This is a genomic window from Enterococcus sp. DIV1767 (assembly GCF_050542585.1).
Classification (GTDB): Bacteria; Bacillota; Bacilli; order Lactobacillales; family Enterococcaceae; genus Enterococcus_D; species Enterococcus_D innesii.
Genome location: NZ_CP172936.1, coordinates 2014566 through 2129908 on the forward strand (window position 1 = coordinate 2014566; position 115343 = coordinate 2129908).

The window sequence follows — 115343 nt, forward strand, 5'->3', positions numbered from 1 at the left end:
TACTGTTTCGAAGTTAATGTTGTTGATTTGGTTCTCTGTCACTTCATCGCTGAACTTTGTCCAAAAATAAAAGTCCCCATGTACATTGGTATTTTTTTCGACAAATTCCGTGAAAACAAAGGTCAGCTGATTGCCAACTTGGGTAACATTGACCACTAAGTTGTTATTTTCATCGTATAAAGCATACGTATTATTGACGCCTTCAATCTCAACTGGCAAGGTGACTGTTGCTTTGTCACCGGCTTTTACGTCACCCAAATTTTCTAAACTCCACCTCATATCTATTTTAAACGAGTCATCTTTTTCGATACTTGTAATGACTTCATTGTGGCTATTGACGATCGACACATTTGTGATCAGCTTGGCTCCCACATCGGTTTCTCCATAAACAATCCGCATACCGGCAAAAACAGGAAGTAACAGTAGCAAGACAGCAAATGCTTTTCCTAGTCGTTTGATCATTGGTTTCCTCCTTAAGTGAGCGCTTAGCTAAACCTACCGATCACAGCAGTCACTGTGCTCGACATGAATATTGTACTTAACAATTGTCTTTTCGTTTCACGTTGAGAAAATAGACTTCCAGTTGCCACATTCTAGCAGCGAATCGGCGACTGCTTGATAGAATAAGTGTTAACTAATTTTATCTGCATATTAGTGATTTACACAATTAAAACGCTTCATTGCCAAAGGAAAATAACATTGCAGCAAATAAAAAGCCAAATCCCAATCCGTGTTGACTGAAAGGGATTTGACTTAAAAATTAAACTACTCTGTAGGATCGGCGATCCTATCAATTTGCTGGAAGTATCGATATTGACAAATCAAGTAAAAAACGATTTGAAAAATCAAAAAGAGACTAGCGATCACACCGTAGTATTGCCAAACAGGCAATTCTACTAAGATACGCAAAGCGGTCATCGCTACCGCAAAATGGATCATTGCCACGACTGTTGGCAAGAAGTACATCACTTGCAGCTGGCGTCTCAGAACGTTGTGCCGCTCCTTCGGCGACACACCTAAGATATGCAAGGAACGATGGTACGCCCCATCTTTATCTAAATCTGCAAATAAACGGAAATAGATAATTGAAGCGGAGAAAATAAAGAAAACCGAACCCAGTAATACCGTGATCATTAAAATGATGCCATTTCCCTGACGATTTTCTTGGAAAACTTGGTATTTCGAGGTATAAGACGTACGCATCGGAATGTCTTTTGCCGCTTCTGACCACTCTTCATCCGTATAGTCTCCTTTGGCTTCAAACTCCTGACTGAGCTCTTCGTATTGCTGATCGATCAAGGCATTTTCTTTATCTAAATTCCCATTGAAATCAGATACCAATTCAGGTGTTTCAGCCCATTCTGGATAGTCTAACCAAATAAAACCAGATTCCATATCATCGTTAGAGTTTTGTAAGAGGGCTTGCCACTCCTCAAAGGTCTTATCTGTCACAACTGACAGTCCAAAGAAATCCAGAGAAAGCATTGAAGGGCTGTGGACAATCGTAATATCCTTTTTTATACCGGTTTCTGAACCCAATTCAAGTGGGTAGATACTTGTGCGTTCGTTCTCAGGGACTTCTAGGAGCTGTTTTCGACGTGAATAATTAGCACTAAGTGTCATTATTTGATTATCTGCAACGGAATCAGCTTCCTCACCGATTTGTTTCATCATTTTCTGATAGTCGCTTTCTCGCATAATTGAAAAGCCATTCGTCGTATAAAATGAATCATTCATAACTGCAGATTCATCAAGATTCGCATAGGCCCATAGTAAGGAAACACTATCTGATACAGGTGCATACCCTTTTTCTTCTATGGCAGTTTTAATTTCATTCATTTTCCTCTCAGAATGATCGAGGTCTTCTGGCCCAGACCACGGAAATACATAGGCTACACTAATTCCTTGGATCGAAGAAAAAGAAGAACTGCCAATCGCCAGCATTACGGAAATCCCAACGAATGCCACGGAGGTACTAATAGCAATCAGACTATACATCGCCGCATTGTCTCGCATGCGAAAAATCCATTCGCTGATAGTCAGCATCCGAGTCCCTCGTAAGAAGGTCGGGCGTTTCTTTAATCGTTTCAATAGAAATACGCTGAACTGATGGAATGACAAAATCGTGCCCGCAACAGTCAACAAGACTCCTAGCATAAGCGGCAGCATCGAGTACGTTTGGTAGCTAAAATAAAAGACCGATCCATAGCCAATTAGTAACAGCACAATTCCTGAAAAAGCCAATGCCCAATGGCTTTTTGGTTCAGGACGTGGCTTTTCATTTTCCTTGATCAATGAGATGATCTGTTCTCCTTGCAAGGCGCGAGTACTGAAAAAGGAGATCAAGAGAAAAATAAAGACATAGATCCCAAAGGTCAATCCTAAACCTTCCATAGGAACCATAAATTTCAGTCCTTCTGTTAGATACATGACATTTTGCGCAATCAGCAGCAATAATTTCGTCAATAAAATCCCTAACCCAATACCGGTCACTGTGGCGCAGGTTCCTAAAAGGGCATTTTCGACAAACAAAATCTTTCGCAGATCTTTTTCTTCGATCCCCAAAATCAAGTAGATCGCCAGATCACGTTTGCGTCGTTTTAAAAAGACCACAAATGTATACCATAAAAACAACAGCGACAGTAAAGCGATCACCACAAGTGCGACGGATAGACCGACCTTCGCCAATTCTGAAAGTGTACCGCTATTGGACAAATTTTCTTCCAATTGCGGATGAAAGAGCAAAAGACTAAAGATATAAAACACCATCGCCGCAAAGGCGCTACTGACGAAGTAGGCCGCATAGGTTCGAAAATTCCCCCGCAGATTACGAATGATCAACTGTCTGAAATTCATGACGGCGACCTCCTAAATGTGCTAGGACTTCAAGAATTTTTTGATAAAATTGCTGTTGATCAGCCCCGCGATAGACTTCGTTATACAGTTTTCCGTCTTTGATAAAAACGACCCGATCAGAAAAGCTGGCGGAATAAGGATCATGGGTGACCATCATGGTGGTCACCTTGCGCTGCTTGTTCATCTGACTTAGTATTTCCATGACATCTCGTGCTGCCTTTGAATCAAGATTACCTGTCGGTTCATCTGCTAAAAGCAATTCCGGCTGATGGATCAAAGCTCTAGCGATCGCAACCCGCTGCTGCTCCCCACCGGAAAGCTGATAGATGCGTTTGTCTTTTTTCTCATAGATCCCAAGTTCACGTAATAGCTGTTCCGAACGTTCTTTCATCTCAGGAACCGGCACCCGATCCAATGTCAGTGGTAAAATAACATTCTCAAGCACACTCAATGGTGAAAGTAAATTGTAGTTTTGAAAAACAAAGCCCAGTTGCCGACGACGAAACTCTGCGAGTTTTTGCTTAGATAATTCCAGCGGCTGCTCTCCTTTGATGATCACTGAACCTGCAGTCGGTTTATCCAATGTTGCTACCAAATTCAACATAGTAGTCTTTCCACTGCCAGAAGGACCCATTATGCTGATAAATTCTCCTTCTGGCACTTTGAGATCGATTTGTTGCAACACCTCAACAGAAACTTCTCCCGCATAGGTTTTTGTTATATTTTTCAATTCTAGTAAAGCCATCATCTTCACTCCTTTGCTACCAGTTTAGCAGGTGGCAGCGCAATCAGTTATCGATTTCGTGATAGAAAGCTTACAAAATTGTAAGAAAGCCTTTACGTCCGAAACGTTAATGTAACCGTCGTGCCTAGATTCTCCTTAGAGACCAAAGCGATATCGATATCCAATTGCTTGCTGATCGTTTCGACTAAGTAAAGTCCGATTCCAGTTGCCTCGCCTGTTTGCCGACCATTCTGACCTGTATAAAAGGGGCGAAAAACCCTTGGCAGATCCGCTTCCGCAATCCCACATCCTTCATCGGAGATCGTCAAACTTCTAGAAAACGGATCAATTTCAAAACAGACTTTGCTCTCTGGCTTTGAGTACTTAATGGCGTTGCTGATGAGTTGAAACAGCAAGATCCCTAGCCATTTTTTGTCTGTTGTGACCGTGATATCTGCATCACTCAACAGTTTCGGATAGACTTCGCTGCGAATAAAATTCCGCTTCTGTTCACCAATCCCGTGCTTGACCACTTCCAGCAGGGAGACGGACTCAATAACAAAGTCCTCCGTGAAATCTTCCAATCGCACAAAGTTCAAGGCGGTCGCCAAGCCGCTCTTCAAGCGATCTGTCTCAGCCAAAAGATCGTAGCTGTCGACTTCCTCACTTTCAGCCATTAGCGCCAAGACCGAGACAGGTGTTTTCATTTGGTGAACCCATATATTCATAAAACGGATGTGGTTTTGATGATGCTGATTCAGTTCGGTGAGTTTCTCTTGCATTTGCTGTTCTCTTGCATCGAACTGCTTACGCCATTTCTTGGAAAGAGAGCCATTGCTGCCACGAACAGCTTTTCCACTCTTGAGATAGTGATAAAAAGCGGCATTGGATAGATACTCCGCCAAAGAAACAAACAAAAGCAACAAGCAAAATAGTAACAGACCATACCCAATGACTAAATAATTTCGATACCCATCGAGCCAAATCACTAAAACGAACAGTGAAATGGCGAGAACGGTGATCAAAATTCTCGCTATATGAAGCTTGACATATTCTCTCATTGTTCGGTACCTACTACCGATAAGGCGTAACCCTTGCCGCGAATCGTTTGGATTGGATCATTGATGCCCATTGCCGCCAATTTTTTTCGCAAACGGCCAACATTGACAGAAAGTGTATTGTCATCAACGAAACGCTCATCATCCCATAATAGATTTAAGATCCGTTCTCGTTTGACCATCTCTGGGTGTGCTGACATTAAAAGAGTCAATAATTCTCCTTCTCGAACAGTCAGCCATTCACTGGCTTCACGATAGACCATCTTCAATGCTTCCGGATAATAGGTCAATTCGCCAGCTTTCAAGCTTCGCGCACGATCCGACTGCGCATAATCCCCATAAACTCTGCGAATATGGCTCTTCACTTTAGCTAGCAGCAAGTCATAAGAAAAAGGCTTGACCAGATAATCATCGGCCCCGTATTCTAAAGCCATCACTTGATCCATGTTGCCATCGCGCGCCGAGATAAACAGAATCGGAACCAGCGAACGTTCTCTGATTTTTTGACACCAATAGAACCCGTCATAATAAGGCAGATTGACATCTAATAAAACCAAATCTGGTTGAATAGACAAGAATTCATCTAAAACAGCAGCGAAATTTTCTGGAACAAAGGTTTGATAGGCATAGCGGGATAATTGATTTTCCATCATTTTGACTAATGATTTGTCATCCTCGACCACAAATATTTTCATAGAATCCCTCCTGTTTCTCTAAAGTTTACCAAAACCTCGTGAAAAATACTGCAATATCCCAGCTTTTTTAAAAAAAATACACTTATTTATTGTAAGCAAAAATATTTTATAGTATACTACACTTTGTGATTAAAACTTACTTAAAGTAAAGGTGGAAAAAAATGAAAAATATTTTAGTTGTTAAAGCCAATAACCGTCCTGATGGAGTATCTGCAAAAATGTTTGATACCTTTGTTGAAAATCTTGATACCAACAATGTGGACGTTGTAACCTTTGATGTGTACGCACAACCAATGCCTTATATCGGTCAAACGTTATTTGAAGCATTTGGCAAACTTTCACAAGAACAAGAATTAAACCAAGAAGAACAAGAATTGATGACTGTCCGTCAAGACGTGATGAACAAATTCGCAGCAGCAGATACCATCGTTTTCGCTTTCCCAATGTGGAACTTAACGATCCCAGCTGCCTTGCACACCTTTATCGACTACATCTTCCAAGCAGGCTTTACTTTCTCTTATAACGAAGATGGTTCAATGAACCAATTGTTGAAAGACAAAGAAATCGTTCTATTGAATGCCCGTGGTGGTGTTTACTCAGGCGAAATGAGCGCAATGGAAAATGCTGTAACCTTTATGGAAAAAGTTTTCGGTGGTATGTTCGGCATGAACATCACAGAAGAAGTAATCATCGAAGGCCACAATGCAGATCCTTCTAAAACAGCAGAAATCATTGCTGAAGGTTTAGAACGCGTAGCAGCAGCTGCGAAAAAATTCTAATCATTGCTATCGATCAACTCCTCAACAAAGCGCTATTGCTGGTTGAGGAGTTTTTTTATCCAAAAACGTAGCTCGTTTATTGGATTGATAATACAAAGATGCCCCTTCAAACACAGCGGTCTAAGGGGCTAAGTCTCTTTTTATTTTGATGATTTCCAATCACAAGGCAACAGCTCTGCTATCGTCATGATTTTTCCTGCTGCAATCATCACTTGCGTGTTCTGATTGGCAGGATCTAGCTGGCTGATGAATTCACGGCAACGGCCACAAGGTGGGATCGGCTCACCTGCTGAATTGATTGCAACCATCTGTAACACCCGCTGCTGCCCATCGGTGATCATTTGCGCAGCCGCAGCCTGTTCGGCGCAAAAGCCCATGGAACAGCTGGTATCGATACAGATCCCCGTATAGATCTGTCCATCTGCAGTAGCTAGTGCTGCTGCGACACTCCCTGCTTCTGCAAATTGAGAGAGCTGTCTGAATCCCAGTTTTTGTTTCGCGGCATTGATCAGCAACTGAAAGTCCATTTTCTTCCTCCCACAACAAGATAGTTCATATTAAATGAACCGTTTAAGCACCCGCCATGATTTTCGTCAATAGCTCAGGATCAAAGGTCTTTTCCCGCAGCATCGCGATTTCATAGCCATAAGGGGCTTTTTTATTCTTTTTGTCTTCGCCGACATAGGGTGTTTCCAAAATTTTCGGTAACGCTGTTAATTGCTCATGATGAACGATTTTATTCAACGCTTCAAAACCGATCGTTCCAAAACCAATATTGGCATGTCGGTCTTTATGACTGCCTTGCGGATTTTTAGAATCGTTGACATGGATGACTTTCAAACGATCCAAACCGATAATTTTGTCAAACTCGTTTAAGACGCCGTCAAAGTCTTCTTTAACATTATAGCCGGCATCATTCGTGTGACAAGTATCTAGTGTAACGGATAATTTTTCATTTAAAGTAACGCCATCGATAATTGCTGCCAGTTCTTCAAAGCTGCGACCAATCTCGGTGCCTTTACCTGCCATTGTTTCTAATGCGATCTGGGCAGTTTGATTTTTTTCAAGGACCTCGTTCAAGCCTTTAATGATCTGTTTGATCCCAGCTTCGGGACCTGCACCGACATGGGCACCGGGATGCAACGTGATTTGAGTCGCACCTAAAGCTTGCGCTCTTTGGATTTCCTCTTGTAAAAATGAAACGGCAAAGCCAAAGTTTTCAGGCTTAATGGTATTGCCTAAATTAATAATGTAAGGAGCATGGACGACGATATTCGAAATTCCTTTTTCCGTCATAAAATCTTGTCCGGCTGCGATCTGCATCTCTTCGATCGGTTTGCGCCGCGTGTTTTGCGGAGCTCCGGTATAAATCATAAACGTAGTAGCTTGATAGCTAGCCGCCTCTTCTGCTGCTCCTAAAAGCATTTTTTTGCCGCTCATTGAAACGTGTGAACCAATCAACATTTTTCTTTTCCTCCTAAATCTAGTCTTCTCTATTATCGATAAAAGCGCCTTGTAAAGCGATTATTTTGCTCATTGCCGTATTTTTTTATCAAGCGAGTCCAAATAACATCAGGACACCCGTCATTAGCGGCATACTTATCAAAAAGCTAATAGAAGAAACGAACCCTACTGCTTCTTCCTCCATCCCAGCAATCACGGAATTAATGACACCGAACAAGGGAATCGGAGCAAACACTAACAAACAAAGAACTGGCTTTAATAAAACTGGGATTGGTAAAACATAGAAAGCCGCAAATAGCACGAAGGCCAGTCCGTAGCGCAAGCTTAAAATTTTGATTACCGTTGGCGTAGTGTGCTTCGGTAAGCGGAAATCCAAAAATAAGCCAATCATAAACATGGACAAAAACGTATTTGCGATCCCGATTGGTTGGACAAGCGCCAATGCCGCCTCAGGGATCCTCCAATCCGCACTGCGGATAATCAGCATCACTAGATAAATGGTAAATGTTGGCGAGCGCAGGAGATTCAAAAAGATTTTCCCTGGTTCAAATGTCGTCCGCTTTCCAATCAAGAATTCGATAAAAATCGTCGTTCCCCCTGCCAACATGATACTGTTCCCCATATCAAACAGCGAAATCAGCGGAATCCCTAAAGGATAAAAGCTTTGGGCAAAAGGAATCGCAAAATTGCCGATATTAAAACCTGACCCGCAGTACATCGCAAACTGCTGCAAGGTACTTGATTCGTTTTTGGTCAAGAAAAATGCGAAGAGGATTTGGACGATCGTAATGATCAACGCGATCACGATCAAACTAAGGGCACTGACTTTTACTTGCATTGTAGCTAAATTCAATATGATTGCTGCCGGTAATGTTACATTCAAAATAATTTTGGATAAGATCGAGCCATCGGCTTTCGAAAGGACTTTCAGTTGCTTAAGAAAATATCCTAAGAAAATCATGGCAAATAAGCCGGCGGCATTCAACACTATGTTTCCCATTCCAACAAAAACCCTTCCTCTACAAAAATTTGAAAAAAGCGAACCAACAGGGCGGTTCGCTTTTTGCGATTAAAATGTTAGTAAGAAATATTTTTTCTTGCCACGACGAATCACGACGTATTTCCCACCGATCCGATCACTTGCTTGGATCTCGTACGTTAGGTCTTGGACGCGTTCCCCATTGATGTAGATCGCCCCATTTTGTACGTCTTCTCTTGCTTGACGTTTTGATGGTTCGATTTTAGCAGTTGTCAATACTTCAACGATGTTCAAAGAATCATCAGTTGTTACCTGGTGGCTAGGAACCCCTTTAAAGCCTTGTTCGATCTCTTCAGCGTTCAACTCTTTGATGTTACCACTGAATAAACTTGCTGAGATGCGTACAGCTTGTTCATATGCCTCTGCCCCATGAACCAATGTAGTGACTTCTTTTGCCAAAGCTTTTTGCGCTGCTCGAGATTCTGGTGCAGCGTTAAATTCTGCTTCGATTGCAGCGATCTCTTCTAATGATAAGAAGGTGAAATATTTCAAGAATTTAACTGCATCACGATCATCGGTATTGATCCAGAATTGGTAGAACTCGTAAGGTGTCGTTTTCTTGGCATCCAGCCAAACGGCATTGCCTTCTGTTTTCCCAAATTTAGTTCCGTCTGCTTTTGTGATCAATGGCATAGTCAACCCAAACCCTTGGACTTCCCGTTCACGACGCAATAATTCGATTCCAGAGGTGATATTCCCCCATTGATCGCTACCGCCTAATTGCAACAAGCAACCGTGGTTGTCGTAAAGGTTCAAAAAGTCATAGGCTTGTAAAAGCTGGTATGCAAATTCGGTGTAGGAAATTCCTGTTTCGATCCGACGTTTGACACTTTCTTTGCTCATCATGTAGTTGATGGTAAAGTTTTTCCCAGTGTCCCGTAAGAAATCGATCAGTTTCAATTCCCCTAACCATTCATAGTTATTGGCAATGATGGCAGGATTTTCTTGGTCATCAAAATCAATAAAGCGAGATAATTGGCTCTTGATACTTTGTGACCATTCCAAAACGGTATCTAATGTGTTTAATTGACGTTCTTGATCTTTAAAGGATGGGTCACCGATCATTCCTGTACCACCACCAACTAATGCGATCGGCACATGTCCGTTTTGTTGGAAACGGCGCAACATCAAAATAGGCAATAAATGACCAATATGCAGGCTATCTGCGGTAGGATCAAAGCCGATATATAGTTTCACAGACTCTTCATTTAATTGTTTGGTCAAGGCTGCTTCGTCTGTGGTCTGATGAACTAATCCGCGTTGCTTTAGTTCTTCAAAAAAGTCTGTACTCATTCTTTCTCCTCCTAATAATTGCTTCATTGTTCATCTTAACTGAAAAAGAGGGCAATGAAAAGTCTTTCTCTCAAAGTCCTTTACCAAAAAAGAAACTTTTAGGCAAATCCTTTCGTTTTCCTTTGTTTTCACTGATCAGATCCAACCGTGAAAAGGAATTTCCTGATCCTCTTCTTGAGATAACGGATAGGGTGCTACCCAAGCGTCTTGTTTTTTGCTATAATTACACGGAATCTATTCTAATTTATTGAGGTGACTCTTTTTGTCCCAGAAAACGAAAAAACAAAAGAATACAGAAAACAAAAATAGAGGCTGGTTCTATTTCAACATCAGTCTAAGGGTTTTACATGCCTTATTCTTAGTCGCTATTTCTTTGCTGGTGCTTGGCGGCTCTTTAGCCTTAGGGATCGGTGCCGGCTACTTTGCTTTTCTTGTGGAAGATACCGCAGCTCCTTCTAAAGAAGAGTTGCAGAAAGAACTGACCGACATCACAGAGACTTCTCAACTCGCATACTCAGATGGCAGTAAAATCGCAACGATTCGCTCAGACCTGATGCGAACGTCGGTTAATTCCGATCAAATTTCGGACTACTTGAAAAAAGCAATCATCGCAACCGAAGACGAATATTTTAATATTCACAATGGCGTCGTACCAAAAGCGGTCGTGCGAGCATTATTATCTGAAGCGACAGGTTTTGGCGGCAGCGGGGGTTCCACTTTGACCCAACAGCTGGTAAAACAACAAATCCTTTCCAGTGAAACGACCTTCAAACGCAAAGCCAACGAGATCTTATTAGCCATGGAAGTAGAGAAGTTTTTTGATAAAGACGAGATCGTCACTATGTATCTAAACATCTCTCCTTTTGGTCGGAACAATAAAGGGCAAAATATCGCAGGTGTGCAAGAAGCGGCGCAAGGAATTTTCGGCGTTAATGCAGCTGACCTAACTTTACCACAAGCAGCCTTCATTGCAGGACTGCCACAAAGTCCGATCGTCTACAGCCCTTATACAAATACGGGTGAGATAAAGGAGAACCTGACTGCGGGCTTAGAACGGAAAGACTTTGTCCTCTTCAGTATGTATCGCAACCACGATATTACGAAAGAAGAATACGAAGAAGCACTTAATTATGACTTAAAACAAGACTTCAAAAAACAAGAAGCTATCGAACAAACGGATCAAAGCTTCCTTTATTACACTGTGTTAAATGAAGCAAAAGATATTATTGCCAAACAACTGGCAGATGAAGATGATGTCAGTGATGAAGAATATGCCAAAGACGAAACCTATCAAAAATACTTCGAATTGGCGCAACAAAAACTCGTTAATGGTGGCTATACCGTCACATCAACGATCGATAAAGACATTTATAATGCGATGCAAGATGCCGTTGATAAATACGGCTCTATGTTAGACAATTGGGGCGACGCCACCATCGAAGTCGGCAATGTTATGATGGATAATGCCACTGGGAAAGTCTTAGGCTTTATTGGTGGTCGTAACTATGCTGAAAATCAATTCAATCATGCCTTTGATGCCAAACGTCAAGCAGGATCAAGTATCAAACCAATGCTGGTTTATGGTCCGGCCATCGAAAGTGGTTTGATGGGCTCAGAATCGATGGTTTCTGACTATGCCGCAAAATGGCGGACGGGAGAAAACGCTGGTGAGTCAATCGTCAATGCCACAAACCGCGGAACCAATACCTTCATGTCGATTCGCGAATCACTAGAAGTTTCCAGCAATATCGCAGCGACAAATATTTTCCAAGATCTTTGGGAAAAAGAAGGCGATCATTTTTACGCCTACACAAATTATTTAAGCAAAATGGGCTATCCGGAAGATAATAGCTGGGCATATGAATCAGCGCCATTAGGAGTTACGGATGTCACAGTGTTGAATCAAACGAATGGCTTCCAAACATTTGCCAATAATGGTGTCTATCAGCAAGGCTACATCATCGAATCCATCAAAGATAATGAAGGCGAAGTGCTTTATCAGCATGAAGCCAAACCAGTACAGGTCTTTTCTGAAGCGACGGCTTCTATCATGACCGACATGATGCGCAGTGTCATCGATGAGCAAAAAACCAGTACCTTTAAATCGGTTATCAGTGGATTAGATTGGAATCTCGGGAATGCCGATTGGGTCGGTAAAACTGGTTCCACCAATAACTGGTCAGACTCTTGGCTAGTCGTTTCCACCCCATCGATCACTATCAGCAGCTGGTCAGGACGGGATGACAACAAAGCTACTGATAGTGCTGCAGGAACTCGGACAGCCAATTACATGGCTTACTTAATCAATCGGATCTATCAAACAAATCAAGAAGTTTTTGGTGTGGATCAGAAGTTTGAGCTTTCAAATGACGTGAAAAAAGTCAAAGTTTCCAAATTTACAGGGACCCAACCAGGAGGCACCGTGCGGGTCGATAATCGAACCTACACGAATCCAAGCGATACCGTCAACTCATATTGGGCCACTGGCGGACCGGATACGGTCGACTTTAAGTTTGGGATCGGCGGTTCGGACGCTAATTACGCTGACTATTGGAAAAAAGCATCGTCTAGCCGTTCAACCAATCGCTCTTCAAATACATCGTCTAATAATACTTCAAACAATGCCACGCCTACAGCAAATGATGATGATGACGATGAACAAGACAATGACCAAGCAAATACAACGAATAATGATGACTGATCAGCCTTGTGCTGATCAGTTTTTTTATGCAAAAAAAGTGTGGGTAAAAAATCCGTAGATTTTCTACCCACACGAACGATCGTAAAAGTAAAAAGCGGAACAACGTAGTGTTGTTCCACTTGTAAAGGTTCCGTGAATCGCTGCTTATTTCGTAGAGCTTTTTTCTGAAATACCGTAAGGCAAGATGATCGTTTTTTGTTCTACATCTTCTTTGTTCATCATTTTTGTCAATAGACGCATCGCAACGGCACCCATATCATACAATGGTTGGGTAACACTTGATAAGCGTGGACGAGCGGCTTCAGCCAATAATGAATTGTTGCTGGTAATGATCTCGAAATCTTCAGGAACTTTAACACCTTTGTCTAACAAACCATCTAAGACGCCGATCGCTAACTCATCATCTGTAACATAAGCTGCTGTTGCACCACTGTTGATGATGCGATCAACTAATGCTAAGCCTTCTTTAAAGCTGTATGGTGATTCAAAGATCAACCCTTCAGAATAGTCAAGGTTGTTTTCTTTCAAGGCTTCTTTGTAGCCTTTCAAGCGGTTTTGGCCATTGATTGGATCGATCAAAGCACCGCTAACAAAAGCGATTTTTTGATTGTTTTTCGCCAATAATGAAACAGCATCTTTGGCAGCTGCTGTGTAATCGATATTGACACTTCCTACTTGTTCATCAGGATCGATCGAACCAGCTAAAACGACTGGTGTTTTTGAGCGAGAGAATTCCCCGCGAATTTCATCCGTGATGCGATGACCCATGAAGATAACGCCGTCCACTTGTTTCGCTAACAAGTTGTTCAATACGTTGACTTCTTTCATTGTATCGCCATCAGAGTTGGCTAAGATGATATTGTATTTATACATGGTCGCTACATCATCGATCCCACGAGCAAGTGATGAAAAGAACATATTGCTGACATCAGGAATGATGACACCTACAGTTGTGGTCTTTTTACTTGCTAACCCTCGAGCAACTGCGTTTGGCCGATAATCCAAGCGGTCGATCACTTCCAGCACTTTCTTACGAGTTGCTGGTTTTACATTTGGATTTCCGTTGACTACCCGTGAAACAGTTGCCATCGATACATTCGCTTCCCGTGCAACATCATAAATCGTAATTGTTTGTTTTTCCATGATATATCTCCCTTATTCTATTTTCAGAAAATCTTATTTACATTTCTTTGTTAGAATAGCAAATTTTTTCCGGATTTGCAACCGTTTTAATTTTGTTTTCATGAAAACTTAGCAATTTCCTACTTTCCCCGCCCCTATTCTCTTCCAAAGCATGATAAAATAGAAAAAGAATACTTGAAAGAAGGTTTTTTCAAATGAATGAGAAAAAAATCAATGAGTTAAATGGCTGGTTGAAAACCAATGGCGCCGATGTTGCTTATATTTCTAATCCAGCAACCATCGCTTATTTTTCCGGTTTTAAAAGTGAGCCTCATGAGCGGGTCCTTGCTCTGTTTGTCGCTCCTGGAAAAGATCCCTTTCTTTTTACACCAGCTCTGGAAGTAGAAGAAGCAAAAAATAGCGGTTGGCCCTTTGACATTATCGGCTATCTCGATAGTGAAGACCCTTGGGCGAAAATCTGTCAGGAATTGACCTCTCGTTACCAAGTTTCTTCCTTGGCACTAGAAAAAAATGACCTTTCCGTCGAGCGCTATGAAGCATTGAAACGGTTTTTGCCACAGACCGATTTTTCTTTAGATGTGACTCCGGTCATTCAAAAAATGCAGTTAACCAAAACGGCTGCTGAAATTGACACCTTACTAGAAGCTGGCAACTGGGCAGATGTTGCTTTTGAGATTGGGTTTGCTGCCATCAAAGAAGGCGTTAGCGAAATGGCAATCGTGGCAGAAATTGAGTACGAGTTGAAAAAGCGTGGGGTCTCCCATATGTCCTTCGATACGACCGTATTAGCTGGTGCCAATGCAGCAAGTCCTCATGGCGTACCTGGCGACCGCAAAGTGACTGCCAATGAACTCGTCTTGTTTGACCTAGGGGTCGTTTGGAAAGGATATTGCAGTGATGCAACCAGAACGGTTGCCTATAAAGAACCGACTGCATTACAAAGAAAAATTTATGACATCGTTCTTGAAGCTGAACTAGCAGCGCAAGCAGCGGTCAAACCTGGGATTACCGCTGGAGAATTAGACAAGATTGCTCGTGATGTGATTACTGGCTATGGCTACGGCGACTACTTCAACCATCGTCTAGGTCACGGCATCGGGACCACGGTTCATGAGTTCCCCTCTTTGATCACTGGCAATGATTTAGTGATCGAAGAAGGCATGTGCTTCTCTATCGAACCGGGCATTTATTTACCAGATCAGGTCGGTGTCCGCATTGAAGACTGTGTGTATGTCACTGCAGATGGCTGTGTACCTTTTACCAAGACAGCAAAAGAATTATTGATCTTATCTTGATTTTCCTAATGAAACGGCGCAACATGTTGGCATTACATGAAAAGGAGTGTTCTTATGAGTAAAAAAGTGTTGGTTTTAGGCGGCACGCGTTTTTTCGGTAAATATTTGGTCAAATCACTAATTGATCAAGGATTGGACGTGACGATCGCTACCCGAGGGAACACGAAAGATTCCTTTGGCGATCAAGTCAACAGAATCATCTTCGATCGCACCGACGAAGAAAGTATCAAAACGGCATTAACAAAAGAAACCTATGGGGTCATTTACGACAATATTGCTTATACTTCCAACGACATTGAGATTCTACTGCGTCATGTCACACCGAAGCGCTATATCGTTACTAGCTCAATGTCTGCGTACCATGAATTACACTTCGATTTGATTGAAGCGGATTTTGACCCTGCTAAAGAACCCTTCAGACTGGTCAGCTCTGAGGAAGTCGATTATGCACAAGGCAAGCGAACCGTGGAAGAAATCCTGACCCAAAAATACAGTCAGATCCCCTCCGTTTTTGTCCGCTTTCCTTATGTGATTGGTGCAGATGACTACACAAAACGTTTTACCTTTTACATTGACCATCTGATAAAGCAAAAGCCAATGGCTGTCGATAATCTAACGCATCAAATGGGCTTTGTGGATGCCCAAGAAGCTGGTAAATTTTTAGCGTTTCTAGGTACTAGCTCATTCACCGGACCCATCAATGGTGCGTCAAAAGGTACGATCTCTTTAGAAGAAGTACTGCAATACGTATCGAAAAAAACCGGTCTTTCCCCGCTCTTTTCAGAAACAGGCGATCAAGGCCCTTACAATGGTACACCTGCTTATTCGATCAATGTGGCGCTCGCTGAAGAAATTGGTTTTTCATTCAGTCAACTGCAGGATTGGATCTACCAACTTTGCGATTGGGAAATCGCCCAAGCATCAAACGAATAACTACTGAAATCACAAAAAAACGTTCGCCGATTTAACTGGCGAACGTTTTTATCTTTTAAAGCAATCAAGTTTTATCCTTACTTATGCTTCTGGGTTGTTTTTTTCTAATGTGTCTTTTAATTCTTCTTTCGCATCTTCCAAGTCAGCTTTGGCTTCTTTTGTTTCTGCTTTCGCTGTTTTTTTGGCATCATCTGCTGCTTTTCCAGCTTCTTTTTTCAAATCAGCTGCTGCTGCTTGACCATCTTTTTTGGCTTCTTCGACAACAGGTTTCGCTTCTTCTGCCCCTTCTTTGACAGTTTTTTTCATATCTGCTGCAGAAGATTTTGCATCAATGATGATATCTTGGACTGTATCATCTGCATCTTCTTTGGCATCTTTGGCTGTTTCTTTTACATCGCTCGCCGATTTTTTGAAGCGTTCTGATAGATCCCCTGCTTGTTTCTTTAATTCTTCAATAGTTTCTTCTGAAGAACCAGCTGCTGTTTCTTTTAAGTCATCAACTTTCGCTGTTAAAGAACCGGTAAAATCAGATGCTTGCTCGCTTAATTTTGCTGCTTTATCTTTAGCAATATCAACAAGATCCGTACTTCTTTCTTTGGCTAAATCACCGTAATCAGATGCTTTATCTAATAAATCGTCTGCTTGTTTTGCTAATTTATTTCTTAATGTTTTACCAGATTCTGGCGCCAACAAAAGTGCTGCTGCTGCTGCCGCTGTTCCTCCGATGATTGCTCCTAATAAAAATCCGCCTTTTTTACTCATTGAAAGTCCTCCTTTTATTTTTGGTTATTTTTGTCTTTGAAAAATTTCATGGCTGTTTGACCGACTTTTCCAGCTACCGTTGCTTTGGCAGTCGTCCGGCCAAGACTACCCACACGCGTAATTAAATTTTTTCCAGAAACATTTAATTCTGAAACACTGGTACTTAGATCTGCGACTGCTGTGAACAAAGGATCGATGGTTGCGACTTTTCCGTTCACATCTTGTAAAAGCTCATTCGTTTTTACCAATAGACCTTCAACCTCTTTTGAAAGAATATCAACATCTTTGGTAATGACACGGATGGTTGTGTTTGCCTCTTCAACCGTTTTGTCCACTTTGGTCATTGTCTTGCTGACTTGCATCAACAAACGAACGACGAAAATAACCAGTACGACAAATGCGATCGCAGCAATTAATGCAGCTAGTTCTCCTCCTGACATAGAATGGCTCCTTTCCCCATTTACTTATATTAAGAATAGCATTTCACTGCACTTTCTACAAATAAAAGACTGCATTTTTAAGAAAATTATCCGCTTTCAACAGGAAATAATAAAAAAACAAAGCAATTTCATCAGAAATTGCCTTGTTTAGGAGTTTGTGTTATTTTTTTGACGCTTTCGGTGCTTCTTTGACTTCTTTTTGAGCTGGAGCTAGTTCTTTTCCTAACTCAATCAAATACTCTTTCAAGTTGTCTTTGACTTCAGGGTGCACTAAACCATATTCAATACTTGTTTTTAAGAAACCGAATTTGTCTCCTACATCGTAACGTTTGCCGGTAAATTGATGGGCAAAGACGCGTTGGGTTTTGTTTAATGTGTCGATGGCATCCGTCAATTGGATCTCGCCGCCAGCACCTGGTTCTTGATTGGCTAAAATATCAAAAATTTCAGGGGTCAGCAAGTAGCGGCCAATAATCGCTAAATCACTTGGCGCATTTTCTGGCGCTGGTTTTTCAACAAAGTTTTTGACATTGAACAAGCCTTTTTCAACTTCCATACCAGGATCAATGATTCCGTATTTTGATGTATCTTCATGAGGAACATCCATAACAGCGATCGTTGAGGCATGCGTTTTTTCATAATTATCGATCAGCTGTTTGGTCAATGGTACTTGATCTTCCATCAAGTCATCACCTAGCATGACCACAAATGGTTCGTTGCCAACAAACGCACGGGCTTGTAAAACCGCATGACCTAGTCCTTTCGGATGGGACTGACGAATGAAATGAAGATTTACGTCCGTTGTTTCTTCCACTAATTTTAAAAGCTCTGTCTTGCCTTTTTCTTTTAGATTCATCTCTAATTCTAAATTGGCATCGAAATGGTCTTCGATCGGACGCTTTGCTTTCCCTGTTACGATCAAAATATCTTCGATTCCTGATTGTAAAGCTTCTTCCACGATAAACTGGATCGTTGGTTTGTCAACGATCGGCAACATTTCCTTTGCCATTGCCTTTGTAGCTGGTAAAAATCGGGTACCTAGACCGGCTGCTGGGATAACTGCTTTTTTGACATTCATGTGACTCGCTCCTTTAATCATAATGATTGATCTACCGTAAATTCGTTTTCTTCTTTGCCGTCTCGCAGCATAATATCTTTCGCTGCTTGCTTGATGTCTTTGCCTTCATACAAGACCGAATAAATCGTTTCTGTGATTGGCATTTCCACCGACAAAGCTTCTGCTAATTCGCGAGCAGCTTTAGTGGTTGAAACTCCTTCAACGATCATCCCCATATTGTCTAACACTTCATCTAAGCTATGGCCTTTTCCTAATAGATTTCCGGCACGCCAATTCCGCGAGTGGACACTGGTACACGTAACGATCAAATCGCCAACCCCACTCAATCCGATAAAGGTTAAAGGATTGGCACCCATTGCCACACCAAGACGACTGATTTCTGCTAACCCACGGGTCATGATCGCAGCCTTCGCATCATCCCCAAAGCCCAGTCCAGCAATCGCACCGGCACCAATAGCGATGATGTTTTTCAAAGCGGCACCAGTTTCGACACCGATCACATCGTTATTGGTATAGATTCTAAAGTAATCATTCATAAACAGCTCTTGTACATTTTTAGCAGCCGTTTCATTTTCTGAAGCTGCCGTGATCGTGGTGATATCATGGACAGCGACTTCTTCAGCATGTGATGGTCCTGACAGGACAACGATTTCTTGGCGTTTATCAGCTGGGATCTCTTCAGCAAGTACTTCTGAGATTCGTTTATGGCTGCCTTGTTCTAATCCTTTTGAGGCATGGATGATAACTGGTTTGCCGATTGTCTTTTCAGCGAACTCTTGTGCCACGGCACGAATCGCTTTGGTTGGTACCACAAACAAGACAGCATCTGCTCCTTGGATCGCCTCTTCTAGATTTTTGCAGCCTAAGATATTTTCAGGTAATTTCAAATCAGGCAAATAATGCCGATTGGTATGATACGTATTGATTTCATCGATTTGGGCGGGATTGTTCCCCCAAATAGTCACTTCATGTCCATTTTCGGACAAGACTTGTGCCAAAGCAGTCCCCCATGATCCGGGACCTAATACGGCGATTTTCTGTTTCACTATGGAAACCTCCTCTATCCTTTTCGCAAATTCATGCACTTTATCATTTTACCATAATTTCAATAAAATAACTGTTTAGATAATCGTTTGGTTTTTGCCAAAGCTACGGTTGTAGTCTTTTAAGGTTTGGTTTTTCCGGCGCCAGATCAATAGTCCGATCGCTCCAAAGAATAATAAAGCGGAAAGTGCTTGTGACACACGGATATCCCCAAATAAGTATAAACTATCGGTGCGCATTCCTTCAATAAAGAAGCGTCCGAATCCATACCAAATCAAGTAGCTTAAGAAGACTTCGCCTTCTTTTAATAACCCAGTTTTCTTACGCAAGAAGATCAAAACGATAAATCCAATCACGTTCCAAACCGATTCATAAAGAAAGGTCGGCTGCCGATACGCTTCATCGATATACATATTATCGATAATAAATTTCGGTATATACAAACTTTCTAAGAAGGAGCGGCTGACTTCTGCTCCAAATGCTTCATGGTTCATAAAATTACCCCAACGCCCGATCCCTTGTGCCAATAAAACACTTGGTGCGGCGATGTCTAAAAAGGTCCAGGGAGAAATAAAATTTCGTTGGCAGAAAAAGTACAGCCAGATCCCCCCGGCGATCAGAGCGCCGTAGATGGCGATCCCACCAGAGCGAATATTGAAAATTTGACTTGGGTCATCAATGTAGTATTGCAAGTCAAATAGAATATAATAAAGCCGCGCACCAATGATCGATACTGGCAATCCAATCAACATAAAATCAGTCACATCATCTGGCTTGAGCCCGACACGAACCGCTTCTCTCGTACTTAACCACATAGCAATGATCACGCCTGATACGATAATGATCGCATACCAATAAATCGGCAAACCAAATAGTTCAAATGCGACTCGATTTACTAAACCTAACATCTATCTTATCCTCTCTAGTTTCCAGAATTTTCTTCGATCAATTGCGTCAATCGATTTTCAAAGGTCTTCGTTGCATCGTAGCCCATCGTTTTCGCTCGGAAATTCATGGCAGCAACTTCGATAATAATCGCAACATTTCGACCCGTTTTTACCGGGATTTTGATTTGTGGTACATCGACGCCACCAATTTCAACCGTCGTATCATCGGTTCCTAGTCGATCATACTTTTTGTCTTTCGCCCAAGCTTCTAAATACACCGCTACTTGAACCTGCATATATCCTCGTACGGCACTGGCACCAAAAAGATTCATGACATCGATGATCCCGATTCCGCGGATCTCGATCAAGTGCTGCAAGATTTTCGGCGGTTCCCCTACCAAAGTCAATTCATCTTGCTTATACACGTCCACCCGATCGTCAGCGATCAACCGATGCCCACGTTTGATCAACTCTAATGCTGTTTCGCTTTTCCCAATTCCGCTATCGCCTTGGATCAAAACGCCTAAGCCATAGACATCCACTAATACCCCATGAACACTGGTTCTTGTTGCTAAACGCCCATCGAGAAAACTGGAAAGCTCTCCTTGCAGACGTGACGTTGAGATGGGCGAACGTAGAATCGTGATCTCATGTTCTTTGCAGGCTTGAATCATTTCTGCTGGCACTTCCAAGCCGCGAGAAACGATAAATCCCGGTGTATCATCGGCACACATTTTGCGCATCACCATCAAGCGTTCTTCTGGCATCATTCGTTCCGCAAAGGTGATCTCTTTGCTGCCGAATAATTGCAGACGATCATGGGAATAGTAATTAAAATAACCCGTCAATTCCAAACCAGGTCGGGAAATATCGCCGGTAATGATTTCTCTTTCTAAACTGTTTTCAGTTCCTTCCACTATCTCTAAATTTAAAGCCTCCGCCAGCTCGCTGACTTTGACGGTTTCTGCCATAGGTTTTCCCTCTTTTCTCAATGATTCTTGTCGCTGCTTCTTGTAAACGACACTCTGGTTCTATTTTATCATTCTATCAGTAAAGTTACTACCTTCGCCAATAGAAGTCCTCATTCTTTTTCGTTTGTGTTATTATTTTACTAAGGAGGGATTTTTAATGAAATTTTCAGCATACACGTATCAACGCCCTGATTTTCCAGTCTATCAAGAAACATTCAAAAAAGCCTTAGCAAACCTTCAGTCAGCCGATACCTTCTCGGAGGCGAAGCAAGCACTTGATGCTTTGAACGAACTAAGAGGAACGATCGATACTGCAATGAACTTGGCTTCGATCCGCTATTCGATCGATACCAACGATGCCTTTTATGAAGCAGAAGATACTTTTTGGAATGAATACCAGCCTCATTTTGAAGCTCTGGATTTTCAATTCTATCAAGCACTCCTGGCTTCACCGGTCTTAGATGAATTAAAAGCCGAATATCCAGAAACACTTTTCTTGTTTGCCGAAAGCCGCGTGAAGCTTTTTGATGAGGCCTTGATCGAATTGTTTCAAAAAGAAAACCAATTGGCTTCCGATTACAGCAAATTGGTCGCTTCTGCGCAAATCGACTTCCAAGGAGAAACCTATACCCTCGCACAACTGCGACCATTTACCGAAAATAAAGATCGCGGCGTTCGAAAAGAAGCGTTTGAAAAACAAACGGCTTTCTTCACGGAAAATGAAGACCGTTTTGACCAAATTTATGACGAGATGGTCAAGGTTCGTACCGAGATCGCCCACAAGCTCGGCTTTGAAAATTACGTCGCCTTTGCGGATACCCAAATGAATCGTTGGGACTATGATCGTTCAATGATTGAGACCTATCGTCGGGAAATTTTAGAAAAAGTCGTCCCAATCACCCAAAAACTGTACCAAAGACAGGCACAGCGTAATCAATTGGCACAAGCAACTTTTACCGACTTGCCGCTTGTTTATCCTAGTGGCAACGCAGAGCCTAAAGGAACACCTGAAGAACTAGTGGAAAAAGCCCGTGTGATGTATCAGGAACTATCCCCTGAAACTGGCGAATTTTTTGACTTTATGGTCGAACATGACTTGCTTGATCTCCTCAGCAAAAAAGGCAAACAATCTGGCGGCTACTGTACCTTTATCCAAGACTATCAATCGCCATTTATCTTTGCCAACTTTAACGGCACTTCGGGTGATGTCGATGTTTTGACTCACGAAGCTGGCCACGCCTTTCAAGCCTTTCGTTCTCGTTGGATCAAAGAACCGGAAATTCTCTTTCCCAATTATGAATCTTGCGAGATCCATTCAATGTCGATGGAGTTTATCGCTTGGCCATGGATGGACGCCTTTTTCGAAGAAGAAACAGAAAAATATAAATTTGCGCATCTTGCTAGTAGCCTGCAATTTCTGCCTTATGGCGTTTTAGTGGATCACTTCCAACAGGACGTTTATGAGCATCCCGAATGGTCACCAGCGCAGCGCAAAGCCCGTTGGCGGGAATTAGAACGCCAATATTGTCCTGAGCGGGATTATTCAGAATATCCAGACCTTGATCGTGGCTTGTATTGGTTTAGACAGGGGCATATTTTTGAATCACCTTTCTATTATATCGATTATACATTGGCGCAAGTGTGTGCGTTCCAATTTTGGTATCGATTCATCGTGGCAAAAGACGAAACCGCTTGGCAAGATTATTTGGCCATCTGCGAAGTCGGCGGCACGAAAACATTCCTTGAGATCCTGGCTCTTGCTCATTTGCGTTCACCTTTTGAAAAAGGAGCGCTTGATGAAACGTTACAGGCAGTAGATACGTACCTGGCAGCCATCAAAGAAGAACAGTTAAACTAAAAAAAGACGTTTCCGTTTCTCCACTAGCTTCTTAGTTAGTGGAGAAAACGTGAAACGTCTTTTTAACGTGAATATTTTTCGATATGGTGTTCGGTCACGATCATATTGATTACTGACATGATCAACGCCACTAAGAGCGCAGCCCCAAACGAGGAGAAGCCGAAGTTGGCTGACCCAACAAAATACGAAGTCAAATTCAGCATGAGCGCATTGATCACAAAAGTGAAGAAACCAAGCGTCAGTAAAGTCAATGGAAATGAAATGACGATCAGAATTGGTTTAATCAAAGCATTCAGGATCGACAGTACGAAACTGGCGATCACTGCAGTCATAATGCTTTGAACGTGGATCATATTTGGTAATAGAACCGCCAATGTGACAAACGTCAGTGTATTCATGATAAGCCGTTGAAAATAAGACACTAGAAGTCACTCCAGTCCTCATCCTCCACCTTTTCCGCTTCTTTACGGGGACGATTTGCTTCATTGTATTTGTTTTGTTTGTAGTAGTGATTGTCGTGGCCATATCCTGAGGTGCTCTTGCGTCCTGAAGGAATCAAGACCGCCATGATGATATATAAAGTGATTCCAGGAAACGCAGCAGTCACTAAAGATAGAAAGACATAGATCACGCGAACGATGGTTGGATCAATTCGCAAGTATTCTGCCAGCCCCCCTAGAGTACCTGTAATGACAACGTTGTTGGCTGATTTTGTTAATTTTTTGTTCATTTATCTACACCTTCCTTCTTTTCTTTAATGAGTGTAAACCCAGCGATTCTTATTTGTCTGTATCTTTGATAAAGACATTTCCTGTTGTTGTGGATAGATCGATTTGAGCGACTTTATCGGCAACCCGACGGAATTGCAATAGTTGGTTTAGGCGTTCTTTTTTCTCACGCACAACTTCCATCTCGCTTAAACGATTGTTGATGCTACCTAAACTTGCTTTGGCGATCCCTTCAAAACCGATTCCTGTCGGTAATGCTACTTTGACATTCCCATTTACAGAACTGGCGTTTAATTTTTGGACCGTTTCTTCTTTATAGGTCACACGGATATTACCGTTAACTAAAGAAATGCCGGTATTTTGTGGCGTTGCTGTCAACGTAACGTCGCCGTTCACCGTTTCGATGATGGCATCTAAAATCTCACCCTCTTGAACAGTGATCGTTCCATTCACGCCTTCAATCTCTAACATCGATGCATTTACTTTGCGGAAATCGATATTGCCGTTTGTTGATTTTGTATAGACATCTTTTGCATCTAATTCATTGAATGTAACATTGCCGTTCAATAGTTTTACTGCCACATGATCATAGGTGCGTTTTGGCAAGTAGAAAACGAGATCGGCACGAATGCGTTTGTTGGGAATTTGGAAAGAGATGCGTTCATCATCAACATTGATTTGGCTTCTTGCTTCAAAAGCATCGAAAGGCTCCGCCGCATCCATTTTACCATATAGTTTGATTTTGGCATCTACTTTTACACCTGGTTCATCCCATAATTGGAAGGAAACATTGCCGTTTGCTAATTTCACATCGATCAATGTCGCTGCCGTTTCGTCATAGCTGAATGTGTGCTCAAATTTTGTCGCTGCAACACCGGGAACTTTTAAGTTGATGTCTTTCCATTCCATGTTGTCATTGACTGACTCTGTCACTGCCCGAACCGTTTTCTTCAAGAAATGTCCGAAGTGTGTGCTGGCATCGACCATTTTTTCACTTACTTGATTGATAGTATCGGTCGCTTGTTCTTTCCAATCTTCTGGAATATCTAATTTTTGAGAGATTTTCTCTTTCGTTTGAGACCATTGGTCTTTACGAATATTTTTTAGTTTAGCTTCCAATTCTGCTTTTTCTTCGGTTAAACCATCTAAGGTTTCTTCTAAGCCAGTAATGGTCGCTTCTGTTTCATGACGTGTTGCCAATTCATCTTCTGACAATTGATCCAATTCTTCTTTGGTGTTCAATTGCATCAGTGTTTCTTGTGCTTCTTTTAATTCTTCTTTGACACCAAGAATTTCAGCATTGATTTCATCCAACTCAGCAGATGCTTGGTTGGCTTCTGTTGCTAAACCATCGAGAATCTTTTCAAGATTTTCTTTGTCTTGCGCTTCGTTTTGACGAAGCTTTTCTTCGCCGTCAAACGTGAACATCTCATCGTTATTTTCAGTATCATCAAATGGGCTTGTCGCATTCTTATCCGCGGTTACCTCAGCAGCAGCTTTGTTAATTTGTTTTTCGTCTTTGGCTTTTGCCATACCTTCTAGTAAATCTAAGGCTTCTTCTGTAGAAAGCACACCTTTTTTTACTAGATCCAATATACGTTCTCTTTCGTTCATGGAAATTGCCTCCTTCAGCAAATGTGTGATTGCAAGTTTAGCTTACGAACCTATTATGCCTTGTTTTTGCGAAAGTGTCATAGGTCTTAAGTACCAAGTTTTTCTCAATCTGCAGATTGGCAAGTAGAACCGGCACTTTTTCTTGATTACTTTAGGCACAAAACGATCTTCCTTATCTTAACAGTACCACGAAAAACCATTGGAAACAAAAGTTTCAGCTAGTAACAACTCTGAGGAATAAAACTGCTACTGTGAAGGATTTTCGAGGTCATTCACAACCGTTTTTTCCGCTGTTGGCTGCTAACCAATCAATAATCGACTTTTCAATGCATGGAAGGTCAAAAGCATGCTTACTTCTGTAACTCTTAGTAAAAAATCTACCGATCCTTTTCAATGAATCTTTCGTAGCACTTGCTTCACATCAAAAAGACCGCCGAGAGAAGTTGTTTCCCGAAGGTCAACTTCTTTCGTCGGTCTGTCCCATCTCTAATAAAAGAGATAAGTGATCAAGAATCTAAGCTGGTTTCTTAGATCATTTCCGTACGGTTGGTATTCAATTCGCTGATTTTCCCAGTAGCAAGATACACGATCCATTCACAAATATTCGTTACGTAGTCACCGATACGTTCTAGGTACTGAGCAACAGATAAATAATCGGTTCCACTAACAACGGTTTCCGGGTTTTCTTTCATACTCTCGATCGTTTTGTAATAGATGTCTTTGTAATACTCATTGACCCGATCATCCATTTGGGCGATCATACGGGCATCTTCTTGGTCGGTTTTTACATAGGCAACTAAAACATTATCGACCATTTTCTTGACATAATCCGACATATCAGAAATTTCTTTTTCGATTTCGGCGATCCGTGTTTCACCTTTGACCCGAATCGTTGACTTCGCGATCGATACTGCATGGTCTCCCATTCGTTCCAAGTCAGAGCTGGCTTTCATTACAGTGATGATCATTCGTAGATCGGTGGTTACTGGTTGTTGCAAAGCAATCATTTCAAAGCTCTTTTTCTCCAATCGAACTTCCATATTGTTGATCGCCAAATCATTTTCGATCACTTCTTGAGCAATTGCTTTATCATGTCTAACATATGCTCGTACGGATTTGTGGATCGCACTGCTGACTAGCATACCCATCTCATAAAATTGATTGTGTAGATTTAATAATTCTTCTTCAAACTGTGTACGCAACATCCCTTTTCCTCCTAACCAAATCTTCCTGAGATATAATCTTCTGTTTCTTTTTTGCTTGGACTTAGGAACACTTTTTTCGTGTCATTGAACTCGATCAAGTTGCCGTCCAAAAAGAACGCGGTTTTATCTGAGATTCTTGAAGCTTGTGACATGTTGTGAGTCACGATGATCATGGTATAGCGTTCTTTCAGTGCCAAAAGGGTATTCTCGATTTTCCCAGATGAAATTGGGTCTAACGCACTGGTTGGTTCATCCAGCAAAATGATTTCTGGATCGACAGCCAATACCCGAGCGATACATACCCGCTGCTGTTGTCCACCGGATAAAGATAGCGCACTTTGGTGAAGCTTGTCTTTGACATCTTCCCAGACAGACGCTGCTTTCAGGCTTTCTTCCACTGTTTTATCAAGAATCGCTTTGTCGGTGACTCCTTTTAATTTTAACCCATAAATCACATTTTCGTAAATTGAAAAGGGAAATGGATTCGGTTGTTGAAAAACCATCCCGATTTCTTTACGCAAATCAACGATGTCTTGCTTCGGACTATAAATGTCTTTCCCTTTATAGACAACACTTCCTGTAATTGTCACACCAGGGATCAAATCATTCATTCGATTAAGAGAACGCAAGTAGGTCGATTTCCCACAACCTGAAGGTCCGATCATCGCAGTGATCTCGCCTTGTTTGATGGAAAGGTCGATTCCTTTTAATGCTTCTTTTTTTCCGTAGTATAAATGCAGATCTTTCGATGTAATAATTTCTTCTGCCATTGTTTTGCCTCCGTTTACTGATCGAATCGGCTCAGCCAAAGTGACCGGATACGTAATCTTCTGTTGCTTTAATTTTTGGACGAGTAAATATCTTACGGGTCTCATCGTACTCGATCGCATTTCCTAAGTAGAAAAAGGCAGTATAATCGCTGATCCGAGCAGCTTGTTGCATATTATGGGTCACGATGATGATTGAATAGTCGTTTTTCAAGTTGATGAGGGTTTCTTCCACTGTCCCGGTCGAGATGGGGTCAAGGGCGCTGGCTGGTTCATCTAGAAGTAAGATATCTGGTTTCATCGCAATGGCTCGAGCGATACACAGACGTTGCTGCTGTCCACCAGACAATGCCAAAGCACTTTTGTCTAAACTGTCTTTTACTTGATCCCAAAGAGCCGCTTGTTTCAAGCTGGTTTCGACTGCTTCATCCAATTTCTTTTTGTTTCTTTCTCCATGACGGCGTAAAGCAAAGGCGATATTGTCATAGATCGATTTACTGAAAGGATTTGGTCGTTGGAAAACCATGCCGATACGCTTGCGCATTTCGAAGACATCGACTTCTTTTGTATTGACGTCGACTCCTTTATACATGATGTTTCCTGTGACTCTCGTGTTTGCGATCCCGTCATTCATTCGATTCAAAGAACGCAGATACGTTGATTTACCGCAACCGGAAGGTCCGATCAATGCGGTGATTTTGTTTTTTTCAAATTGTAGATCAATGCCTTTGATGGCTTCATTTGATCCATACCATACATGCAAGTCAGTGGTATAAAGCGCCACATCTTCTGGTTTATCGAAGGTAATGATATTTCGATCATCCCAATTGTAATCGTTCATACTGTCATTCTCCTTATGCTGACGTCATTTTCTTGTACAACCGTTTGCCAGCTGCACGGGCGCCAAAGTTAAATAGCAAGACGGCAATGATCAATACCGCCGAAGCCCCGGCTGAAACTTGCGCGCCATCAGGCATCGTACCTTCTGTATTGATTTTCCAAATATGGACTGCTAGCGTCTCCGCTTGTCGGAAAAGACCGATCGGGCTGGAAACACTCAATGGATTCCAGTTTGTAAAATCAAGGGCCGGTGCACTTTGTCCTGCAGTGTAGATCAGCGCTGCCGCTTCACCAAAAATCCGACCAGAACTTAGAATGACCCCAGTCAAAATCCCTGGTGTTGCTTCTGGAACAATAATACGTGTGACAGTTTCCCAACGTGATAAGCCTAAAGACAAGCCCGCTTCACGCTGCGTGTAATGAATCGCTTGTAGAGATTCTTCCACATTTCTCGTCAATAGTGGCAAATTAAAGAAAGTCAATGCCAAAGCACCTGAAATGATCGAAAAGCCATAACCAAACTGGATAACAAAGACTAAGAAACCAAAGAGACCGACAACCACAGAAGGCAGTGAACTCAAGATTTCGATTGATGTCCGAATGATATCCGTCAACCAGTTTTTCTTTGCATATTCGGATAAGTAGATCCCTGCTCCTAAAGAAATCGGGAAGCTAATGATCATTGTTACTAAAAGCAAGTAAAGGGAATTGAACAATTGGATGCCGATCCCGCCACCTTCTTGGTACGCTTTTGAAGAAGAAGTCAGAAACTCCCAATTGATATGGGGAACCCCCCGAACCAAAATGTACAGTAATAAGGAAGCCAAAATCAATACAATGATGCCAGCAACGGCATACAAGACGCCGGTAGCAATTTTATCTGAACGTTTCGCATTCATTATTTCAAGGCTCCTTTCTTCCCAATAAAGCGAATCACAATGTTAAACAGTAAGGACATCAATAACAAGATCAAGGCTAATGACCACAAGACATTATTTTGGACTGTCCCCATGATCGTATTTCCGATACCCATCGTTAGGATAGAAGTCAATGTTGAAGCTGGTGTCACTAAGCTAGTTGGCATCAATGCCGCATTACCGATAACCATTTGGATCGCCAATGCTTCCCCAAATGCGCGAGCCATTCCGAAAACAACCGCTGTTAAAATACCAGGAACAGCTGCTCGTAGAACCACTTTGTAAATCGTCTGCCAGCGCGTTGCACCTAAAGCTAACGAAGCTTCACGGTAATGCCGAGGGACTGCCCGCAGCGCATCGACCGTCATCGTAGTCACTGTCGGTAAGATCATGATAAACAGGACAAAGGTCCCCGCCAAGATCCCAAACCCAGTACCGCCAAAAACGGAGCGGACTGCTGGTACAACGACAGACAAACCGATAAAACCATAAACTACAGAAGGAATACCGACTAAAAGTTCGATAACCGGCTGCAAGATCTTCTCTCCGTTACGAGGGGAAATCTCCACCATAAAGACGGCTGCACCAATGGCAAAAGGTGTTGCAACGATTGCTGATAGGAAGGTTACGAAGAACGAACCAAGAATCATCGGTAAAGCACCAACTAAAGGTTGGCCATCAGGACCCACAGCACTTGGATTCCATTGGGTACCAAACAAAAAGTCAAACACATTGACTTTGTCTACAAAGAATGTCGCTAATCCTCGGCTAGCAACGAAATAAAAAATGGAGATCACAACCAATACAATCAACGCGATACATAGAAAGCTGACCAGCTTTCCTCTTTGCTCCATTCTTGCGCGCTTAGATTTTTTTGTTAACACTTCTTTTACATTTTCCACGAGGGTTCCTCCTCAAAAATCAAACTAAACTCATAAACATTAGTTTATCGGTTCAACATCAATTTCTGTTAAAGCTTGTGTAAATTTTGTGTAAAGATTATTCGACAATGTTGCCTTCCCAGTCTCTTTCCACCTGCATGATCGAGATTGGAATATAGCCTAGATCGCCAACGATATGCTCTTGGACTTCGTCAGAAAGCATATATTCTAAAAACTCAGCAGTTAATCCGGTTGGTTCTCCTTTTGTATACATATGCTCATACGCCCAAACTTTCCAATCATTCGTCGTCACATTTTCAATCGTAGGTTCAACACCATCAATTGAAAGGACATTGACTTCATCGGTCACATAAGAAAATGCAACGTAGCTAATAGCCCCTGGTGTATCAGAAACGATCGAGCGAACCATCCCACTAGAATCTTGCTCTTGGGAAGGAATTGCTGTTTCACCATCCATGATCCATTTTTCAAACGTGCTTCTCGTACCACTACCGGTCGCCCGGTTCAATAAAACAATGGGTAGATCATTGCCGCCGACTTCGCTCCAATTGGTGATCTTTCCTAGGAAGATATTTTTTAAATCTTCTGTAGAGATATCTGTGATTCCGACCCCTTTGTTAACGATCGGTGTGATACCCACCGTTGCGACCCGGTGGTCAACGAGGGCATCCGCATCGATTCCCGGCTTTTCTTCTGCAAACAAATCAGAATTCCCGATATCGACTGCGCCTGCTTGGACTTGACTTAATCCGGTTCCACTTCCGCCCCCCTGGACATTAATGAACCGTCCCGGATTTGAATTTTGAAATTCTTCCGCAACTGTTTCTACGAGTGGCTGCAAGGCAGAAGACCCGACTGCTGTGATCGATTCTCCTCGATCTGCCCAGCTTGCACATCCTGAGAGTAAAATAACCAATCCGATGATAGGACTTAGAAGTTTTAATTTTTTCATCATAACGCTCCTTGTACTTTCGAAAGTCATTGATTGTAAAAATCAATTATTTTCATTTTACCATTAGTTGAAATCAATGAAAATTATTATTTGCTTTTTTTTCTGGGACTACGATTGTCCGTTTATTTAAAACGCTTTTTTTCTTTTACAAAATAACTGTTTTGTAAATAAAATGACAGGATTTCTTAATTAAATTACGTGCATCATGAACGTGTACTATGCTATACTGTGAGAGGAAACGTATTTTAAAAGAACATAATTATTAATCTTGCTTCCCCAATCAAGTACAATATGTTGTTATGTTCAGCGTTTTCACGATTTCATCAACATTTCCCCAAAATGTCTGTTGAATCGAAACGGCAGAAAGAAGCATTTCTATGCATCTTCTGCCGTCTTTTTTACTCTAATTCACTTAACCATGATGCCATCTGCTCAATGATGGCTTTTTGCTGTGCTTCATTTGATAAATCAGCAGCTGCCTCTCCTTTTTGTAACCCATAAGTACCAAAGCCAGCATGATTGCCGCCTTCAATTGTTTCGAAAATGGTCGAATCTGGTAGGAAGCTGCGGGCGGCTTGCCAATTTTCTTGATTTACTACTTGATCTTGACTACCTGATAGTGACAACACAGAAATCGATTGATCAGCTAACGAACCTTTTTCATCGGGATAACTTGCAAAGAAAAAGACCCCTTTTAAATCCTTGTCATTTGCGGCCAACTGATTCGCTGCAAAACGGCTTGCCATGACGCCACCTAATGAATGACCACCTATCACATAGGAGTCATGGGGAATTTCTTTCAAAACCGCTTCTGCACGATTGCCTGCTAAAACAGCCATGTTAAAGGGCATTTTAACGATCGCGACAGGATAGCCTTTTTCCGCTAAACCTGCTGCCCATACACTATAGCTTTCCGCATCGACAAGCGCACCAGGATAGAAAATAACCAATGGCTTTTCTTCATCTCCAGCAAAATAAAGGACATTTCTCTCATCATCTGCCTCTTTCGCAGCTGTAACTGCAGCATCCACTGCTGGGTAATGGAGTTGTTGCCAACCGACCCAACCGGCAATAGTTAAAATAACAACGGTGATCAATACACCGATCAAAACTTTTGTTCTTTTTCTCATCATATCCTCCTGCAAAAAAGAAGATCAGGAAAGGATGACAGACGAAACTTACGGGTCCATCATCTCCTGACTCTTTTTACGAATGTTTCCCAATTTTTATCGGTGTGCCAGTGCCAATAGTTCTCGTGCATGTTCGATCGTTAAATCGGTGATTTCTGCACCTGAGAGCATACGGGCAATCTCTGCCACTCGTTCTTCTTTAGATAGTTTACGGACATGGGTTTCCGTCCGTCCTTCTTGAATTGCTTTTTCAATAAAATATTGATTATCCGCTACAGCAGCTACTTGCGGCAAGTGAGTGATACACAAAACTTGCGAATTGGCTGCGATCTTGGCGATTTTTTCGGCGATCGCCTGAGCTACTCGGCCACTAACCCCAGTATCCACTTCATCAAAGACAATGCTGGTGATTCCTTGTTTCCGAGAGAAAATTGATTTGAGAGCCAGTAAGATCCGTGAAAGTTCTCCCCCAGAAGCAACCCGCACTAACGGCTTCATGCCTTCACCGGGGTTGGTGGTCAGATAAAACTCCACAGTATCAAAGCCGCTGCTACTCAATTGTTTTGAGCCAGGTGCGAACCGTACTTCAAACTGCGCGTGTTCCATATACAGCTCTTTTAACTCTTGAACGATTTCTTTTTCTAAACGATGAGCCAATTCACGTCGTTTGACGTGCAAGGCTTCCGCCAACTGCCAAACAGCTTCAGCTTTTTGGGCAAGCTCTTCTTCTAATTGCTCCAACTGACCTTCTGTATAGGCTGATTCGCTGATTTCTTTACTGATCTCATCATAATAAGCTAGGATCACAGGAATCGACTCCCCATATTTGCGCTTCAATTGACGAATCGTTTCCAGCCGTGAAATGACTTCTTCCAGTCGGCCTTCATCTAATTCAAGGTTGTCGACTTGTCGCGAAATATCGGTGGCTGCATCTTGTAACAAGTAATACGCGCTTTGGATCGCTTCACTGATTTTTTCATACGCAGGATCAAGATGGGCGATCGACTGGATCTCTGACAATGCCACACTAACCCCATCTAAACTATTGACTTCCTCAGCTGATAGAGCACCATAGCTTTGTCCCAAGGCATCCACGATTTTTTGATAGTTCGTGAGTTTTTCCCGTTCGTCGATCAGCAGTTCTTCTTCATTTTCCATCAATTCGGCTTGGGCAATCTCTTCTTGTTGAAAGCGCAGCATGTCCATTCGCTGCACATAGAGCTGTTCATTTTCTTGAATGGTTCGGACATGTTTTTCTAAGGAGCGATAGCTTTGATAGGCTTGACGGTAGTCCGCAAGTTCCGCTTTAAAGCTATCATCCCCAAATCCATCCATCAATGCCAAATGTTTTTCCGGTTGCAGCAGCTCTTGATGCTCATTTTGTCCTTGGATATCGACTAAGAATAAACCGATTTGACGCAAAACCGACAAGGTAACGGTTCGACCATTGACACGACAAATATTTTTCCCCGATTGAGAGATATCTCGTTGTACGATCAAAACTTCTTCTTCATCAATACCTAAATCTGCGGTCAACTCTTTGAACTCCTGCTGATTCGGCCATTCGAAGATCCCTTCTAAACGACATTTCTCTGCTCCTTGACGCAAATAGTCGCTGGAACCTCTACCGCCTGCTAGCAAACCCATCGCATCGATAATAATTGATTTCCCGGCACCTGTCTCACCTGTCAGTGCCGTCATTCCCTCATGGAAAGATAAGTGTAAGTTGGAAATAATCGCAAAATTTTGGATCGACAATTCTAAAAGCATCCCTTGCCTCCTCTTCTAAACGTAACGTTGGAAATCCCTGAATAGATTCTCGGTATCTGCTTCTGTTCTAGTGATCATCAAGACGTTGTCATCATCGTTTAACGTGCCAAATAATTCCTTGGCATAACGTTTATCGATTAAATTCGCCAAAGCCGAGGCATTGCCGGGCAGTGTGCGCAGGATCACGAATTTGTCCATTCGATCGACAGAAACAAAAGCCGTTTTTAGGATTTTATCTAGTTTACCACTCACGTCTTCCGTTGTCTCTTGTGGGATACTGTAGCGATAGCCGCCTTTTTGGGAAGGAACTTTCACTAACTTCAATTCCTTGATATCTCTTGATATAGTTGCTTGTGTAACTGAGACGCCGCGATCTTTTAACAACTCCACAAAATCTTCTTGTTTCTGAATATCTTGTTCACTTAACAATCGTGTAATCAAGCGATGCCGTTCTTTTTTTCTCATCTCTTGTTCCTCCTGAATGAATTCCTACTAATTTTATCCTATTTTGCGCAAGAAAGAAAGAGAGCCGACAAGTAAAATGTCCACTCTCTTCCATTCTTTATTTTGGTTGATGAAAGGTCTCATGTGCTGATGCAACAACTTTCGGGATATCGATCCCTGCTGCGGTACCTTCTTGTAGGCTTTTCTTTAAATGTACGATAAACTCGATATTCCCTTCGCCGCCAGTGATGGGTGAAAAACTTAGATTTAATACATCAAATTTTGTTTCTTGCGCAAAGGTGAGTACTTCCTCCAACACTCGTTCATGGGTTTTGGGATCACGTACGATCCCGTTTTTCCCCACCGCTTCTTTACCTGCTTCAAACTGGGGCTTGATTAGCGCCATCACTTCGCCGCCCGCTACCAAAATATCATACAGCGGGGGTAAAATCAGTTTAAGTGAAATAAAAGAAACATCGATCGTAGCGGCATCAGGAAGACCGTCTAAAAAATCAGTTGGTTTTGCATAACGGAAGTTGACCCGTTCCATTACGATCACTCGCTCATCTTGCCGCAGCTTCCAGGCTAACTGATTGTATCCGACATCCAGTGCATAGCTTTTTTTGGCACCATTTTGCAACGCTGCATCAGTAAAACCGCCGGTGGAAGCGCCGATATCTAACATGATTTTATCGGTTACGTCAAAATCAAAGACTTTGAGCGCTTTTTCTAACTTGAGACCACCACGAGAAACATACGGCAGCTTCTTGCCTTTGATCTGTAACAGTGTATCTGCAGCAATTTTTTCTCCCGGTTTATCAAGTCGTTCATTATTTTTTTCTTTGTAAACCAATCCAGCCATCACTCCTCGTTTGGCTTGCTCGCGAGTCTCAAACAGGCCTTGCTGGACAGCTAAAACATCTACTCGTTCTTTCTTCATGCGTTCCCTCGAATCTCAAATCGTTCCACAAATGCCAATAAAACATCCGGCGTAAATTGACCGTATTGACTTAATTGCGCCAGAATTTCTTTAGCCTTGGATAATTCCTCTGTCAACGCTTGTTGCGCCCCTGCTAAGCCAAGCAAAGCAGGATAGGTACTTTTCGCCAACTCGTCATCTCGACGGACAACTTTTCCTAGCTCTTCGGTCGTGCTAGTAGCATCCAACAGATCATCGCGAATTTGAAAGGCTAACCCAATATGCTGGGCAAAGCGATCCAATTCTTGCAGAACTTCTTCCGTCTGGTCGGCTAAGACACCTCCGGCAATCACCGCAAAGCGAATCAATTCGCCGGTTTTCCGTTCGTGAACAGACATCAGTTCCTCCAGACTAAGGGCTTGGTTTTCCCCTTGAATATCAGCTGCTTGGCCGGCGACCATGCCTTGTGTTCCCGCCGCTTTACTCAATTGCTGCAGCAGCAAGACTTTTTGATTGGCTTCGATTTCCGCCATAGCGACTAATTGAAATGCAGCCGTCAAAAGACCATCTCCAGCTAAAATCGCTAAAGCTTCACCAAAAACCTTATGGTTGGTGGGTTTGCCTCGGCGCAGATCATCGTTGTCCATAGCAGGCAGATCGTCATGGATCAGCGAATAGGTATGCACCATTTCTAAGGCTGCCGCACACTGGTACACCGCGGTATTGATTGGTTTGTGAAAAGCGGCGACTGTTGCAGCCAATAAAAGCGGACGAATGCGTTTGCCGCCGGCTTGGATCGAATACTGCATGCTTTCAAACAATCGTTGATCAGAGGTGTGTTCTTTGACAAAGCGTTCCATGACTTCTTCAATCAAAGAGGCGTGCGCTTTTGTGAATTCGGTTAAGGCACTCATTGGTTTTCCTCTTCAAAAGGCACTTCTTCGTTGGATTCAGTCATCATTTTTGTTAAGGACTTTTCCGCTTTACTCAAAGTATCCTTGCATTGCTTGCTCAAAACCATGCCTTTTTGAAAAGCATCTAACGCTTCTTCCAATGGAACATCGCCTTGTTCCAAACGGGTTACGATTTGTTCTAATTCTTGTAATGATTCTTCAAATGTTGGATTTGCCATGATTAACTCCTTCTGTACTAATAACTTCGACAAGTGCTTGGCCATCTTGGTAATGGATCGTCAACTGATCTTCTGGCTCGATCGCATCAATCGATTTGATCACCTGCTCATTTTTCGTGGTATAGCTGTAGCCCCGACCCATGATTTTTAGTGGGCTTAGCAAATCAAGGGATTGGACTGCATTTGCAAATTGATTTTCTTTTGCTGCATAGATATCTTTCATGGCTTTGGTTAAGCGTTGGGAAAGATAACTGACCTCTTGGTTGCTGGCTTGTAATCGCGCTTTTGGTTGTTGTTGTGCCAACCGTGAAATCAATTGCTGTGCATGGCGATCCTTGTCATAAAGCAAAGTTTGTAAGCCTTGCTGCATCCGCTGCTGCAACTGATCGAGTTTGATCGACTGTGCCTCATACAAGCGCTCTGGTTGACGAAAAACATACGATCCAATCACTCGCTGATATCGCTCTTGTTTGTACTGGATCTGGTGCATAAATGCTTGCTCTAATCGGGCTTGTCTTTCTTCGATCCGCAAAATCTCCTCCGACAGCACTGGCACCGCTAATTCGGCAGCGGCGGTCGGGGTTGCCGCCCGCACATCCGCCACTAAATCGGCAATCGTCGTATCGGTTTCATGCCCCACTGAAGAAATAATGGAGGTTTTTGCATCAAAAATGGCTCTTGCCACTCGTTCTTCATTGAAAGGCCAGAGGTCTTCGATCGATCCACCCCCACGTCCGATGATCATAGTATCAAAGGTCCCATCGGCTTCGACTCGTTGGATATTTTTCACCACATCATCCGCAGCTTTGTTGCCTTGTACCACGGTTGGGTACAAAACGATCTGAGCAATGGGGTAACGCCGCTGGGTCGTCGTGATGATATCTCTGATCACCGCCCCACTAGGACTGGTCAAGACTGCGATGCGTTTCGGGTATTTCGGCAATGACTGCTTCGGTGCAGAAAATAATCCTTCCCCTGCCAATTTCTGCTTTAATTGTTCATAGGCTTGATAAAGAGCACCGACACCGTCTGGTTCCATGTGATCGATCACCATCTGGTAATTTCCGCTTGCCTCATACAAAGTGATACGTCCGACCGCCATGACTTTCATGCCCTCTTCTGGTTGAAAGCGCAGCTTGTCAAAAGCGCCTTTGAACATGACGGTCGAAATTTTTGCTCCATCATCTTTCAAACTAAAGTATTGGTGATTGGGGCGACGACGAAAATTAGAGATCTCCCCCGTCAAATAAACCCGCTCTAGATACGGATCGACGTCAAACTTACGCTTGATATATTTTGTTAATGCGGTCACCGTTAAATATTCTTGCGCCATTTAGTTTTTCATTGTCTCCTTTGCTGCCTCGATCGTTTGGGCCATCAACATCGTGATCGTCATTGGTCCTACACCTCTAGGTACTGGGGTGATATAGCTAGCGATCGGTTCAACTTCATCAAATTTGACATCACCGATCAACTTGCCATTGGCATCCCGATTCATTCCTACATCGATCACCACAGCCCCTTCTTTTACGAAGTCTTTTGTGACAAAATGACCGCGGCCGATCGCCACGACTAAAATGTCCGCTTGCTTCGCTAACTCAGGCAGATTTTTGGTTTTTGAATGAGCGATGGTCACAGTGGCATTTGCCCCTAAGAGCAAGTGCGCCATTGGTTTTCCGACAATGTTGCTGCGACCGATCACTAAGGCATTTTTCCCTTCCAATTCGATCCCATACGCAGCAAACATTTTCATGATGCCATAAGGGGTACAAGGAATTCGGTCAGGTACACCGGCAAATAATTTTCCTAAATTGATTGGATGAAAGCCGTCGACATCTTTTTCTGGTTTGATGGCTAACAGTACTTTTTCTTCATTGATATGTTTTGGCAAAGGAAGTTGAACCAAAATGCCATGAAAGGCGTCATCGTTATTGAACTGTTCGATTTCTGCTAATAATTCTGCCTCGGTAATGGATTCAGGATAGCGGGCAACACGGGAATTGATGCCGATTTTCGCCGCAGCTAGTTCTTTATTTTTCACATAAGTCTGACTTGCTTTGTCTTCTCCAACAAGCAAAACAACTAATCCCGGTGTCACACCTTGCTCTTTTAGTGATGCTGTCTCTGAAAGAAACGCTGCTTGCATTTTTTCAGCCAATTCTTTTCCATTGATCAATGTACCCATTCTGACAACTCCTCCAACCTGATTATACTGACTTAGTTTGTAAAAAGAAACGCACCAATCGTTTGTCGATCTGCTTCTTCATGTGTTCTATCATAGCATTTTCTGAAAAGAAAAACACCGTCTAACGCTCCCTTTTTTCGGAAAATACGAGGGGAAACCGACAAAGTATGTGCGAAAAAACCGAACGATCAAGCAAGACCGTCAAAACAAGGCGGTTGCTCATAAATCGTTCGGTTTCTGACTCGATCGAAAAAAAGGCTGTGCTCTTTTGATCGATATGGTTAGGGCTGAAAATTACTCACTTACTTGGTTGTTTTTTGTTTCTAGCTCTTGATTGACTGTCGATAAAATACCGTTGACAAACTTTCTTGACTGATCGTCACTAAAAGTTTTCGCTAATTCGATCGCTTCATTCAATGCCACACGATTCGGCACATTATCCACATAGATCATTTCATACAAAGCAATTCGTAAAATCGTCACGTCCATTTTTGATAAACGCTGGATTTTCCAACCGGCTTTTAAATGACTTTGAATGACTTCATCCAAAGCTTCTTTGTAATGACAAACACCTGCCACTAATTGATCTAAATAAACAGGCACAAAATGCTCTTGTTCTTCATCAATCAATTCATGGTGTTCCAACTCGATGGCATGCATGATGGCATCTTGTTTCGTTAAATCTTTGTTAAAGTCTAGTGGAAATAAAGCTTGTAACGCCATTTTCCGTATTTCATGCCGTGATAATTCTTTACTCATTTTCTTCCTCGTCGTTTCCAAATAATTCTTCGATGTCTGGTAAATCTACTTTTTCTGGCACGACTGCCACAACATGAACATTTACTTCAGCCAGTTGCACATCTGTCATAAATAAGACTTGCTGTTTGACCCGTTCTTGGATCTCCATTGCCACTTTAGGCACTGACATCCCATAAGTGATATAGCAGTAGATATCCACTTTGATCCCTGTTTCATCGATCGTTAAGTAGACCCCTTTGCCATGAGCTGCGCGACCTAATAATTCAGTGACACTGTTTGCCAGTGTTCCTCGCATCCCATAGACACCTTCCACTTTAGAAGCAGCGATCCCAATAATGATCTCGATCACTTCTGGCGCGATGACGATCTCGCCTAATTCAGGACTTGCATTTAATACAAGGTTTTTATCTTCATTCATACGTTTTTGCCTCCATTCTAAACAGCTGTACCGTATTGTTTGTAAAAAAATCGCTCGTTTTTTCCGTTTGAAGCAAACCAACGCTTGATTCAATCGATAACATCCATGGCACAGTGTTTCTTCTCGCTCTAAGTTTATCATTTTCTGCACTGAGAATCTATAATAACCCACTATTCTCAATGAATTTTCTGAAAAACAAGGTCGATGAATCAGAGAATGATCAACTCTTTCGGTGAATGTGTCAACACTTTATTGCCCGTTTCGGTGATCAAAAGATCATCTTCGATACGAACGCCGCCAATTCCTGGAAGATAGATTCCTGGTTCATCTGTAATGACGTTTCCGACAACAAATGCTTTATCAGCGCGGAAGGATACATTTGGTCCTTCGTGGATCTCTAAACCAATCCCATGACCTGTTGAATGGCCAAAGGCATCTCCGTAGCCAAAGGAAGCAATGTGATCCCGGGCGATCGCATCTAGTTCAATTCCGGTCATTCCAGGTTTTGCTGCTGCCAAAACTTTTTCTTGTGCTTCTAGTACGATTTGATAGATTTCTTTCAATTTATCGCCAGGATCGCCTACTGCAAAGGTTCTAGTCATATCAGACACGTAGCCTTGATAGTAACAGCCAAAGTCTAACGTGATCAGATCACCTTGTTCAATCACTTTTTCACTGGCAACTCCATGGGGCATTGCTGAACGCAGACCACTAGCCACGATCGTTTCAAAAGATACGCTTGTGGCACCTAATGAACGCATAAAGAAATCTAACTGATTCGCCACTTCGATTTCCGTCATTCCTGGGCGGATCATTTTCAAAATATGTTCAAATCCTTGATCGGCGATATGGCAGGCTTGTTGGATCAATGCGATCTCTTCCTCATCTTTGACTTCCCGCAAAGCCTCGATCATCCCCGATACAGGGGCTAGTGATGATTCCTCGATCAAGTCTTCTAAGACGGAGTATTCAGCAAAGCTGACGAAACTTTCTTCAAATGCTAAGACATTGATTTCTTCATTCTGGCAGATGGTTGCAACTTCTTCAAAAATCGGCCCGCTATTTTTTACGATCTCAAATCCTTGGGCTTGAGCAGCTGCTTGTTCTGTATAACGAAAATCTGTTACAAAAAAGGCTTTGTCTAACGTAATGACTGCTAAACCAGTTGTCCCAGTAAAGTTTGTCAAGTAACGCAAATTGTATGGGCTGGTGATCAAGAACCCATCAATCGAATCTTTTCTCATTGCTTCGCGTAATTTTTCGACTCTTAACATGTATCGTTCCCTACTTTCTTTTTCTATACGATAGTATTATAACAAACTTCCAGAAAAAGCGGAAAGTAAGCGAAAAGTTTTCTAAAAAATCAAACAATACGAATGAAAAGAATGGTATTTTAAAAAGACTCTAGTTTACTCTCTCGTTATTCTCTTCTAGATAGCTTCAATGCAAAAAAAAGCAACCCAGTCGATGGATTGCTTCTTTGATAATTATCTTTTCCGTCCCAAAAAGAACGATACGACAGCCACGAAAATGACTGCGCCAATGATTGCCGGCACGATTGCCATTCCTGCCACTTGTGGTCCCCAAGTGCCGAATAAGCCTTGTCCGATTGATGCGCCCACAAGTCCTGCCACGATATCAAAAATGCAACCGCGTTTTTCTCCTGCGATAGCACCGCCGATCGACCCGATGACCGCTCCCACGATCAATGTCCATAAAAAGTGCATAATAACCCCTCCTAAACTTTCTTATAAAAAGGGTAACACATTGAGAATCAATTGGAAAAACATATGCTCTCTTGTTATTTTCTACGGGTAATTGCCCGTTTCAAGATATCGAAAAAGCCAAGAGAATGAACCATATGATCTGGGTCAACGTATTCGCGAATTGCCCGCAGAACTTTTTTTGGTTCTTTTGATGAGAAGGTATACGTCCCATTCTTTTTGGTCCGAATCGCATAACGTGGGATCCAACGTCCTTTGAACAAGACCGAAGCGATCACATAGTCGACGTCTTCCCAAGGAATTTGAATAAACTTGCGTTTGTCACGATCATTGTAAAACTCAAAGGCATTATCGCCGATCATGATTTTGCCGTATTCATTGATACCTAAAAAAGACGTAGCATCGATCGTCAAATCAACTTTTGTATTAAGGGATTGTACCATTTGCGCTTACTCCATTCTATATCGTCTTATTGTTACCTATTATACGTGTTTGCGGCATATTTGGCGAATAAATAAAAAGATGCTTGGGTTCCCCCAAGCACCTATCATTGAAAAGATTATAACAATCCGATCAAGTGTCCACCGATACCGACTAAGAATAGACCGATAATAATGACGATTGGAGAAACTTTTTTCTTCAATAACCACATACATAACAAAGTAAGCAATAGTGCAGCTAAACCAGGAATCAATTGATCCAAGTTGTTTTGCAATGTTGTTACTTTTGTATCAGTCAATGCACGGCCTTCAGCTACTTGTTGGAAGGCTTGTTGCAAACCAGCTGAACCGGAAGGCAAGTTTGCCCAGTCGACATAGGCACCTTCATCAAGCGGTACGCTTGAGACAACTGGTGCAAAGGAAATCGATACCCAACGTTGAACAAGTGACCCTAATACGAACATCCCTAAAATAGAAGCACCTTTTGTTACATCTTGTAGCAAACCACCTGAAAGGTCATCAGTGATTTTAGAACCAGCACGGTAGCCGAATTCTTGTGTGTACCACATAAATGCCCAACGGATGATGTTCCAAGCAACGAAGAAGATGATTGGGCCTAAGATGTTTCCGCCTAAAGCAAGAGAAGCACCTAATGCACCTAACATCGGACGGACAGTAAACCAGAACACAGGGTCACCGACACCGGCTAAAGGACCCATCATCCCAACTTTTACCCCTTGGATCGCTACGTCATCGACAGGCGCGCCATTGGCACGTTCTTCTTCTAACGCTAGTGTTACACCTAAGATTGGTGATGCGATATATGGGTGAGTATTAAAGAATTCTAAGTGACGCTTTAAAGCAGCGGCACGGTCTTCTTTTGTTTTGTATAATTTTTTGATTGCTGGAATCATTGAGAATGCCCAACCACCATTTTGCATACGTTCATAGTTCCATGAACCTTGAATGAAGGTAGAGCGCCATGCTACGGCTAAACGATCTTTTTTATTTAATTGAATTTTTTCTGCCATTTTTTTCTCCTCCTTCGATTCTAATAGTCATTCAAGATATCGCCTAGAGGGTCGCCAGTGTTGCTGCCGCCGCCTCCATTTGATGATCCGCCCATTTTAGTTAGGTTCAAGTAGATCAATGCGATTGCTACTGCCAAGGCACCGATAGCGATCAATGTCAATTCAGAGATAGCTGCGATAACGAAACCGATAATAAAGAATGGCCATACTTCGCGAGTTGCCATCATGTTGATAACCATTGCATAACCAACGGCAACAACCATACCACCACCGATAGCCATACCATCAGTCAACCATGCAGGCATTGATTCTAAGAAGTTTTGAACAGTTGCAGCAGGGATTGCCAACAATGCAGCTGCAGGAATCGCAATACGAACCCCTTGCATACATACAGCGATCACGTGCCACATTTCAATTTTACGAATGTTGCCTTCTTCAGCAGCCGCATCCATAAAGTGAACGATTGGCACAGCCAATGTACGAACGATCATTGTCAAGAACAAACCAGCAACAGCTAGAGGGATTGCAACGGCAATCGCTGTATCAACACCAGCAGTTCCTTGTCCACCTAAAACTAAAATAATTGCAGATGCAACAGACGCCAATGCAGCATCAGGTGCAACAGCGGCACCGATGTTTGCCCATCCAAGTGCGATCATTTGTAATGATCCGCCCAAAATGATACATGCTTCCAAATTACCGGTCACTAAACCGATCAAAGTACACGCGATTAGCGGTTGATGGAATTGGAATTCATCCAAGATCCCTTCCATACCAGCTAAAAAGGCAACGAGTACTACTAATACCATAGATATAATAGTCATGATAGACCTCCTATTTAGTTGAATACGTTTCTATTTATTTGCCAATTCATTTTTGGCTTTGCGTAAGATTTCGTCCATGTTGTCTCGAGAGTCATTTGGTACTTTACGCACATCGAATTTGATGCCGCGTTCTTTTAGATCTTCAAATGTCTTCACATCATCTGTACCCATCGACAATACTTTACTTACAACAACTTTCCCAACAGAGTGAGCCATTGAACCAACGTTCACTTCAGTGATGTCAACGCCACCTTCAACAGCGCGTAATACATCTTGTGGGTTTTCAAATAATAGTAAAGCTTTCGTATTCCCGAAACGAGGGTCTTTAGAAACTTCGATCATTTTATCCACTGGAATGACGTTCGCTTTTACTCCTGGAGGAGCTGCTTGTTCGATCAGTTTTTTACGCAAGTCATCTTTTGCCACCGCGTCAGAAACAACGATGATCCGAGATGGATTGACTGATTTTGTCCAAGCTGTTGCGACTTGACCATGCAACAAACGTGAATCGACACGTGCAAGTACGATTTTGATTTTGCCATCGCCTAGAACAGTTCCCGGAGGAAGTGATCCTTTAGGTTGATCGTCTTGCACTGCTTTTGGTGCTGCCGCTTCTTCTGGTTCAAGCTCTTCTGGTTTGACCTTGACCCCTTCTTTAGCTGTTTCAACGATATGCGCAGCGATTTCATGCGCTGTATTCATTGAAAAACGTGAAGCATAGGCTTCGATCACCATTGGTAAATTCATACCAGCAACGATTGCCCATTTGTCTTTGTGATCTTCAAACAAGCTGTTCGCTTGGTTGAAAGGAGTACCACCCCAAAGATCAACTAAGAATAATACTTCTTCTTGATCGTCAAATGTAGCAATTGCTTCTTGCATTTTTGCCTTGATGTCATCTGGACCTTCACTTGGCATCAATGTAACAGCTTTAACATTTTCTTGTTCGCCGAAGATCATTGAACCAGATTGCAAAATGCCGTTAGCAAATTCTCCATGACTTGCTAGGATAATTCCTACCATCTTTTTACCTCCTATATCAAAATTGAAAAATGTGACACGAATACGAAAGAAAAAACAACATCGAAAAAATTAAGGGTGACTACCTTCTTTTTCCAAAATATCCTTCAAAAAGATTTTACGATCAGCTGGAACTTTGCGTATCTCCACTTCAATGCCTTGGTTTTGCAAGTAAAGCAATGAAGCAAGATCTTGATCATTGACTGACACGAAATTAGTGATCATCCGTTTTCCCATTGAAAAGCTCATGCCGCCGATATTGACGGAACGAATGTCAATGCCTCCTTTGACCAGAGTCACGACATCTTGAGGGTTGGTAAATAATAACATGACTTTTTGCGTATTAAATAATGTGTTATGCGCCACCTCAAGCATTTTTGCTACTGTCACCACATTGGATTTGATTCCTGGTGGAGCAGCTTCTTTCAAGAGAAACTTCCGTAATTGGTCATTTGCGACCTCATCACTGACCACGATGATTCGATTGATACCAGTCATTTTCGACCAAGCTGTGGCGACCTGACCATGAATCAACCGATCGTCGATTCGGGCAAGACGTATATCCATTCCCATTGTGCAAGCCTCCTACATCCATCGATCCGCTTTTCATATTGAGGATCTGTTCTTTTTTCAATCACCTCCTGTATCCACTTATATAGAAGCAAGAAGCGTGCCAAGTTTTTACGATACACTATTCTTGAAAAAACCTTAAGAATCAGCATTTGAATAATACACTAAAAAAGATACACTAAAAATACTGTATCTTTTTTAGTGTATCTGTATTATTTTTCATGATTATTGGTATTGCTCTTTTTCCCGATGGTTCTTTACGAGTTCCATCAAGTAATACTCTTCCGCATCAGGAATCTCAATATTCATCAAACGACTAAACGACTGGACATGGACATGAAGCAGTGCGTAAAGTGGGTCCGAACGCATCGCCTCTAACTCTTTCTCCCCAACTGTTAACGGCTGCCGCAAAATGATTCGTTCCAGCATACCTGCACTATGCATGACAAAGTTGATCAAAAAGCCTTGCTGCGCTTGCCCTAATTCAAGATCACGAATGATCTCCTGGCTGAACTTCCATAAAGGATCGACCACTTTTTTCGGATTGATATACGTAAAGTTTTCTTCTAGATACTGGACGCAGATTGCTTTCGCCTGTTGGTCATCCAGCTGAACTTCATCTTCAAAACTCAAATCGTTCTCTAATAGGATATCATCTAACAAAAGATCGACATCTTGGTCAATAAAACGTTCCAGCGAAATAAATGGCGCATCTATATGGGGATCGATGATCCCCGTTGCAGCAATCAATCGATAACGCTGTTGAATCTGTTCCAAATCCGTTCTTAGATCCGCCACCGATAAGGTCACCACTTCAACATTTTGGTTTTGCCGTTTTGACAATGAACTTTGGATCAATTCTTTGATACGCTGCGCCGTTCCTTTTCCTGAAGCACAGACCGCTAAGATCGCTTTAGGGTGGTGGTTTTGTGTCACTGGTTCTTCCACAGTGACCGCTCCATATCCACGGAACTTCCGTAACGAATCATACAGTTGATCGAGGTCCGTTCCAATAACCGATGCTTTACGGACCGTCTCAAGGACGATGGAGGTGGTCACCATGTCGACTGTCCGCACAGCCACGCCTGTTTCCCGCTGGATCTCATTATTAAAGGTCGCTAAAGACCCCATATCGACTAACAGGATCACTCCGCTACCGTCATTGACAGCACGCACACTATCCACGATTTTTTTCAACGCCACAGCTGGTGGCATATCTAATGGCATGTCCACCGCGGTAACTTGATCGACTTCCAGCAATTGTTTGACCACTTGTACCATGCTACTGGCTGTGCTGTTGCCGTGGGCTGCAACGACGACGCCGATTTTCCCAGAGGAATGAGAGGTTCTAAGAGAAACCAGAAGAACCGCTAAATAATAAGATTCGCTCTCCGGAATCGCCACTTGGAAACTATCACCAATAAAATCGCGGACTTCTTTGGCGACTTCAAACTCTTGCGGATAGTCAGCTACCATCTGACGAATATTGTCATTGGTTTGTCGTTCTTCTCCTAGATGGATTTTTTTCAAAAATGAGCTGATGTGTAAGCTCATGGCATAGATGAAGTTTTGCTGAAAATCGTAATTTAAGCGTTGTCGAACCATCTCATAGATTTGATTTGTTACACTGATCACTTTCTGGTCGACAAATTCACTTAATTTATTGACCGAGTTAAAGGAAAACCCGTGATCTTTATAAAAAGACTTTAAGTGAACATTAATATCTGTTGAGATAAAATGATTGATCGCCTCTTGGTCTAACCCATCTGCTTTTAGCAAAGCAGCCTTGTCGCCGATAATATCGTAAAGATTATAAGGCAATTCATAGGAATCTGATTGGATATTGTTTAAGTTTTGATTCGGCTGAACACTAATTTTCGGTTCAAGGATCTTTGAAAGCTCTGCCAGCTCATTGCGACGATTTCCCAAGACGATCAACCCTGAACGGATCCCTTCTGGAAGATCCAATAAATCGATTTCAATTTCATCCTGCTGCATATGGTTTAGAAATCCACGAGCACAAACAAGTTGCACGTTCGACTTCAATTGCCCGATATTCCCAAAACTAACACTGCCGATCAGTGCTTTGACCACATCTTCTGTCAAGGTGATCGTCCGTTGGATGCGGGTCGCCTCTTGCCCAACTAATACCCGAACAAGGTCGACTTTTTCTGACGCCGGTCGTTTTTCAAAGAAAGGCAATTGAATGTTAATGGGAATCCGCCGGGTGAAGGTATCTAAGAGTGTTGAGTTGGGGTCTTCCGTAGTCGCTCCAACGATTCGGACATTCGCTTGATGGTTTTTGCCTGTCTCTCCTAGACGACTGAAGGTTCCATGATCCATAAAGTAAAAGATCATTTCCTGACCTTCTGGTGGTAAGCGATGGATCTCATCGAGAAATAGCATACTTTCATCTGCTTGATCGATAATACCGATTTTCTCTTGATCGGCACCCGTAAATGCGCCTCGCACATAACCAAACAAATGACTCATCAAAAGTTCCGGATTATTCGCATAGTCCGCACAGTTAAAGACAATCAATTCTTTGTCCTCGGCAATCACCTGATTGCTTTTGGCAAACTGAAACATCGCATGGGCAAAGTAGGTTTTCCCAGAACCTGTAGGACCTGTAATCAAGCAGTTTAGCCCCTTTGGCGGATACAAAATCGCTGCTTTGGCTTGCTCAACGGCGTTTTTCATACTGCCATTGGCACCAATGATTGTCGCAAAAATATCCCGGTCAGAAGGTTTTCCTTGTACTCGCTGAGGGAAAGCTTTTTCCCTTTGGGGACGATTTTCTTTATAGCTTGGGACATACTTTTCCGAACTGCTTGCGTCAATACCTGCTGCCCAATAGCGCACAGGACGTGAATCACTTTTTTCAACGCGTCCTTCTTTGACAAGCTGATTTAAATCTTTACTGGCATTACTGCGCTGAATGGCTAAGTGATCGGCAACCTCCGAAGTAGACAACCCCTTTTTCTCCCCTAAGCCGCTCCGCGTGTTTTCAAGGATATATTGATAGATACGTTCGATTCGCTTGCCCAACAGCTTCGCCTCCTTGTTTTTCCACTTGAATACTTTACTCATTTTTCTATAAAAAAGCAACTTTTTTCCACATAGAAAAAACAAAATGCTTTGCATTTAGTAGCAATAGAAAAAATTTCCACCTGTTACTTTCAGCATAAAGCATTTTGCCAAAAAAAGATATTCAAAAGTCAGGATGCGTTAGGCTTTTTCATTAGGAATGAACGCTGGCACCTGGTCTGGAAATCGTTGTAGTTCTTTTTGCATCCATATCACATCGTGCCATTGATTGAACTTATAGCCGACATGCGCAAAATCAGCAACTTTCCGATACCCAAGTTTCTCATGAAAAGCCTCGCTTTGTTGATTGCCTCCTGTAATACACGCAGTCAGATTGACCACGTTTTGCGCTTTTAATTTCCCCTCAAGCGCTTGGTAAAGAGCGGTACCGAGCCCTTTTGCTTTGGCATCTGGGGCTAAATAAACGGTTACTTCAACGGTCCAATCATAGGCTGCTCGTTCTTTATAGGCTGATGCATAGGCATAACCGACGATTTCACCAGCCTCTTCTGCAACGAGATACGGGTAGCGTTTCAAGGTCTTGGCGATGCGTTCCGCGAATTCTTGAACCGTGGGCACCTCCGTTTCAAAGGTAATCGGTGTATTATCTACATAATAAGCATAGATTGCTGTCAAGGCTTGGGCATCTGCAATCGTAGCAGAACGTATCGTCATAGAATCCCTTCTTTCAATAAATTTTTTCCAGTATACTCTTTCTAAAGAAAAAAAACAATCCGCTTTTGACGGATCATTTCCTAGTTATTGATGATTTAGCGGGCTTTTTCAGCGCCGCAATACACGGTGAGATGTTGTGGCAGCACCTGTACTGTGATTGGTAACTCAGGTCCTGGATCGCCATCGACATTCGTTTCGATCGTTGCCCCATCCTCCAAACGAATCGCAGCTTTATCAAAGGTTTGATAACCAAGAACATCATTTGATTCCGTAACTCCTTTGAGAAGCTCAGGCACACCTTTGACAGTTTCCCAAAGATTCGTATCCTTCAAGTAGATCAGATGCAATTTTCCGTCATCGGTACTCGCTTTAGGTAAAAGAGATTCAAAACCGCCAATCGTATTCGATGACCCAACGATCATCGTACTACTTTCCACAGCGATCGTCGTTTTTTCGCCATTATTTTCGGCGATCACTTCAAACTGATGACTTTCATTTTTCCGCACTTCCCGTAGACCAGAAACAAAATAGGCCATTTTTCCCAGCTTGGTTTTTTCTTCAACTTCCACATTGTTGATCGCTGCCGGAATCATACCGATCGCCACCACATTGGTAAAATAAGCTTGATTGACCTGCCCAATATCGATTTTGCGGGTGTGATCCACTGCAAATGATTCGATGGCTTCCTTGGGATCTAGTGGAATCGCTAATGCTCTGGCTAAATCATTTACTGTTCCCAGCGGGAAGAAACCGAAATTTGGTCGTTTGTCATGAGGGGCTAAGCCATTGACCGCTTCATTGACGGTACCATCACCGCCCATTGCGAAGACACTGTCAAATTCTGCTGCCGCTTCAGAGGCAAAACGCGTGGCATCTCCTTCTTTTTCGGTATGTTTGACTACGACTTCCGCAAAGCTTTCCCGCAACTTGTCTGCTGCCATTTCCTCAAATTCTTTCGCTTGCTCACCACCAGAACTTGGATTGACAATCAATAATGCTTTCATAAAACAGCCTCCTTGTTTAGGTTCATTTTCTATAAATCCAGTATAACAAGTTTCACAAAAACTGTCTTAAACAACCTCCACTCCTCCGCTGCAAAAAAACACAGCCTATTTAGACTGTGTTTTTTCGAGTACGCACTTCATTTTATTAAACCAATCGTTTACGCAAGCGCCCAGAAATAAAATCAATGATCGTGACCGTCACAACGATCCCCAATAAAATGATCCCCACGCGGCTCCATGAACGTGCATTGATAGCAAAGATCATCGGTGTACCGATCCCGCCTGCCCCTACGATCCCTAAGATCGAAGCCGAACGGACAGCCAGTTCAAATCGATACAAGGTAAAAGATAGAAATTCTGGGATCAGTTGTGGCAATGTCGCAAAGCCTAATACATCCCAGCGACTTCCTCCCGCACTAATGACGGATTCCGAGGGACCATGGTCCATGTTTTCGATCGCTTCACTGTAAAGCTTTGCCAGCATCCCAATGGAATGGACACTGACCGCCAAGACGCCAGCAAAGGAGCCCGGACCTACCGTTTTGATAAACATAATGGCTAAGACGATTTCTGGAAACGTTCGAATCGCCGTCAGCACGATTTTCCCAAATCCCGATAACCAGCGAGGGCTGTTTTTGCTGCGCGCCGCCCAAAAGGCAAAAGGAATACTTAATAGTGAGGATAAAAACGTACCCACAAAGGCGATCGCAACGGTTTCAATCATCAAGCTGATCAAATCTTCGCCATCACCGGTATAAACATAGCCCCAATCAGGATGGATCAGCCCATAAAAGATCGAGCCGACAATTTGACCGACATTTTCTTTGACGCCGGCAAAAGGTACACCAGCGAAAGCCCAAATATAAAGGAAGATAACGACTACTGCGATCAGCCAATTCCGTATTTTTTTCTTTTTCGGTTCTGCTGGCAACATCATAACAATCGCTCCCTTAATCTATTACTGATGGTATCAATCACCAAAACAACTGCAAAAATCACTAAGACGATAATCGACGTCTGGTCATATCGAAACTGGCTTAAAGATCGTTGTAAGAAAACACCGATTCCGCCTGCGCCGATATACCCAAGAATCGTCGATGCCCGCACATTGATCTCAAAGGCATAAAGCAAGTAACTGAGAAAATGGCTCATGACTTGCGGTACGACTGCATAGCGGATGATATCAAACTTCGATCCTCCAGAAGCCGTGATCGCTTCGATTGGACCCTCATCAATCGTTTCAATCGACTCATAAAACAATTTGGTGATCATCCCAAAAGAAAACACAGAGATGGAGATCACCCCGGCTACGGGACCGATTCCGACAATGGCAACAAATAAAGCCGCCAGCATCAAATCAGGTACTGTCCGAATGATATTTAAAACAAAACGGAAACAACCGCTGATCCAATGATTCGTCATGATATTTCGTGCTGCTAAAAGTGAAAACGGAAAGGCCGCCAGTGCACCAAAGGTTGTACCGATGATCGCCATTTGGATCGTTTGCAAAATCGGCTCAACAATGATTTTGGCATATGCCCAATCAGGATGAGCCATCTTTTGTAAAATGACATTCATTTGACTGCTGTTGCTAAAGAACCGTGCCAAATCAACGCCAGAAATAGAGCCGCTAACGAACAATACCACTAAAAAAATGACGAGCCACAGAACATTTTTCCATAGTCCGCTGCGTTTCGGCAACGTATTTGTCGTCATTGTCCTGCCCCTTCCTGCTCTTCCATGATCTCGCTACCATAAATCTGTTTCAATCGCTGATCGGTCGCTTCACTGACAGGGCCATCAAAAACCAAGCCCCCATCTCGTAACCCGATGATCCGTGTGCCGTATTCTCTTGCCAATTGGACAGAATGTAAATTGACTACGATAGTGATACCCAGATCTTGATTGATCCGTTTTAAGTCATTCATGACTTTTTCAGTGGTTAATGGATCTAATGATGCAACCGGTTCATCCGCTAAAATAATTTTTGGCTCTTGCGTCAACGCACGGGCAATCGAAACCCGCTGCTGCTGACCGCCAGACAATTCATCGGCTCGGGTATAGACTTTTTCTGCTAAATTGACCCGCTGCAGTGAGTGATACGCCAACTCTTTGTCCGCTTGCGGAAACAGACCCAGCAGCATTTTGATCGTGGGATGATAAGCCACCCGCCCCGTTAAGACGTTTCGCAAGACACTCGAACGTTTCACCAAATTGAAGCTTTGGAAAATCATGCCAATGTCTCGACGAATCAAGCGTAGCTCTCTTCCTTTTGCTTTTGTGATCGACTTGTTATCGATTAAAATCTCGCCACTTGTGATCTCGTGCAGTCGATTGATGGAGCGCAACATCGTTGATTTGCCTGCACCGGATAAACCCACGACGATGACAAATTCTCCTTTTTTGATATCGATGTTCAAATCCTTCAACCCCAACACCCCATTGGGGTATTGCTTGGTCACATTTTGAAATGAAATAATCGTTTCGTTCTCTAGAGCCATGATTCTCCTACTTTCTTTCCATTAGATAAAAATTGCTGTCCATTCGAAAAGGGTACCTCAAGTACCGGTACCCTCCCGATCTATTCATCTATTATTGTCCGACTTGTTCCGCATACTCTCTTACAATGTCGAAATTGCTGTCTTGTGAAACAACGTATCCTTCATGCGAGTAAATATCAGAGATGATTTGTTTTCCTTCTTCATCTTTTCCGATCGCGATAAAGGCATCTTGGATTTTTTTGTCCCACTCTTCACTCATATCGCTGCGAACACTGATCGTATCGTTCGGGATCGGTTCGGTAAAGTACATTGGCTCTACCTCATCCATAATTTCAGGGTAATCATTTTTGACCGTGTTACGGGCATCTTCAAAAACGAAGGCCGCGTCAACGTCGCCATTCAAGACAGATAAGACCGCTTGGTCATGGCCTTTGACTTGAACAGTCGTCACATCCGTATTGATATCGATGCCTGCTTTTTTCATTTCTGCTACTGGCCAAACATAACCGGCAGAAGAAGTAACATCTTGCGTGGCAATCGTTTTGCCTTTTAAATCTTCCAACTCTTTGATGTCACTGCCGCTTTTTACGACGATCATTGAACGATAGCTATCAACCAATTCATCCGTTGATTCGCCACCAGGCTGCTTGATGCCATAACGCTGCGCTTGCAACAGTACCTTAACATTGCTTTGTTCATTTGCTAAAACGTAGGCATTCGGTGGTAAAAAGCCGACATCTACTTGTTTCGAAGCCATTGCTTCAACGATTGTATTGTAGTCAGTGGAAACACTCACTGTGACTGGAATCCCCAATTCATCACTTAATAATTGCTCAAGTGGTTTTGCTTTTGCTTCTAATGTTTCTGCTGCTTGTGATGGGACAAATTGAACGGTCAACTTTTCTGGTACATATCCTGCTTCCTCAGCCGCCGAGTCAGTGCTTGTTCCACCTGAGCCACATGCCGCCAGCGTAACTGCCGCCACCAAACCTAAACCAAACATTGCCGTTTTCTTCCAAACTTTCATCACTTTTTCTCCTTTTCATTAAAAAAATCGAACTCATGGAATTCCGAACTTTCCTTTTTGATTATAAAAAACCAACGAATTAAAAACAATCTTTTTCGAATTACGAACGTTTTCTTTTTTGATAATGTTCGTGTTTTGACAGAAATCATTCGTGAGCACATTCTCAATAATTAACGTTTTTCGAAAGTTTCTTTCCATTTGTTCTACTTCCTCAGAGTATCAAATGAATATAAGGTTTATGTTATCAACGTGTAAAGATTCCGTTAATCGCAAAAGGAACTTTGTGAAGAACAAAGCATGGATATACTTGCAATTCTTGCCCTAAGTGCACAAAATTTCTTAAAACGTCTAACCAGAAGATGACCGCACACTTTTTTTAACGAAACAACACAAAAAAAACAGAGGATTCCCTTAAGAACCTCTGCTTTTGACCTCATTCTCTTACTGTAAAAAGAGTCATTTACCCTTGATCCGTTGGCAGCTGCAACAAGAGTACATGCTCGTTCTCAATCATTTCACCCGTCAAAACAAAGCCATTGCGTTCGTAAAGCTTCGTTGCGATCTCGTTGCCATCCACAGCGGAGATCCTTAATTCTTGCGCTTGGATATGGGTTTTGAACCAATCTAACCCAGCAAGAAACGCCTGAGTGCCTAACCCTTGATTTTGGAATTTTTCTGCGATCATAAACCGCTCGATCCACCACGAAGCTTTTGGATAATCCTCATCCGCCTCGTAAAAACTAAATAGGATAAAGCCGACCATTTCCTCACCATTGTATAGGGCAAATGCCTGACGAGGTTCCTCATAGATCGCCTCTAACATTGAGTACCAATTGGGCGCAACAAAGTCTTCTTGCTCCTTCGTTGTCTTCAAATTCATACACGCACGATAGTTTTCCTTCGTGATTTCTTTTAATTGAATCATTGCTTCGCTCCTTTTAAAAGTCATTAATATTGACTATTTTGTTAAAACGGTTTCATTGATGTATAAAAAAACACCCAGGTTACTTTTACGTAATCTGGATGTCATTTTCTTATGCTTCTTGCGCTACTGGATAAACAGATACTTGTTTTTTGTCGCGGCCTTTACGTTCGAAACGAACAACGCCGTCAACTTTTGCAAACAATGTATCATCTCCACCGATACCTACGTTTACCCCTGGGTAAATTTTAGTACCGCGTTGGCGATAAAGGATTGATCCCCCTGAAACGGTTTGACCGTCAGCACGTTTCGCACCTAAACGTTTTGATTGAGAGTCACGTCCGTTAGAAGTAGAACCCCCACCTTTTTTGTGAGCGAAGAATTGCAAATTCATTTTCATCAACATGAGATGCACCTCCTAGTTTTCTTTAGTAGTTTTGATTTGGATATAATCGTTGTACTCTTCTTGAACTGATTGCAAGCCGATCAACAAATTCTCTAAAAGAATTTGTGCGATATTCGACTGCTCTTGGGTCAAACGAGAAGGCAGTGTGACTAATAAGTACCCACCATTTTCGTTATCTGCTTCAACTTTTGGCGCAACGCCAGCCAAAGCATCGATCCCATTGACTGCACTGATCGCTAAAGCGGATGCTGCAGCACAGACGATGTCTTTGCCGTATTCTCCTGCTTGTGCGTGTCCAGCCAGTTCAAAAGAAACAATCCGACCAGAGTCATTTCGTTTGAATGTCCCTTTGATCATATTCGTTACCCTGCTTTTCGTAAGAATTAAGCGTTGATCGCGTCAATAACAACTTTTGTGTAAGGTTGACGGTGACCTTGTTTACGGTGTGAATGTTTTTTAGGTTTGTATTTGAAAGTTACGACTTTCTTTTGTTTGCCGTGTTTTTCAACAGTCCCTTCAACAGTTGCTCCTGCAACGATTGGGGCACCTACTTTTGTTGATTCGCCACCTACTAAGATAACTTCATCAAAAGTAACCTTTTGTCCAGCTTCAACGTCTAATTTTTCAACGTAGATTGCTTGACCCACTTCAACTTTTACTTGTTTCCCACCAGTTTTGATAATTGCGTACATGCTCTACAGCACCTCCTTATAATATACTTAGACTCGCCATCCCAAGTGACTTTCGTACTTACTACTTGTTCTGTGCGGTTGTAGCTGTGGAGTCCACAATTACAACAGATTAACTTTATCAAAATGTTTTCCTAAAGTCAATCACTAATTAGGGAAAAGACAGAATTCTTTTGCTACTAGTCATTTCCTTTTGTGCATTTTTTATTTTCTATTACTATAGAAGAAAGAGCACAAGTGAAACAGAATTGGAGGAGTTTTCATGCAATACCCCAAAGAATTAGCCATTGCCGTTCAACAGGCGTCCCGCAATTATCCATTGGAAGGATTTGTTCCCGGTCAAGGACCGCTGCAGCCAAAACTGATGATCGTTGGTGAAGCCCCTGGTCGAACCGAAATCGAGAATTTTATTCCTTTTAGCGGACAAGCAGGAAAAGAATTGATGAAATCGTTGGCTTTAGCCGGTTTGACCCGTGAGGATGTCTACATCACTAGCGCTGTCCGCAGCCGCCCATATTCCGTCAAAGAACGGATCAACAAGCGCAGCGGTGCCCATGAGATCGTCCATCCCAATCGTACACCTACCAAAAAAGAAGTCTTGCTACACGCACCGCTGCTTGACTACGAGTTGTCCGTTGTAGATCCGCCCGTCATTGCAACTGTTGGCAATATCGGACTGCAGCGATTATTAGGCAACGCCTATTATATCAAAGACCACCATGGCGAAGTGATCCGTTCCAAAATACAAGAAAGCAATCCGACAAAGGATGGCTATCAATGGTCGGAAAAAGAATATTTGATCGTGCCGATGTATCATCCCGCTGCGATCTTTTACAATCGAACGTTGACTCCGCAAATCGAAGCTGATTGGCGAGGGTTAAGAAACATTCTCTCACAAATAACAGCCGACGAATAACGACCAGTCCCCTAGCCCTATTGCCAATACGCTGGAATCGTCTGCTCATAGGCGGTGATTTTCGCCTCTTCCTGCAAGGTGATACTGATTTCATCGAGACCGTGGATCAATTTGTGTTTCCAGGTAGCATCGATTGCAAAGAAATGCTCCTCCCCGGCAACGGTCACACATTGCCTCGGCAAGTCGATGCTGATTTTTTCAGAAGCAGGCAGCGAAGCGATCCTTTGGCGAACAGTCAATGGCAGCTCGATCGGCAGTAGCCCATTTTTGGTGGCATTCATATAGAAAATATCACCGAAGCTACCAGCAATCACGGCTTTGAAGCCGTAATCCAACAGCGCCCAAGCCGCATGCTCTCGAGAAGAGCCAGAACCAAAATTATCACCAGTGATGAGGATTTGAGCGGTCTGATATGCTGGATCATTCAAGATAAATGCTGGATTAGGCTTGCGTTGCGGTAAATAGCGCCAATCGTCAAATAAAAATTCGCCAAAGCCCGTTTTTTCGACGCGCTTCAAATAATTTTTCGGTAGGATTTGATCGGTATCAATATTGTCATTCATCAAAGGCAGCGTCGTACCTTCAAATTGCGTAAAAGCTTCCATTAACCAACACCTCCAACCACTTCTCGGACATCGACAAAACGACCATGAATCGCAGCTGCTGCTGCCATCGCTGGACTACAGAGGTGCGTCCGCGCGTTTTTCCCTTGCCGTCCAACAAAATTCCGATTTGACGTGGAGGCACAGTGGACGCCTTCTGGTACTTTATCAGGATTCATTCCTAAGCACATGGAACAGCCAGGCTCTCGCCATTCAAAACCAGCCTCAATAAAGACTTTGTCTAAACCGATCGCTTCCGCTGCTTTACGAACAGGGCGTGAACCAGGAACGATAATACCAGTGACCCCTTCTTTGATGGTTTGACCTTTCAAAATCGCCGCTGCCTCTTGCAGATCAGACAAACGACCATTGGTACACGATCCAATAAAAATGTATTCAATGGGGATATCAGCAGCTGTCTGTCCAGGTTGCAGCGCCATATATTCATAGGCTTGCTGATCATTGTGATCCCGCACTTCAGGAAACGCTTCGCTGACCGGTACCCCCATTTCTGGATTGGTTCCCCAAGTGATGTAAGGTTCTAAGGTTGCTGCGTCTAAGGTGATCAGGGCATCATAATTGGCATCTTCATCGGTATAAAGGGTTTGCCAATCAGCCACCGCACTGGCAAACGCTTCCGGCGCAAAGCGTCGATCCTTCACATAAGCAAAGGTCGTTTCATCAGGTGCGATCAAGCCCATTTTCGCCCCACCTTCGATCGACATATTGCAAATCGTCATGCGTTCTTCCATCGTCAGGCTACGGATCGTTTCGCCAAAGAATTCTACGGCATAGCCGCCACCAAAATCAGTGCCATGGGTCGCAATCAATGCCAAAATAATATCTTTGGCGTACACCCCCGGCTGCAGGTGACCTGTGATCTCAACGCCCATCCGTTTCGGTTTTGTCTGCCAAATCGTCTGTGTCGCAAAGACATGCTCCACTTCACTCGTACCGATCCCAAACGCGATCGCGCCGAAAGCGCCATGGGTGGCAGTATGGGAATCACCGCAAACGATCGTTTTTCCTGGTTGCGTCAAGCCTACTTCTGGGCCAACCATATGGACAATTCCTTGGTTGGCAGAGCCATTGTCACACAATTCGATCCCAAAATCATGACAGTTTTTACGTAACGTATCCATTTGCTTTTTTGCAACCAGATCGGTGATAGTAAAAATATCTTTGGTAGGCACATTATGATCCATCGTTGCGAAGGTTTTTTCGGGACAACGGACGGTCCGTCCCGCTTGCCGCAACCCTTCAAAGGCTTGCGGTGTCGTCACTTCATGGATCATATGCAGATCGACGTAAAGCAGCTGCGCCTGCCCTTCTTCTCCTGTGATGACATGCCGATCCCATAGTTTATCAAACAGCGTTTTCCCCATAATTGCTCACTCCTAACTGTGCAATAACCGCTTCTGTAAAGGCAGTTGTCGTTGCCGTACCACCTAAATCGCGGGTCAAGATCCCCGCATCCATTACCTCGTAACAAGCACTTTCGATGGTATCCGCCAGCTCTTCCTCTTGAAAGGACTCTCTTAGCATCATGACGACAGACAAAATCATGGAAACCGGATTGGCGCAATTTTGCCCAGCAATATCCGGTGCCGAGCCATGAATCGGTTCATATAAAGAAACCCCTTCTGCGCCATGACTTGCGCTAGGCAGCACTCCTAATGACCCTGGCAAAACCGAGGCTTCATCACTTAAAATGTCGCCAAAGAGATTTTCTGTCACGATTACATCAAAGTCTTTGGGATTTTGGATGATTTTCATAGCGGCGGAATCAACATATTGATGAGTCAACTGACAATCTGGAAATTCTTGTGCTATTTCTTCCGCTAATCGGCGCCAAAGTCGGCTAGTCGCCAACACATTTGCTTTATCGACAGAGAGAACCCGCTTCTTCCGCGTGCGGGCGATCTCAAAGGCTTTACGCAAAATCCGTCGAATCTCTGCTTGATGATAATGATTGATGTCGTAGGCTTCTTCAGGTTTTTCTGCTTTTTCGCCAAAATAGATACCACCAGTCAACTCACGAACGATGACAAAATCTGTCCCCCGAAGGATCGCTTCTTTGATGGGAGACAAAGCAATCACCGCATCAACTACTTTGATGGGTCGAATATTGGCGTATAGCCCTAATGCTTGACGCAGATTCAAAAGTCCTTTCTCGGGTGTTGTCGGTGCGTTTTCCCAAACTGGATCACCAATGGCTCCTAAAAGGATCGCATCCGCCTGCTGGCAAGCTTGTAGTGTTTCTTGCGGCAATGGCTCTCCAGTAAGTGCCAGCGCCGCACCACCAAATGGCCGCTGGTCAAAATGAAAGCGTTGAAGATGGTCTGGACAAGCCTCTTTCAATACCGCAAGGGCACTATCCATAATTTCTGGTCCAATGCCATCTCCTGCTAAAACAACGATCTTTTTCAAACAAGGACACCTCGTTTCTTCAATGCAGCGCTGGCCTGCACATAAGCTTTGGCTGACGCCTGCAAGACATCAAAGTCTAAGCCGATCCCGCTGATTTTTTCATTGGTTTCCTGGCATTCAATAACCACGTGCACTTCCGCTTGCGCATCTTCCCCACTGGTCAAGGCAGTGATCTCATAGTTCAACAGCTTCGGCTGCTGCTGGAAAATCTGATCGATCGAGTTGTAGATTGCTTGGATACTGCCGGCACCGATAGCTGATGCCACTTGTTTTTCCTCGTCTTTGATGATAGAAACCACCGCTCCTTGATGGCCATTGGACACGTATTGTAGCTGAACGGCGTCCAACTCGCAGCCGCCTTCTTGGCTGCGGCCTTGATCGGCCATCAAAGCCAGCAAATCTTGTTCGGTCACTTGCTTCTTTTTATCTGCCAATTCTTTGAAGCGTTTAAACAATTCGTTGGTTTCTTCTTGGTCAAACTGGTAGCCCAGTTGCTGCATTTTATCGATAAACGCATGGCGGCCAGAAAGTTTGCCTAAAGGCAACGAGTTAGTTTCTACCCCCACCAACTGTGGGGTAATAATTTCGTAGGTCTCAGGATTTTTCAAGACGCCATCTTGATGAATCCCAGATTCATGAGCATAGGCATTGCCGCCGACGATCGCTTTGTTTTTCGGTACCGTGATCCCAGACAAACGTGCCACCAGATCGCTGGTGCGTTTTGTTTCGTTTAACTTGATGTTGGAGGTAGCCTGATAGAAATCATTGCGAATATGCAACGCCAGCGCCACTTCTTCTAGTGCGGTATTGCCCGCTCGTTCGCCGATCCCGTTGATCGTTCCTTCCACCCGATCAGCACCATTTTCGATAGCTGCCAGCGCATTGGCTGTCGCCATTCCCAAGTCATCATGACAATGGGAAGAAAAAATGATCGGCTGCTCACTCTTGATATTGGCGATCAAATAGGCAAAAAGCGCACCATATTCCGTAGGATTGGTAAACCCTACTGTATCGGGCACATTGATGATCGTCGCGCCGGCATCAATCGCTGTTTGAACCGCCTCAAGCAAGAAGGCCTTGTCGGTGCGGGTGGCATCTTCTGGCGAAAATTGAACTTTTTCAAAGCGTTCACGGGCATAAGCCACATGTTCTTTGATGGAAGCGAGTACTTCTACTTTCGTCATATTCAGCTTGTACTGGCGATGCACCTCACTCGTTGCTAGAAAGACATGGATCTGGGGATCGATGGCTTGATGAAGAGCTTCATAGGCACGATCAATGTCTTTTTTCTGACAACGGGCAAGTCCTGCAACGGTCATTTTCGTCACCGCCCCAGCAATCGCTTGGACTGCTTGAAAGTCTCCTTCTGATGCAATCGGAAAGCCTGCTTCGATCGTATCGATCCCCCATTTTTCTAATTGCAGCGCCAGTTGAACCTTCTCTTTTGTATTGAAGTTGACGCCCGGGGTCTGTTCACCGTCTCTCAATGTCGTATCAAAAAACTGGATTTTTCTCATCACTAGTTCCTCCTAAGCTTTTGTAGATGCACGATTGGCTCGATATCATTCAAACACCATTGAAAAAATGGTATAAAAAAAGCACTCCATAAAGGGTTTCCTTCATGCAATGCGAATAGGACTCTTCAAATGATGCCTTAAAAAGGCGGGTCATAGAAAAAGAGTCCTTACGATAATAATAATAAAAATGCTGCTGTTTGTTTCAATCGTTTATCCATCGTCGTCACCTATCACTTTTTTTATCTTGTTATGAAGATACCAAACAGCAGGTTCCTCTGTCAACACTTTTCCCTGAATTTTCTGAATATTTCGATAAAAAGTTCGTTTTCACCCAGATGATGGGTTGCTTTTCTTCCTTGATGAAAATTTAAGCAGAACCTGACGAGATCTTCACAGGATTTTAACCAAAACTCCACATAGCACCGTTATGATAGAAATATCCCAAAAATATTTTTTCACCCCTTTATCCTGCCAGTCGTATGACTGGTTTTTTTGTTGTTCCCAAAGACTCGAAAAGATTGAACTTAAGGTAAGTTATTCGTATAATAAGGGGCAACGATAAATTAGGAGGATGAAGATGCGCAACGAAATGATGCATCGTCCAGTAGTCAAACCAGAACTAGTGGCGTTTATGCGTGAAAAACAAAAACAATTACCCGGCGAACTTGGTGAAATCGAGCAAGCCGCTCATGAAAAAGAAGTGCCAATCATCCCACATGAAACTGTGGTATTTTTGCAGTTTTTATTGGGACAGCTTCAGCCAAAAGAAATCCTTGAGATCGGCACAGCGATCGGTTTTTCTTCAAGCTTGATGGCACAATGTGTGAAAGAGGGGCATGTCACAACGATCGATCGCTTTGACGTCATGATCCGCAGAGCCAAAGAAACCTATGCTCGCTTAGGAAATGAAGACAAAATCACGCTCTTAGAAGGACAAGCGGCAGACGTCCTGCCTACATTGAGTGGCCCTTATGATTTTATCTTCATGGACAGCGCCAAATCGAAATACATTGAATTTTTACCAGAATGTCTGCGTCTATTACGTAAAGGCGGTGTGCTGATGGTGGATGACGTGTTTCAAGCTGGAACGATTCTACAACCCATCGAAGAAATCCCGCGCAACCAGCGAGCGATCCATCGTAAATTGAATCTTTTCTTGGATACCGTGATGAACCATCCTCAGTTGACCTCCACCCTCGTCCCTTTAGGAGATGGCGTGATTCTCATTACGAAAGAAGCCGATAGCGTAATACTTGAGGAACCTGAGAAAGGTTGAGGGCAGCTGCGCTTCCTTTTTCCAAAGAAAAAATAAGAAAAGGGCGAAAAGCGATTGACATTGCTGCGCCCTTTTTCTATAATGTTATTTGTTGCTGATTGATTTCAACAGCTTAGGCGAAGTGAGCATTCGCTGAAAATTATTTGTTCCAGTAGCTCAGCCGGATAGAGCATTCGCCTTCTAAGCGAACGGTCGGGGGTTCGAATCCCTCCTGGAACGTTATTTAACCGTCGAGAACCCTTGTTCTTGGCGGTTTTTGTTTGTTCTTGTGCCAAATGTGTGCCAAATTGATTTAGATTTTTTGCCATAGCAATATTGAAAGTTTACAATCAAAGTTAAACTTTTTCCGCCTCGCAGTAAGGTTATCATTTTTTTATGCAGCAATGATTTTAGCATAACCTCAACGCTTTTTACCAAACGATTTAAGTAAATGAGAAAGCAACAAAGATGCTGCGTTCTCATTTGCTTTTTTTATATCTAAAATATTCACTGGTACCTATAAGATAATCGTTGACGAGAAAGGTTGGAATGCTCAAAGAAACGTTTTTGCTATAGTATGCTTAAATACCGCACTCTTTGAACACCCATGTTTTTTCATTTCATCGGCTCTTCATGATTAATCGCTTACCCAATCCCTTTCTTATCCTCCCCCTACAAAAATTATGCTATGCTTGACAAGAATAAAGAAAGCAGGTGTCCTATGGAGATAACGGTACATATCGCAAGCGGGTTTAGTAAAAACCAAACGGGTGGCAACAAGGCTGGAGTCGTTCTGCTGGAACAGCCCCTTACGCCACAACAAAAGTTAGCCGTCGCAAAAGAGTTAGGCTTTTCAGAAACAGCTTTTTTATCGAAAGCCCCGCAGGCCGATTTCCGATTTGACTATTTTACGCCAAAAGAAGAAGTTGACTTATGCGGACATGCAACAATTGCTTCCTTTGCCCTATTATCGTATCTAAACAAACTTTCCAAGCAACAGTATCGCATCGACACCAACGCCGGACGTTTGTCGATCACCATCAAAGACGGTGTTGTTTTCATGGAACAGAACAAACCGCTGTTTTCAGATGTGCTTTCACTAGAACAATTAGCTGACTGTTTCGATACCAATGCTATCAATGATCAAATTCCTATTCAAATCGTTTCGACTGGATTAAAGGATATCCTTGTTCCAATCAAAACAACGGCGCAGTTACAGCAAGTTGTACCTGATTTTGAGGAAATAAAAAAAGTAAGTGCGCTTCAACAAGTAGTTGGCATGCACTTATATGCAATGGAAAAAGAACGAATCGTTTGCCGTAACTTTGCCCCATTGTTTGACATCAACGAAGAATCTGCCACAGGAACTTCCAATGCCGCTTTGGCTTGCTTCTTGTATCAAAAGTGTGCTCTCGAAAAAGAAGTGTATCGCTTTGAGCAAGGCAGCAATTTAGGTGAACCTTCTGAAATCTTTGTCAAACTAGCTACGTCCTCGCGAAAGGAAATCCAACGTGTTTACGTTGGGGGCAGAGGGCATTATTGCGAGACAGTCACCATCGACACGGATACACTAGCATAATCATGGTAATTTGGGCTGATCTTCCATCAGCCTTTTTTTTCTCTTCACAGATCGCGTTCTTTTTTCCATAGCAGCCCATCAATATCTCGAATACTAGTTTTCTCAAAAAAAAAGAACCCAAATCGGGTTCTTTCCTCACATTGATTTTCTATGGCTTACCAACAAGTTCTGCTAACAGCTCACTGACTTTAGGCAGTGGCTCGTTTTGAAGCGCTGCTACAATTTTTGAACCGATCACTACCCCATCGCACACTTGGGCAAAGCGCTGCACGTCTGCATGGGTCGAGACCCCGAAACCAGCTAGTACTGGAATCGGACTTTTTTCCGAAATGGCTTGCAAATGCTGATCCAGCTGTTTGTTGTATTGGCGATCTTCTCCAGTGACACCGTTCACTGTCACAGCATAAACGAATCCTTCCGCTTCTTCGATCAGTGTCTGAATTCTGTCTGGCGGACTGGTCAAGGAAACCAATGTGATCAGCGCGAGATCCGCCGCATCAAACGTAGGCGTTACTAGCGATCGATGTTCAAAGGGCAAATCTGGAATAATCAACCCTTTCACATCCGTCGTTTTTAATTCATTTGCTAGCTGTTCAATGCCATAATGAAAGAATGAGTTGGCATACCCCATCAATACCAGTGGAACCTCGGAATGGATGGTTTGCAGCGCAGCAATGATCTTTTTTAAAGTGGTGCCATTGGCTAATGCCTGCATTCCAGCTGCTTGGATGACCGCTCCATCTGCGACTGGGTCTGAAAAGGGCACGCCGATTTCAATGGCGGCTGCGCCATGTGTCGTCAACAGTTCGATTTCTGCCGGCAGGCGTTCCAGTCCGTTGGCCCCCGCCATGATATAAGGGACAAACAGTGGCTTGCCTTGTTTTTGGCGCTCCTTTAGTTTCATCGTCAATGTTTTGCTGGTCATTTCGCTGCTCCTTTCCGATCTTTGATTTGTTGAACATCTTTGTCCCCTCGCCCAGACAAACAGACCACTAAGCGTTCTTCTGCTGTCATTGTTGGCGCTAACTTTAAAGCATAGGCAACGGCATGAGCACTTTCCAAAGCGGGAATAATGCCTTCGATTTGAGACAAGAGATAAAAGGCGTCAACAGCTTCTTCATCAGTGACCGCGAAATACTCCGCGCGTGCAATTTCCTTCAAATAAGAATGCTCGGGACCGACCCCTGGGTAATCCAAACCAGCTGAAATCGAATAGGGTTCGATCACTTGCCCATCATCGTCTTGTAGCAGATGCATTTTGGTACCATGTAAAATACCGATACTGCCCTTCGTTAAAGTCGCCGCATGCTCGGTAGTATCCACGCCTTTTCCAGCTGCTTCAACGCCAATCAAACGAACGGTCTGATCGTTGATGAAAGGGTAAAACATCCCCATTGCATTGCTGCCGCCGCCAACACACGCAACGACTGTCGTTGGCAGTTGTCCTTCTTTTTCTAATAGTTGCCGCCGTGTCTCACTGCCAATCACACTTTGAAAATCTCGAACGATCTCTGGAAAAGGATGCGGACCGAGTACGGAACCCATCACGTAATGAGTGTCCTCGACGGTTGCGACCCAGTAGCGCAGCGCTTCATTGACAGCATCTTTCAATGTCTGATTGCCTGAAGTGACTGAAACCACTTTTGCTCCCAATAATTCCATTCGAAAGACGTTTAGTGCTTGCCGCTGAACATCTACTGCGCCCATAAAAATCGTGCATTCCATACCGAACAACGCGGCCGCAGTCGCGGTGGCGACGCCATGCTGTCCAGCACCGGTCTCCGCTACCACTTTCTTTTTCCCCATCCGTTTTGCTAATAAGACTTGGCCAAGTGCATTATTGATTTTATGGGCGCCCGTATGATTCAAATCTTCTCGCTTCAGATAAATTTTGGCACCGCCTAAGTGTTGTGACAAGCGCTGTGCATGATAAAGAGGTGTTTCTCTTCCTACATACTCTTGCAAATATTCCTGTAATTCTGCTTGAAAACTTGCGTCCGCTTGTGCTTCACGGTAGACAGTTTCTAATTGCTTGACAGCATACATCAATGTCTCTGGCACAAACTGTCCGCCAAAAGAACCATAAAATCCTGCTTCTGTGGGGTATTGGGTCATTTTATCTTCTCCTTTACTAAGTAAATAAATTGTTCGATTTTCCGACTGTCTTTCTTGCCCTGAGTTTCCACGCCTGAAGAAACATCGACAGCATAAGGCCTAAAAAGTTGGATCGCCTCTTCTACATTTTCCGCGTGCAAACCGCCAGCAATAAAAAATCGCTCAGACAACGGCAACGGTTTTCTCGCCGCTTTTTGCCAATCAAAGGATTGGCCGTTGCCGCCAGCATAAGGGTGATCTCTTACTGGAGCGTCCAATAACCCAAAATCTGCATCGCAGCTTAGGAAATCTTGTTCTAAAGTATCTGCTTCTCCATCAAAGGCTTGGATCACTGCGATCCTTTGATGAGCAAAAACCCCCTTCTGAATGGCTGTTTGCAAAGATGGCAGGACCTTTCCATGGAGCTGAATCGCTGTCAGCTGGGTGGCTTGAATTGCCTCTTGCACTTCTTCAAAACTTGGAGAAACGAAGACTCCGACTTTCCCTATATTTTGGGGTACTTGCTCCGTTATCTTGCGGACTTGTGTCGGATCGATTCTCCGGCGGCTTTCGGCAAAAACAAAGCCAAGGTAATCTGCTCCAGCATTGATGGCAGCTTCGACATGGAAGCGTTCGGTGAGTCCGCAAATTTTCACTTTGGTCATGGTCGACTCACCTGCAAATCTGCCGCTGTTTCAGCAATTCGATTGCTTCTCATCAACGTTTCTCCAACGAGGACTCCATGATAAAACGGTGCAAGCTGCAGCACATCGGCGGCAGTTCGAATACCAGATTCACTGATGTAAATCGCCTCTGATGGCTGAGGCGCTAGAGCAACACTGATATCCAAGGAAACGTCAAAAGTTTTTAGGTCGCGATTGTTGACGCCGATAATTTTGGCACCTACTACTTGGGCTTGTTGAAATTCAGCCGCATTATGAGTCTCAACGAGTACTTCCAACCCTAGTGCTTCGGCTTCTTGATACAGCGCGACGAAACGGGCTGGCTCCAACGCAGCCACGATCAATAAAACGATACTGGCACCCGCATTTTTGGCGCGAATCAATTGTTTTTTGTCGATAATGAAGTCTTTGCATAGTATAGGTACCGAGACGGCTTTGCTGACTGCTTTAAGATCTGCCAGCGAGCCTTTAAAAAACTGCTGGTCGGTCAAAACGGAAATCCCGCTGACACCTGCAGCTTCATACGCTTGCGCTTGAGCGACAGGATCGATCCCTTGGTTGATGTCTCCTTTGGAGGGTGAAGCACGCTTGATTTCAGCAATAAGGTGCATCTTCTGTGGTCGGTCCTTGACATGCTGATAAAATGATGGGCGTTTCGCTACGACCTTTTCGGTTTCTTGTGGCATCGCGGCAACTTCTTCAACTTTTTTCTGGATGATCGTTTCTAAAAAATCCATGTTTCTCCTCCTTACAACTTTCGTAGTTATTGACTATTTGACTGACGAATCAGCATCTGCAGTTTGTCGTAGGCGGCGCCCGAAGCGATACACGCTCGTGCCATCTCAAAGCCTTCCGCTAGGGTGGCGGCTTTGCCGTTGGCGTAAAAGCCTAAGCCTGCATTTAAGACCACTGTCTCTAGATAAACGGAAGGTTGATTTTTCAAAACTGCTGTAAAGATCGCGGCGTTTTGAGCGGCATCCCCGCCAACGATCGCCTTGATCGGTGCTGACGTAAAGCCATACGTTTGCGGATCCAAAGAAAAATTCGTTACCTTTCCTTCGTGATAAAAACTGATCGCCGTTTCACCTGCCAAATTAGCTTCATCCATCCCATTGCATCCATGGATCACCATTGCTCGTTGTCGACCAAGACTGCCTAACGCTTGGGCAGTGTCTGCCAAACTTTCACCAGCGTAGGTACCGATCAATTGAGTGGTCAATGGCACAGGATTGATCAAGGGCCCGAGTAAGTTAAAAATCGTTGGTGTTGCTAATTCTTGCCGTATCTTCATCACTGCTTTCATCCCCGGATGCAACGACGGGGCGAAGAGAAAAGCGATGCCGACTGTTGCCAATAGCTCAGCGATTTTTTCTGGTGATGCTTGGATCGACACCCCCAAGCATGCTAAGACATCGGCACTGCCTGAACGACTAGAGATACTGCGATTGCCGTGTTTTGCCATCGTGATTCCCCCGGCTGCTAAAACGAAGGCTGCCGTAGTAGAGACATTAAAACTATTAGAGTGGTCACCGCCAGTGCCGCAATTGTCCATGGCGTCTCCTCCTTCATAAGGAATGGTCACGGCATGCTCTAACATAATTTCTGCTAAAGCAGTCAATTCGGCAGCTGTGATGCCGTTGATCTTCATTGCAACTAATGCTGCCCCCAATTGACTTTCTGAAAACACCCCGCTTAAAATTCCTTGAGCAAAGTGGCGCATCTCCTGATAACTTAAATGACGGCCATTAAATAATTGCTGAGTGATTTGTTGCGGCGGCTGTTTTTTTATTGCTTGCATTTACGATTCCTCCTTTTTTCATCTTGTGTTTTTTGCTGTATTATCTGAGACGAGTCCAAGAAACTGTTCTATGAAAAATGCCCCCTCGTTTGTTCCCATTGATTCTGGATGGAATTGGAGTCCTACGATTGGTTTTTCGCGATGCTGAATCGCCATGATGATCCCTTCTGTTTCAGCCAATACCTCAAATTCCGCTGGGAGTGTCGCTGGCTCAATGACTAGCGAGTGATAGCGCATGACCGTCATATCTCCTAGATAGGTTTCGAACACGCCTTTTTTCTGATACGTAAGGCTCGATTGCTTGCCGTGCATAATAGTTGGTGCTTGGACCACTGTGGCACCAAACGCTTCACCAATGGCTTGATGCCCTAAGCAGATACCTAAAAGCGGCTTGCTATCTTGGTAAGTTTTGATCAAAGGAATCATGAATCCTGCCTCTTCGGGCCGTCCTGGTCCTGGAGAAAAAATGATGCCATCTGCTTCTTCAGCAACAATAAAAAGCTCTGGATCGTCATTTCGCAAGACGATCGTATCCGCTGGACATTGCTGGACTAAGTTATACGTAAAGGAATCATAATTATCGACGAGTAAAATCATTGGCTGACACCTCCAATAGTGCTTTGGCTTTGTGTAATGTTTCTTGGTATTCAGATGAAGGATCAGAATCATAGACGACACCCGCCCCTGCCTGGACATAAGCGATCTCGTCTTTCAAAACCATTGTCCGAATCCCGATGGCAAAATCCGCTTGATCATTACGAGAAAAATACCCAACGGCTCCCGCATAGACCCCTCTTCGAACAGCTTCCCACTGATAGATGCGTGTCATGGCACGAATCTTTGGTGCCCCGCTGACCGTGCCTGCTGGCAGGGTTGCTTTCAAGGCATCCATTGCCGTCACACCTGCTCTGCGCTTGGCAGCCACTACCGAAACGATGTGCATGACATAGCGGTATTTCTCGATCACCATGTATAAAGGAACATGAACCGTCCCATGTTCAGCGATCCGCCCTAAATCATTGCGTCCAAGATCAATCAGCATCTGGTGCTCCGCACGCTCTTTTTCATCTGCCAACAGTTCATTTGCCAAAGCTTCGTCTTCCGCTTTGGTCGCCCCTCGTTTGCGGGTACCAGCGATGGGATTTGTGGTGATTTCGTCGCCTTGAACGCGAATCAGGCTTTCAGGTGAGCTACCGATTACTTTAAATCCGTGATCGAAATCAAGATAATAGAGGTAAGCGGAAGGATTTGTCACTCGCAGTTTGCGGTAATAGTCAAAGGGCTCTTGTTTAAATGACGCTTTCAGACGTTGCGAAGGAACGACTTGGAACATGTCTCCCGCCGTAATTCGGGCTTTCGCCTCTTGAACGATCGCTTCATAGGCTTGCTGTGTGACATTGCTGATAAAATGTAGGTTTTCGTTTGACAATACACGGGTCTCAGCGGCGACTGGTGTCCTTAACTGCTGCTTCACTGCTTGCAGTACCTGCTCCATCTCGACGGTTCCTCTTTGGCTGTAGCAATTTTCAAGAATGATCGTTAAAGTTTCCGTCTGATGGTCCAAAACGAGAAAAGTTTCGAAAAGCCAAAAGGCCATATCAGGCACCTGCAATTCATCTGCGGGCAGTTGTCCAATGTCTTCATAGCAAGCGGCGATATCATAGCCCGCATACCCGATAGCCCCACTTTGCAACGGCAGATCCGGTAAAGCGGTGATTTCTTTTTTGACTACATATCGTTCCATTTCTTTTAAAGGGTCCTGGCAGGGATACTTGTTGACCGTTTTTTTCAAAAGATCCTCCACTTGAAAAACACCATCCTTAAAGGTCAGTTTCTGAACGGGATCAAAGGTAAGGATCGAATAGCGTCCGGTATCTTCTTCTCTGGGAATACTTTCCAATAAACATTTATGCGCCCCTTGAATCCGTAAAAACACTGAGACAGGTGTCAAACAATCGCTGTTGATTCGTTCCATTCGATACATAAGCTGCTCCTTTCTTTGTAAACAAAAAGCCCTCAAGCAAACGCCATAAAAACGTCTGCTTGAGGGCGAATGATCGCGGTACCACCTCAATTGAAGTTGCCCAAATAAACAACTTCATCTCTATCAACCGTCTAACAACGGTCTTCCTCTATAACGGGAGTTCCCGCATTTTCCTACTGCCAAAAAAGGGTTCAAAAAATGATCGGCTAAGGCCATTTCCTTGATTTCTTGGTATCGGACTCTCATCATCGCCGACTTTCTGTAGCCAAAAATATTCAAGTACTTCTCTTAGTTTGATTTTGTTGCTATTTTTCTCATTGATCGTGGGGCAAAAAAACAAAAAAGCCCTCACGCAAACAAACTTGTCTGCCTGAGGGCGATTACTCACGGTGCCACCTCAATTGGTTCTCTCTAGATCGTCTATCAACGATCGCTCTCTGTAACGGGAGTTCCCGGAAAAAGCCTACTGATTTCAGCCTTTCGACACAAAAGTCCATTTCTGAAGCATCCATCTGCTGATTTACACCACCATCAGCTCTCTGCATGACGAACATCCTCATACTTCTCTTTTGTATGGTCTTAATGAGTTATTGGTAGTTATATTACGTGGCTTTTGCTGATCTGTCAACAGGAAAAGATCATTTTGTTCTTTTATTTTTTAAATTATACTTAAAATCAATCTTATTCACTATTAACAATTATGAAAAATTTCTATAAATCATAGAAAAAAAGGCCATTTTCTTCATTTTCCATAGAAATCCCCGGACATTTCACCAATGCATGAAAAAAGCAATTGGCTTTAGGAAAGGAACTTATGTATGCTTTCTACGAGTAAATAAGAAAGGAAGGTTATATGATAGTAGATAAAAAAGATTTCTCTGCTTTTATATATAAAATGAGTTGTTTGGAATATACCTATTCTACAATAAAAAACGGCGATAAAAACATTAGCTTATCTAAACGAGAACAAGACGAAATTGAAACAATTATCAATCATTCTCTTCATAGAAAACTTTTAACTTCTAGTAAGAGAAAATGTTTTGGTTCCAAAGTAAAACTGACAAAAGAAGCTCAAGCACTCTACCGTAAACTTAAAGAATATGAATATCTAATAGATATATAGCTAATAAAGATATAGTCATTTATTTTATGAACGATAATTAAGCATTTTGTTTATTAGTATTACTTATCTTTTCATTTCAAATAATAACATTTGTCGACGGAGGATACAGATCTTCGTCCATTTCTTGTGCTAATCAGCTTACGATTCCTTCGATATAATCACTATACTTCTCACACAAAGAAGTTTTTTTGTTCTATTATACGGTTCGTTTTCTTCTAATTTTCTAAATCGTTACACCTTTCCACTAAATAAGCTTGCTTATTTTCCGCAACAGATCAATTATTTCGCATAGCCAAGTCCTTAACTTTAAGTTAAAATCAAGAGAACAACAGCTAACTTATTTGAATAAGACCTCGGTTCTTTTGATTACTTGTGGGAAAGGAAGTTTTTGTCATGGATGGGATGATGAAAAAAATCATTACGGAGAAAGATTTGTTGCGCCAGATCTTGCTCTTGGAACAGTTGGCCAATCACAAAATAATCACTGCCAAACATTTGGCAGAACTAATCAATACGACGGAACGAACGGTTTTTTCTGATATAACCTATATTCGTCAACAATTACCTGATGGTTGGCAGATCGAAGCTGCCAGTAGTGGCTTTGCTTTGACCCATGATGGCCCATTGCTGATGAGTCAGCTATGGGAAACATTTTTTCCTCAATCGATCGGAGTTTCTTTAATGAAAGCATTGCTTTTTTCTAGCGAACTCCGTACCCAAGAGATTCTTAGCCAAACAGGGACTTCCTATGAAACCCTGCGGCGGCATATCTCAAAATTAAACAAAAGTCTGACGGATTTTTCTTTGCGGATTCGCGTCACAAATCGAGTGATTCGTTTTGAAGGAAGTGAGATCAATATTCGCGTCTTCTTCCATCGTCTTTTACTGCCTTACACCCATAACAATTACTTTTTTGAGGAATATACGATTCATGAGTCCCACTATTATCATTTCTTGGATCGCTTGGCAAAAGCCAAGCTGCAAATTGATGTGGAACAAATCTTCGGCACCTGCTGGTTTTTTATCAATTCAATCCGTATCAAAGCCAATTGCCGCATTGATTCCTTCGAATTTAATGAAGATGATCCCCTTTATGGCCTTTTCCAACAGCCATTAAGTCAGCTCTATCAAAAAGAAGGTGTTTATTTAGAGCGCAGCGAACACTTCTTTAGCTTCTATTGCTTTTTAGAAAGTTGGAACTACAATAATGAATGGTCCGAAACAATTCAAACAACCCTTGAAACGTATCAAGCCATTTATAAAAAAACAACCTATTTTGTCGAAAAATTAGCCCGCTTGCTGCAGCTACCTCTCGCTAGTGGGACGCAACTGATTGAGAATCTGTTGCTGCTCTTGATCAAAACGCAAGAGTCTGCCAAACTCTCAGAATGGTTTGGGTTAGAATTTCACGAGATCCAGCGCCTGAATCAGCCCTATTCGTTACCGATCGAAGCAACGATCCATGACTTTTTAGAGGAGCAGACAAGCAGCCAAAGGGAGACGAGTTTCCCTTTGTGGTCTACCACCACCTTGTTGATTCAACAAGCAATTTTACAAATCAACCCTATCCGAGCAAAGGGATACTTTGTCTTTCAAGGGGAGCCGGCATGGAAAGCTTACCTTTTACAAGAATTGAATGACTTTCTCGGAGCTCGTATCCTTTTATCAGCCATCGAACCAGGTCAACTAGAAGGGCTATCGGCAATCGACGTTGATTTTGTCTTATCAAATTTTCCATTAGATGATGCTCCTGTCCCAGTCTTTTATTTATCGATGGTACCAACCAAAAATGAGCTCAATCAAGTGACTGAGCTCATTCAAACCTATTATTTAAGTTATCACTAGAATCATCAAGCTGCCTTTATTGTTTCACTGGGGCAGCTTTTTGACGTCCTTGCAACTTATTTGTAATAAATTTCTCACCTTCGACGAGTGTGAAAAGAAGTGCCCCGTTGGCTGCAATACTCAACTGCTGCATCAGCGTCAAAGAACCGATCCCTAAAAGCTGGTGTCCGATAGGTGTTAGGAAAATCGCTGCCTGCAATACGATCAGTAGTGCCAGGGAGACTAAGAGTGCTTTATTGGCAAAGAGTTGGCGATTCAACGCCGGATTTACCAGCTCACGACAGTTCAACAAGTAGACCGCTTGGGCGAAGACGATACTTTGCAGTAGCATGCTTTGCTGAAGGACCGTTCCTTCAAACTGAATCGCTAAGACGTAGGAAGGAATCATGATTAACAACGAGACGTAGAAGATACGGAACAGACTGTACCAAGATAAGATGCCTTCTTTGATTGGCCGTGGTGGTCGATTCATAACATCCGCACTCGCCTTTTCAAAACCTAGTGCGTATGAAAGCGTGATGGTTGTCACCATATTTACCCATAAAATTTGTACAGGTGTCAGTGGCAGTGGTCGGTTCAACAAGAGAGCCGCAATAACGATCAATCCTTGTGCAACGGCCGTTGGTAAGAAGAAGTTGATGGTTTTCTTCAAATTATCGTAGATCCGACGACCCACGCGGACGGCATTGGCGATCGTATGAAAATTATCGTCTGCCAAAACCATATCGGCTGCTTGCTTGGTTACTTCACTGCCTTTGATTCCCATAGCGATCCCAATGTCGGCTTTTTTCAGCGCTGGTGCATCGTTAACGCCATCGCCGGTCATTCCGACGATCTCTTCATTCGCCTGCAAAGCACTGACGATTCGTAATTTATGCTCTGGGGTCGTTCGAGCAAAGATATCTGTCTTTTGGACTGCTTGCTGCAATTCTTCCTCCGACAACAGGTCGATTTCTAGCCCTTCCAACACGTGATTCGTGTGCTTCAAGCCAATTTGCTTGCCGATGGCTTGAGCGGTCTTGCCATGGTCTCCTGTGATCATTTTGACTTGGATGCCCGCTTGCAAGCACTCTTTTACTGCTTTGATGGCACTGTCTTTCGGAGGATCAATGATGCCAGCGATCCCAACAAAGGTTAATTTCGTTAGTGCTTCGTGGGACAAGGACTCCTGTGCCGACAGCGTCAGATGCGCAAAGCCAATCAGCCGCTGCCCTTTCGCTGCTAATTTTGCACTTTCATCTAACCACCATTGCTTTTGATCTGAAGTCAGTTGGCTTTTCTCAAGCAATACTTCTGGCGCACCTTTGACAAAAATTACCGAGGCATTCGGCTCTTCTTGATTTTGATGACGGGTTGCCATGTACTTGTAAGAGGAATTAAAAGGAATCTTATCGACTGTTTTACGCAATGGTTGCTGCGCTGATTCTGCGTATTGCAACAAGGCTTTTTCGGTTGGGTTCCCAACGAGATCCGCAGCCTTTTGTTCTTCGTCCTGCTTCAAATCTTGACAATTTGCCATAATATCAAGCACCATTTCTTTATCCACGTTCGACTCAACCAAGACATCGACAACCGTCATTTCATTTTTGGTCAAGGTTCCTGTTTTATCTGAACAAATCACCGTCATGGCACCTAGTGTCTCCACTGATGGCATCGTTTTGATGATTGCTTGCTCCTCAGACATTTCCTTGACACCCATCGATAAAATCATGGTCAGCACGGCTGGCAAGCCCTCAGGAATCATTGCTACAACTAATGCAATACCTGATGAGAACAAGAGATCAAGATCAAAGCCGTAGCGGAAGGTAGTAAAGAAGATCAAGAAAATCACTAATCCGATAATTCCTTTAAAGATTTGGTGATTCAATTGCTTCATTTTTTTGATCAACGGGGTTTCTTGCGCTTTCACAGACTGAATTGCTTGATTGATCTGGCCGATTTGTGTATCGTCGCCTGTTTCAACGACGATCCCGCTGGCAGTTCCGCTTTCTACATGGGTACCAGAAAACGCCATATTCCGCTGGTCGCCAATCGTACTTTCCTGAGTAATAGCCTCGGTCATTTTTTGAACAGGCTCAGATTCGCCAGTTAAAATCGACTCTTCAATCACAAGATCATGGGTTTCGATCAAGCGCATATCTGCTGGTACGACATCTCCTGGTCCTAAAACGACTAAATCTCCATTTACTAAGGAAGAAACAGCAATTTTCTTCTTGCGGCCGTGAACATAAATCGTTGCTTCTTGCCCCATGAACTGCTTCAATCCATCCAGTGATTCTTGGGCTTTGCGCTCTTGCCAGTAGCCGACTAATCCATTGATGACGACGACCGCCATAATAATGCCGCTTTCGATATAATCACCAGAAATCCCTTTTAAGACGGCTGCGACGATCAAGACCAACATCAGTAAGTCGGTAAAGTGCTTGCCGACTTTCTTCCATGTGGGGATCTGCGCTGCCTCAGTAATTTTATTTTCACCTTGCTTTGCTAAACGCTGATTGCGTTCTTCGGAGGAAAGGCCCTGCCGTGTTGTTTGTAACGTGTGTAATAGTTCTTCTGTTGTGTTTTTGTACCAATTCATATTTTTTTCCTCCTTGTTTATTTATTTGATCTGAACATAGTATAAAACATTAAAACCATAAAATTCTGGCGATAATTTCAGCGGAGACTGAAAAAAATGAGTGCTTTTATTAAAGGGGAAGGGCGGCTTCGTCCCGTGGTTTCACAAAACCAACAGAAAACGTTTGTTGATTGTTTTTGTAGGTGGAATCAAGTAAACTAAGACACACCCAATCAATTGCTATCTGTCCCCATCATCCAAAGGTAAGATAGAAGAAAGGAGAAAATAAATGGCAATCTATACCGATTCAAAAATCGCGCAAGGACCTTTTCTTTTCATTTCTGGTCAAACGCCGTCACAAGACGGAGCCACACCTGAGGACCCGCAAGAGCAAACAGCCATCGTTTTGAAGAAAATCGAAGAGCATTTATCAGCCAATCAACTGTCTTGGTCATCAGTGGTCAAAATGACCGTCTTTTTAACGGATGCTGCCTACTTATCTGCTGTCCGTACGGCGTTTACAGCTATTTTGGCAGAAAACAAACCGGCTATGAGTCTCGTCATCGTCGCCGGATTGGTTGCACCTGAATTTAAAGTAGAGATTGAAGCACAAGCTACCATGGCTTAAGCATAGAGAAAAACACCAAAAAACTTCGTACCGGCTGCTGCCTTTTGTACGAAGTTTTTTTGGTGTCATCTTCTTATTCAGTCCCTTCTGAAACGTCTGATTCGATCTTTTTTTGCCACTGCTCCACAAAACCAGCGATCGCTTGAGCAGTCTGTTGAGCATTCACTAAGGTTCGCTTTTTCTCCATCGCTTCTGTCAACGAAATCGGACCTTGCTGGATACAAAAGACGGCAGATAAGAGTTGCGACAGTTTTCCTAGATCGTCGCTTCGAGAGCCGCAGATGGCAACGACTGGGACCTGATGTTTGTGGGCGAGCAACGCGACGCCATAGGGTACTTTTCCCCCAGCGGTTTGCCCATCGATGCGTCCTTCACCGGTGATCAACAAATCTGCGCCTTTGATTTTTTCCTCAAATCCAATCAATGAAGCGATCGTCGCAAATCCTGGAACCAATTGACCACCTGCCAAACGAACAGCACCACCAAGCCCCCCTGCCGCACCAGCACCAGGGACTTCCAGATCGGTCCCCGTGGTTTGCTTGATGTGTTCAGCCAAACGCTTTGCTTGCTGATCCAACTGCTGGATCGTTTCTTTGGATGCCCCTTTTTGCGGACCAAAAACCGGCGCAAATCCTTGTTCACCTGAATAAGGATTTGTTACATCAGCTAAGGCAAACAATTCAATTTGCTTAAGTAGAGGATTCAACCCGCTGAGTTTTAATGCATCTGTTTGCAACAATGGATTTTTTTCCATTTGCCCATTTGTTGTGATTTTTGCTCCTAACGCAAGTAAAAAGCCTACGCCCCCATCAGAAGTGCCGCTACCGCCAAGGGTCAGGTAAATTTTTTTCACTCCTTGCTTGCAAGCTGCTAAGACCATTTGGCCTAACCCAAAAGAAGAGCTATTGCGGGTGGTCTCATCACTAGGTTCCACGAGTTGCAACCCAATCACTTCTGCAGATTCAATCAGGGCAATTTTTTCTTCGTTGATTTTGCTGACCAACATACGGGCTTGCAACTTACCGCCTAATGGCGCGGTCACTGAAACCGTTTCGTAATTTCCTCCCAGCGCAGCAATGACTGCTGCCATTGATCCTTCTCCCCCGTCAGCGATGGGAATACTGCGTTTTTCCCACTGGTCTGAGAACCCGCTTAAGACCGCTTGATTTAATTCTGCGGAAGTGGCACTTCCTTTGAAGGAATCGATTGCTGCTACAACTTTCATTTTTCTACCTCTCATTTACGATCATCTCTTTCCCAAAGATTGGAATACTTTGTCTTATAATCAACTTTTAGTTAATTAAATCAACCAAAAATTAACTAGCAATCCATTGTAAGTCATCCCTTCTCCTCTTATGATAGAAGTATACCAAACAAACCTATCGGAGGTGCACCATGGACTTACCAATTGGCGAGGAAATCGCTCGGAGAAGAAAACAACGAGGTATTACCCAGCAAGAATTAGCAGTGTTTATGAATGTGTCCAAAGCATCCGTTTCGAAATGGGAAACGGGACAGTCTTATCCAGATATCACCTCGCTGCCCTTATTAGCAGCGTATTTTGATTGCAGCGTCGATGAATTATTGATTTTGGACTCGCAGCTATCCCCTAAAGAGATTCAACGGATTTACCAACTATTAAAAGACGCCTTCCAAACAAAAACATCGACGGAAGTTCTCGCTCTTGCTCAAAGTTTTACCAAACGGTATTACTCTTGTTATCCGTTCTTATTACAAATGGGGTCCTTTTACTTAAATCATTGGGATTTACTGCCAGATGTCCCTGTAGAAAGCATCCCAGAAGGACAAACTTACGAAAACGCACTAATGGAAGCGAAAAAAAACACCTATTTGAAGGAAGCAGAAACCCTTTACCAGCGGATCATTGCTCATGGTGACAATGCGTTGGCACAACAAGCGAAACAGATTGATGCTTATTGTCTGCTGATGAGAAACAAGCCCGATGAGGTCTTGGCGATCCTTGGTACGAAAACGCCGACTTTTTTACCTAGTGAACCGTTGATTGCCGCCGCATTTCAGCAAAAAAATCAGTTGCAACAAGCTGAGATCGTTACGCAAAGTGCGATTTATCAATACTTGATCCTTTTTATGAGCTTACTGACGAATTATTTGGCAATGCTCACACAAGACGAGGAGCAACTGGAAAAAACCTATGCACGTGGAATGGCACTCAGCGAGAGCTTCCATCTGGCCGAACTGCATCCTATTTCTGTGCTGAACTTTTTAGCCGCTGGAATGGTTTCTTTTGCCGCTTTAGGAAAAGAGGACTTACTAGCAGATGCATTAGAAAAGTACGTCAAAACGATAGCAACAACACCTGAAGAAATCGTTTTGAAAGGAGATGATTATTTCAACAGCATCGATGAGTGGATTAGTGAATTAGAATTAGGCAGTCAGATCCCGCGTAACTCAGGTAGTGTCAAAAAACAATTTATTGAATTAGCACAGCTGACACCCTTGTTTGAACCGTATCAAGAAAAACCCCCATTTAAAGAACTATTTCAGCGCTTGAGCAAACTAGCTGAGCAAGCATCTAATTCCCAAAGGAGTGATTCCCATGGATAGTGTTCAACTAAACATTCCAAACGATATGGCTGATTATTTGCCCATACTGATTCCCCTAATTATCTTACAACTGGTCTTAATCGTCCTGTCAGTTCGGGATATTTTAAAGCAGGAACAGTTTAAATTTGGCTCTCGCACGTTATGGCTTTTAATATCATGTTGTATTAGCCTGATTGGTCCTATCCTTTATTTTGCTTTCGGAAAAGAGGACCAACAATGAAGATGATCGAGATCAATCATTTATCCAAGCGTTTTGGGCACAAACAAGTGCTACAAGACCTAACCTTTTCGGTTCCAAAGGGCAGCGTTGTGGGTTTTGTAGGGGAAAACGGCGCTGGCAAAACAACGACCATGAAGGCGATTTTAGGATTACTCCCCATTGATGAAGGAGAAATCACCGTTTGTGGCGAACCGGTGCAATTTGGCTCAGCCAAGACGAATCGCTGGATCGGCTATCTGCCAGACGTGCCGCAATTTTACTCTTTTATGACAGCTGCAGAATATTTGACTTTCTGCGGAAAAATCCAGCCCAATCAAGAACCTTTTCAACCTCAGCGGGTAACAGAAGTCTTAGAATTGGTAGGTCTAGAAGCTTCGAAACAAAAAATCGCTGGCTTTTCTCGTGGTATGAAACAACGTCTCGGGTTAGCCCAAGCTCTGATCAATCGCCCCGCCATCTTGATCTGCGATGAACCAACATCCGCACTAGACCCTTTAGGTCGCAAAGCGTTTCTTGATGTATTGGCAAAAATCAAAGAAGAAACAACGGTTCTTTTTTCATCCCATATTCTTGCAGATGTCGAGCAGCTGTCAGATTACATTGCGATTTTGCACAAAGGCCAGATTCGGGCATTTGAAACGATGGATTGCTTAAAAAACCGTTATCGAAAAACCGCCTTTGGGATTGTCTTTGCCGACGAAGGTGAGCATGTGAAATTTGCCAATGTGTTAGCATTCCACGGCATTGCGGCAGAAAGAAAGAACAATCAATTACTGATCGACGAAACTGCTGACACGAATGTTGGAAAGCAGTTGCTGCGATTGCTCAATGAACAACAGATAGTACCTGAATCCTTTCAACGAATCGAACCAACGTTAGAGGCGATTTATTTGGAGGTGATCAAATGAAGACGTTTCTTGTTTTCTTAAAGAAAGAATTTCTCGGCGGCCTTCGCAGTAAGAAATTGTTGATTTGCTTGATCCTGTTTGCCCTGATTGGCATGCTTTCTCCCTTTACAGCGAAAATCATGCCCGATCTGATGGCCAGTATGGTGCCAGAATCAATTCAGATCACGATTGCTGATCCGACTTCGATCGATGCATGGCTTCAGTTTTACAGCAACATCGGCACGATCGGGTTACTAGTGTTTGTGATTCTTTTTACCGATACGATCTCCGCCGAAATCAGTCATGGCACCTTTATTCAACTGATCACGAAAGGCTTACCGAAAACCACGATCATCTTAGCCAAAGCTTGCTATTTATCGATCCTTTGGTCTTTGAGTTTCCTCCTAAGTGCCAGTGTCAGTGCTTTTTATACGATGATTTATTTCCATGATGACAGAGCTGTTCAAGTCCCTAGCGCTTTGGTCAGCTATTGGCTCTTCGGTTTATTAGCGATCAGCATCCTGCTGCTAGGTTCTAGCTTTGCTAAAAGTATCTATCAAGGACTGTTGTTTCTTGGTGTCTGTTATCTGATGGGTATGTTAGGCAATCTGTGGAGTCAATTAACAAATTGGAACCCTTACTCTCTTTCCAGCCAATTTCCTAACTACTTAACCGACCAAATCAAGTTAGGGGAACTGCTGCCAGCACTGTTGTTAACTTGCTTTTTGATCATCGCTTGTTTGACTGGTGCCATAGCTGTTCTAAGAAAAAGAAAATATTAAAAAACATCGGTGCAGATTTTTGCACCGATGTTTTGTTACTGCTATTTCACTCTACTTTTGCTGTCTCTTGGACTTCAACAGATTTTTTAGCCTGCATTCTTTGCTCGAGCCGCATGAAGAGTCGCATGAAGAAGGCAATCAAGTAAATTGAAAAGGCAGAAATAAGCGCTTCTTGCCAAGAAAAGATCAAAAGGTTCAGCAAGATGATGATCAAATTAGTTAAGAAAACCCCACTAGATCTGCGAATGCCATAGTATTTTTCCAAAATCAGCGGTGGGATCGTTACGCCACCGTTAGAAGCACCAATTTTATAGAGCGAAAAGATGCCGAAGCTAAAGAAGAAACTACCTAAAATCAATGAGATGGAATAAAAGCGCAGTACCATGATTTCGGGTAAAAGCGCCAGTAGAACGGGAAATGCCAAGCTACCAATAACCGTGTTGACAAAGACCTCTCGTTTCAAAAGTAAAAACGCAAGGGCCAACATCAATAAATTGATGCCCCAGACAATGATGTGCCGATTAATGGACCATCCAGTTTCAATAAGATAACCAATCGAACCAACGCCGGCAGAAGCAATGCTATGAGGTAACAGAAAAAAATTTAAAGCAATGCAAATCCACAGCACCCCAAGCAATAACGCAAGATTTTTTTTGATTAATGAGTCCATCAACGTTCTCCTTTCAATCTGGCACCTATTTTTATGTAGAAAAGCTTCTGTTTATTCTATCAAAAAAACACTAAAAGAAAGAACCAATTTTTTCATGAAAACATGAAAAAATTGATTCTGACCTTCAAGAAAGTATTCTTGGTTTTTTTCACCAGAGAAGGTGGCCTTATGCAGCACAACCATGAAATATCGCCAGAATCTCATCTGCGATCGCTTTTTGCCAGGCATTTCGCTGCGCCATGCGTTCCTTCTCTGACGGCAAATGGACAAAGGAAACAATCAATTCTGATCCCGCAATCAAATGATAGGACATCAACCGATTTTTTTGCTGCAAAAGCAGCTGATGCGTTTTAGGGGAAAGGGAAAGATCAGATGAGGTTGCCAATTGCTTTAATGCCTCTGGATGACAAAGGTTTCTTTCTGGTGCGACACTGATCAATTGGCTGACCTCTGCTAATTTCATCGCCTCGATCACCCGCAGCGTTGCCCGCGGATCATGGATATCCGTCAAAAAAACCGACTGGCAACCTTGCAATGCCCGAACGAGTCGTCCTAAATCGAGAAAGTCACCATCAATGATCGTCTCACGCGCAGCATCAATCTGTTGCAAACGCTCCGTTGCCTGGCGGGCATAGAGTACTAGAGAGAAATTGGTTCTTTCTAAAAGTGTTTGGCGTGTCAGCTGCCCAATCGTTCCAGCAGCACCTAAAATCGCAAGTCGTTTCATAAGCTTCCTTTCTATTGGATTCCATTGAGCAGAACGTTTCATTTTCCATAGTAGCGAATTCAGTCATTAAGACTTAGTGACTAAATTGGCTTTTCGTTGACGCAATCGTTCTTCTGTCGGTAAAACATGCTCATCATAATGTTCAAGTTTGTATTCTAAGCGCTCGACAGCTTCCGTCATATCAGAGATTTTCTCCCTCAGTACCGCTATTTGGTCTGCTAGGAGCTGCTTTCGTTCAGGAACCGTCTCTCGTCCTTCTTCAAATAAAGCCAGGTAATGACTTAGACCCTCAATCGATAATCCAGCATTGCGCATTTGCCTTGCAAACGTTATCCACTTTAAGTCGTCATCATCAAATTCACGAACACCGTTTTTATTGCGTTTGACCGGCGGAATCAGCCCAATTTTTTCATAGTAACGGATGGTATCAGCCGAGACACCGCTCAGTTCACTGACTTTTTTGATATTCATGGCTTCACTTCCTTGTTTTGCATTTTTTCCTAGATCGTTTTGTATGCTACGAGCCAGAAGCCCTTTTGTTACTCGTTATACCGCCCCTACCACTGCATGAGGCAAGTAAGGTTCTTCCAAATACGCAATCTCTTCGGCTGTCAGCTTCAAGTCAAGGGCTGGTAATGCATCCAATAAGTGGCTTTCTTTTGTTGCGCCAATAATTGGTGCGACCACTTGTTCTTTTTGTAATAACCAAGCCAAGGCGATTTGCGCCCGTTTGCTTTGGTGTTTGTCAGCAATTTGTGCGACCCGCGCCACGATCTCCCGGTCTTGTTCCATCGTTTTGTCGTACTTTTGATTGGCGGTTTTATCCGTTAAGTACCGCTTAGTCTCTGCACCCCAATCTCTTGTTAAACGTCCGGCTGCCAATGGGCTATACGGCGTCACGGCAATTTTTTGATCGGCACACAAGGGCATCATTTCTCGCTCTTCTTCTCGATAAAGCAAGTTCAAGTGATTTTGCATCGAAACAAATTTGGTCCAGCCATTTTTTTCAGCGACTGCTTGTGCTTTGGCAAATTGCCAAGCGTACATCGCAGATGCACCAATATAGCGTACTTTTCCAGAAACCACCAAATCATGTAGTGCCTTCATGGTTTCTTCAATTGGTGTGTGGTAATCCCAACGATGGATGATATACAAATCAATGTAGTCCATTTGCATGCGTTTTAAGCTTTGCTCGACTTGATAAAAAATCGCTTTTCGGGATAAGCCTCCACTGTTAGGCCGTTGCTTCATTTTTGAATACAGTTTTGTGGCAACCACGATCTCATCCCGGGGCGCAAAATCATTCAATGCTCGACCGACGATTTCTTCGCTCGCTCCATAAGAATAAACATTTGCCGTATCAAAAAAGTTGATGCCTAGATCCAAGGCTTTTTTGATGACTTCACGACTATCGTCTTCTTCTAAGACCCACTCATGAAACCCGCTGTTGGGATCGCCAAATCCCATTGTCCCTAAACACAAAGGTGACACATCTAGTCCTGTATTGCCAAATTTTACATAGTCCATTTGTACGTCCTCCTGTTTTTTAAGTTACACTAAGCATACAGGTTGAAGTGCACTCTAAGTCAAGCGAGTCTATAAACTTTTTTTATTTTACTCGCAAATGATCCAAAATGCCATTTCATTAGCATTGTGTATTCTTTTAAATCAGCTTTTGGTAAACTAAAACCAAGTATCGATACGCTATCTAGCTGATAAAAAAGGAGCGGAAGATTTTGACTTGTATTTTTTGTACTGCCTCAAAACATGCGATCATTGAAAACGAACGCTTTTATGCGATCGCTGATAAATACCCCGTCACCCCTGGACACCTGCTATTGATCCCCAAAGCGCATCGCAGGGATTATTTTGCCCTCACCCAAGAGGAATTACAAGACTTGCAGGCTTTGTTGCAGGAAGGCAAAGCCTATTTGTTGGAAACCTATCGACCAGACGGCTTCAACATCGGCTTCAATTGCGGGGAGGCTGCCGGACAGACGGTCTTTCATTGCCATTGTCATTTGATCCCACGCTACCAAGGCGACGTGGAGGAACCAAAAGGCGGCGTTCGAGGCGTGATTCCTGACAAGCAAGCCTACTAAATACAAACAAGCCGTTTCTTCCAGCAAAGGGAAACGGCTTGTTTGTATTTGTTAAAAATGAGGACGCTTAGGAATTGATCGCTGAATGGTTCATCAACCGATTGATATGAACGCCTAGATAGACGATTTCATTGACAGGGATCTTCGTTTGATATTCTTTGTCGATATAGGCTTTGACTTTTGTCGCGATCTCCATAGCATTTGGATAAAGAGCCCACATTTGACGGTATAGTCCTTCATCTTCTTCTTGCAGCAGACCATCCAAAAAGAACCGGTCAACGAAGAAACGCACGTGGGTAATAAAACGATTGTAATGGATCGAATTGGTGTTGACGTCTTGCTGGATCGAGTAGCGCACCATATTGACGATCAACCCGATCAATTTGGCTTTTTTCAGCCCATCTTGATTTTCCTCGGTGTTCGACTGGGCATTGATCAAATGAAACGCGATATTGGAGGCTTCTTCTTCCGGCAGATCAATTTGATACTGCTCTTTCAACAAGCGTAGTGCCTGTTCGGCGGCTCGAAATTCCTCCGTATAGTAATTCTTGATTTCCCAATAGAGCCGATTCGTCACACTCAAGCCTTTTTGCTGACGTTCTACAGCAAAGTGCAAGTGATCCGATAAGGTGAGGTAAATCGTTGAATTTAGCGGATAAGGCAGCATTTTTTGCGCTAGCTGAACGATTTCTTTGGTCATTTCAAAATAGTACAACGGAATCTCATCCACCAAATCGGCAAACTGACCCGATTTTTTTTCATCGATTGGCAGAAAAACTTGATCGATCTGGGTATCGGCTATGCTGTCGCCGACTTTCTTTCCATAGCCGATCCCTTTCCCAAGTGCAATCATTTCTTGGCCTTCCTTATCAACAAGTACGACACTTGAATTTAAGACTTTCTTGATGTAAATCATGCACTCTCGCTCCTCACTGTTTATTCTGCCAAATTTGCGCCATTGGTGGCGATCACTTCTTTGTACCAGTCGAAGGAATCTTTTTTCAAACGGTCATAACTGCCATTACCTTCATCATCGGCATCCACATAAATGAAGCCATAACGTTTCGTCACTTGTGACGTCCCCGCACTGACCAGATCGATCGGTGCCCATGAAGTATAACCAATCAAATCGACCCCTTCATCGATGGCTTCCTTCATTTGTTTGAAATGTGCCTTGAAATAATCGACCCGATACGGATCATGCACATGCCCATCTTCGAGGATGTCAATGGCCCCCATGCCATTTTCAACGATCATCAATGGCACTTGATACCGATCATACAATGAAAGCAAGGAGATTTTCAAGCCTTTAGGATCGATCTGCCAGCCCCATTCAGTGGATGGCAGCTTGGGATTTTTTACTCCTAAAACTGTATTACCTGGCGTCCGTTCGGCATTTGGATCACCTGATTCAGCCATAGACATATAATAGCTAAAGGAGAGAAAATCAACGGTGTGATCTTTTAAGATTTGGCGGTCTTCTGGTGCCATTTCAATCTTGATGCCGCGCTTTTCCAGATCTTTTTCAATCATTCGCGGATAAGCACCTTTGACTTGAACGTCTGCATAGAAATCATTTTCTAAGTTTTTCTTTAAGGTCAATTCAACATCCAGTGGGTCACAAGTCAATGGATAGGTCATCAACTTCGTGATCATACAGCCGACTTTGTTGTCAGGATTTATCTCATGGGCGATTTTGGTCACTAATGAACTGGCCACAAATTGATGATGAAGGGCTTGATACACATCTTGCTCTTCCTTGCCAGCTTCTGATTGCTCAGGAATGAGGCCTGCTGTCGTAAAGGGATGACGATGGATACTGTCGATTTCGTTAAAGGTCAACCAGTACTCCACGTATTCCCCGAATTCTTCAAAACAGACGGTCGCAAAGCGGACAAAGTCATCGATCACTTTGCGTTCCACCCAGCCATTGTACTTCAAGCTCAGCGCTAGCGGCATCTCATAGTGAGACAACGTTACGATCGGTTTGATCCCCAAGCGCTGCATTTCTTGGAAGACATTGCGGTAAAAAGCGATCCCTTCTGGATTAGGTGTCGTTTCTTCCCCGGTTGGGAACAAGCGGGTCCACGCAATCGACAGGCGCAGTACTTTAAAGCCCATTTCCGCAAACAAAGCCAAATCTTCTGGATAGCGATGATAGAAATCGATCCCTCGGCGCTTTGGATAAATGGTATCCGTTTGATCCGCCATTGCTTCTTTGACGGCATCAACAGTCACACTCATGTGTGCTGCATAGTTTTTCACGTCGACATGCGGTTTGTAAGTCGCTACATCTGCCACCGACAAACCTTTGCCGCCAAGATTCCAACCTCCTTCTACTTGATTTGCGGCGATAGCGCCGCCCCATAAGAAGTCCTTTGGAAAAGTTGTTTTAGTCATTTGTTCAATCTCCTTTTTACATTGTTTTTGTTGCATTGCTGATTTGTTTAGACGAGCGGTGCGATCGATAGGACACCATGGCCGCTTTGATCATCGGTTGATTCGATCGTTTTGACCGTAAAGTTTTCTTGATTGGTGACCACACAGATCACGATTGGATCAAAACCAGCTGCTTTGATGGCATCTAGATCAAATTGGATCAGGGGTTGCCCTTGTTTCACTTGATCCCCCGCTTTTACATAAGGGGTAAAGTGTTTGCCTTCTAATTGAACGGTATCCAAGCCGATATGAAAGAGCAATTCTGCGCCATTACGGGTTTTTAACCCGATCGCATGGTTGGTTTCAAACAACATCGTGATCTCGCCATCTTCTGGTGCGATCAATTCGCCAGACGTCGGGATGATCCCGAAACCTTCTCCGATCATACCGCTTGAAAAGACTTCATCATTGACTTCAGATAAAGCTACCACTTGGCCTTCTACTGGTTTACTCAATACTTCGGCTTTCGGATCGGCAACAGTCGTCTTATTTTCTACCACTTTGTCTTTGAATAAGAAAAGGACAAGGACAAAGGAAACAGCAAAGGATACCCCTAACGTGACCAAAGCCCACACAAGATTCATCGGGTTGGCTTCATCCACGAACATAGTGATACTTGCTAGACCAGGGCCAACTAATGCGAAGGCCTTGATGGCAAACAACCCCGCCACTGCACCACCAACTAAGCTGGAAGCCATTACGCCGTAAAGGACTCGTTTATGCAGGATCGTCACCCCATACAAAGCAGGCTCAGTGATCCCAAAAAGGGCGGAGATACCTGCAGAAACAGCGGTTGAACGAAGTTTTTGGTCTTTGGTTCGAACACTCACCGCAAAACAAGCACCGGCTTCTGCGATGTTATGTGCCAATGAGGCAGGCAAGTATAACAGTTCTGCCCCCATCTCACTCATGGACGAAACAGCATAAGGAATCATGGCTTTGTGCATACCGGTAACCACCATCAATGGTAAAACAGCGGCTAAGATCCCTGTTGCCACCCAACCTAAATGGGCATACAGCCAAATGATCGCTGCTGAGAAAATCGTTCCGACTTCAAAGCCTAATGGGCCTAAAATCAATAAAGCAACTGGAACCGTAATAACTAAGCTCATCATCGGAACAAAGAAGATACGGATCGGTTTTGGTGAGATTCGGGTAAACAGCTTTTCAATTTGAGCGTAAAATAAAACCGTTAAAATTGCTGGAAATACTTGTGACGCATAGGCGATATTTTGTAAACCGAAGCCCATGAAGGATGCGCCATCTGTCAATAGTGTCGTTAGTTCAGGCAAAATCAAGGCACCGACAGCGGAAACCGCCACCAATTGGTTGACCTTTAATTTATTTGCCGTGGTGATCGCCACTAAAATCGGTAAGAAATACAATGGTGCGCCACCGATCAGATTCAAAATTTGATACGTCTGGCTCGTATTGTCCATCAATCCAGTGACAGAAGCAAGTAATAGTAAGGATTTCAAGACGCCCCCACCAGCGACCGCTGGAATCAACGGTTGAAAAATCGAGATAATAAAATCAAGCAGGACCGCCCCCCACGATTGTTTTTGTTTGCCTTCACTTCCTCCATCCGCTGTTAGCTCATGACCTAACACGTTCATCACCTCATCATACACTTCGACGACATCATTGCCGATGATGACTTGGCATTGGACATTTTGTCGCACCCCAATCACGCCAGCGACTTTTTCCAAGGAATCTTTTTGTACGAGGCTATTGTCTTTTAAGGTAAAGCGCAAGCGTGTGGAGCAATGTTCCAAATGTGCGATATTTTCTTTTCCGCCAATCAACTCAACGATGGCAGTTGCCGTTTCTTTTACATTCATAATTTTCTTCTCCTTTAATTAGTTTTCCTTTGTTGGCCAAACAAAGAAAAAAGCAGGCAGCACCTACAAAAACATTGAACGGAATCCAACGATCCCTTCCATGTTTTTTATAGGTCCTGCCTGCATTACCAGTCACATGCCTGTTTTATTACTTGCATAATACCATGCTTTTTTTGAAAACGCAACCACCGTTTTAAAAATATTTTGCTAAGCCTTTTGCTGAAACGAGAAGTTTGCTACACTTAATGGATAATCAGTTGTTTCGTCTTCCTTGGCTTGCACCAGAAGCAAGAAGAACATCGCTGGCTAAACGTATCACAAGAAAGGATGAATCGAATGACGCCATTGAATCACTCACTGCATGTTGCCGTCCCCACAGCATTTGATCATGTAGAAAGACTTGACACGAAAAGGACGATCGCTCATATCTTGCAACTGCAAAAGCAAGGGATCAAATCGGTTTTGGTGTGCGGCTCCACCGGTGAACAGCACTCATTGACCTTAACAGAAAAAAAACAGCTTCTACATGCCTTAGCGCAAGAAACCAGCTGGGCAGCCGATTTTGAAGTCCTCTTCGGTTTAGCTGGCATCGTATTTCATGAAACGCTCGCGTTGGCAGAAGCAATTAGCAAAAATCCCCGAATCGATGGTGTGGTTTTAGGCTTTCCCCCTTATCTTTGCCTGACCCAAAAGGAAGCTGTGCTCTATGCTCAGGGATTGATCCATACTTGCGAAAAACCAGTTATTTTATATAACAATCCCCGCCGTACGGGCTTTGATTTATCTGCAGAAAGCCTCTTGACCTTGATCGCTGACCCTCGGGTGATCGGCTTAAAAGAAGCTGGCAGGAAGGAGCGAGTGCCTCAACTAAAAACAAAGACGGCTGCCGATTTTCGTTTTTATGCTGGTGGTGAAGCGGACTTGGCGGAAAAGGTCGCACTAGGGTTTAACGGGCTGTCATCAATGGCAGGAAACCTTTGTCCCAAGGAAATCCAGGTGATATGGCAGGGCTTATTGAAAGGTGATGCAACGATTTCTACGTCGAATGAATGGCAGAAAATGGAACAAGCAGCTGCTGGCGATCCAACCAATACCATCAGTTACCTTCCGTGGCTCAAGCAGCAAATCACCATTGATGGACAGCCCTTTGGCTTTTGTCGTCAGCCGCTAGGTCTAGAAACAATTGATCGGTTTGGCACTGGCTCAATTCCCCCTCATCTAGCACAAGAAAGGCAGGAGAACCAGACAAATGAAAATTGATCCACCGATTGATCCACAACTAAAGCACCATATTGAAAGCTCCATCATCCCGCAATACAACCAATTGGATAGCAGTCACTCCCCAGCCCACGTCCACCAAGTGATCCAAAATAGTTTTGAGATTGCTGAAACATTGCCTGTTGACCTGAATATCGTCTATACGGTAGCTGCCTACCATGATATCGGCTTGCTCTATGGCCGCAAAAACCACGAAAGCAATTCTCGCAAGATCGTTGAACAAGATGCCGTGTTGCCACGCTTTTTCTCTCCTTCAGTCATTTCAATGATCGGTGAAGCTGTAGAAGATCATCGCGCCTCGCTTCCCTATGAGCCGCGCTCGCTTTATGGCAAAATTATTTCCGAAGCCGATCGCGACTTAGATTTTGAGCGAATCCTCAAGCGAACCTTGCTTTTTGCTTATGAGAAAAAACAGCTCACAGATTTAGAGCAATTGCATCATGAAGCGTATCAGTACATTTCAAAGAAATACGGTCCTCAAAGTGAGCTGAAGGTTTGGTTGGATTATCGCAAAAACCAAGACGGTTTGGCGTTCATCTATCAAAAATTAGCACAACCTGAAAGCTTCCGTCACTCCTTTGAAAAAATCGTGCCGTTAGTTATCGCTACAAGCAAAGAAACTGACGATTGACACTTTGATCCAGCACCAGACTTCAAATAGGAACCCTCTGATTCAGCGCCGCAGTTGTGTCTGCACTGAATCAGAGGGCTTTTACTGTTATTCTAGTTCTTTTTTCACTATAGTCCCCCGCTCCTTCGCTGCTCCTACGCGCCTATTGAAATCAGGGGGCAGCAACTGGTTTCCTTCTATTCAAAAGACGCTCCTTCTACATAACCTTCCTTTTTTCACCGAATTTACTCTTTGTAAGCAAGATAGTTTGCTGAAAATAAAAAAAATGGTATTTTTATTTTATCAAGTGATAAAATAGTAGGAGGAATCGTTATGTTTTTGGCAATCAATGAAATACGCCATTCCAAATTGCGTTACGCCCTAGTCACAGGGGTCATGTTTTTAATCGCCTATTTGGTCTTTTTTTTAACTGGGTTAGCTTATGGGTTGGCTCAAGATAATCGGATGGCGGTCGACAAATGGGAGGCAGATCAAATTTTGTTGACCGAAGAAGCAAATGATAATTTAAACATGTCGATGCTTCCTCGCAGTCTTTATGATGAAGTCGATGCACCAGAAAAAGCAGTTTTGGCGCAAACCGCTGGAGTTGTGACCAAAGAAGACAACGGTGAAAAAGTCGATGTCACCTTTTTCGGCATTGATCCAGATCAATTTTTAGCACCAAATATTACCGATGGCGAGATGTTTGCTTCAGATGATGAAGCGGTCGCCGACAGCAGTATTGAGGAAGAATACGGGATTTCCATTGGTGACACCATCAAATTAGCAGGCAGTGACAAAAAATTAAAAATTGTCGGTTTTACAGATAACGCCCGCTTCAGTGTCGCTCCGGTCCTCTACACCTCGATCGGTGCCTATCAAGAAATTCGTTTTGAAAAAGAAGATGATTCTGAAAATGCCCGTATCAACGCGATCGTGACTCGTGGCAAAATCAAAGAAGTGCCAGATGATCTGGTCGCTACGGATATCAGCAAATTTATTAATGAATTGCCTGGTTACAACGCGCAAGTGCTGACCTTTGGCTTTATGATCGGGTTCTTGATCGTGATCGCTGCCATCGTTATCGGTATTTTTATCTATGTGCTAACGATGCAAAAATCAGAAATTTTTGGTGTCATGAAAGCTCAAGGGATCTCTAGCCGCTACATTGCTTTTTCGGTGATTGCCCAAACGTTCTTATTAGCAACCTCGGGTGTTTTGATCGGTGGTTTGGCAACGATCGGTACCGCCCTCGTGTTACCTGCGGCAGTGCCATTCCAAATCAATCTATTATTCTTTGCTAGTATCAGTGTCATGATGATTCTGATCGCGATGCTAGGTGCTTTCTTCTCGGTGCGAACGATTGTAAAAATCGACCCATTGAAAGCAATCGGATAGGAGGAAAAAACATGAGTGCCATTGAATTCAAACAAGTCAAAAAATCATTTAAAGATGGAGACGCGACAATTGAAGCCTTGAAAGAAACCAACTTTTCGGTAGAAAAAGGCGAATTTGTCGCCATCATCGGTCCTTCTGGCTCTGGGAAAAGTACCTTTCTAACGATCGCCGGTGGTCTGCAAGCCCCCTCTGAAGGCGAAGTGTTTATCAATGACGAACCCTTCAGTAAACAAAAAGAAAAGCAACGGGCAAAAACTCGTTTCAAAAAGATCGGCTTTATTTTACAAGCTTCCAACCTTGTCCCTTTTTTGACGGTCAAAAAGCAACTCCAATTAGTGGATAAGGTCAGCAAAGAAACCCAAGAGCAATCAGCAACTGAATTGTTTGAACAACTTGGGATCGAAAAGCTGCAGAACAAATACCCCGATGAACTTTCTGGTGGTGAAAGACAGCGTGTGGCTATTGCCCGAGCGCTCTATCATGATCCCACCATCATATTGGCAGATGAACCAACGGCGAGTCTTGATTCAAAAAAAGCCGTCGAAGTCGTCAAAATCTTGGCAAAAGAAACCAAAGAAAAACAAAAAGCCACCATTATGGTGACCCATGATACCCGTTTAACAGATTATTGTGATCGGGTTCTCGTCATGAAAGATGGCGTTTTAGAAGAAAAAGAACACACGAAAAAAGAAGCCGAATCAGATGATTCGCAGAAGGAGCAAGCATGAAAAAAATTATTGTTGTCGGTGCGGGCGTGTCAGGATTAGCTGCTGCTGTCCGTTTGCAAAAACTTGGCTATGACGTCACCCTCTACGAAAAAGAAGGGCAACCTGGGGGCAAAATGAATCAGATCAAGGAAAACGGCTTTACCTTTGATGTGGGCCCCACTATCGTGATGATGCCGGAAATTTATCGTGAAGTGTTTGAATTTGCTGGCGTTGATCCGAATGACTATATTCCTATGGAGAAAGTCGATCCGATGCTACAGCTGTATTTTGCCCAAGACGAACCGCTGACCTTCTCAAATGACTTAGTAGAATTGACCAAAACCCTCGAAGCGATCTCGGAAGAAGATGCTCAAGGCTATTTTGCTTTTTTAGCAGATATTTACAAACGCTATGTGATCGCCAAAGAGTCCTTCATCACCAAGTCGTTTCGGACATGGCGAGACTTTTACAATCCCAAATCCTTATGGGCAGGGTTAAAGCTGCGGACGTTTAGTGACGCCTACTCTTCTATTTCTAAATTTGTCAAAGATGATCGCCTGCGAAAATCATTGGCGTTTCAAACCTTGTATATCGGTGTCTCCCCTTACCAAGGGCCGTCCCTTTATACGATCATTCCCATGATCGAGTTGATGTATGGGGTCTATTTCATCAAAGGCGGCATGTATACGCTAGCCACTGGGATGGCACGTTTGTTCCAAGAATTAGGCGGAACGATCCATTACAATACCCCAATCGATGAATTATTGATCGAAAACAAGCAAACCAAAGGCGTTCGTGTCAATGGAGAAACGATCACCGCAGATGCCGTGATTTGTGCGGCTGATTTTCCTTATGCCATGGAAAGCTTGATTCCTGATGAATCAAAACGCGGCAAATACACCAATCAAAAAATCGCTTCGATGGATTACTCTTGCTCTTGTTTCTTGCTTTATTTAGGACTGGACAAAAAATATGAAGATAGCGCACTCCACAGCATTTATTTTGCCAATGATTTCAAACGCAATGTAGACGATCTTTTCGAAGCTGGCAAACTGCCAGAAGATCCTTCCTTCTACTTGTATCGTCCAACTCTGAAAGATGCTTCCTTAGCACCTGATGGTCAAGAAGGTCTTTATGTTTTAGTCCCAGTGCCTGAATTATCTAAATTTGATCAATGGACGGATGAAACGATCCAAAGCTACCGCCAGCAGATCATTGGATTATTAAAAGAAAAAACGATCTTTACGGATATCGATGAACACATCGTGTATGAAAAAATGTATACGCCAGATACGTTCAATGACCGGTTCAATGCCTACAATGGTGCGACATTTGGGTTGAAACCAACCTTGGCGCAAAGCAATTACTATCGTCCCCATAATAAATTTGATTATGCAGAAGGTTTATACTTCTGCGGCAGCAGTACGCATCCGGGAGCGGGTGTGCCAATCGTGATGCAAAGTGCCAAGTTAGCTGTGGAGGAGTTGTTAAAAGATGACCGTTAAATCATTAAGCGTCTTTGATGAATACGACAACGATTTTTTATACTGTGAGGCCATCATAAAAAAGCATTCAAAAAACTTTCATACCGCCTTTTCTCAATTGCCAAAAGACAAAGCACGCGCCGTCTATGCCGTCTACGCCTTTTGCCGACGTGCCGATGATGCCGTCGATGAAAAGCAAGACCCTTTGTTGATCGAAGCCATGAAAAAACGCTTGGAAGAAATGCAAAAACAAGTATCAGACGATACGATCGACTTGCCGCAAGCCGTCAAGGAAGAAGATCCTGATGAAGCCATTTGGCGGGCATTGACCCTTTCTTTCCAACAGTTTGATCTGCAATTTCAACCCTTTTTCGACCTATTGGTGGGGCAAAAACAAGACCTTGACTTCCAGCAGCCCACCTCTGAAAAAGAGCTTTCTGACTATAGTTACTACGTAGCTGGCAGTGTGGGTCTGATGCTCTTGCCGATTCTCTCGCAAGCAGCCGCTGCGATTCAAGAACCCGCCATCAAATTGGGTGAAGCGATGCAGCGCACCAATATTTTACGTGATATTGGCGAGGATCTACGGATGGGCCGCATCTATTTGCCGCAAACGGTCTTGGCGCAATTCAACCTTTCGCGAGAAGCATTAGCCTCTGGCAATCAAAACCAGCGGTTTATCGAGATGTGGGAACACGAGGCGCAACTGGCAGAGACGCTTTATCAAGAATCTTTTGTCATGATGCCGCAAATCGATGAAGATTGCCGTGAAGCTCTATTAGCAGCTGCTTTGATCTATCGGGAAATCTTGACTGTGATTCGCAAAAACAACTATCAAGTATTTGCTGAAAAAACAGCGGTACCGAAACAACGGAAAATCCAACTTTTGTTCACCGCGAAAAAAATGCTTCGTCAGGAACGTTGGGAGGGCTGACTTTGAACTTGCGGGAAAAAATATTACGAGTTGCAGAAAACCTGTTTATGCAGCAGGGGTATCAAGCAACTTCTACTAGACAGATCGCAGAAGCCGTCGGCATTACCCAACCCAATCTTTATTATCACTTCAAAGGCAAAGAAGCCATCTATTATGAAGTGATGGTCTCTTTGGCACAAGAGGTTTCTGGAAAGCTAAATCAGACCGTTGAAGATACTTCACTGACTATCTCTGAAAAAATCTTAAACATGTTTCTTTTTTTAAGAAGTCGGCATCGCATCAATTTTTATATGATGATGCACGACATTCAGCATACCGTTTCTGAGGACACTTCTAAAAAACTGTACTTGCTTTGGCGGAAAAATTACAAAGAACCGTTTCTTGACTTGTTTCGTCGCAGTGATTCCAATCTCCGTTCGGATGTCGACCCAGAATTTGTCACCAGTCAGTTGTTAGTACTGATGGCGGCTCATTTGGACTCACCAGAAAAAGAAGACAAGATGCCAGAAGCGATCGATTTGTTTTTATTCGGTGCACTAGGCAATGGGCCAATTGCGAAATAGCTGGAACGTTGGCTTTTGTCCCGAGAATAATCATTCGACGAATTTCTGACAATCGCGTACACTGATCCAGTAAACAGAAACTTAAAAGGATGGATGTACATGTCAAAAAATCGAATCGAAGCCTTTACCGATGCGGTCATTGCGATCGTAATGACCTTATTAGTATTGGAATTGCACCAGCCCGAAGGCGATACCTTTGCTTCTTTTTTAGGAGTGGAACAGCAATTTGTTATTTATTTGATCAGCTTTGTGATGTTAGCGATCTACTGGAACAATCACCATCATCTATTTCAAGTAGTGTCTAAAATCGACGGTTGGACCTTGTGGGCGAATCATTTGTTGATTCTGGCACTGACCCTCTTTCCTTTTGTAACGTCATGGGTCAGTCGTTATCCAGTCGCTCTTGCCCCACAGCTGCTATATGGGGCTGTCATTTTATTGACGGATTTCAGCTATTTCCTAGTTGGAAAATCCTTGGTTCGTGCCAATCCTGACAATCAAGCCATCGTAGAACTGTTTCGCGGATACAAGAAACTCTACTTTACGTTGTTTATCAACGTGCTGGCATTGCTCCTCGGCTGGGTGATCCATCCCCTATTTATCATCACACTGGATAGTCTCGTGCTATTGCTGTGGGTGATCCCTGAGAAAAAAGTAGAAACCTTTTTAAAACAATAAAAACACTTGCGTCCTTCTCTTGATGAATGATTGCGCAAAAGCAGCCATCCATCAAGAGAAGGACGCAAGTGTTTTTTCTAGCGAATCAAGTCTTTCCCAGGTGCCTGTAAGACTTGTTCCACTTGTTCTTTGGTGGTTAAGGGGACATCTCCCAGCATCGTATGAGCCAATACAGCATTCGTGATTGCAAAATCAGCGGTGCGTTGGAGTGACCATTTTTCGGCATAGCCTAATAATACGCCAGCAGCATAGGCATCTCCTGCCCCGATCCGATCCAATACTTGCAGCAGCTGCGGTGCCGTTTCGTAGGCATCCTGCGCCGTAATGATCCTTCCGCTGATAAACTGCTTGTCTTCCACGGCTAGACGTCGTGTCCCGCAGAACCATTCTAGTTGATACTGGTCAATAAAGGATTGGATCAACGCAAGCTCGGCGCCTTCGGTTTCCTCTAAGGGATAAGCCAATAGCTCCTCCAAGTCACGGACAGAGCCGAAAACTAGGTCACAATAGGGTAGAATCGTTTCATACCGTTGTTTCAGTACCTCCCGATTTAAATCTTTATTCAAGCTTGGACGAAAGTTGAAATCAAAGCAGACGCGAATCTGCTTGACATGGGCCTGTTTAGCCAAAGCCAAAGCTGTTTGCCAAGTTTTCTCAGTCAAACTAAGTGAGATCCCGCAAATATGAATGAGATCGACCGTTTCTAAAAAACCATCGATGGCATATTCTTCTGGACCTGAAACGCCAAAGGAACTATGATGGCGATTTTGATACGTCACATAGGTCGGACGAGCGCCGTAGCCGATCTCGGCGAAATAACTGCCGATATGACTATATTTTTTGCCAACAAATGCCGTTTGAATCCCATAGGAACGCAAGCTGGCTTTTGCCGTATCTCCTAATCGGTTGGCTGGCACTTGTGTCAGCATCGAGGTGGTCAAGCCGAAATGCGCCAAATTGCCTAACAGATTGACCCCTGTTCCTGTAAAATCCATCCGCAAAGAGTGGGTCTGTTCCAATGTTCGATATTCTGGTGGCGTCAACCGCATCATTACCTCACCGTAAGCACCGATCCGCATCATTGATCCCCCCTATTTGGCTGCTGCCAGTACTTTTTTCGTCATTTCTGCTAATGTCTGTACATCTTCAGGGCGTGTGTCCCCTGTTTCGCCATCGATGATCGAGCTGTAAATATGGGGAATGATTTTTTTCACGCCTGCATCAACAGCGATCTGCAAGATTTCTTCAAAGTTTTCTAAATCGATGCCGCCGGTCGGTTCCAAATAAAAATCATTCGCAGCACAAGCCTCTGCTACTGCTTGATACTCTGCTTTATGAGCCAACCCTTTCATTGGAAAATACTTGATAGAACTAGCCCCCATGTCTTTTAATAAAGCGATCGCTGTTTCGACTGGGACTTCTGCAGCTGGGGTTTGTGAACTCAATGGTCCAGTAGCAATATTGACATAGCCGACTTTTCCGGTTGGTGAAACAAGGGCATTGACGATCGTTTCAGATTGTCCTAACAAAGCTCGTGAAGTCCCCGCCCCCGTGAATACTTGGTTAACATGCTGTGGCTGTAGAACAGCGGAAATTCGGGAGACCATTTCACTTTGATTGGGGTCGCCAGCACCAAGCCCTACAGAAAGGGCATTATTTGTTGCCGCTTGATAATTTTTCATGTCAGCGATGGCTGCTTCATCGCTAGCATAGTTTTTTGATAAAACACCTAGGACGATGTTGCCCTCTGCTGCTTCATAACAAGCTTTCGCATTTTCGATGGAGTTTGCTAACACATTTAGACAGACACGGTCAGCGAAATAATTGGGTGAAGTTTTCATTTTTGGGTTGCTCCTAACATAATTTCTTGTAAGCGATCGGTGATCACTGCCATTTCTTGTTCATTGACTGCACGGATATCAAATTCAATAATGCCGTTATTGGCTTGGTATTCACGGGTATAAATCGCTGGTTCTCCCGCTTTTAGCGCGTCGATCACTGCTTTGGCACTTGGTTCTTTCACTTTGACACTGGCCCGATAAATATCTCTGCCGGCGCTGTCCTGAACGATTTTTGCTTCGAAACCAGTGATTTCATTGATTGCCGCAATAAATGGTTGCAGACGCTCTTGCATCGAAGCCCCAGATTCTGTTCCCTCCGCTAGATAATCCGTCACGGCTTGGGTAAATCCGAGAATATTGTCTTTGCCGATTTTCATTGCTCGACCTATCCCTTTGGATTGCAGGCGTACCCAAGAGACATAGGGCTGCTTGCCGATCACTAAGCCAGCACTTGGTCCTGACAGTGCTTTCGCACCTGAATAGATCACTAAATCAGCACCGGCTTGGGTATAGGCAAACAAATCTTCCTCAGCAGCCGCATCAACGATCAATGGAAGATCGTGTGCCTTGGCAACTTGGGCCGTTTCTGCTACTGTCAACATACTTTTTTGAACGGTGTGATGACTCTTTATGTAGAGGATCGCCGCCGTTTCGGGCGTGATCATCTGTTCAATGTGCTCGGGAGTACACATATTGGCATAACCTGCTTCCACGACCTTCCCACCACCTTGTGTCACCATCACTTCCACTGGTGTGCCATAATCTACGTTGTGGCCTTTGGGCAAAATGATCTCCCGTTTACTGATTTTCTCACTGTAAGGGTGGTACAAATGATAGCTGTCGCCTTGACCGATGAGCGCCGCCACTGATTGGGCGATCCCCGCTGAAGCAGAAGAAACGATCTGTGCATCTTCCGTTTTCAACAATTTTGCCAAATAGGCACCGGTTTTTTCTGCTAGATCTGCCATTTCAAAGAAATGTTCCCCGCCATAGCGCTGGGCTGCAAGTACGCTTTCGCTGACTTTCGAGACACCTAGAATCGTCATTTTGCCAGAAGCATTGATGACTTCTTTCAAGTCTAATTCTTCAATATTCAGTGTCAAAAAGTTCCCCTCCTATCACCGCTTTTTGCGGCACGATCTGTTGTGTCGTGATTCGGCGATTGCCGTTAGAATCCGTCAATTCCTTTTCGCCCGCTTCAAAGCGGAAAATCGTAAAATCAGCATCATACCCCAATGCGATCTCGCCTTTGTTCTGTAAATGAAATTGCTTCGCAGGGGCACTGGTCACCTTCTCGATGATCTCACGCCAATCATACCCTACGACCGCTAATTTTTCCATAGTCGTCGCTAAATCAAAGACTGGTCCATTGGTACGATTGCGGATGTAAATATCCGTACTAATGGAAGAAGCCTTCAGCTGATTGGCAAAAGCCGTCTCCGCCACATCAAAATTGAAACTGTCTGTCCCATGACCAATATCAAAGACCAAGCCTTTTTCATAGGCAGCAAAGACGAAAGGCTTGATGGTTTGGTGCGTCTGATCCAAAATCCCATTGGCTTTGCCGTTAAAGCAATGGGTCACCACATCTCCTGCTTCCAATTCAGCGAGAATCTCTGCTAAATTCGGTGGTGCTGACCCAATATGGACCATCAGAGGCAGCGGTTGATTTTCAGCCTGGATCGCTTTGGCTAATTTCAACGGTGTGATGCCATTTTCGCCGATCACCGTTTTGCTCATTCGGGCTTTGATTCCGACGATAAAGTCAGGAAACTTCTGCAGCGCTTCTTTGACCAATTCTTTTTTGACTTTTGACAGATCCGCAAGTTCATCCTGCTCTACGATCCCCCATTTGGAAATATTGACTAAAGCAAAGACATTGGTTTTGGCTTCTTTGGCTAAATCATAAAACCGATGGATATTTTCGGCGCCAGTCGTCCCCGCATCGATAACGGTCGTGACACCTTGTTTGACACCGATCTCGTCTGGATAATCATAATAGAGCGTCATTTCCTCGAAACAATGGACATGGTCATCGATCCAACCAGCTGACAAGAACTCTCCTTCTGCTAAGATCAGCTCTTGTTTTGCCTGCTCCTGCAACGTTGGTGCCAAAGCAGTGATTTTGCCGTCTTGAATCCCAATATCAAATACTTCTTCATTGATCGTGCGGGCTTGACGAATAATCAAATCAAACATCTCATTACACCTTCCTCTCTGTGAAAGTGAATTTCGACCAAGGATGGATAAACGGCAGCAGAACTAACTCTTGTTCGACGATCGAACCGATTTTATTTTTTCGTGGATCAGAGTGGGGCTCCAGCACTACTTGCAGCTCGTTTTTGTACTTGCCAAAACGATCATTGCCGATCACAACATCCCCTCGTTGAAAGACGCCTTCGTGGTCATGGACAGGATTGTCATGGTTCTTATACTTTTTACGAACTTCTGTGGAACGGATCATCCGGTCCGTGATGTCGCCTCGACGGTAATGCTGCTCGTCCAGAGCGATTTGGCGTTCAACTTCATTGATTTCAGGTACAAATTCAATCGCAAATGCCGTCTGGTAGCGATCAATCGCTCCTAGTGCCGCCAGTTCTGCTTCAGAAGCATAAGCATTGCCGATAATGACATCGTCAATCAAACCTGTGGCAAACAAATGCTTTGCGGCAGTTTCTACAGGCATTCTTCGGTGCATTTCTAAGGTCGGTAAGCCATCATTGATATCCCAAGGTCCGATCGTTCCCGTTTGAGAAGAGATAAATGCGGCCGTTCGAATGCCTTTTTCCTTGAAGCGGCGACTACATTTTTCAAAGAAATCATAAGGCAAGGCAGTCCCTTCTTGTGGATAGAAATTGTGGCAGCCGTATAAGTAAGGAATGTTGGCTTGATAAGTCAAAATATTGTCTAAATACGCTACATCATTGCTCATATTCAATTCAACAGCTAATCCAAAGGGATTGTAGGTCAACATCGCTTCTTTATTGCCGTCAAAACCTAAATCTAAACGAATCCCATCGGCTCCTAGTTCATGGAAAAAGGTCAAGTCATCATAGGAGATGCCTAGTTCAGAAAAGATGGCTGGTGCCACGTCTAAAATCGTTTCATAGCCTAATCCTTTGGCAAAATCAATCAACGCTTTAAATTTTTTCTGCACGTTTTCTTTGCCGTCACTCACTTCCAACATACTCATAAAAATGCGGCTAAAGCCATAATCATGGGCTAATTGCAGATAGGCTTTGTCTGTTTCAAAATCACTGTGATCGGGATACACCGATACTCCTAGTTGTCTTTTCAACTTATCTCATCCTCATTTCTTCGTAAAAAGCAGTAAAACGTGTCAGTAAAAGCGAACTGCAAACAATCGTCGCCGTCATCATCAAAAATGGTCCCCACGGAAACTGACGGCTCAGTAGGATCGCTGCAGCAACGCCAAGAATCCCGAACAAAAGCATTCGCCAAAACGGCACTTCTTGAATTTTTTTCCCTTGTGCTGATTTTGTTAACCAAATTTGACAACCAAAAAATAAACAAATGGCATAAATCCCCATGTTTGCACCTCACTTTTTTTGTCTTGCTTAAACAGCTGTTTCTTCTTCTTGTTCGCGGGCAATCTGCTGTCTCTCAAAGACTTTAAAGAATGGGTAGTAGATTGCGAGTGTGATAAAGAAGTTGACGATCACTAAAATCGCTGCTGCGATACTCCAGTCCGTACTCATCCAGGCGGCGATTGGTGCTGGAATGGCAAACCCAAGTCTGGCAGCCATCATCGGTACGACGCCCGTAATGGTCGCGAAGTAAGAAATCGTTGTCGTAATCAACGGTGCCACCAAGAAAGGAATGCCTAAGATTGGGTTCATTACGATCGGTGCACCGAAAATCACTGGTTCATTAATATTGAATAGACCTGGCAAGATGGACAAACGGCCCAATTGTTTCAAGTATTTTGATTTGGAGAAGAAGAACAAAACGACCAACGCTAAGGTCGTACCGGCTCCACCGATCCACACGAACCATTGTAAAAATTGTTCTGTAAAAATATTAGGCAATTCATGCGCATTGCCAGATACTTGGAAGGCTTCCATATTTTCAGCGATGGAAATATCCCAAAATGGACGAATAACAGGACCCATGATGGCTGGTCCATGAATCCCCAGTACCCAGAAGAAACAGATCAAGAAGACAGTCAATAAACCACCAAACAAGCTGTTACCCGCTAGCACGTCTTTTAACGGCATCAACAAGTTACTTAAAAAGCCATTGATATCAAAACCGAGCATATGACGGATCACCCAGAACAAAATTAAGATCGCTCCACCGGGAATCAATGCCATAAATGAATTTGTCACTTCTGGCGGCACACCATCTGGCATTTTGATAGTAATGTTTTTTACGATAAAGAAACGATAGATTTCAACGGACAAGATCGCCGTAACGATCGCACCAAACAGAGAGCCGGAGCCTAGGTTGGCCACATTGATATAACGCCCGGCATCAATGATGCCTTCCACAGAATCAAAGACTCGCAACGGTGGTGCAGCGGTTACAAGAAAGGACATCGTTGCTAAGATACCCGCAGTCAATGAATCCAGCTTGTAGCTTTTGGCTAGAGATGAAGCAATCCCATACGTTGCATACAATGCCAGTAATCCGACTGTATAACGAAAGGGAATATCCAAAACTTCCCGATACGGTTCGATCACCGCAGCGACTGATTCGATGGGAAAATTCAGTAAGATCGTGAAGAACGACCCAACGATCGTTAAAGGTAAAGTAGCGATGATCCCCTTGCGAATCGCTACCATGTGCCGTTGCATCCCCACTTTATTTGCAATCGGCATCAATTTCTGTTCAATAAATTCTACAAACCCTTTCATAATTGCCTCCTTAGTTTATAACATTATAATGTTTATACAAGGATAATAGCACAGAGCTTCCTTTGAGTAAATATGTTTTTTACGAATAGATGAAACTATTTTTAATAACTCAAAATAACATTTACTAAACGTAAATTTACACAGTATACAACTATTTTTTTGTGTTGATAAAGGATTTTTGAATTAGCTAGATACAAAAAACCTATTGGCAATGTTTTCCAATAGGCTCGATATTAAAATCAAAAATAGTATTCTTGATTCATTTAATGTTTTTTAGTTTATCAAATGAATTTTCTACTTAATTAGACTTTCTTCTCATAAATAAAATCATCCATCACAAATCCCGAACCAATTGCAACGCTACGTTCAGAAACGCGTTGAAAGCCGCGATGCTCATAAACAGCGATTGCTTGCTGGTTTTGTTTGTTGACGTTTAAATGCAGCGTTTTGCCTGAGGCGATCTCCTCATACCAATCAAAGACTTGGCTGGCATAGCCTTTGCCTCTAGTGGATTGGTGGAGATACAATTTACTTAAATAAAGCTGCTGCGGCGTTTCTTCATACGCTGTATACCCCACTGCTTGGTCACCTTCCATTAGTAAAAGATAAACTGCTCCTTGTTGGACTTCCTTTTGAATCGCTGCTGGTGATTGGTAATGAGCCAGCATATACGCGACTTGATCCGAACCAATGATTGGTGTAAACACTTCTGGCCAGATTTCTTTGATCAAACGATCCAACGTTTGGAAATCTTCTGGTGATTGAATGATTTTTTGTGTGATTGCCATAAGAACCCCTTCTTTCTCCTGCACGAAACAAAAACTCGTTTATAAATATCTCTATTATAAGGGAAGAAGCAAAAAAAGAAAGGGCACGTTGAATAAAGACCCCTAAAAGTCTCAAAAGATGGTAAACTAGAAGTGAAAAAATGGCTACGAAAAGGAGGTAGCAACACGATGCAACTCTTACAACTACTTTTACTGGCAATCATTTTTGTTTCTTTCTTTATGGCGCTGATTGGCTGGGTTTTATCGATGACTAATGGCTTGATTTTCTCTCGTTCTCCTCAGCAATTTAAAGCGCACGCTCATGATCCTAACTATGAAAAAGAGCGACAAGCAGGCAAGCGTTTGAAAGAGATTATATTCCGACGCATTGTTCCTTTAGGAATAGCTTCTTTGATCGTCTATGGGTTAATCGCACTATTAAACGTCCTTTAAAAGTTTTTAAAAAGACTCAAACAAATAAAAAAAATAACCGGCATCTTTTCCTGTTGATCAACACTCCTTTAGCTTTTGCTGAGAGGAACATCAATGCATAAGATGCCGGTTTATTTTTTATTTGCTTACTGCTGCTTTAGAGGCTTGAACTTTTTTCAGTAGAGCGAAGAGGACTTGGCTATCATCGATAGCCGCAATATATTGTTGGCAAAGTGCCATCATTTCTGTTTCATCCATTTTATCTAAAGAAATAACTAATTCATTTTCTACTACCTGTTTATTATTCATAAGGCTCCCTACTTTCTTCCTTTGTTACCTCTAGTTTGCCATGAATCAGCAGGTTCCGTAAGAACTTTTCAGTTTACAAATAGGAAACGGGTGGTTTACATCCTTGTCCTATCAAGGTTTTCCCAAAAAATTTATTCGGTAGCAGGCTCAATGTGGATGTCAGTATCAAACACCTGAAAACGATCAGCTAAGAGATCTTCAATAGCATCTGCCACTTTATGACTCTTTTCAACCGTCAAAGATTTGTCCATCGTCACGACGACATCGAGAAAAACATTGGCGCCATACATTCTTCCTCGAATCGATTTGACAGATTTCACTTCAGAAAAACCAGCGATTGCCGCTTCATACTCCACGACTAACGATTCATCAAACCCATCAGAAAGTGAAAAGGCACTCTCACGAAAAATATCGACGGCGGTTTTGATAATCAAAAGAGCTACCACGATCGCAGTCAAACTGTCTAACCAACCGATACCAAATGAGGCGGCAAAAATAGCGATTGCCGTTCCAATACTCGTCCACGCATCGCTGCGGTTGTCTTTAGCAGCTGCTAGCAAAGCGGAGCTTTTTACGCGAGCAGATAATCGCTTATTGTAGTAATACATGCCATACATCAAAATAGCTGAAATGATACCGACGACTGCCGCGATCATATCGGGACTTTGCGTTTCACCGAGTAGAATTGTTTGAATGGAGGACCATAAAACCTGCAGACCGACCGCCAGCATAATCAAGGATGTTACGAGACTCGCCACATTTTCTGCTTTCCAGTGTCCATATTTATGGTCTTCGTCTGCTGGTTTTTGTGCCAAACGTAAACCGATCAAGACAGCAATAGATGCCACGATATCCGTCGCATTGTTTAATCCATCTGCCCATAATCCTTCAGAATTTGCCAAACGACCGATGGCAAGTTTGGCGATGGAAACAAAAATATAGGCAACGATACTTAAGATAGCGCCTCTTTCTGCTTGCTTTAATTCTGCATATCTTGTTTGATTCATGTCATCCCCTCCAATTAGTCAACTTGAAAATAATAGCTGAAATTTTCATCCATTGCATCATTTATTTGAGAGATTTTATTTTTTAGGAGCGGCAAACATTCACTTCTAGTGAAACGAATTTCTGTTCTGAGGACACCAAAAAAGCAGGACTCATACTGGACTCCTGCTTTTTCTACTTTTTCATTCACAAAGAAGCATGGCTACTCATTCACCAACAACTGACGATTTCTTTCACTGAATTTCTCATTGTGGGAAGAAACCATCGCCTGTGGGACACTGGTCGGCTCTAAATAATGTTTGATCTGATTGACTGCTTGCGCAGCATCTTGAAAGGCACCCGCCAAAAGATTCACTTTGCCTTTGAAATAATGGATGTCACCAGCTGCAAACACACCGGGATGACTGGTTTTTGTTGGAATCTCACAGTTCAAATAAAAATCTTCATGGCGTGCAAGATCAAAGGAAACTTTATCTAACAAGCCACTGTCCCGGTCATACCCGTGTTGGATCAGTAAATGATCGCATAAAAAATCGATCGTTTCATGGTTGGCACTGTTTTTTAGTCGTAGAACCATATTGAAGGTTTCTGCTTGATTCACCCCATCGATGGTGTGATTCATCAGCACTTGAATCCCTTCTGCTTTCATCTTCTTTACTTGTGCTTCATGGGCTTTCAGTTTTTCCCCTCGATAGCACAACGTGACTTTGGCACCATAAGACACTGCTTCGATCGCATAATCCACCGCCGCATCGCCGCCGCCAGAGATCACTAGATGTTTGCCTTGGATCGCTTGCTGGTCAGGAAACTGATAGTGGATATAGTTGTCGACATTATTATGGATGAAACATGGCAATTTTTGCGGAGAGACGACACCGCCGCCAATACAAACTAAAATGGTGCGTCCAACATGAGTCCTCCCTTGGTCATCCACTGCATAAAAAAGGTTGTCTTCCTTGGTCAATTCGATGATTTTCGTTTTCAGATAGATCGTTGGATCAAACAACTTAGCCTGTTCAATCAAGTGTTCTTTGACTTTCTTCCCCTTGGTTGGCGGCAATGCACCCACATCCCAGACCATTTTTTCAGGATAAAAATTGATCTTCCCGCCTAATTCGGCTTGTGCTTCAAACAATACGACCGATAGATCACGTAATCCGGCATAAAAACTTGCATAGAGCCCCGTAGGCCCTCCTCCGATAATCAGAACATCTGCTATAGTGGTCATTGGCTAGCCTCTCTTTCGTAAATGAAAATCATTCTCAATTAGTTAGTTCGATTATAGACAACGTAACCGGGTTTGTAAAGAATTTTCTGAAAACAAATTAATTAACTTAGCCGATTATTTTTCTTTACATTGTAAAGAAAAAAGCCTTTTCCTGAACTTATGGTAAAAAAAAGATGAGCAGATTGTTATTTTTTCTCATTTTATCTAGTGATATGTTTGTGATAGACCCTGACTTCAAGGTATACTCTTAGAAAGTAGGTGAAAAAATGGAAGTTGAAAAATGTTACGCGCCTTTACCGGACGGGTCTGTCCTCTATTACGAGAAAACCGGTTCAGGACGCCCACTTTTTTTACTGCACGGAAATGGTGGCAGCAGTGCCTATTTTTCAAAGCAGGTCGACGCTTTGCGTCAAAAACATCAACTGTATTTAATCGATAGTCGAGGACATGGCAAATCCACCAATACGCAGAAGAAAATCGATTTTTTTAAAATGGCAACAGATCTCTTAGCAATCATTCAGCAAGAAAAGCTAACGAAAATCGCCTTACTAGGATTTAGCGATGGTGCCAATCTGGCGATGGTCTTTTGCCATCTCTACCCAGAGCATGTCAGCTGCATGATTTTAAACTCTGGCAACACGGAACCGCGAGGTGTGCGGCTCTTTTCTCGAATCGGCAGTGTTTTGCAATATCTGATCGTTTGGCTTTGTTCTCCATTCTCCAAAGGCATGCGGGGCTTTCTGCCTATTTTGGGATTGTTGTTTCGTCCAATCGGTCTCTCCACCGCCGATTTGAATCACCTCAGTGTGCCGACATTGATCTTGGTTGGCAAACGTGATTCGATCAAGCTCTCCCATTCATTTTATATTGCAAACAGTATTCCTCAGTCCAATTTTATCGTCGTCAAAGGACAAGGACATAGTTTTGCACGAAAGAATCCAGAAGTATTTAATACGAAAGTATTATCTTTTTTAGAAAAGGTCGGTGAATAACTATGAGAATCTTTACTTGGCTCCGCGACCACCGCTCACTGTTTAAAACACTCTTCTTAATTGCAGTAGCCGTGATCGTGTTCGGCGAGCTGCTTTCCTTAAGCAAGACGATCTCGATTGATCAACTAAAACAATTGTTTGCGCAACTATCCCTTTGGCGAGTGGCTTTAATGGCTGTCATTGGCTTACTGTGTGTCTTTCCCATGGTCTTATATGATATCGTCTTGAATCGCTTACTAGGGGACAAACCTGATCGCCGTTATTTACTAGAAACCAGCTGGATCATCAATACCATGAACAATTTGATCGGCTTTGGCGGTTTCATCAGTATCGGGTTACGGTCGGAATTTTATGGCAAAGGAAAAAAAGGCAAAGACGTTGCCCAAGCAATTTCGAAGATTTTTATCTACTTAATGTCTGGTCTTTCGATTTTGTCGCTTGCTGCGCTGGCATTCGTCCTCTTCGGGCCCACGACCGATTATCTACAACAGTATTGGATCTGGCTTTTAGGCGGCAGTCTTTATTTTCCAATCGTCTATGCCCTTAGTTTTTCCAAAAAAAATGCCTACTTAGGTGGGCTGCAACGACGTGATCGTCTGCAGCTGATCGCCGCTTCCTTATTGGAATGGCTGGGTGTTTTTGCCGCCTTCTTCACAACGGGTCTCTTGATGGGTATCTCGGTCGATGTGTTTCAACTGTTGCCGCTTTTCATTGCTGCTTCCGTGATTGGAATCGTATCAATGATTCCTGGGGAACTTGGAACGTTTGATGTAATGATGATCATGGGAATGGGTTCACTGCAAATTCCTCGTGAAAGTGTTATTGCTTGGCTCTTGCTGTTCCGCCTGTTTTATTACATTATTCCCTTTTTGATCGGTTTGATCTTTTTCTCAAAAAATGTTGGTGTCTCCCTCAACCAGCGCTTTTCTGGAATTCCAAAAAGCTTGTTGTTGGAAGTATTCCATAAGATCGAAGTGTTGCTGCTTTATCTGACGGGAACGATGTTGGTACTCTCCGCCACGATCCCAGAAGCCTTTGACCAAATCAAATGGTTAGCCCATCTCAATCCGATTCGCTTGAATTTCGTGATGCAGTACCCGAGTATCTTTCTCGGCTATCTCTTTTTGATTGCCGGTCGCGGCATCTCTGCCCGTGTCAGTCGCGCGTATGTGCCGACACTTTTGTTGATTGCAGCAACGATCGGCTATGCTATTTTTGCGGGTTTCCGTTTGTCGACCATGCTGTTTCTTCTATTATTATTAGCGATCATGATTTTTTCAAAAAGCGAGTTATTCCGTAAACAGCTAGTCTTCTCGTGGGAATGGTTGACGATCGATGGTTTGTTGATTGGTTCGCTGACGATCCTCTATGTCATTATTGGGGTCTATAATATGCCTCATCTCAATCGACATCCGACGCACCACCATTCGATGGACTTTTTGCTTTTCCCCTCTGAAAAATTATGGCTCCAAGGTTTCGTTGCGATTTTATTTGTCGCCGTTGCGATGCTGCTGTTTGCCCGCTACTTGATGGGACCAAAGTACCAACTAGGTGTCAGTGCCGCCACTGATAAAGTGAAACATGTTTTGAACACCTATGGCGGCAATAGCGACAGCCATCTTGTTTATTTAAAAGACAAGCAAGTGTACGTTTATCCAGAAATCGGCGAGCCGACGGTCTTTTTTCAGTTTACGACCTTTAATAATAAATGCTTGGTCATGGGGGATCCTTCTGGGAAGCAAGCAGACTTTCCGCAGGCACTGGAAACCTTCTTAACAGAGATGGATCAGTGGAATTACTTGCCGGTCTTTTATGAAAGTAGTGAAGAAATGGTGATGCTGCTGCATGAATTTGGGTATGACTTTATCAAATTCGGTGAGAAAGCCTATGTGGATCTACCTAGCTTCACCCTTTCAGGAAAGAAAATGAAGGGACAGCGGGCATTGAACAACAAGATCACCAAAGAAGGCTTTACCTTTGATGTGCTCACCCCACCCTTTTCAGCCGAAACCTTTGCAACCCTTAAAGAAATTTCTGACAACTGGCTAGATGGACGGAAAGAAAAAGGGTTCTCCCTTGGATTCTTTTCAGAATCTTATCTAAATACCGCACCAATTGCAGTCGTCCGTAATCAGCAGCAAGAGATCGTCGCGTTTGCCTCCTTTATGCCCACGTATCAAACAGGTCTGGCATCCATCGATTTGATGCGCCACGATTCTGAAAAAGCGCCAAATGGAACGATGGATTTCTTGTTTATTCAGCTATTCGACTATTTTAAAGAACATGGGTATCAACAATTCGATTTAGGCATGGCACCGTTAGCCAATGTTGGTACTTTCCGCAGTAGTTTCTTGCAAGAGCGGATCGCCTATCTCGTTTACACCTTTGGTTCTCGCTTCTATTCTTTTGAAGGGCTACGAGAATACAAACAGAAATATGCCGCTTCTTGGTCCCCTCGCTACATCTTGTATTCTCGGGACAGTTGGATCGGTTATGTCATGATGGCCCTGTTGATTGTCGATAATCAATCGGCAGACAAAACGAAATAAAAAAAGCTCAAATGCGCCGATTTGTACTCGGAGCATTTGAGCTTTTTTTATTGTTGTGCTTAGAAGTTATTCTGCTGATTTAGATGGTGCGTTTTCCCAAAGTTGTTTGACGACTGGAATATTTCCCAGTTCCGTCATGTTTGATGGCAGAATGACCGTATTGGTATTGCTATTGACCACATCTTTAAAAGCTTCGATTCCTAGATATGATAGTGAGCGCTCGTCTAGTTGACTTTCTTTGATAGCTTCATTGATGGCTAAAATCCGCTTGCGTTCGGCTTCTGTGATTTTGGCGATTCGTTCCGCTTCTGCCTCGGCATCGATCCGGACACGTTTTGCCCGTGCCTCCGCGTCGATTTGGGTTTGTTCCGCCCGAGCTTGCGCATCGATTGTCATCTGAGAAGCTTTGGCTTCCGCACTCAAGACAGAAGAAGATTTCTCCCCCTGGGCTCTTGTGATCATCGACTCTTTGTCTCTGGAAGCTGTGATCAGTTTGTTCATTGATTCAATGATTTCTTGAGAAACTTTGATTTCCCCAATGTTGATTCGGTCGATCGCTAGCCCATAGCCGGCCGTGATGTCTTTGATTGAAGTAAACAGTGCTACGTTGATTTCTTCTGTCCCATTTAAAACCTCATTCAAATCCATTTTCCCAATGATCCCCCGTAAGTTTGATTGTGCATCTTGAATCATTGAGATAACGGAGTTTTCATTTTCGTAAACAAAAGCACGAACATCTGTGACGTGGTATTTGATTGCTTCATCGATCTGCACGATCACGTTGTCTTTTGTAATTGCACTTTGCGGTTCGATCTCCAAAGGAATCTGTTTCAAGGACACTCTTTCTCTTACTGTATATAAAATCGGAACAAGAAAATGAAGACCTGGTTCCAACGTTCGAACATATTTCCCAAAACTTTCCACGACTTTGACTTCCCCTTGACGAACGATCACAGCAGTGCTTGCAATCAGCCAAATCAGAATCACTAATACTAAGATAACTAAAATAATTTGGATAATGATCATTGTAAAAACCCTCTTCCATTTTCAAATAATGTATTGTTTACACGGGTCAATAAGACACCGTTTTCAACCCCGATAATCTCTAACATCACATTTTCATCAGGAATCCCTGCAATCACCCGATATTCTGTGTAGGTGCCATAAAGACGGATATAACCTGAATAATGATCCGTCAGCGATCGAAAATAGCGTCCAACCGCTCGTTGTTCCATGTAGTCTACGATGATTTTCCACCCTCTTTGCCTGCATGCAGTAAATTCTTCGTTTCAAACTAATTGTTCATTCTGTTACAAGTGTTACTAACTATAATAGCACGTTTCACCCAAGAGAACAGTAAACTTTTTATAATTCCCTCCTTTTTAGAAAAAAAAAAGACAAACTGAAAACCAATTTCTTGCATTCTTCAATTAAATTGCATACAATTAAATTGTACAAAATACAAAAAACACAGGAGTGAAGAAATGATGAAAAAAATGTATTCAACAAAGATGATCAACACTGGTGGCCGTTCAGGAGAAGTACACAGCCCTGATCATTCATTTGAACTAAATATCACTGCACCTGGCAAACGAGTAGAAAATGCAACGAATCCGGAACAACTTTTTGCAGCTGGCTTTAGCGCTTGTTTCAATAGTGCCCTTGAATTGGTGAAAAGCAGCAAAGGGATCGAAGGTGCTTCTACCGTTAGCGCACAAGTGACCTTATACGCAGAAAGTGAATCAAGTTTTGTCTTGGGTGTGGAGATCGAAGGCCAAATCGAAGGTTTGTCAACAGAAGAAACACAAGAATTGCTTGAGATCGCTCATACCGTATGTCCTTACTCAAAAGCTACAGCTGGCAACATTGAAGTGACAGTCAAAGCCGTTAGCGAGTAGACTTTCGTTGAAAAAACAGCTATGATAAGAGGCGGATGTTAGAAAAAGGGGTGAAAACATGAATGTCTTAGCGTTAGAAAACCAATTGTGTTTTCCTCTATACGCCGCTTCAAAAGAAATTATCAAACAGTACAAAGACTTACTAGATCCGTTGAATTTGACCTATACCCAATATTTAGTGATGTTGGTGTTATGGGAAGAAGAAGCGATCAGTGTCAAAGCATTGGGGAAGCAATTATGTCTCGATTCTGGCACACTGACACCGGTTTTAAAAAAGCTTGAGGCAAAAAGCTACCTCGCAAGAAATCGAAATCAAGACGATGAACGTTCCTTGCGGGTTACACTGACGGAATCCGGCAAAGCACTTCATAAGCAAGCGCTAGAGATTCCCTACAAAGTGACTGAATTCTTGCCCCTTGAACCGGAAGAACTGTCAGTCCTCCATGAATTGACGACAAAGATGGTACAAAAATTTCAAGAACAAGAAAAATGATCCGCTGTTTTCACAGCGGATCATTTTTTTATCATCCAAACGAGTTTTATTTAAGAAGCTTTGGTTTTCAATTCACCGATCACATTTAGTAACTGAGTTAATTGTTCTGGGTCCTCAATTTTTTTGATGGCGATTTTCACTAATTCAAAAATTTGATCATCGGTTAGACCGGTCTGCAATATCTCTAATTCACTTACAGCTGGTTGAAAACGACGAGCCAAAACTGATCCACTCATTTTAATGCTCGCAATTTCTAGAACTCCTTGGTTAACTAATTTGCGAATCACGGACAATGATGTGTTACGATTCAAGTTGAAACGTTCACTAAATTCTGTACAGCATAATGGTTCATCTACAGCCCAAAAACAAACTAAGACTTCCCACTCTTTTTTTGAGAAACTTAAGTAATCCATAATTGCTCCTTTCCACGCCGATTAGGCTAGTTTCTATTTTCTAATTAAAACAATCGCAGCTTTTTCAATCAGCTGGCTATCCTCTTCCTCTTTCCGATTGTTTTTTCTTTCACTAAAAGGATTATATATCAATAATAATCTATTTTATTCACAATTTCAAAATATTTTTTATTTTAATGATAAATAACGTGTTTAATTATTCTTTTTCTTGATAAAAAAAACGACTAGCTTACCTAGTCGTTTTCTTACTCTACTTGATACTCCTACGAAAAATAGTTATTGAACACTAAAGATCAAACTCTCATGCTCTTGTTCTTTCAAGGAATAGCCACAAAATTCTTTATTCAAATTCGGATAATCCCGTTCGATCATTTGAAGGATTTCTAGCTCCGTCAACAATTTGTCTTCTGACAATTGCAGAGAGTTCAACAAAACAAAACGAGAATCGTAGCCTAAAATTTCCGGCATCAACTGCCAAAAGTTCGTGCTGTCAATTCGTTGGATCGTTTCCTCCATAGAAGCGATCAGTTTTTGGACATGATCATAGACTTTGGGATAATCAGTTTTTAATAGATCCAACAGCGCTTGATCCAGCACTTTATCAAAATAAGCCTTCGTGTCAGTATAAATTATTGAAGAAATCACTTGTTTCATCAATCCTTTCATTCAAATGCCATATTCGACATCGTCAAGGATGGCTCCTTGTTCCTATATATAGCATACTATCGGTGATTTTCGTTCTCAAATTAAGGACAGAATTTAGAAAAAAAAGAGAAGCTACTATTCTAACCCCTAATCTTACTCAACAATAGCAAAATTTTGCCAAACTGATAAGCAAAGCGAATCAGCACTTGTCGAAAATGAGAAAATTGTCAGATTCCCTTCTTTTTTTATCTAGCGCGATCCCTCTCCAACAGGAACTGCAACTGCATTCGCTCAGTAATTATACACTCCTACGCTTCCCTAATGAATGTAGGTTTTGTCTCATTTTCACAAACGACTGACACAGCATAATTTCAGACAGAACCTTATACAACATGTATAATTAAATTATAGAAAGACATCAAAATAAAACGAAACGAGGAGTGGATCACAGATGAAGAGTCATTGTAAATGCGGAAAAAAATTGAGTGCCCATGAAAAAAGCTGTCCAGACTGCAAACACAAAAAACAGCAAACTTTAGAATCCTTGGAAAAATTCGTTAAATACGGCAGCTTCGCATTAGCCGGTCTGTCATTAGTTTTGAAAATTGCGAAAAGCCGCCAAAGCTAACTTTATCGCTTCAGTCAACAAAAAAAACGCCATCTGGGCGTTTTTTTTGTTGCTATTCATCGATGATCGTACTTTCCAACCGCCAATTGATAGCGCCTGTATAAGTTCCGGGTGAAATTAGCTCCATTTTGGGAACAAAGCGAAAGTAACAATCGTATTCTTTAAGATCAACCGTTAAATTTGCTTCGCCTGTTGGTTGCTGTTGAAAAATCACTTGTTCCTCAGAGGTTATGGAAGCCATCAGCTGATTGGTCTCCAGATCATAGAGAACCAATTGGATTTCATCCGCCAGCAGTTGTTGCTCTTGCAAAAAATCCGTCATCTGACCATTTAATTGCCAAGTTCCCTCACTAGTATTCGTGATTGATAAAAGAGATGGTTCTTCGTCATAAGAAAGTGCTAGATAAGCATAGCCATCGTCTCTGATGGAACGCGCCAGCTCATTTACCGTGACTACAGTTCCATTGATTGAGGTAGGCGCCTGGTTAAATTCCACGATCCCACGAAAGTCGATGCCATAAAAACGAGTCTCCGATCGATTCCCTTCCGTGTCGATCACATAAACCGCCAGATAATACGTCGTACCCGGTGCCAACGCATTGGTATCCAACATCAATGTATCCGTCAAAGGCTCGGTTATTGCACTTCGTTCAATGAGGGCCACCTCTGAAAAATCATCTTCAGTGATAGCCGTTTCTTCGGTAAAAAAATCCGTAGCGTACAC

At 43.1% G+C, this 115343-nt stretch carries 118 protein-coding genes, 1 tRNA gene and 3 other annotated features (2 of these 122 cut by a window edge); of the genes, 30 read left to right on the forward strand and 89 right to left on the reverse strand.

What is annotated here, in order from left to right; translation table 11 throughout:
• The 5 genes from IGI78_RS09670 to IGI78_RS09690 all read right to left on the reverse strand — a co-directional run.
• Window positions 1–462: the beginning of an Ig-like domain-containing protein gene (locus tag IGI78_RS09670; RefSeq protein WP_195265015.1), read on the reverse strand. 978 nt of this gene lie to the left of the window's left edge; 462 of the gene's 1440 nt are visible here — the first part of the coding sequence; the start codon lies at window positions 460–462; the stop codon falls past the left edge of the window.
• A 303-nt stretch (window positions 463–765) separates the two neighbouring features.
• Entirely contained in the window at window positions 766–2856 is a 2091-nt protein-coding gene (locus IGI78_RS09675; protein ID WP_140964916.1) for an ABC transporter permease, read from the reverse strand.
• Window positions 2828–3604, reverse strand: coding sequence for an ABC transporter ATP-binding protein (locus tag IGI78_RS09680; protein WP_077454307.1), 777 nt, complete (start codon window positions 3602–3604; stop codon window positions 2828–2830). Before IGI78_RS09680 ends, IGI78_RS09675 begins: the two co-directional genes overlap by 29 nt.
• Before the next feature lie 89 nt (window positions 3605–3693).
• Entirely contained in the window at window positions 3694–4641 is a 948-nt protein-coding gene (locus IGI78_RS09685; RefSeq protein ID WP_077454308.1) for a sensor histidine kinase, read from the reverse strand.
• Window positions 4638–5333: a response regulator transcription factor gene (locus tag IGI78_RS09690; RefSeq protein WP_096741293.1), complete on the reverse strand. Its 696-nt coding sequence runs from the start codon at window positions 5331–5333 to the stop codon at window positions 4638–4640. Before IGI78_RS09690 ends, IGI78_RS09685 begins: the two co-directional genes overlap by 4 nt.
• 161 nt (window positions 5334–5494) lie before the next feature.
• Here IGI78_RS09690 and IGI78_RS09695 point away from each other — a divergent pair, with 161 nt between their 5' ends.
• Window positions 5495–6112, forward strand: coding sequence for an FMN-dependent NADH-azoreductase (locus tag IGI78_RS09695; RefSeq protein WP_005225804.1), 618 nt, complete (start codon window positions 5495–5497; stop codon window positions 6110–6112).
• A 140-nt stretch (window positions 6113–6252) separates the two neighbouring features.
• Here IGI78_RS09695 and IGI78_RS09700 read toward each other — a convergent pair whose 3' ends face one another.
• The 4 genes from IGI78_RS09700 to tyrS form a co-directional block, all read right to left on the reverse strand.
• Window positions 6253–6639 carry a cytidine deaminase family protein gene (locus IGI78_RS09700; RefSeq protein WP_430617970.1) on the reverse strand — a complete coding sequence of 129 codons (387 nt, stop codon included), beginning with the start codon at window positions 6637–6639 and terminating at the stop codon, window positions 6253–6255.
• 43 nt (window positions 6640–6682) lie between these two features.
• Entirely contained in the window at window positions 6683–7576 is an 894-nt protein-coding gene (locus IGI78_RS09705) for a deoxyribonuclease IV (RefSeq protein ID WP_081118081.1), read from the reverse strand.
• 88 nt (window positions 7577–7664) lie between these two features.
• On the reverse strand, window positions 7665–8576 hold the full coding sequence (locus tag IGI78_RS09710) for an AEC family transporter (RefSeq protein WP_077454312.1): 912 nt from the start codon (window positions 8574–8576) through the stop codon (window positions 7665–7667).
• A gap of 69 nt (window positions 8577–8645) precedes the next feature.
• Complete coding sequence (gene tyrS, locus IGI78_RS09715) at window positions 8646–9908, reverse strand: tyrosine--tRNA ligase (RefSeq protein ID WP_077454313.1); 1263 nt, start codon at window positions 9906–9908, stop codon at window positions 8646–8648.
• A 262-nt stretch (window positions 9909–10170) separates the two neighbouring features.
• Between tyrS and IGI78_RS09720 the strand changes: the two genes are divergently transcribed.
• Window positions 10171–12609: a transglycosylase domain-containing protein gene (locus tag IGI78_RS09720; RefSeq protein ID WP_077454314.1), complete on the forward strand. Its 2439-nt coding sequence runs from the start codon at window positions 10171–10173 to the stop codon at window positions 12607–12609.
• Between the two features lie 144 nt (window positions 12610–12753).
• Here IGI78_RS09720 and ccpA read toward each other — a convergent pair whose 3' ends face one another.
• Window positions 12754–13752 carry a catabolite control protein A gene (ccpA, locus tag IGI78_RS09725; RefSeq protein ID WP_077454315.1) on the reverse strand — a complete coding sequence of 333 codons (999 nt, stop codon included), beginning with the start codon at window positions 13750–13752 and terminating at the stop codon, window positions 12754–12756.
• 194 nt (window positions 13753–13946) lie between these two features.
• Here ccpA and IGI78_RS09730 point away from each other — a divergent pair, with 194 nt between their 5' ends.
• Together IGI78_RS09730 and IGI78_RS09735 are read left to right on the forward strand one after the other, a co-directional pair.
• On the forward strand, window positions 13947–15047 hold the full coding sequence (locus IGI78_RS09730; RefSeq protein ID WP_430617971.1) for a M24 family metallopeptidase: 1101 nt from the start codon (window positions 13947–13949) through the stop codon (window positions 15045–15047).
• A gap of 54 nt (window positions 15048–15101) precedes the next feature.
• Window positions 15102–15980 carry an NAD-dependent epimerase/dehydratase family protein gene (locus IGI78_RS09735; RefSeq protein WP_430617972.1) on the forward strand — a complete coding sequence of 293 codons (879 nt, stop codon included), beginning with the start codon at window positions 15102–15104 and terminating at the stop codon, window positions 15978–15980.
• A gap of 81 nt (window positions 15981–16061) precedes the next feature.
• Here IGI78_RS09735 and IGI78_RS09740 read toward each other — a convergent pair whose 3' ends face one another.
• The 6 genes from IGI78_RS09740 to hprK form a co-directional block, all read right to left on the reverse strand.
• Complete coding sequence (locus tag IGI78_RS09740; protein WP_081118075.1) at window positions 16062–16742, reverse strand: YtxH domain-containing protein; 681 nt, start codon at window positions 16740–16742, stop codon at window positions 16062–16064.
• Window positions 16743–16756: 14 nt separating this feature from the next.
• Window positions 16757–17182, reverse strand: coding sequence for a DUF948 domain-containing protein (locus IGI78_RS09745; protein WP_005235398.1), 426 nt, complete (start codon window positions 17180–17182; stop codon window positions 16757–16759).
• A gap of 160 nt (window positions 17183–17342) precedes the next feature.
• Entirely contained in the window at window positions 17343–18260 is a 918-nt protein-coding gene (gene galU, locus IGI78_RS09750) for a UTP--glucose-1-phosphate uridylyltransferase GalU (protein WP_074931604.1), read from the reverse strand.
• A 17-nt stretch (window positions 18261–18277) separates the two neighbouring features.
• Complete coding sequence (locus IGI78_RS09755; RefSeq protein WP_430617973.1) at window positions 18278–19306, reverse strand: NAD(P)H-dependent glycerol-3-phosphate dehydrogenase; 1029 nt, start codon at window positions 19304–19306, stop codon at window positions 18278–18280.
• A gap of 75 nt (window positions 19307–19381) precedes the next feature.
• On the reverse strand, window positions 19382–20212 hold the full coding sequence (gene lgt, locus IGI78_RS09760; protein WP_005235390.1) for a prolipoprotein diacylglyceryl transferase: 831 nt from the start codon (window positions 20210–20212) through the stop codon (window positions 19382–19384).
• A gap of 14 nt (window positions 20213–20226) precedes the next feature.
• Entirely contained in the window at window positions 20227–21162 is a 936-nt protein-coding gene (gene hprK, locus IGI78_RS09765; RefSeq protein WP_005235388.1) for an HPr(Ser) kinase/phosphatase, read from the reverse strand.
• 157 nt (window positions 21163–21319) lie between these two features.
• On the opposite strand from hprK, the gene IGI78_RS09770 reads away from it, so the two are divergent.
• Entirely contained in the window at window positions 21320–23020 is a 1701-nt protein-coding gene (locus IGI78_RS09770; RefSeq protein WP_430617974.1) for a M3 family oligoendopeptidase, read from the forward strand.
• 62 nt (window positions 23021–23082) lie between these two features.
• Here the strand turns inward: IGI78_RS09770 and IGI78_RS09775 are convergent, their stop codons facing one another.
• The 37 genes from IGI78_RS09775 to rplU form a co-directional block, all read right to left on the reverse strand.
• On the reverse strand, window positions 23083–23442 hold the full coding sequence (locus IGI78_RS09775; RefSeq protein WP_005225788.1) for a phage holin family protein: 360 nt from the start codon (window positions 23440–23442) through the stop codon (window positions 23083–23085).
• Window positions 23442–23750, reverse strand: a complete 309-nt coding sequence (locus IGI78_RS09780) for a PspC domain-containing protein (RefSeq protein ID WP_010748006.1) — start codon at window positions 23748–23750, stop codon at window positions 23442–23444. The genes IGI78_RS09775 and IGI78_RS09780 overlap by 1 nt, the downstream gene beginning before the upstream one ends.
• 49 nt (window positions 23751–23799) lie before the next feature.
• Window positions 23800–25362: a daptomycin-sensing surface protein LiaX gene (gene liaX, locus IGI78_RS09785; protein WP_430617975.1), complete on the reverse strand. Its 1563-nt coding sequence runs from the start codon at window positions 25360–25362 to the stop codon at window positions 23800–23802.
• A gap of 527 nt (window positions 25363–25889) precedes the next feature.
• Window positions 25890–26567 (reverse strand): phosphate signaling complex protein PhoU, encoded by a 678-nt coding sequence (gene phoU / locus IGI78_RS09790; RefSeq protein WP_008378477.1) that lies wholly within the window; start codon window positions 26565–26567, stop codon window positions 25890–25892.
• An 11-nt stretch (window positions 26568–26578) separates the two neighbouring features.
• Entirely contained in the window at window positions 26579–27337 is a 759-nt protein-coding gene (gene pstB / locus IGI78_RS09795; protein ID WP_077454322.1) for a phosphate ABC transporter ATP-binding protein PstB, read from the reverse strand.
• A gap of 31 nt (window positions 27338–27368) precedes the next feature.
• Entirely contained in the window at window positions 27369–28175 is an 807-nt protein-coding gene (gene pstB, locus IGI78_RS09800; RefSeq protein WP_005225783.1) for a phosphate ABC transporter ATP-binding protein PstB, read from the reverse strand.
• 13 nt (window positions 28176–28188) lie between these two features.
• Window positions 28189–29073: a phosphate ABC transporter permease PstA gene (gene pstA / locus IGI78_RS09805; RefSeq protein ID WP_077454323.1), complete on the reverse strand. Its 885-nt coding sequence runs from the start codon at window positions 29071–29073 to the stop codon at window positions 28189–28191.
• On the reverse strand, window positions 29073–29993 hold the full coding sequence (gene pstC / locus IGI78_RS09810; protein ID WP_077454324.1) for a phosphate ABC transporter permease subunit PstC: 921 nt from the start codon (window positions 29991–29993) through the stop codon (window positions 29073–29075). Before pstC ends, pstA begins: the two co-directional genes overlap by 1 nt.
• Before the next feature lie 97 nt (window positions 29994–30090).
• Window positions 30091–30945, reverse strand: coding sequence for a phosphate ABC transporter substrate-binding protein PstS (locus IGI78_RS09815; RefSeq protein ID WP_086292174.1), 855 nt, complete (start codon window positions 30943–30945; stop codon window positions 30091–30093).
• A gap of 398 nt (window positions 30946–31343) precedes the next feature.
• The gene (locus IGI78_RS09820) at window positions 31344–32075 is read right to left on the reverse strand and encodes an alpha/beta hydrolase (protein WP_430617976.1); all 732 of its coding nucleotides are present in this window, start codon (window positions 32073–32075) and stop codon (window positions 31344–31346) included.
• A 96-nt stretch (window positions 32076–32171) separates the two neighbouring features.
• Window positions 32172–33845, reverse strand: coding sequence for a DNA repair protein RecN (recN, locus tag IGI78_RS09825; RefSeq protein WP_144771665.1), 1674 nt, complete (start codon window positions 33843–33845; stop codon window positions 32172–32174).
• A gap of 15 nt (window positions 33846–33860) precedes the next feature.
• Complete coding sequence (argR, locus tag IGI78_RS09830) at window positions 33861–34310, reverse strand: arginine repressor (protein WP_005235362.1); 450 nt, start codon at window positions 34308–34310, stop codon at window positions 33861–33863.
• Between the two features lie 97 nt (window positions 34311–34407).
• Window positions 34408–35229 (reverse strand): TlyA family RNA methyltransferase, encoded by an 822-nt coding sequence (locus tag IGI78_RS09835; protein ID WP_086292172.1) that lies wholly within the window; start codon window positions 35227–35229, stop codon window positions 34408–34410.
• Entirely contained in the window at window positions 35226–36122 is an 897-nt protein-coding gene (locus IGI78_RS09840; RefSeq protein WP_411415415.1) for a polyprenyl synthetase family protein, read from the reverse strand. The genes IGI78_RS09835 and IGI78_RS09840 overlap by 4 nt, the downstream gene beginning before the upstream one ends.
• Window positions 36119–36340: an exodeoxyribonuclease VII small subunit gene (locus IGI78_RS09845; protein WP_005235356.1), complete on the reverse strand. Its 222-nt coding sequence runs from the start codon at window positions 36338–36340 to the stop codon at window positions 36119–36121. Before IGI78_RS09845 ends, IGI78_RS09840 begins: the two co-directional genes overlap by 4 nt.
• Entirely contained in the window at window positions 36321–37673 is a 1353-nt protein-coding gene (xseA, locus tag IGI78_RS09850; protein ID WP_430617977.1) for an exodeoxyribonuclease VII large subunit, read from the reverse strand. The genes IGI78_RS09845 and xseA overlap by 20 nt, the downstream gene beginning before the upstream one ends.
• A complete protein-coding gene (locus IGI78_RS09855; RefSeq protein WP_077454331.1) occupies window positions 37674–38525 on the reverse strand; it encodes a bifunctional methylenetetrahydrofolate dehydrogenase/methenyltetrahydrofolate cyclohydrolase in 852 nt (283 codons plus the stop codon). It abuts the gene before it with no gap.
• A gap of 294 nt (window positions 38526–38819) precedes the next feature.
• On the reverse strand, window positions 38820–39284 hold the full coding sequence (gene nusB / locus IGI78_RS09860; protein ID WP_005235350.1) for a transcription antitermination factor NusB: 465 nt from the start codon (window positions 39282–39284) through the stop codon (window positions 38820–38822).
• A complete protein-coding gene (locus tag IGI78_RS09865) occupies window positions 39277–39702 on the reverse strand; it encodes an Asp23/Gls24 family envelope stress response protein (protein WP_005225770.1) in 426 nt (141 codons plus the stop codon). The genes nusB and IGI78_RS09865 overlap by 8 nt, the downstream gene beginning before the upstream one ends.
• Window positions 39703–39911: 209 nt before the next feature.
• Window positions 39912–40976 carry a M24 family metallopeptidase gene (locus tag IGI78_RS09870; RefSeq protein ID WP_086292167.1) on the reverse strand — a complete coding sequence of 355 codons (1065 nt, stop codon included), beginning with the start codon at window positions 40974–40976 and terminating at the stop codon, window positions 39912–39914.
• 213 nt (window positions 40977–41189) lie between these two features.
• On the reverse strand, window positions 41190–41429 hold the full coding sequence (locus IGI78_RS09875; RefSeq protein WP_005225767.1) for a GlsB/YeaQ/YmgE family stress response membrane protein: 240 nt from the start codon (window positions 41427–41429) through the stop codon (window positions 41190–41192).
• Window positions 41430–41503: 74 nt separating this feature from the next.
• On the reverse strand, window positions 41504–41869 hold the full coding sequence (locus IGI78_RS09880; protein ID WP_005235348.1) for a DUF956 family protein: 366 nt from the start codon (window positions 41867–41869) through the stop codon (window positions 41504–41506).
• Window positions 41870–41985: 116 nt separating this feature from the next.
• On the reverse strand, window positions 41986–42897 hold the full coding sequence (locus IGI78_RS09885) for a PTS system mannose/fructose/sorbose family transporter subunit IID (protein WP_005235347.1): 912 nt from the start codon (window positions 42895–42897) through the stop codon (window positions 41986–41988).
• 20 nt (window positions 42898–42917) lie between these two features.
• Window positions 42918–43721, reverse strand: coding sequence for a PTS mannose/fructose/sorbose transporter subunit IIC (locus tag IGI78_RS09890; RefSeq protein WP_081118064.1), 804 nt, complete (start codon window positions 43719–43721; stop codon window positions 42918–42920).
• Between the two features lie 30 nt (window positions 43722–43751).
• The gene (locus IGI78_RS09895) at window positions 43752–44744 is read right to left on the reverse strand and encodes a mannose/fructose/sorbose PTS transporter subunit IIA (RefSeq protein ID WP_096741307.1); all 993 of its coding nucleotides are present in this window, start codon (window positions 44742–44744) and stop codon (window positions 43752–43754) included.
• 69 nt (window positions 44745–44813) lie between these two features.
• A complete protein-coding gene (locus tag IGI78_RS09900) occupies window positions 44814–45308 on the reverse strand; it encodes a PTS system mannose/fructose/N-acetylgalactosamine-transporter subunit IIB (protein WP_026008065.1) in 495 nt (164 codons plus the stop codon).
• Between the two features lie 228 nt (window positions 45309–45536).
• Entirely contained in the window at window positions 45537–48359 is a 2823-nt protein-coding gene (locus IGI78_RS09905) for a sigma-54-dependent transcriptional regulator (protein ID WP_086292166.1), read from the reverse strand.
• 180 nt (window positions 48360–48539) lie between these two features.
• Window positions 48540–49073, reverse strand: coding sequence for a GNAT family N-acetyltransferase (locus IGI78_RS09910; protein WP_144771672.1), 534 nt, complete (start codon window positions 49071–49073; stop codon window positions 48540–48542).
• A gap of 95 nt (window positions 49074–49168) precedes the next feature.
• Window positions 49169–50077 carry a diacylglycerol/lipid kinase family protein gene (locus IGI78_RS09915; protein WP_144771673.1) on the reverse strand — a complete coding sequence of 303 codons (909 nt, stop codon included), beginning with the start codon at window positions 50075–50077 and terminating at the stop codon, window positions 49169–49171.
• A gap of 145 nt (window positions 50078–50222) precedes the next feature.
• The gene (gene phnE, locus IGI78_RS09920) at window positions 50223–51014 is read right to left on the reverse strand and encodes a phosphonate ABC transporter, permease protein PhnE (protein WP_081118059.1); all 792 of its coding nucleotides are present in this window, start codon (window positions 51012–51014) and stop codon (window positions 50223–50225) included.
• Window positions 51011–51793 carry a phosphonate ABC transporter, permease protein PhnE gene (gene phnE / locus IGI78_RS09925; RefSeq protein ID WP_005235330.1) on the reverse strand — a complete coding sequence of 261 codons (783 nt, stop codon included), beginning with the start codon at window positions 51791–51793 and terminating at the stop codon, window positions 51011–51013. Before phnE (IGI78_RS09925) ends, phnE (IGI78_RS09920) begins: the two co-directional genes overlap by 4 nt.
• Window positions 51790–52578: a phosphonate ABC transporter ATP-binding protein gene (gene phnC, locus IGI78_RS09930; RefSeq protein WP_430617978.1), complete on the reverse strand. Its 789-nt coding sequence runs from the start codon at window positions 52576–52578 to the stop codon at window positions 51790–51792. The genes phnE (IGI78_RS09925) and phnC overlap by 4 nt, the downstream gene beginning before the upstream one ends.
• Window positions 52579–52669: 91 nt before the next feature.
• On the reverse strand, window positions 52670–53605 hold the full coding sequence (gene phnD, locus IGI78_RS09935; RefSeq protein WP_195264999.1) for a phosphate/phosphite/phosphonate ABC transporter substrate-binding protein: 936 nt from the start codon (window positions 53603–53605) through the stop codon (window positions 52670–52672).
• A 460-nt stretch (window positions 53606–54065) separates the two neighbouring features.
• Window positions 54066–54530, reverse strand: coding sequence for a GNAT family N-acetyltransferase (locus IGI78_RS09940; RefSeq protein ID WP_081118057.1), 465 nt, complete (start codon window positions 54528–54530; stop codon window positions 54066–54068).
• Window positions 54531–54639: 109 nt separating this feature from the next.
• Entirely contained in the window at window positions 54640–54933 is a 294-nt protein-coding gene (gene rpmA, locus IGI78_RS09945) for a 50S ribosomal protein L27 (RefSeq protein WP_003126181.1), read from the reverse strand.
• Window positions 54934–54945: 12 nt separating this feature from the next.
• Window positions 54946–55290 carry a ribosomal-processing cysteine protease Prp gene (locus tag IGI78_RS09950; protein ID WP_005225752.1) on the reverse strand — a complete coding sequence of 115 codons (345 nt, stop codon included), beginning with the start codon at window positions 55288–55290 and terminating at the stop codon, window positions 54946–54948.
• 26 nt (window positions 55291–55316) lie between these two features.
• Complete coding sequence (rplU, locus tag IGI78_RS09955; protein WP_005225751.1) at window positions 55317–55625, reverse strand: 50S ribosomal protein L21; 309 nt, start codon at window positions 55623–55625, stop codon at window positions 55317–55319.
• 19 nt (window positions 55626–55644) lie between these two features.
• Window positions 55645–55715: a sequence feature (ribosomal protein L21 leader region), on the reverse strand.
• Window positions 55716–55884: 169 nt separating this feature from the next.
• On the opposite strand from rplU, the gene IGI78_RS09960 reads away from it, so the two are divergent.
• Window positions 55885–56538 carry a uracil-DNA glycosylase gene (locus IGI78_RS09960; RefSeq protein WP_081118056.1) on the forward strand — a complete coding sequence of 218 codons (654 nt, stop codon included), beginning with the start codon at window positions 55885–55887 and terminating at the stop codon, window positions 56536–56538.
• Between the two features lie 17 nt (window positions 56539–56555).
• On the opposite strand, the gene leuD is transcribed toward IGI78_RS09960, so the two are convergent.
• Genes leuD through IGI78_RS09980 form a run of 4 tightly spaced genes read right to left on the reverse strand, consistent with a single transcriptional unit; the run spans window position 56556 to window position 61087 of the window.
• Window positions 56556–57143 carry a 3-isopropylmalate dehydratase small subunit gene (gene leuD / locus IGI78_RS09965; protein ID WP_140964934.1) on the reverse strand — a complete coding sequence of 196 codons (588 nt, stop codon included), beginning with the start codon at window positions 57141–57143 and terminating at the stop codon, window positions 56556–56558.
• Complete coding sequence (leuC, locus tag IGI78_RS09970) at window positions 57143–58525, reverse strand: 3-isopropylmalate dehydratase large subunit (RefSeq protein WP_195264998.1); 1383 nt, start codon at window positions 58523–58525, stop codon at window positions 57143–57145. Before leuC ends, leuD begins: the two co-directional genes overlap by 1 nt.
• Window positions 58506–59570, reverse strand: coding sequence for a 3-isopropylmalate dehydrogenase (gene leuB / locus IGI78_RS09975; protein WP_195264997.1), 1065 nt, complete (start codon window positions 59568–59570; stop codon window positions 58506–58508). The genes leuC and leuB overlap by 20 nt, the downstream gene beginning before the upstream one ends.
• Window positions 59567–61087 (reverse strand): 2-isopropylmalate synthase, encoded by a 1521-nt coding sequence (locus tag IGI78_RS09980; RefSeq protein WP_195264996.1) that lies wholly within the window; start codon window positions 61085–61087, stop codon window positions 59567–59569. The genes leuB and IGI78_RS09980 overlap by 4 nt, the downstream gene beginning before the upstream one ends.
• Window positions 61088–61664: 577 nt before the next feature.
• On the opposite strand from IGI78_RS09980, the gene IGI78_RS09985 reads away from it, so the two are divergent.
• The 3 genes from IGI78_RS09985 (at window position 61665) to IGI78_RS09995 (ending at window position 63921) form a co-directional block, all read left to right on the forward strand.
• A complete protein-coding gene (locus tag IGI78_RS09985) occupies window positions 61665–62363 on the forward strand; it encodes an O-methyltransferase (protein WP_195264995.1) in 699 nt (232 codons plus the stop codon).
• A gap of 145 nt (window positions 62364–62508) precedes the next feature.
• A tRNA-Arg gene (locus IGI78_RS09990) sits at window positions 62509–62582 on the forward strand.
• Between the two features lie 481 nt (window positions 62583–63063).
• On the forward strand, window positions 63064–63921 hold the full coding sequence (locus IGI78_RS09995; protein WP_195264994.1) for a PhzF family phenazine biosynthesis protein: 858 nt from the start codon (window positions 63064–63066) through the stop codon (window positions 63919–63921).
• A 148-nt stretch (window positions 63922–64069) separates the two neighbouring features.
• Here the strand turns inward: IGI78_RS09995 and trpA are convergent, their stop codons facing one another.
• The 7 genes from trpA to trpE are packed head-to-tail and all read right to left on the reverse strand — an operon-like array spanning window position 64070 to window position 70480.
• Window positions 64070–64846 (reverse strand): tryptophan synthase subunit alpha, encoded by a 777-nt coding sequence (gene trpA / locus IGI78_RS10000; protein ID WP_195264993.1) that lies wholly within the window; start codon window positions 64844–64846, stop codon window positions 64070–64072.
• Window positions 64843–66036, reverse strand: coding sequence for a tryptophan synthase subunit beta (gene trpB, locus IGI78_RS10005; protein WP_195264992.1), 1194 nt, complete (start codon window positions 66034–66036; stop codon window positions 64843–64845). The genes trpA and trpB overlap by 4 nt, the downstream gene beginning before the upstream one ends.
• Window positions 66033–66680 (reverse strand): phosphoribosylanthranilate isomerase, encoded by a 648-nt coding sequence (locus IGI78_RS10010; RefSeq protein ID WP_195264991.1) that lies wholly within the window; start codon window positions 66678–66680, stop codon window positions 66033–66035. The genes trpB and IGI78_RS10010 overlap by 4 nt, the downstream gene beginning before the upstream one ends.
• Window positions 66677–67435 carry an indole-3-glycerol phosphate synthase TrpC gene (gene trpC, locus IGI78_RS10015; RefSeq protein WP_195264990.1) on the reverse strand — a complete coding sequence of 253 codons (759 nt, stop codon included), beginning with the start codon at window positions 67433–67435 and terminating at the stop codon, window positions 66677–66679. Before trpC ends, IGI78_RS10010 begins: the two co-directional genes overlap by 4 nt.
• A 26-nt stretch (window positions 67436–67461) precedes the next feature.
• Window positions 67462–68496 (reverse strand): anthranilate phosphoribosyltransferase, encoded by a 1035-nt coding sequence (gene trpD, locus IGI78_RS10020; RefSeq protein WP_195264988.1) that lies wholly within the window; start codon window positions 68494–68496, stop codon window positions 67462–67464.
• Window positions 68497–68514: 18 nt separating this feature from the next.
• Window positions 68515–69093 (reverse strand): aminodeoxychorismate/anthranilate synthase component II, encoded by a 579-nt coding sequence (locus tag IGI78_RS10025; RefSeq protein ID WP_077454355.1) that lies wholly within the window; start codon window positions 69091–69093, stop codon window positions 68515–68517.
• Window positions 69074–70480, reverse strand: a complete 1407-nt coding sequence (trpE, locus tag IGI78_RS10030) for an anthranilate synthase component I (RefSeq protein ID WP_077454356.1) — start codon at window positions 70478–70480, stop codon at window positions 69074–69076. The genes IGI78_RS10025 and trpE overlap by 20 nt, the downstream gene beginning before the upstream one ends.
• A gap of 58 nt (window positions 70481–70538) precedes the next feature.
• Window positions 70539–70783 (reverse strand) — a binding site (T-box leader).
• A 66-nt stretch (window positions 70784–70849) separates the two neighbouring features.
• Window positions 70850–71064: a binding site (T-box leader), on the reverse strand.
• A 269-nt stretch (window positions 71065–71333) separates the two neighbouring features.
• Here trpE and IGI78_RS10035 point away from each other — a divergent pair.
• Window positions 71334–71603, forward strand: a complete 270-nt coding sequence (locus IGI78_RS10035) for a hypothetical protein (protein ID WP_142424358.1) — start codon at window positions 71334–71336, stop codon at window positions 71601–71603.
• Between the two features lie 393 nt (window positions 71604–71996).
• Window positions 71997–73448 carry a helix-turn-helix domain-containing protein gene (locus tag IGI78_RS10040; RefSeq protein WP_195264986.1) on the forward strand — a complete coding sequence of 484 codons (1452 nt, stop codon included), beginning with the start codon at window positions 71997–71999 and terminating at the stop codon, window positions 73446–73448.
• A gap of 16 nt (window positions 73449–73464) precedes the next feature.
• On the opposite strand, the gene IGI78_RS10045 is transcribed toward IGI78_RS10040, so the two are convergent.
• Window positions 73465–76029, reverse strand: a complete 2565-nt coding sequence (locus IGI78_RS10045; RefSeq protein ID WP_195264984.1) for an HAD-IC family P-type ATPase — start codon at window positions 76027–76029, stop codon at window positions 73465–73467.
• A gap of 268 nt (window positions 76030–76297) precedes the next feature.
• On the opposite strand from IGI78_RS10045, the gene IGI78_RS10050 reads away from it, so the two are divergent.
• A complete protein-coding gene (locus IGI78_RS10050) occupies window positions 76298–76636 on the forward strand; it encodes a RidA family protein (protein ID WP_074931685.1) in 339 nt (112 codons plus the stop codon).
• 73 nt (window positions 76637–76709) lie between these two features.
• Here the strand turns inward: IGI78_RS10050 and IGI78_RS10055 are convergent, their stop codons facing one another.
• Entirely contained in the window at window positions 76710–77861 is a 1152-nt protein-coding gene (locus IGI78_RS10055) for a glycerate kinase family protein (RefSeq protein ID WP_195264982.1), read from the reverse strand.
• A 170-nt stretch (window positions 77862–78031) separates the two neighbouring features.
• Here IGI78_RS10055 and IGI78_RS10060 point away from each other — a divergent pair, with 170 nt between their 5' ends.
• From IGI78_RS10060 to IGI78_RS10075, 4 genes are read left to right on the forward strand one after another with little or no spacing between them, the layout of a single operon-like run.
• A complete protein-coding gene (locus tag IGI78_RS10060) occupies window positions 78032–79222 on the forward strand; it encodes a helix-turn-helix domain-containing protein (RefSeq protein ID WP_195264980.1) in 1191 nt (396 codons plus the stop codon).
• Window positions 79215–79442, forward strand: a complete 228-nt coding sequence (locus tag IGI78_RS10065; RefSeq protein ID WP_077454454.1) for a PLD nuclease N-terminal domain-containing protein — start codon at window positions 79215–79217, stop codon at window positions 79440–79442. The genes IGI78_RS10060 and IGI78_RS10065 overlap by 8 nt, the downstream gene beginning before the upstream one ends.
• The gene (locus tag IGI78_RS10070) at window positions 79439–80350 is read left to right on the forward strand and encodes an ABC transporter ATP-binding protein (protein ID WP_195264978.1); all 912 of its coding nucleotides are present in this window, start codon (window positions 79439–79441) and stop codon (window positions 80348–80350) included. The genes IGI78_RS10065 and IGI78_RS10070 overlap by 4 nt, the downstream gene beginning before the upstream one ends.
• A complete protein-coding gene (locus IGI78_RS10075; protein ID WP_077454456.1) occupies window positions 80347–81111 on the forward strand; it encodes an ABC transporter permease in 765 nt (254 codons plus the stop codon). The genes IGI78_RS10070 and IGI78_RS10075 overlap by 4 nt, the downstream gene beginning before the upstream one ends.
• Before the next feature lie 46 nt (window positions 81112–81157).
• Here the strand turns inward: IGI78_RS10075 and IGI78_RS10080 are convergent, their stop codons facing one another.
• The 4 genes from IGI78_RS10080 to IGI78_RS10095 all read right to left on the reverse strand — a co-directional run bounded on the left by IGI78_RS10080 (window position 81158) and on the right by IGI78_RS10095 (window position 84035).
• A complete protein-coding gene (locus tag IGI78_RS10080; protein ID WP_081118031.1) occupies window positions 81158–81781 on the reverse strand; it encodes a YitT family protein in 624 nt (207 codons plus the stop codon).
• Between the two features lie 166 nt (window positions 81782–81947).
• Window positions 81948–82508 carry an NAD(P)H-binding protein gene (locus IGI78_RS10085; RefSeq protein ID WP_430617979.1) on the reverse strand — a complete coding sequence of 187 codons (561 nt, stop codon included), beginning with the start codon at window positions 82506–82508 and terminating at the stop codon, window positions 81948–81950.
• 66 nt (window positions 82509–82574) lie between these two features.
• A complete protein-coding gene (locus IGI78_RS10090; protein WP_096741333.1) occupies window positions 82575–82979 on the reverse strand; it encodes a MerR family transcriptional regulator in 405 nt (134 codons plus the stop codon).
• Window positions 82980–83054: 75 nt separating this feature from the next.
• Window positions 83055–84035 (reverse strand): aldo/keto reductase, encoded by a 981-nt coding sequence (locus IGI78_RS10095; RefSeq protein ID WP_430617980.1) that lies wholly within the window; start codon window positions 84033–84035, stop codon window positions 83055–83057.
• Between the two features lie 209 nt (window positions 84036–84244).
• On the opposite strand from IGI78_RS10095, the gene IGI78_RS10100 reads away from it, so the two are divergent.
• On the forward strand, window positions 84245–84610 hold the full coding sequence (locus tag IGI78_RS10100) for an HIT family protein (protein ID WP_430617981.1): 366 nt from the start codon (window positions 84245–84247) through the stop codon (window positions 84608–84610).
• Between the two features lie 67 nt (window positions 84611–84677).
• Here IGI78_RS10100 and IGI78_RS10105 read toward each other — a convergent pair whose 3' ends face one another.
• From IGI78_RS10105 to IGI78_RS10115, 3 genes are read right to left on the reverse strand one after another with little or no spacing between them, the layout of a single operon-like run.
• Window positions 84678–85526, reverse strand: a complete 849-nt coding sequence (locus tag IGI78_RS10105; RefSeq protein ID WP_077454460.1) for a PRD domain-containing protein — start codon at window positions 85524–85526, stop codon at window positions 84678–84680.
• 20 nt (window positions 85527–85546) lie between these two features.
• Entirely contained in the window at window positions 85547–87010 is a 1464-nt protein-coding gene (locus IGI78_RS10110; RefSeq protein ID WP_430617982.1) for a glycoside hydrolase family 1 protein, read from the reverse strand.
• A 47-nt stretch (window positions 87011–87057) separates the two neighbouring features.
• On the reverse strand, window positions 87058–88890 hold the full coding sequence (locus IGI78_RS10115) for a beta-glucoside-specific PTS transporter subunit IIABC (protein WP_430617983.1): 1833 nt from the start codon (window positions 88888–88890) through the stop codon (window positions 87058–87060).
• A gap of 336 nt (window positions 88891–89226) precedes the next feature.
• Between IGI78_RS10115 and IGI78_RS10120 the strand changes: the two genes are divergently transcribed.
• The 8 genes from IGI78_RS10120 (at window position 89227) to IGI78_RS10155 (ending at window position 96542) form a co-directional block, all read left to right on the forward strand.
• On the forward strand, window positions 89227–90150 hold the full coding sequence (locus IGI78_RS10120; RefSeq protein WP_430617984.1) for a dihydrodipicolinate synthase family protein: 924 nt from the start codon (window positions 89227–89229) through the stop codon (window positions 90148–90150).
• A complete protein-coding gene (locus IGI78_RS10125) occupies window positions 90140–90799 on the forward strand; it encodes an HD domain-containing protein (RefSeq protein ID WP_430617985.1) in 660 nt (219 codons plus the stop codon). Before IGI78_RS10120 ends, IGI78_RS10125 begins: the two co-directional genes overlap by 11 nt.
• 312 nt (window positions 90800–91111) lie before the next feature.
• Window positions 91112–92176: an ABC transporter permease gene (locus IGI78_RS10130; protein WP_005235249.1), complete on the forward strand. Its 1065-nt coding sequence runs from the start codon at window positions 91112–91114 to the stop codon at window positions 92174–92176.
• Window positions 92177–92187: 11 nt separating this feature from the next.
• Window positions 92188–92904, forward strand: a complete 717-nt coding sequence (locus IGI78_RS10135) for an ABC transporter ATP-binding protein (protein ID WP_005225713.1) — start codon at window positions 92188–92190, stop codon at window positions 92902–92904.
• On the forward strand, window positions 92901–94388 hold the full coding sequence (locus tag IGI78_RS10140; RefSeq protein ID WP_005235239.1) for a phytoene desaturase family protein: 1488 nt from the start codon (window positions 92901–92903) through the stop codon (window positions 94386–94388). The genes IGI78_RS10135 and IGI78_RS10140 overlap by 4 nt, the downstream gene beginning before the upstream one ends.
• Window positions 94378–95301 (forward strand): phytoene/squalene synthase family protein, encoded by a 924-nt coding sequence (locus IGI78_RS10145; RefSeq protein ID WP_430617986.1) that lies wholly within the window; start codon window positions 94378–94380, stop codon window positions 95299–95301. Before IGI78_RS10140 ends, IGI78_RS10145 begins: the two co-directional genes overlap by 11 nt.
• Window positions 95302–95303: 2 nt before the next feature.
• Window positions 95304–95864: a TetR/AcrR family transcriptional regulator gene (locus tag IGI78_RS10150; RefSeq protein ID WP_010747950.1), complete on the forward strand. Its 561-nt coding sequence runs from the start codon at window positions 95304–95306 to the stop codon at window positions 95862–95864.
• Between the two features lie 99 nt (window positions 95865–95963).
• The gene (locus tag IGI78_RS10155) at window positions 95964–96542 is read left to right on the forward strand and encodes a TMEM175 family protein (protein ID WP_430617987.1); all 579 of its coding nucleotides are present in this window, start codon (window positions 95964–95966) and stop codon (window positions 96540–96542) included.
• 77 nt (window positions 96543–96619) lie between these two features.
• Here the strand turns inward: IGI78_RS10155 and IGI78_RS10160 are convergent, their stop codons facing one another.
• The 8 genes from IGI78_RS10160 to IGI78_RS10195 all read right to left on the reverse strand — a co-directional run bounded on the left by IGI78_RS10160 (window position 96620) and on the right by IGI78_RS10195 (window position 104048).
• A complete protein-coding gene (locus IGI78_RS10160; protein ID WP_430617988.1) occupies window positions 96620–97624 on the reverse strand; it encodes a sugar kinase in 1005 nt (334 codons plus the stop codon).
• A 9-nt stretch (window positions 97625–97633) separates the two neighbouring features.
• Complete coding sequence (gene dagF, locus IGI78_RS10165) at window positions 97634–98383, reverse strand: 2-dehydro-3-deoxy-phosphogluconate aldolase (protein ID WP_200124811.1); 750 nt, start codon at window positions 98381–98383, stop codon at window positions 97634–97636.
• Window positions 98380–99486 (reverse strand): DgaE family pyridoxal phosphate-dependent ammonia lyase, encoded by a 1107-nt coding sequence (locus tag IGI78_RS10170; protein WP_142424374.1) that lies wholly within the window; start codon window positions 99484–99486, stop codon window positions 98380–98382. Before IGI78_RS10170 ends, dagF begins: the two co-directional genes overlap by 4 nt.
• A complete protein-coding gene (locus tag IGI78_RS10175; protein WP_430617989.1) occupies window positions 99470–100582 on the reverse strand; it encodes an amidohydrolase/deacetylase family metallohydrolase in 1113 nt (370 codons plus the stop codon). The genes IGI78_RS10170 and IGI78_RS10175 overlap by 17 nt, the downstream gene beginning before the upstream one ends.
• A gap of 4 nt (window positions 100583–100586) precedes the next feature.
• Window positions 100587–101681, reverse strand: a complete 1095-nt coding sequence (locus tag IGI78_RS10180; protein WP_074535646.1) for a DUF871 domain-containing protein — start codon at window positions 101679–101681, stop codon at window positions 100587–100589.
• Window position 101682: 1 nt separating this feature from the next.
• Entirely contained in the window at window positions 101683–101934 is a 252-nt protein-coding gene (locus tag IGI78_RS10185; protein WP_430617990.1) for a hypothetical protein, read from the reverse strand.
• Window positions 101935–101961: 27 nt separating this feature from the next.
• Window positions 101962–103260 (reverse strand): PTS sugar transporter subunit IIC, encoded by a 1299-nt coding sequence (locus IGI78_RS10190; protein WP_430617991.1) that lies wholly within the window; start codon window positions 103258–103260, stop codon window positions 101962–101964.
• Between the two features lie 302 nt (window positions 103261–103562).
• Complete coding sequence (locus IGI78_RS10195; RefSeq protein WP_081118012.1) at window positions 103563–104048, reverse strand: GNAT family N-acetyltransferase; 486 nt, start codon at window positions 104046–104048, stop codon at window positions 103563–103565.
• A 168-nt stretch (window positions 104049–104216) separates the two neighbouring features.
• Between IGI78_RS10195 and IGI78_RS10200 the strand changes: the two genes are divergently transcribed.
• The gene (locus IGI78_RS10200; protein ID WP_086294998.1) at window positions 104217–104480 is read left to right on the forward strand and encodes a hypothetical protein; all 264 of its coding nucleotides are present in this window, start codon (window positions 104217–104219) and stop codon (window positions 104478–104480) included.
• A 117-nt stretch (window positions 104481–104597) separates the two neighbouring features.
• On the opposite strand, the gene IGI78_RS10205 is transcribed toward IGI78_RS10200, so the two are convergent.
• The 3 genes from IGI78_RS10205 to IGI78_RS10215 all read right to left on the reverse strand — a co-directional run bounded on the left by IGI78_RS10205 (window position 104598) and on the right by IGI78_RS10215 (window position 107001).
• Complete coding sequence (locus tag IGI78_RS10205; protein ID WP_005225698.1) at window positions 104598–104768, reverse strand: hypothetical protein; 171 nt, start codon at window positions 104766–104768, stop codon at window positions 104598–104600.
• 131 nt (window positions 104769–104899) lie between these two features.
• On the reverse strand, window positions 104900–105775 hold the full coding sequence (locus tag IGI78_RS10210) for a cation diffusion facilitator family transporter (RefSeq protein WP_201705910.1): 876 nt from the start codon (window positions 105773–105775) through the stop codon (window positions 104900–104902).
• Window positions 105776–105975: 200 nt separating this feature from the next.
• On the reverse strand, window positions 105976–107001 hold the full coding sequence (locus tag IGI78_RS10215; RefSeq protein ID WP_077454479.1) for an NAD(P)/FAD-dependent oxidoreductase: 1026 nt from the start codon (window positions 106999–107001) through the stop codon (window positions 105976–105978).
• A gap of 266 nt (window positions 107002–107267) precedes the next feature.
• Between IGI78_RS10215 and IGI78_RS10220 the strand changes: the two genes are divergently transcribed.
• Window positions 107268–107993 (forward strand): alpha/beta fold hydrolase, encoded by a 726-nt coding sequence (locus IGI78_RS10220; RefSeq protein ID WP_005225694.1) that lies wholly within the window; start codon window positions 107268–107270, stop codon window positions 107991–107993.
• Between the two features lie 2 nt (window positions 107994–107995).
• Entirely contained in the window at window positions 107996–110542 is a 2547-nt protein-coding gene (mprF, locus tag IGI78_RS10225) for a bifunctional lysylphosphatidylglycerol flippase/synthetase MprF (RefSeq protein ID WP_430617992.1), read from the forward strand.
• 66 nt (window positions 110543–110608) lie between these two features.
• Here mprF and IGI78_RS10230 read toward each other — a convergent pair whose 3' ends face one another.
• On the reverse strand, window positions 110609–111568 hold the full coding sequence (locus IGI78_RS10230; protein ID WP_200124823.1) for an SPFH domain-containing protein: 960 nt from the start codon (window positions 111566–111568) through the stop codon (window positions 110609–110611).
• On the reverse strand, window positions 111565–111777 hold the full coding sequence (locus IGI78_RS10235) for a hypothetical protein (RefSeq protein WP_430617993.1): 213 nt from the start codon (window positions 111775–111777) through the stop codon (window positions 111565–111567). The genes IGI78_RS10230 and IGI78_RS10235 overlap by 4 nt, the downstream gene beginning before the upstream one ends.
• 252 nt (window positions 111778–112029) lie before the next feature.
• Between IGI78_RS10235 and IGI78_RS10240 the strand changes: the two genes are divergently transcribed.
• Complete coding sequence (locus IGI78_RS10240; RefSeq protein WP_081118133.1) at window positions 112030–112440, forward strand: organic hydroperoxide resistance protein; 411 nt, start codon at window positions 112030–112032, stop codon at window positions 112438–112440.
• Between the two features lie 58 nt (window positions 112441–112498).
• Complete coding sequence (locus IGI78_RS10245; RefSeq protein ID WP_223079859.1) at window positions 112499–112933, forward strand: MarR family winged helix-turn-helix transcriptional regulator; 435 nt, start codon at window positions 112499–112501, stop codon at window positions 112931–112933.
• Between the two features lie 50 nt (window positions 112934–112983).
• Here IGI78_RS10245 and IGI78_RS10250 read toward each other — a convergent pair whose 3' ends face one another.
• The 3 genes from IGI78_RS10250 to IGI78_RS10260 all read right to left on the reverse strand — a co-directional run.
• Complete coding sequence (locus IGI78_RS10250) at window positions 112984–113346, reverse strand: hypothetical protein (protein WP_077454481.1); 363 nt, start codon at window positions 113344–113346, stop codon at window positions 112984–112986.
• A gap of 276 nt (window positions 113347–113622) precedes the next feature.
• Entirely contained in the window at window positions 113623–113991 is a 369-nt protein-coding gene (locus IGI78_RS10255) for a DUF7006 family protein (RefSeq protein WP_077454484.1), read from the reverse strand.
• 680 nt (window positions 113992–114671) lie between these two features.
• A protein-coding gene (locus tag IGI78_RS10260) for a lectin-like domain-containing protein (RefSeq protein ID WP_430617994.1) crosses the window boundary here: on the reverse strand, window positions 114672–115343 show its 3' end. 1494 nt of this gene lie beyond the right edge of the window; only the last 672 of its 2166 coding nucleotides appear in the window; its start codon lies beyond the right edge, outside the window; it ends in the stop codon at window positions 114672–114674.

Coding starts and splice junctions, on each gene's coding strand:
- IGI78_RS09675 (WP_140964916.1), bottom strand. CDS start 2,856: ATGAATTTCAGACAGTTGATCATTCGTAATCTGCGGGGGAATTTTCGA.
- IGI78_RS09680 (WP_077454307.1), bottom strand. CDS start 3,604: ATGATGGCTTTACTAGAATTGAAAAATATAACAAAAACCTATGCGGGA.
- IGI78_RS09685 (WP_077454308.1), bottom strand. CDS start 4,641: ATGAGAGAATATGTCAAGCTTCATATAGCGAGAATTTTGATCACCGTT.
- IGI78_RS09690 (WP_096741293.1), bottom strand. CDS start 5,333: ATGAAAATATTTGTGGTCGAGGATGACAAATCATTAGTCAAAATGATG.
- IGI78_RS09695 (WP_005225804.1), top strand. CDS start 5,495: ATGAAAAATATTTTAGTTGTTAAAGCCAATAACCGTCCTGATGGAGTA.
- IGI78_RS09700 (WP_430617970.1), bottom strand. CDS start 6,639: ATGGACTTTCAGTTGCTGATCAATGCCGCGAAACAAAAACTGGGATTC.
- IGI78_RS09705 (WP_081118081.1), bottom strand. CDS start 7,576: ATGTTGATTGGTTCACACGTTTCAATGAGCGGCAAAAAAATGCTTTTA.
- IGI78_RS09710 (WP_077454312.1), bottom strand. CDS start 8,576: ATGGGAAACATAGTGTTGAATGCCGCCGGCTTATTTGCCATGATTTTC.
- tyrS (WP_077454313.1), bottom strand. CDS start 9,908: ATGAGTACAGACTTTTTTGAAGAACTAAAGCAACGCGGATTAGTTCAT.
- ccpA (WP_077454315.1), bottom strand. CDS start 13,752: ATGGAAAAACAAACAATTACGATTTATGATGTTGCACGGGAAGCGAAT.
- IGI78_RS09730 (WP_430617971.1), top strand. CDS start 13,947: ATGAATGAGAAAAAAATCAATGAGTTAAATGGCTGGTTGAAAACCAAT.
- IGI78_RS09735 (WP_430617972.1), top strand. CDS start 15,102: ATGAGTAAAAAAGTGTTGGTTTTAGGCGGCACGCGTTTTTTCGGTAAA.
- IGI78_RS09740 (WP_081118075.1), bottom strand. CDS start 16,742: ATGAGTAAAAAAGGCGGATTTTTATTAGGAGCAATCATCGGAGGAACA.
- IGI78_RS09745 (WP_005235398.1), bottom strand. CDS start 17,182: ATGTCAGGAGGAGAACTAGCTGCATTAATTGCTGCGATCGCATTTGTC.
- galU (WP_074931604.1), bottom strand. CDS start 18,260: ATGAATGTCAAAAAAGCAGTTATCCCAGCAGCCGGTCTAGGTACCCGA.
- lgt (WP_005235390.1), bottom strand. CDS start 20,212: ATGTTAGGTTTAGTAAATCGAGTCGCATTTGAACTATTTGGTTTGCCG.
- hprK (WP_005235388.1), bottom strand. CDS start 21,162: ATGGCAGAAACCGTCAAAGTCAGCGAGCTGGCGGAGGCTTTAAATTTA.
- IGI78_RS09770 (WP_430617974.1), top strand. CDS start 21,320: ATGAAATTTTCAGCATACACGTATCAACGCCCTGATTTTCCAGTCTAT.
- IGI78_RS09780 (WP_010748006.1), bottom strand. CDS start 23,750: ATGAACAAAAAATTAACAAAATCAGCCAACAACGTTGTCATTACAGGT.
- liaX (WP_430617975.1), bottom strand. CDS start 25,362: ATGAACGAAAGAGAACGTATATTGGATCTAGTAAAAAAAGGTGTGCTT.
- phoU (WP_008378477.1), bottom strand. CDS start 26,567: ATGTTGCGTACACAGTTTGAAGAAGAATTATTAAATCTACACAATCAA.
- pstB (WP_077454322.1), bottom strand. CDS start 27,337: ATGGCAGAAGAAATTATTACATCGAAAGATCTGCATTTATACTACGGA.
- pstB (WP_005225783.1), bottom strand. CDS start 28,175: ATGAACGATTACAATTGGGATGATCGAAATATCATTACCTTCGATAAA.
- pstA (WP_077454323.1), bottom strand. CDS start 29,073: ATGAATGCGAAACGTTCAGATAAAATTGCTACCGGCGTCTTGTATGCC.
- IGI78_RS09815 (WP_086292174.1), bottom strand. CDS start 30,945: ATGAAAAAATTAAAACTTCTAAGTCCTATCATCGGATTGGTTATTTTA.
- IGI78_RS09820 (WP_430617976.1), bottom strand. CDS start 32,075: ATGAGAAAAAGAACAAAAGTTTTGATCGGTGTATTGATCACCGTTGTT.
- recN (WP_144771665.1), bottom strand. CDS start 33,845: ATGCTTTTAGAATTGTCGATCCAAAATTTTGCGATTATTTCCAACTTA.
- argR (WP_005235362.1), bottom strand. CDS start 34,310: ATGAGAAAAAAAGAACGGCATCGCTTGATTACACGATTGTTAAGTGAA.
- IGI78_RS09835 (WP_086292172.1), bottom strand. CDS start 35,229: ATGAAGAAAGAACGAGTAGATGTTTTAGCTGTCCAGCAAGGCCTGTTT.
- IGI78_RS09840 (WP_411415415.1), bottom strand. CDS start 36,122: ATGAGTGCCTTAACCGAATTCACAAAAGCGCACGCCTCTTTGATTGAA.
- IGI78_RS09845 (WP_005235356.1), bottom strand. CDS start 36,340: ATGGCAAATCCAACATTTGAAGAATCATTACAAGAATTAGAACAAATC.
- xseA (WP_430617977.1), bottom strand. CDS start 37,673: ATGGCGCAAGAATATTTAACGGTGACCGCATTAACAAAATATATCAAG.
- IGI78_RS09855 (WP_077454331.1), bottom strand. CDS start 38,525: ATGGGTACATTGATCAATGGAAAAGAATTGGCTGAAAAAATGCAAGCA.
- nusB (WP_005235350.1), bottom strand. CDS start 39,284: ATGAGTAAAGAATTATCACGGCATGAAATACGGAAAATGGCGTTACAA.
- IGI78_RS09865 (WP_005225770.1), bottom strand. CDS start 39,702: ATGAATGAAGATAAAAACCTTGTATTAAATGCAAGTCCTGAATTAGGC.
- IGI78_RS09870 (WP_086292167.1), bottom strand. CDS start 40,976: ATGTTAAGAGTCGAAAAATTACGCGAAGCAATGAGAAAAGATTCGATT.
- IGI78_RS09875 (WP_005225767.1), bottom strand. CDS start 41,429: ATGCACTTTTTATGGACATTGATCGTGGGAGCGGTCATCGGGTCGATC.
- IGI78_RS09880 (WP_005235348.1), bottom strand. CDS start 41,869: ATGGTACAATCCCTTAATACAAAAGTTGATTTGACGATCGATGCTACG.
- IGI78_RS09885 (WP_005235347.1), bottom strand. CDS start 42,897: ATGGCAGAAAAAATTCAATTAAATAAAAAAGATCGTTTAGCCGTAGCA.
- IGI78_RS09890 (WP_081118064.1), bottom strand. CDS start 43,721: ATGACTATTATATCTATGGTATTAGTAGTACTCGTTGCCTTTTTAGCT.
- IGI78_RS09895 (WP_096741307.1), bottom strand. CDS start 44,744: ATGGTAGGAATTATCCTAGCAAGTCATGGAGAATTTGCTAACGGCATT.
- IGI78_RS09900 (WP_026008065.1), bottom strand. CDS start 45,308: ATGGATATACGTCTTGCCCGAATCGACGATCGGTTGATTCATGGTCAG.
- IGI78_RS09910 (WP_144771672.1), bottom strand. CDS start 49,073: ATGACGATACGTTCTGCTACGATTGCAGATGCCCAAGCCTTGACAGCA.
- IGI78_RS09915 (WP_144771673.1), bottom strand. CDS start 50,077: ATGAAAGCATTATTGATTGTCAATCCAAGTTCTGGTGGTGAGCAAGCG.
- phnE (WP_081118059.1), bottom strand. CDS start 51,014: ATGATGTTGCCAGCAGAACCGAAAAAGAAAAAAATACGGAATTGGCTG.
- phnE (WP_005235330.1), bottom strand. CDS start 51,793: ATGACGACAAATACGTTGCCGAAACGCAGCGGACTATGGAAAAATGTT.
- phnC (WP_430617978.1), bottom strand. CDS start 52,578: ATGGCTCTAGAGAACGAAACGATTATTTCATTTCAAAATGTGACCAAG.
- phnD (WP_195264999.1), bottom strand. CDS start 53,605: ATGAAAGTTTGGAAGAAAACGGCAATGTTTGGTTTAGGTTTGGTGGCG.
- IGI78_RS09940 (WP_081118057.1), bottom strand. CDS start 54,530: ATGATTCAATTAAAAGAAATCACGAAGGAAAACTATCGTGCGTGTATG.
- rpmA (WP_003126181.1), bottom strand. CDS start 54,933: ATGTTGATGAAAATGAATTTGCAATTCTTCGCTCACAAAAAAGGTGGG.
- IGI78_RS09950 (WP_005225752.1), bottom strand. CDS start 55,290: ATGATCAAAGGGACATTCAAACGAAATGACTCTGGTCGGATTGTTTCT.
- rplU (WP_005225751.1), bottom strand. CDS start 55,625: ATGTACGCAATTATCAAAACTGGTGGGAAACAAGTAAAAGTTGAAGTG.
- IGI78_RS09960 (WP_081118056.1), top strand. CDS start 55,885: ATGCAATACCCCAAAGAATTAGCCATTGCCGTTCAACAGGCGTCCCGC.
- leuD (WP_140964934.1), bottom strand. CDS start 57,143: ATGGAAGCTTTTACGCAATTTGAAGGTACGACGCTGCCTTTGATGAAT.
- leuC (WP_195264998.1), bottom strand. CDS start 58,525: ATGGGGAAAACGCTGTTTGATAAACTATGGGATCGGCATGTCATCACA.
- IGI78_RS09980 (WP_195264996.1), bottom strand. CDS start 61,087: ATGAGAAAAATCCAGTTTTTTGATACGACATTGAGAGACGGTGAACAG.
- IGI78_RS09985 (WP_195264995.1), top strand. CDS start 61,665: ATGCGCAACGAAATGATGCATCGTCCAGTAGTCAAACCAGAACTAGTG.
- IGI78_RS09995 (WP_195264994.1), top strand. CDS start 63,064: ATGGAGATAACGGTACATATCGCAAGCGGGTTTAGTAAAAACCAAACG.
- trpA (WP_195264993.1), bottom strand. CDS start 64,846: ATGACCAGCAAAACATTGACGATGAAACTAAAGGAGCGCCAAAAACAA.
- trpB (WP_195264992.1), bottom strand. CDS start 66,036: ATGACCCAATACCCCACAGAAGCAGGATTTTATGGTTCTTTTGGCGGA.
- IGI78_RS10010 (WP_195264991.1), bottom strand. CDS start 66,680: ATGACCAAAGTGAAAATTTGCGGACTCACCGAACGCTTCCATGTCGAA.
- trpC (WP_195264990.1), bottom strand. CDS start 67,435: ATGGATTTTTTAGAAACGATCATCCAGAAAAAAGTTGAAGAAGTTGCC.
- trpD (WP_195264988.1), bottom strand. CDS start 68,496: ATGCAAGCAATAAAAAAACAGCCGCCGCAACAAATCACTCAGCAATTA.
- IGI78_RS10025 (WP_077454355.1), bottom strand. CDS start 69,093: ATGATTTTACTCGTCGATAATTATGATTCCTTTACGTATAACTTAGTC.
- trpE (WP_077454356.1), bottom strand. CDS start 70,480: ATGTATCGAATGGAACGAATCAACAGCGATTGTTTGACACCTGTCTCA.
- IGI78_RS10035 (WP_142424358.1), top strand. CDS start 71,334: ATGATAGTAGATAAAAAAGATTTCTCTGCTTTTATATATAAAATGAGT.
- IGI78_RS10040 (WP_195264986.1), top strand. CDS start 71,997: ATGGATGGGATGATGAAAAAAATCATTACGGAGAAAGATTTGTTGCGC.
- IGI78_RS10045 (WP_195264984.1), bottom strand. CDS start 76,029: ATGAATTGGTACAAAAACACAACAGAAGAACTATTACACACGTTACAA.
- IGI78_RS10050 (WP_074931685.1), top strand. CDS start 76,298: ATGGCAATCTATACCGATTCAAAAATCGCGCAAGGACCTTTTCTTTTC.
- IGI78_RS10055 (WP_195264982.1), bottom strand. CDS start 77,861: ATGAAAGTTGTAGCAGCAATCGATTCCTTCAAAGGAAGTGCCACTTCC.
- IGI78_RS10060 (WP_195264980.1), top strand. CDS start 78,032: ATGGACTTACCAATTGGCGAGGAAATCGCTCGGAGAAGAAAACAACGA.
- IGI78_RS10065 (WP_077454454.1), top strand. CDS start 79,215: ATGGATAGTGTTCAACTAAACATTCCAAACGATATGGCTGATTATTTG.
- IGI78_RS10070 (WP_195264978.1), top strand. CDS start 79,439: ATGAAGATGATCGAGATCAATCATTTATCCAAGCGTTTTGGGCACAAA.
- IGI78_RS10075 (WP_077454456.1), top strand. CDS start 80,347: ATGAAGACGTTTCTTGTTTTCTTAAAGAAAGAATTTCTCGGCGGCCTT.
- IGI78_RS10080 (WP_081118031.1), bottom strand. CDS start 81,781: ATGGACTCATTAATCAAAAAAAATCTTGCGTTATTGCTTGGGGTGCTG.
- IGI78_RS10085 (WP_430617979.1), bottom strand. CDS start 82,508: ATGAAACGACTTGCGATTTTAGGTGCTGCTGGAACGATTGGGCAGCTG.
- IGI78_RS10090 (WP_096741333.1), bottom strand. CDS start 82,979: ATGAATATCAAAAAAGTCAGTGAACTGAGCGGTGTCTCGGCTGATACC.
- IGI78_RS10095 (WP_430617980.1), bottom strand. CDS start 84,035: ATGGACTATGTAAAATTTGGCAATACAGGACTAGATGTGTCACCTTTG.
- IGI78_RS10105 (WP_077454460.1), bottom strand. CDS start 85,526: ATGATTTACATCAAGAAAGTCTTAAATTCAAGTGTCGTACTTGTTGAT.
- IGI78_RS10110 (WP_430617982.1), bottom strand. CDS start 87,010: ATGACTAAAACAACTTTTCCAAAGGACTTCTTATGGGGCGGCGCTATC.
- IGI78_RS10115 (WP_430617983.1), bottom strand. CDS start 88,890: ATGAATGTAAAAGAAACGGCAACTGCCATCGTTGAGTTGATTGGCGGA.
- IGI78_RS10120 (WP_430617984.1), top strand. CDS start 89,227: ATGACGCCATTGAATCACTCACTGCATGTTGCCGTCCCCACAGCATTT.
- IGI78_RS10125 (WP_430617985.1), top strand. CDS start 90,140: ATGAAAATTGATCCACCGATTGATCCACAACTAAAGCACCATATTGAA.
- IGI78_RS10130 (WP_005235249.1), top strand. CDS start 91,112: ATGTTTTTGGCAATCAATGAAATACGCCATTCCAAATTGCGTTACGCC.
- IGI78_RS10135 (WP_005225713.1), top strand. CDS start 92,188: ATGAGTGCCATTGAATTCAAACAAGTCAAAAAATCATTTAAAGATGGA.
- IGI78_RS10140 (WP_005235239.1), top strand. CDS start 92,901: ATGAAAAAAATTATTGTTGTCGGTGCGGGCGTGTCAGGATTAGCTGCT.
- IGI78_RS10145 (WP_430617986.1), top strand. CDS start 94,378: ATGACCGTTAAATCATTAAGCGTCTTTGATGAATACGACAACGATTTT.
- IGI78_RS10155 (WP_430617987.1), top strand. CDS start 95,964: ATGTCAAAAAATCGAATCGAAGCCTTTACCGATGCGGTCATTGCGATC.
- IGI78_RS10160 (WP_430617988.1), bottom strand. CDS start 97,624: ATGATGCGGATCGGTGCTTACGGTGAGGTAATGATGCGGTTGACGCCA.
- dagF (WP_200124811.1), bottom strand. CDS start 98,383: ATGAAAACTTCACCCAATTATTTCGCTGACCGTGTCTGTCTAAATGTG.
- IGI78_RS10175 (WP_430617989.1), bottom strand. CDS start 100,582: ATGTTTGATTTGATTATTCGTCAAGCCCGCACGATCAATGAAGAAGTA.
- IGI78_RS10185 (WP_430617990.1), bottom strand. CDS start 101,934: ATGGGGATTTATGCCATTTGTTTATTTTTTGGTTGTCAAATTTGGTTA.
- IGI78_RS10190 (WP_430617991.1), bottom strand. CDS start 103,260: ATGAAAGGGTTTGTAGAATTTATTGAACAGAAATTGATGCCGATTGCA.
- IGI78_RS10195 (WP_081118012.1), bottom strand. CDS start 104,048: ATGGCAATCACACAAAAAATCATTCAATCACCAGAAGATTTCCAAACG.
- IGI78_RS10200 (WP_086294998.1), top strand. CDS start 104,217: ATGCAACTCTTACAACTACTTTTACTGGCAATCATTTTTGTTTCTTTC.
- IGI78_RS10205 (WP_005225698.1), bottom strand. CDS start 104,768: ATGAATAATAAACAGGTAGTAGAAAATGAATTAGTTATTTCTTTAGAT.
- IGI78_RS10210 (WP_201705910.1), bottom strand. CDS start 105,775: ATGAATCAAACAAGATATGCAGAATTAAAGCAAGCAGAAAGAGGCGCT.
- IGI78_RS10215 (WP_077454479.1), bottom strand. CDS start 107,001: ATGACCACTATAGCAGATGTTCTGATTATCGGAGGAGGGCCTACGGGG.
- IGI78_RS10220 (WP_005225694.1), top strand. CDS start 107,268: ATGGAAGTTGAAAAATGTTACGCGCCTTTACCGGACGGGTCTGTCCTC.
- mprF (WP_430617992.1), top strand. CDS start 107,996: ATGAGAATCTTTACTTGGCTCCGCGACCACCGCTCACTGTTTAAAACA.
- IGI78_RS10230 (WP_200124823.1), bottom strand. CDS start 111,568: ATGATCATTATCCAAATTATTTTAGTTATCTTAGTATTAGTGATTCTG.
- IGI78_RS10235 (WP_430617993.1), bottom strand. CDS start 111,777: ATGGAACAACGAGCGGTTGGACGCTATTTTCGATCGCTGACGGATCAT.
- IGI78_RS10240 (WP_081118133.1), top strand. CDS start 112,030: ATGAAAAAAATGTATTCAACAAAGATGATCAACACTGGTGGCCGTTCA.
- IGI78_RS10245 (WP_223079859.1), top strand. CDS start 112,499: ATGAATGTCTTAGCGTTAGAAAACCAATTGTGTTTTCCTCTATACGCC.
- IGI78_RS10250 (WP_077454481.1), bottom strand. CDS start 113,346: ATGGATTACTTAAGTTTCTCAAAAAAAGAGTGGGAAGTCTTAGTTTGT.